This is a genomic window from Mesorhizobium sp. M0292, assembly GCF_040321695.1.
GTDB lineage: Bacteria > Pseudomonadota > Alphaproteobacteria > Rhizobiales > Rhizobiaceae > Mesorhizobium.
Window position 1 is genome coordinate 337,330 of the sequence record NZ_JAMYSB010000003.1, and the last position, 91,796, is coordinate 429,125.

The following is a 91,796-nucleotide window of genomic DNA, read 5'->3' on the forward strand; positions in this document are numbered from 1 at the left end:
TCGCGCTCGAGCGCGACGATGACCATTTCGTGGACCTTCTGGTCGTCGAGCATGACTTCCAGCGTCATCTTGTACTGCGCATGCACGTAGCGGCGCAGCCGCTCCTCGGCGCTGATCGGCAACCGGGAAATCTCGTAGGCCATGTTGTAGCTGGCGAGGAGCATGCGGCCGCAGACGGCCTGGTGGATTTCGACCTTGGAGGCGAAGAAACGGTAGATATTGGCCGGCGACATGCCGAGTTCGCGGGCGATGTCGGCGACATTGGTCTTGCCGTAACCATAGTGCCGGAACAGGCGTTCGGCACAGTCGAGAATGCGGGTGACATTCTCCTGGCGGGTGGAGTCGGCCATTATGCTGGCGGCTTCGGACATGGCTCTCTGTCGATTTATGAGTGACGAATTTCAACTTTCGTCAGTCGTAAATCGAAAAGAGGGAAGTGTCAATGCGAATTCGACGTACGCGTATAATTTGGTGACAGAGGGTGTGCGCGAACTCGACCTTGCGCGTGCCGTTGCGCTCTGGAACTAAGATCCCTTCGCCATTTCCCGCAGCTGAAACTTCTGGATCTTCCCCGTCGATGTCTTCGGGATCTCGGCAAAAATCACCGCCTTCGGCACCTTGAAGCGGGCGAGCAGCGCGCGGCAGTGTTCGATGATCTCGGTCTCGCTTGCCGCCTTGCCGGGCTTCAACTCGACATAGGCGACCGGCACCTCGCCCCATTTGTCGTCTGCCTTGGCGACGACGCCGCAGGACGCCACGGACGGGTGTTTGTAGAGGGCCTCCTCGACCTCGATCGATGAAATATTCTCGCCGCCGGAGATGATGATGTCCTTGGAGCGGTCCTTGAGCTGGATGTAGCCGTCGGGATGCATGACGCCGAGGTCGCCGGAGTGGAACCAGCCGCCGGCAAAGGCCTCTTCGGTCGCCTTCCTGTTCTTCAGATAGCCCTTCATGACGATGTTGCCGCGAAACATGACCTCACCGATCGTCTCGCCGTCGGCCGGCGTCTTCTGCATCGTCCCCGGGTCCATCACGGTCAGGCCTTCCAGCGCCGCATAGCGCACACCCTGCCTGGCCTTTTTGGCGCTGCGTTCGCCCTTGTCGAGACCGTCCCAGGCGCCGTGCCATTCGTTGACGACCGCCGGGCCATAGGTCTCGGTCAGCCCGTAGAGATGGGTGACGGCAAAGCCGGCATCGGCCATGCCCGACAGCACCGCTTCCGGCGGAGGTGCTGCCGCCGTATTGAAGGTCACCGTCTGGGGGAACGTCCGCTTGTCCTCGTCCCTGGCGTTGATCAGCACCGACATGACGACCGGCGCACCGCACAGATGCGTCACGCCGTGGTCGGCGATGGCATCGTAGATCGGCTTCGGCCGCACCCAGCGCAGGCAGACATGGGTGCCGGCCTGGACCGCCATCGTCCACGGAAAGCACCAGCCATTGCAGTGGAACATTGGCAGTGTCCAGAGATAGACGGCGTGCTTGGCCATGCCGGCATGGATGGTGTTGGTGTAAGCCATCAGGGCAGCGCCGCGATGGTGGTAGACGACGCCCTTCGGGTTGCCTGTCGTGCCTGAGGTGTAGTTGAGTGAGATGGCGTCCCATTCGTCGTCGGGCATCGACCAGGCGTAGCCCTCGTCACCGCCGGCGACGAACCCCTCATAGTCGATCGCGCCGATGCGCTCGCCCTTGGGATAGGGTGCATCGCTGGCATAGTCGGGATCGTCATAGTCGATGACCAGCGGCTTCACCTTGGCCAGTGCCAGTGCCTGTTTGACGACAGCGGAAAATTCGCGGTCGACGACGAGCACCTTGGTCTCGGCATGGTCGAACTGGAACGCAATGACGGCGGCATCGAGCCTTGTGTTGAGCGAATGCAGCACCGCTTTGGTCATCGGCACGCCGAAATGCGCCTCCAGCATCGGCGGCGTGTTCGACAGCATCACCGTGACGGTATCGCCCTTGCCGATGCCGCGCTTCGACAGCGCCGAGGCGAGCTTCAGCGAGCGCTGCCAGAAGGTGCGATAGGTGATGCGCTGGCTGCCATGGATGATGGCGACATGATCGGGATAGGTGCTTGCCGCCCGCTCCAGATAGGTGAGCGGCGTCAGCGGCTGATGGTTGGCGGCGTTCTTGCCGAGATCCTGCTCGTAGTGACTGCCCATCCCGTGCTCCCCGAATTTTCATTGTTGAGAACTTCTAACCACAGGTTCCCGCCACGTCACCATCGGCGATTCCCGACCGGGCACATTTGGCGCAATGATCGTCCAGATTCGATGGGCAAAGAGGTATCGTGTACCCACGCCAGTTTGACTTTTGTCGAGAGGCGTGAATAATGTCAGCCGAGGAGACGGCATGGCGATCCGACCGGCAGAACAGCTTATCCACAAGGCCGCATGGCTCTATTATGCCCATGGCCTGCGCCAGGACCAGGTCGCCAGCCAGCTTAACATCTCCCGCGCCTCGGTCGCCATGTATCTGCGCAAGGCGCGCGAGACCGGCATCGTCAACATCTCGACCTCGACGCAGCTGTTCACCGACGACGTGCTTGCGCGCCAGCTCGAGGACGCGCTCAAGCTTGATGCGGTGTGGATCGCGCCGGAGAATGCCTATGTCGTCGACCCTTCGACGGACGTTGCGGTGCTGGCGGCGGGCGTCTTTCTCGAACTGGTCAAGAAGGGCGACCGGATCGGCGTCGCCTGGGGCCGCACCGTCTACACCATCGCCGACGTCATGTCCTATGCCGACCTGCAGGACGTCACCGTTGTGCAGCTCTGCGGCAATCTCGGCGCGCCCTACTCCTACCGTCCCGACCAGTGCACGATGGAGATCGCCCGGCGGCTCAACGCCAAGGGCCTCAATTTCTACGCGCCGCTGGTGCTGACGACGGAATTGCTGGCGCATGGGCTGCGCGCCGAACCGGTGATCCGCGAACAACTGGCCGATATTGCCAACTGCGATCTGGCGCTCTATTCGGTCGGCACCGTCGATGGCGACAGCCATGTCGTCAAATGCGGCGCGCTCAGCCCCGGCGAGATGGGGCTGTTGCGCGAAGCGGGCGCCGCCGGCGTCGTTGCCGGCCAGATCATCGATGCCGCCGGCAAGGCGCTCGACTGCAGCTACAACCGCCGCGTCATCTCGGCTTCGCTGTCGTCACTGCGCCAGATCGAAAAGCGGCTGATGGTGGTGCAGGAAGACAGCAAGTTCGAACCGCTGCTCGCAGCACTCGCCGGCGGACTCTGCACGCATCTGGTCGTCGGCGCCGGCATGGCGCGGCGGCTGCTCGACCATGCCGGAGCCAGCGCGGGGGCAAAAAAGGCTTCCTGACAAACGAAATCCTTGCAGCGGCGCATTGTCATCAAGGCGTCGCGGCACTCCTGTTCACAGCAACATCAAGACAGCAAAGCGGACATAGCGACATGAAGAACCTTTGGAATGACGACGACGCGGAAAGACTTGTTGCCGACTATGCGAAAAAGGGCGTTGCCCGCGACCTCGCGCTGCGCGTCTACACGACCCGGCTGCTCGGCGGCGAGCCGCGGCTGGTGCTGCATGGCGGCGGCAACACCTCCTGCAAGACCAAGGCCACCGATCTCGTCGGCGACGAATGGGATGTGCTGTGCGTCAAGGGCAGCGGCTGGGACATGGGTGTGATCGAGCCGCAAGGCCTGCCGGCGGTCAAGCTCGGCGCGCTGCTGAAGGCGCGTGCGCTGGCCAGCCTCGCCGACGAGGACATGGTGGCGCTGCAGCGGGCGAACCTCATCGACCCCGCCTCCCCCAATCCATCGGTCGAGACGCTGCTGCACGCCTTCCTGCCGCATAAATTCGTCGACCACACGCATTCGACCGCGATCCTCGCCATCGTCGACCAGGCGGACAGCAAGCCGCTGATCAAGACCGTGTTCGGCGACAAGATGGGATACGTGCCCTATATCAAGCCCGGCTTCGACCTCGCCAAGGTGGCCGCCGATGTCTACGACGCCGACCCCAGCGTCGAAGGCCTGATCCTCGACAAGCATGGCATCTTCACCTTCGGCGACGATGCCAGGCAGGCTTACGACCGGATGATCCACTATGTGAACGTGGCCGAGGACTATGTCGCCAAGCACGGCAAGCCGCAGCCGGCCAAGGTCACGCTGCCGGCAAAGCTGGCGACGCCCGCGGCAATCGCGCCCATGCTGCGCGGCGCGGTGGCGGTATCGCGTGGCGAAGGCCGCTTCGATCGCATGATCAGCGACTTCCGCACCTCGGATGCCATTGTCGATTTCATCAATTCGGCCGGCATCGCCGACTATGCCGCACGCGGTGTGTCGACGCCGGACCTGTCGATCCGCATCAAGACCGGGCCGATGGCAGTTCCGGCGCCAGACGCCGACAAGGCCGGCGACTACAAGGCCGTCATCAAGAGCCATGTCGAGGCCTTCGCCAGCGACTATCGCGCGTATTTCGAAACCAACGACGCGCTGGACGACGTCGAGCGCACCATGCTCGACCCGATGCCGCGGCTGACGCTGGTGCCGGGCCTCGGCATGTTCGGCCATGGCCGCACGCTGAAGGATGCGAAGATCGCATCTGATGTCGGCGAGATGTGGATCGAGGCGGTGCGCGGCGCCGAGGCCGTCGGCAGCTTCCATCCTCTATCGAAGGCCGACCTCTTCCCGCTGGAGTACTGGTCGCTTGAGCAGGCCAAGCTCGCCTCCAACAAGCCGAAGCCGCTGACCGGCCAGGTGGTGCTGATCACTGGCGGCGCCGGCTCGATCGGTGCTGCGACGGCAAAACTGTTCGCCGCCAATGGCGCGCATGCCGTCGTCGTCGATCTCGATGCGGCCAGGGCGGCCGAGGCGGCAAAGGCAGCCGGCAACAATTCGATCGGCGTCGGCGCCGACATCACCAACCCGGCCGAGCTGCGCGCCGCCTTCGACAAAGCTGTCGCTGTCTATGGCGGCGTCGACATTCTGGTCTCCAACGCCGGTGCCGCCTGGGAAGGCCGCATCGGCGAGCTCGACGATGCCCTGCTGCGCAAGAGTTTCGAGCTCAACTTCTTCGCCCACCAGTCGGCGGCGCAGAACGCGGTGCGCATCATGCTGGAACAGGGCACCGGCGGTGTGTTGTTGTTCAACACCTCCAAGCAGGCGGTCAACCCGGGTCCGAAATTCGGCGCCTATGGTGTGCCGAAGGCGGCGACGCTATTCCTGTCCCGGCAATATGCGCTCGACTACGGCGCGCACGGCATCCGCTCCAATGCGGTCAACGCCGACCGCATCCGCTCCGGCCTGTTGACCGACGCCATGATCGCCAGCCGTTCCGGCGCGCGCGGCGTGTCGGAGAAGGAATACATGTCGGGCAATCTGCTCGGACAGGAGGTGACGGCAGAAGACGTGGCGCAGGCCTTCCTGCACCAAGCGTTGGCCGAACGCACCACCGCCGATGTGACGACGGTCGACGGTGGCAACATCGCCGCAGCGCTGCGCTAGACATAGACCTGGAGCGGTTCATCGTTCACCAAAACGACGAACCGCTCTCCCACCTGAAGGACTCCAGGCGGAGAACTGCTTTTGCAGGTCGTGCTGAAAAACTGCTCGAACTGGTCAAAATCCACTCCAATCCTTGGCCTATTGCTCGACCACTTTAGGGCGCGCCTTGTGTTTCGCATGCGAGCTCCGACCCTGATCCTTGGTGGAGTTGTCGATGGCTGCGAAGAGACTTCGTGTCGGCTTGCTGTTCGGCGGGCGCTCCGCCGAGCATGAGGTGTCGCTGCTTTCGGCAACCAATGTCATAGCCGCGCTGGACCCGGCGAAATACGACGCCGTTCCCATCTTCGTCACCCGCGAAGGCCAATGGCTGCTGAGCAATTTCAAGGACGGCGCGCTGGCGACACCGTCTGATGGGACGCAGCTTTGCCTGGCGCGGGGCGGGCATGGGCGGATGCTGGCGATCCCCGCCAAGGGTGCGCCGCACGACCTGCCTGCCATCGAATATGGTGTTCCGGTACTGCACGCCTCCATGGCGAGGACGGCGCGGTGGCTGGTGCGAGTCGGGCGGTCATGATGCAGGGGCTCGCCTGCAAAGCGCTATCGAAGGTGGCGGTTATGCTTCCAACAGCGAGATTGTCCGCGACGCCCTGCGCTTATGGGAGCAGCGCGAGGAATTGCGCACGCTCGAACTCCAGCACTTGAAGCGGGCCTATGCCGACGGGATGGGCAGCGGCAAGCCAGTGGCTGTCGACCCCACCGAGTTCATCGGCAGCCTGAAGGCAGAACGCCGCGCCCGTGGCTAGCTATAGGCTCACACCGCGCGCTTCGCAGGATTTGCGAGACATCTGGCACACCATCGCCGCCGACAATGAAAAGGCAGCAGACAGACTGTTGATGCGCATTTTCGAAAGACTGGAGCTGGCGGCGCAGCACCCCAAGATGGGCAGCGCACGGCCCGAGTTAAGCGCAACGGCCCGCGTGCTCGTCGAAGGCCGCTATATCATCATCTACGAGCCGCAGCCGATGGTGTTATCGCTGTGGCGATTGTCCACGGGATGCGCGATCCAGACCATTGGTTGTAGGCCGGCAGGCTTACGATCAATATGAAAAGAGCGGCCCATGCCGCCCTTCGCATCTATCAGATGTCCGATCCTACTTCGCGTTCGGGTTCGGCATCCAGGCCGGCATGGCGACATCGGCATGGGCGAATTGCGGCAGCTTGGCCGACAGGTCCTCCATGTTCTTGATGTCCTTGTCGATCAGGTCCTTCTGGGTGATCAGCGTCGGCGGCACGATGACGTTGTGGCCGGGATCTTCACCGGCGAGCAGCTGCGCCAGCGCGCGCACCGAGACCTGGCCGACGACGGCAGGGTTGGTGGCGGCGGTGGCGGCCCAGGCGCTGTCGGTCTCGCGCATGGCCGCGATGTCCGAGGTAGAGATGTCGGCGGAGTAGATCTTGATCTTCTTGTTCAGCCCCGCCTCGTCGACGGCGATCTTCACACCCTTGGCGAACTCGTCATAGGGCGCGAACATCACATTGATGTCGGGATGCGCCTGCAGCACCGAGCGCGCCTGGTTGGCGACCGAGTTGGCGATCGGGTTGTCGAGCGTGCCGAACATCGCGACTTCCTTGATGCCGGCATGTTTCTTCTTCACGTCGACCCAGGTCTCGTTGCGGCGGTCGAGCGGCGCGATGCCAGCGACATAGACATAGCCGGCGTTCCAGCTCTCGCCATTGTCTTTGACCGCCTGCTCGAGCGCCAGGCGCGCAAGGTCCTTGTCGGACTGTTCGATCTGCGGGATCTTGGGGTTTTCGACATTGACGTCGAAGGCGACGACCTTGATGCCGGCATCGACCGCGCGCTGGGCGGCGTCCTTCATCGATTCCGTCAGGCCGTGCTGGATGATGATGCCCTGCACGCCGAGTGCGATGGCCTGGTCGACCATGTCGGATTGAAGGGCGGCGTCCTGGCGGCTGTCGAGCACGCGCAGATCGATGCCGAGCGCCTTGGACTGGGACTCGACGCCCGAGAGATAGGCCTGGAAGAAATCGCCGGTCGAGAGATAGCGCACCAGCGCGATCTTGACGCCGGGCTTGTCGAACGGCGCCGGCTTGTCGGCGGCAAAGGCCGGGACCTGCATCAGCATTGTTGCGCCGGCCAATCCGAGCGCGACCTTCCCCAAAAGTCGTCTTGTGATGTTCACGTTCTTTCCTCCGTTTGTTGAACCCAAAACTGTCCCGGCAGCCATTCTATCTCCTGCCCCGGCCGGAAAGGGCGAAGGTAAAGACAAGGGCGACGACGAGAACCACGCCCTTGACGAAATCCTGCGTGTAGTAAGGCGCGTTCATCATCGTCAGGCCTTGCAGCAGGATGCCGACGAACAGCGCGCCGATGGCGGTGCCGAAGGCGTTCGGCTTGGCGGCGCCGAGCACCGCGTAGCCGATCAGCGCCGCGGCAACCGCATCGAGCAGCAGATTATTACCCGACGCGATGTCACCGCGTCCAAGCCGTGCGGCCAGCAAAATCCCGCCGATCGAGGCAAAAACTCCTGAAATGACGTAGGCCCAGATTTTGTATGCCTTGACAGGCGCGCCGGCGAGTTCGGCGGCCCGTTCATTGCTGCCCACGGCATACATCATGCGGCCGAAGCGTGTGTATTCGAGGAAGAACCAGATCAGCACGGCGAGCACGATCAGCACGACCACCGAGACCGGAATGAGGTTCGGGATGAAGAAGTCGAAGCGGTGGCGGCCGAGCGCCAGGAAGGCGTCGGAGAATTTGCCGTTGGCGACCGAGCCGTCCGGCATTGTCATACCGGTGGCGATGGAGCGTCCTTCAGTCGGGATGCGCTGCAGGCCGACGAGCAGGAACATCATGCCGAGCGTCGCCAGCAGATCGGGCACGCGCATATAGACGATCAGCCAGCCATTGATGAGGCCGACAAGGGCGCCGATGAGCAGGCAGATGAGGACAGCGACGACAACGTTCTGCTCCAGCACCACCATGACATAGGCAGCCGCCATCATGGCCGATGTGGCAACCGAGCCGATCGAGAGATCGAAGCCGCCGACAACCAGTGTGGCGGTGACGCCCAGCGCCAGCACGCCGGTGATGGCGACCGACTGGAAAATGAAGACGGCACTTTGCGGCGAGACGAACCCGTCGGCGGCGATGGCGAAATACGCGATCAGCCCGAACAGAAGCACGATGAACCCGTAGCGGATAGCGTAATCGCGCAGCATCATTCAGCGCCCGCCGTCAATACCCAACTCAAACCCGTGCACTCCATTCCAACCCTCAGTTCTTCAATCATCGTGGCTCAGGCCGCACTGTGCAACGGCCCGCCCGCGACTTCGGCCAGCAGACGGTCGAGATCGACATCGGCGTTGCGGTGTTCGCCGACGATGGTCTGCTCGGACATCACCAATATGCGATCGGCCGTCTCCAGTGCCTCGTCGAGTTCGGTGACGAACAGCAGCGTGGCGCGGCCATTGGCGCTGGCCCTCAGCTTGGCGGCGATGTCGCGCCTGGCGGAGATATCGACGCCCTGGAACGGTTCGTCGAGAATGAACAATCGGGCGTCCTGCGCCATCCAGCGGGCCACCATCACCTTCTGCTGGTTGCCGCCCGACAGAGTGGTCATGTCGTCCTTCTCCGAGCGGCAGACGATGCCGAGATCCTCGATCTGCCGGCGGGCAATAGTGCGTTCAAGGCCGCGTTTGAGAACTGAAAAGCGCGACATGCGCTTGTGGAAGGGCAGGCTGATGTTTTCCTGGATGTTGAAGCCGCCGACGATGCCGTTTTCGCCACGGTCCTTGGCGACCAGAAACACGCCGGCGGCGATGGCTTCGCCGGTCGACGCGGGCGCATAGGGCTCGCCACATAAAGTCATCGTACCGGACAGCGGCTTGCGCAAGCCGAACAGCGTCTCGGCGAGCGCGGTCTTGCCGACGCCAACGAGGCCGGTGATGGCAACGACCTCGCCGTCGCCGAGCGTCAGCGAGAATGGCCGGGCACCAGGGGCGATGCGCAAGGCATCGACGGTCAGGATCGGCTTGGCAGAACTCCTGGCTTCGATGCGGTCAAGATGGATCTTGCGGCCGAGCATGGCGTTAACGGCGCCCTCATAGTCGAGAGGCTCGCTGTCGAAGACGCCTGAGATGACGCCATCGCGCATCGAGACGATGCGGTCGGCAAGCCGCCTGATATCCGACATGCGGTGCGAGATGTAGAGGATGGCGACGCCTTGCTCGCGCAGCCGGTCGAGCAGGGCGAACAGCCGGTCCGCCTCGGCGCTGGACAGTGAGGAGGTCGGCTCGTCGAGGATCAGCACTTTCGGCTGGTGCGCCATGGCGCGCGCGATGGCCACCATCTGGCGATCGGCCAGCGACAGATCGCTGATGCGGGCCTTGAGGTCGATGGCGAGCCCCATGCGGTCGGCCACCGCTTTGGCTTCGCGGCGCACCCGGCCGGGGTTGAACAGCAGCGGCGCGCCCTTGCCGCTCAACCTATCCAGCGTCAGATTGGTGGCGACATCGAGATCGGCGACGACGCCGTCATTGATGTTTTGATGCACGGTGACGACGCCTGCGCGGATCGCCTCGGCCGGCGTGTTCGGCGCGAAATCATGACCGGCCAGGTGCATGGTGCCGCCGGCATGGTCGTAGACGCCGCTGATAATTTTCACGAGGGTGGACTTACCGGCGCCATTGGCGCCCATCAGCACGGTGATCTCACCGGCATGCAGTTCGAGCGAGACGCCGCCAAGCACCTCGATATGGCCGAAGGACTTCCTCAGCCCGTCCACGCGGAACACGGCATCATTGCCCATTCGTTTCCTCCCTGACCATGACGCTATGGGCTACGTCATCAATTGTCAACTCGATTGACAATTGCCAGTCAGCTTCCTAGCTTGGCCTCACCGCCATCGCTCCACTATGATTGAGCGAGCAAGCGGGAGGGTGAGGAATGACTGCGAAATTGCCGTTCGAAGCACTGTCGGTGGAGACGCTTGCAACGCGCCTCGGCACGAACGAAGCGCTGTGCGCAAAAATCGGCCCCGATACCGGTGCCTGGAAGGTGCGCGAGGTCGGCGACGGCAATCTCAACCTCGTCTTCATCGTCGAGGGCGTGTCGGGTGCGGCCGTGGTCAAGCAGGCCCTGCCCTATGTTCGCCTCGTCGGCGACAGCTGGCCGTTGCCGCTCAAACGCTCCTTCTTCGAGTATCACGCGCTGACGCGGCAAGAGGCGCGCGCGCCGGGTTCGGTGCCGGCGATCCTCCATTTCGACGAAGCCCAGGCGCTGATCATCATGGAATATCTGGCGCCGCCGCACATCATCCTGCGCCGTGCCCTGATCGGCGGCCGCGAGTTGCCAAATATCGCCCGCGACATCGGCCTGTTCATGGCCCGCACTTTGTTCCGCGGCTCCGATCTCTCCATGCCGACCAAGGACCGCAAGGCCGACCTGGCGCTGTTCGCCGACAATGTCGAGCTCTGCGGCATCACGGAAGACCTGGTGTTTTCCGATCCCTATTTCGACGCCAAGCTGAACCGGCACACCTCGCCGCAGCTCGACGGCCTGGTTGCCGAACTGCGCGCCGACCGCGACCTCAAGGTCGAAGCGCAGCGGCTGAAGCATATCTTCGCCGCCAACGCCGAGACGCTGCTGCATGGCGACCTGCATTCGGGCTCGATCATGGTCACCGACACCGAGACGCGGATGATCGATCCGGAGTTCGCCTTCTACGGTCCGATGGCCTTCGATGTAGGCATGCTGCTCGCCAATTTCTGGATGTCCTACTTCTCGCAGCGCGGCCATGAACAGAAGGGCAAGCGTGACGCCATGCGTGCCTATCTGCTCGGGGTGACCAACGACACCTGGACGGTGTTCCGCGCCGAGTTCTCGCATCTATGGCGCACCGAGCGCACCGGCATGCTTTACCAGAAGAGCCTGTTCGAGGATCAGGGCGACATTCTCGCCTCGGAGCAGGCGCTCGACCATGTGCTGCACCAGATCTGGACCGACCTCTTGGGCTTTGCCGGCATCGAGGTGCACCGGCGCATCCTCGGCCTCGCCCACAATGCCGATTTCGAGACCATCGAGGACGAGGATCTGCGAGCCTCCTGCGAGGCCAAGGCGCTGAAATTCGGCCGTCACATCGCCGTCAACCGGCGCCAGATTCACGGCATGGACGAGGTCAATAATCTGGCCGCTTTGATCGAACGGGAGAGCAGGATTTGAACGTCGGCGAGCGCCACTACCGCACCATCTGGCTGAGCGACGACCAGCGTTCGGTCGAGATCATCGACCAGCGCTGGCTGCCGCACGAGTTCCGGGTCGAGACGATCGGGAGCGTTGCCGGCATCGCCACCGCGATCCGTGACATGTGGGTTCGTGGCGCGCCGCTGATTGGCGTCACCGCGGCCTACGGCGTCGCCATCCAGATGGCGGACGATCCGTCTGACGAAGCGCTCGACGCGGTCTGGGAGACGCTGCACAAGACGCGGCCGACTGCGATCAATCTACGCTGGGCGCTGGACGAGATGCGGCGGTTCCTCAGGCCGATCGTATTGGGACAGCGCGCGGAGGCGGCCTATAAGCGCGCTGCCGAAATCGCCGACGAGGATGTCGATCTCAATCGCGCCATCGGCGAGAACGGGCTTGCCATCATCAAGGAGATCGCGGCACGCAAGAAGCCGGGCGAGCCGGTCAACATCCTCACCCACTGCAACGCCGGTTGGCTGGCGACGGTCGATTACGGCACCGCCACGTCGCCGATCTATCTCGCCGTCGAGGCCGGCATTCCGGTCCATGTCTATGTCGACGAGACGCGCCCGCGCAACCAGGGCGCCCAGCTGACCGCCTGGGAGATGGCCGGCCACGGCGTGCCGCACACGCTGATCGTCGACAATGCCGGCGGCCATCTGATGCAGCGTGGCGCGGTCGACATGGTGATCGTGGGCACCGACCGCACCACGGCCAATGGCGACGTCTGCAACAAGATCGGCACCTATCTCAAGGCGCTCGCCGCCTCCGATAATGAGGTGCCCTTCTACGTCGCTCTGCCCTCGCCGACCATCGACTGGACGGTGGGTGATGGCCTGACCGAAATCCCGATCGAGGAACGCTCCGGTGACGAGGTGTCGCTGGTCTGGGGCAAGACGGCGGACGGCAAGATTGCGCAGGTGCGGGTTTCGCCCGAAGCGACGCCGGCGGCCAATCCGGCGTTCGATGTGACGCCGGCACGGCTCGTGACGGGGCTGATCACCGAGCGCGGTGTGGCCAAGGCTTCGCGCGAAGGGTTGAAGGCGATGTTCCCCGAACGCGGATAATCTCCCCCCTTGAAGGGGAGATGTCGCCAAAGGCGACAGAGGGGGTCGGTGCGTCCTGAAGCGTTGACTTTCATCTGCCGCAAGGAGGTCGCACCCAGTCGAACCGACCCCCTCTGGCCTGCCGGCCATCTCCCCTCATGGGGGGAGATTAGCGCCTCACCGGCTGGCTACCGAATTTCGGCCATGCAACAAGAATTGCGGCCTCGATGGCCGCTGACGGTTGCGGTTCTGGCGAAATCCGGCCAGAAGCATCTAGGCCGGCAACCGGCCGGCCCGCGACGTTGCGCTTGAAACCAGATACGGGAGACTATTGGGTGGCTCGCATAACACTGAGACAATTGCTCGACCACGCCGCCGAATACGGCTACGGCGTACCCGCCTTCAACATGAACAATATGGAACAGGGCCTCGCCATCATGGAGGCGGCCGAGGAGACCAAGTCGCCGGTCATCCTGCAGGCCAGCCGCGGCGCCCGCGCCTACGCCAATGACGTGGTGCTGGCCAAGCTGATCGACGCGCTGGTCGAAATCCACCCCGACATCCCGGTCTGCATGCATCTCGACCATGGCAACAACGAAGCCACCTGCGTCACCGCCATCCAGTACGGCTTCACCTCGGTGATGATGGACGGCTCGCTGAAAGAGGACGGCAAGACGCCGGCCGACTATGCCTACAATTCCGGCATCACCCGGCGCGTCGTCGACATGGCGCATTGGGGCGGCGTGTCGGTGGAAGGCGAGATCGGTGTGCTCGGTTCGCTTGAGAGCGGCGGCGGCGAGCAGGAAGACGGCCACGGCGTCGAAGGCGCCATCAGCCACGACCAGCTCTTGACCGATCCGGAACAGGCGGTCGAGTTCGTCAAGGACACCCATGTCGATGCGCTGGCTGTCGCCATGGGCACCAGCCACGGCGCCTACAAATTCTCACGCAAGCCGGACGGCGCGGTGCTGGCGATGAACGTCATCGAGGAAATCCACCGCCGCCTGCCCAACATGCATCTGGTCATGCACGGCTCGTCCTCGGTGCCCGAGGACCTGCAGGAAATCATCAATAGATATGGCGGCCAGATGAAGCCGACCTGGGGCGTGCCGGTGGAAGAGATCCAGCGCGGCATCAAGCACGGCGTGCGCAAGATCAACATCGACACCGACAACCGCATGGCGCTGACCGGCGCCATCCGCAAGGTGCTGACCGAAAACCCGAGCGAGTTCGATCCGCGCAAATACCTGACGCCGGCCATGGCCGCGATGCGCAAACTGTGCAAGGAGCGCTTCGAGCAGTTCGGCACCGCCGGCAATGCCCAGAAGATCAAGCCGCTGCCGGTAGCTGAGATGGCCAAGCGCTACAAGTCGGGCAGCCTTGATCCGAAGTTTGGGTGAAGTCCCCTGGCGCCTCTTCCTTCTCCCCTTGTGGGGAAGAAAGAAGAGCTATTGACATAAAAAAGGCCGGGCGCGAAAGCAGCCCGGCCAAAAGAAGGTCAAGAACCTTCAGAGGGGAACACCGTTCGGTGGAATGGGAGGAAACCGCCGAACGATAATTCCTATATGCGCGCATTCGCTGCGGTTGGCGACGAACGGCTTTCTAAAACAATGCGGGATGCGGAAATTTCGTTCTTGTCTTCCAAGATTTCAGCCGGCTGAGCGCCGGTTTCCAGGAGATCGGCGTAGTGCCGGCGCGCCACGTCGGGATGCGAGCGCAGGCGGCTCTTCAGCACATTGGTACCGACATTGCGAAACAGCGGATTGTCGGGATCGCTGGCCGGACCCCGCGCCTCGGCCGCCAGTTCCTCGGGCAGGTTGAGCAGCGGGATCGTGGCGTCGAGCCGGGCGCTGAAGAAGAAGGGCACCGAAATCCGCTCGACACCGGCCGGTGGCGTTACCACGCGGTGGACCGTTGCTCTCAGATACCCGTTGGAGGCCAGCTCGAGCAGTTCGCCGATGTTGATCACCAGCGTGTCGGGCAGCGGATCGACGTCGACCCAGGCACCGTCATATTCGACCTGCAGCCCCTTGCTCTCGTCCTGCAACAGAAGCGTCAGGAAACCGCCATCCTTGTGCGCGCCGACGCCTTGGTTGTCGCCGGTGGCGTCGCGGCCGGGGTAGCGCACGATCTTCATGCGATGGTTGGGCTCGGCCCGGTAGACGGGATCGAAGGCGTCCTCGGCCTGATCGAGCGACAAAGCGAAGGCCCGGAGCAGCCGGATCGCCACCGCCGTCGCCTTGGCCTGCCATGCGAGTAGCGCCGGCTTCAGCTCGGGCAGCGTGGCCGGCCACTGGTTGGGCCCTTGCAGCCGCGTCCAGGCGGGCACGCCGGGGCCTTGTTCGATGGCCGGGCGTTCGACGCCGATGTCGAGCTGTTCGCGCCAGTCGGCCTTGCCTTTGGTCAGCTCGCCGCCGGCGCGCGTATAGCCGCGGAACTGCGAGGACTTCACCATTTCGATCGCCAGTTTGTCGGCTTCCGGCAAGGCAAAGAACCGGCGCGAGGCGTCGAGCACTTCTGCGGTATCCGCAGCCGATATGCCGTGGCCGGTCAAATAGAAGAAGCCGACATCGCGCGCGGCCGTGCGCAGGTCGAAGAGAAACGTTCGCCGCTCGGAAGCGCCCTGTTCGAGACGGCCGAGATCAAGCACGGGTACGATCCTGGGCATGGTCAAGCTCCTTGTTCCGCTGTCACGGTGGCACGCAGGCCGGTCCGATCAAAGCAACGCGCAATCCAATCTCGGCGCCGATAGAGAAAGCCGGCGCTGCGTTTGGCAGCCTGCCGGCAAATAACGTTCGTGGCGCTCATCCGCGCCGGTCCAGCCTGGCGACCAGCCGGTCACCGACCCACTGGATGCCGCAAACGAGGATGATCAGCACAATGACCACGGCGACCATGACGCTGGTCTCAAAACGCTGGTAGCCGTAGCGGATGGCGAGGTCGCCAAGCCCGCCGGCACCGATGGCGCCGGCCATGGCCGAGGCGCCGATCAGGGTCACCAGCGTCACCGTGAAACCAGCAACGATGCCGGGCAAAGCTTCGGGCACCAGCACCTCACGGATGATCGTCCAGCGGTTGCCGCCCATGGCGCGCGCCGCCTCGATCAGGCCGCGATCGACCTCGCGCAGCGACACTTCGGCGATGCGGGCATAGTAGGGCGTCGCCGCAATCGACAACGGCACGATCGCCGCCCAGGTGCCGATCGAGGTGCCGACGATCAGCCGCGTCACCGGGATCAGCGCCACCAGAAGGATGATGAAAGGCACCGAGCGGAAGCCGTTGATGACGGCGCCGAGCGCGCGGTTCACCCACAGGCTTTCGGCAATGCCGCCGCGCTCGGTGGCAATCAATGCCAGGCCGAGCGGCAGCCCGAAGACGAGCGAGATGAGGCCCGATGCCGCCGTCATCAGGACCGTCTCCCAGATCGAGCGCAGCAGAAGTTCAAACAGAACCGGCGACATGGCCAAGCACCTCCACCCGTGCGTCGCGGGCCTTCAGGAATGCGATTACTTTGGACAGATGTTTCGGATCGTTGCCCGCGACCGCAAGGAACAGCGTGCCGACCGGCTGCTGCTGGACATGGTCGATGCCACCATGGACGAGGCGGAACCGTCCCGGCACGGCCACCGCAAGATCGGACAGCAGCGGACCGCGCGCGGCCTCACCTGCGACGTCGACCCTGAGGATGAGCTCGGCGCCGCCTCCGGGAGCAAGCCGGCCGGCAATCTCGGCCGGCAGTTGCGGGCGGATGCCGCCGAGCAGGCTCCTGGTGATTTCGGAACGCGGCTCGGCAAAGACCGACCACACCGGGCCTTGTTCGACGATGCGCCCGGCATCGATCACCGCGACGCGGTCGGCGATCGAGCGGATCACCTCCATCTCGTGGGTGATGAGCAGGATGGTGAGGCCGAGCTGCCGGTTGATGTCTTTCAGCAAGGCCAGGATGGAGCGCGTCGTCTCCGGATCGAGCGCTGAGGTCGCCTCGTCGGACAGCAGCAGCGCCGGCCGCGCGGCCAGCGCCCTGGCGATGCCGACGCGCTGCTTCTGGCCGCCCGACAGCGAGGACGGATAGGCCTTCGCCTTCTCCGACAGGCCGACGAGGTCGAGCAATTCGGCGGCGCGCGCCAGCCGTTCGGCCTTTGGGCGGCCCTCGATCTTCAGCGGCAGCGCGACATTGTCCTCCACGGTCTTGGCCGACAGCAGATTGAAGTGCTGGAAGATCATGCCGATGCGACGCCGCAGCGGCTGCAATTCACGCTCGCCGAGCCGGCCGATCTCGCGGCCCTCGATGAAGACGTCGCCGGAGTCCGGCCGCTCCAGCCCGTTGAGGCAGCGGATCAGCGTCGACTTGCCGGCGCCGCTGCGGCCGATGATGCCGAGGATCTCGCCCTTGCGCACCGTCAGCGAGACGCCGTCGAGCGCAGGCGTCGCGCCAAAGCGGCGCTTGAGGTCGACCAGGCGTACGACATCTTCTTGCCCGGCCGATATATTGACCGGACCGGATGCCTCGGCCGTGACGTGCTGGTTCATCTCACTGTCCGTTTCAACGCTCGACAAAATGCGACAGCGGCCCGCTCAACAGCGGGCCGCCTGCTCCTGACAACCAGGCGCCAATCAATAGGCGCTGATCCCGGTGCCCTTGTAGACCTTGTCGAACTCGGCCTTGACCGCCTCGTTCTGGTAGGACGCGACCAGCGTCTTCACCCACGCCTCGTTCTCGTTGCCGGATTTCACGGCGATGAAGTTGCGGTAGGGGTTGTCGGCCACTGGCTCCTGGGCGATGCGGTTGTCCGGGCCGAGACCGCTCTTCAGCGCCCAGTCGGTGTTGACGACAGCCGCGTCGAGATCCTCGACCGAGCGCCCGACAATGCCGGCATCCAGTTCCTTGATGACGACCTTCTTCGGGTTCTCGGCAATGTCGGCGGTGGTCGCCAGGATGCCGGTGCCGTCCTTCAGCTTGATCACGCCTTCGTTCTGCAGAACGCGCAACGCGCGGCCCTCATTCGAGGGGTCGTTGGGCAAGCCGATGACGGCGCCTTCGGGCAGGTCGGCAACCTTGGTGTATTTCTTGGAGTAGAGGCCGATCGGCCAGACGCCGGTGTAGCCGACGCGCACGATGTGGTACCCTTGGGTCTTGATCTGGTTGTCGAGATAGGGCTGGTGCTGGAAGGCGTTGGCGTCGATCTCGCCGCGCTCGAGCGCCTCGTTGGGCTGGGTGTAGTCGTTGAACACCACGGTCTCGACGGTCAGGCCTTTTTCGGCGGCCTGGGCGACGACGACGCGCCAGACATCCTCATCCTCGCCGCTGATGATGCCGACCTTGATAGACTTCTTGTCCTCGGCGAAGGACGGCGTCGGCTGAGCCAGACCGGCAAGCGTGACGGCCGAGGCAAAAAGTGCCGCAAGGGCAGCTCGCCGGCTGATGGCTGAAAAAAGAAGAGAGCTGGAAGCGTTTCCGCGTTCGGACATTGTCGATCCCTCGTAATCCTGAAGTCATTGCGGCGAGGTGGAATACCAAGCCTTGACGACATCATCGGCAATGCTGCTTGCCGGATCAAAGAACCGCATTTCTTCTCAAACACGAAGCCGGGAATATTCTCTCAAAGATTTCGCAATTGCGAGAACGGTCACGCCGGACCGGTCAGAATGTCTCGACAAAGGGCCGCAGCTCGACCTCGAAGCTCCAGGCGCTGCGATGCTGGCGATGGGTCGCGAGATAGGTCTGCGCGATCGCATCGGGCGACAGCTGGCTGTCCGGTCGCTCGGGCTTCGTCCCGACCGGCTCGATCTGGCCGTCGATAATGAAATGGGCGACATGGATGTTCTTCGGGAAGAGTTCGCGCGCCATCGACTGAGCCAGACCGCGCAGGCCGAATTTCGGCATGGCAAAGCCGGCGGAGTTGGGAAAGCCCTTGATGCTGGCGGAGGCGCCGGTGAAAAGAATCGAACCGGAGCCGCGCGCAAGCAGCCGCCGCGCCGCTTGCTGGCCGACCAGGAAGCCGCCATAGGCGCCGACAAGCAAGGCTTGTTTGACCGCATCGGGATCGACCTCGGCGATCGGGCCGCGCGTGCGGCCGCTGGCATTGAAGACGGCAAGGGCCAGCGGGCCTTGCTTGTCGGCGGCGTCAAACAGGCCGGCGACGGAGGCCGGATCGGCGACGTCGGTTTCGACGGCCAGCGCGCCGGTTTCCCCGACCAGCGCCGCGAGTTTGGCCGTGTTGCGGGCGGCCAGCACCACACGATAGCCTTCCGTGGTGAGAAGGCGTGCCAAAGAGGCGCTCAGGCCCGCACCCGCGCCGGCGATCACTGCGACTTCGGATGCCATGTCGTTTCTCCTTGGCGATGACGTGTTCGTCTCATAGCTGGCGTCTTGAGCGGCGAGACGCAAGAACGACGTTGCTCGATTTTCGCTGTTCGGTGAAAAACCCTGCCGGCAGGTTCGGAGCAATCGACCGCGGCCAGGGTCTTGCCTGGCGAGACAATCCGTCCGACAGGTGATTGCGTTGGAATCGCAAACGGTGTCGCAAGGGAGTCGACCGTGGAACCAATCTGGGCCGTCGGCCTGATGACCGGCACCGTGCTTGACGGCAATATCGACGTGGCGCTGATCAAGACCGATGGCGAGCGGATCGCCGATTTCGGCACCTATACGCTGGCCCCCTACCCCGCAGCGATCCGTGCCTTGCTGGAGGAGACGCTGCGTCAGGCCCGGGTGTGGAATTTCGACGGGCCGGAGCCGGCGATCTTTGCCGAAGCCGAGGAGGCGCTGACGCGGGCGCAGTCGGCGGCGGTGAAGGACCTTGTCGAAAGCTACGGCCTGACCATGGGCGATATCGGCGTGGTCGGTTTTCACGGCCAAACCGTGCTGCATCGTGCCCCGCAACCCGGGCGGCGCGGCGATACGCGCCAGTTGGGCGATGGCGCGCTGATGCATTCCATTTTGGGCGCCAAGGTCGCCTATGATTTCCGCTCGGACGATGTGCGCGCTGGCGGCCAGGGCGCACCACTGGCGGCTGCCTACCACGCGGCGCTTTTGAGGGAAGCCGACGCCAGCGGGGACACCGCTGTGCTCAATCTCGGCGGTGTCGGCAACGTCACTTGGTGGGACGGCAAGGACAACATCGTCGCCTTCGACACTGGCCCGGCCAACGCGCCGCTCAACGATTTCATCAAGGCAAACGGCCTCGGCGAGATGGACCGCGACGGCGCACTGGGCGCGGCCGGCACCGTCGATGAAGTGCGGCTGGCCAAATTGCTCCAGCATCCGTATCTGACCAAGCCCTATCCGAAATCGCTCGACCGTTTCGACTTCGGCGCCGCCATGGCCGACGGCCTCGGCGCAGAGGATGGGGCGGCGACGCTGACGGCCTTCACCGTCTCGGCCGTCGGCAAGGCGCTCGATTTGTTGCCGCGCCGGCCGAAGCGGCTGGCGGTCAGTGGCGGCGGCCGCCGCAACCCGACGATGATGGCGATGCTGGCGAGGCGCGCCAACGTCGAGGTTGTGCAGGCCGAGACACTGGGCTGGAAAGGCGATGCGGTGGAGGCCGAATGCTTTGCCTTCCTTGCCGTGCGCGTGCTGCGCGGCCTGCCGATCAGCTTTCCCAGCACCACCGGCGTGCCGCGGCCGATGCAAGGCGGGCGGCTGGCAGGTTAGAGCTTCTTCTGCAGGAAGATGCGGCTGCGGCCGACGGGAAAGTCAGGCAGTTCGCCGAAGCGCCGGTAGCCTTGCCGCTCATAGACTTTGGCCGCTGTCGGATTGAACGTATCAATCCAGGCGTTTTGGCAGCCGCGCTTGACCGCTTCCTCCTCGGCAGCGCCCAGCATGTCGCCGGCCATATGCCGGCCGCGCAGGCGTTCGTCGACCCACAGCCACTGCACATAGAGCCAGCCCCAGGCGGTGTATCCCGAAATGCCGGCGACGACAGCGCCGTGCTCATCACGAACGAAGACGGCGATCGGCTTGCGGCCGGAGGGGCCGACATCGCCGTCATTGAACGCCGTCAGCCGCTCGGCCAGGAAGGCGAGGTCGTCTGACGAGGGGTCGGCAGTGGTTTCAAGCGTCGTCTTCATCCGGGCGGGGCTCGCATGGCAAGCCAAGCTCTAGCGAAGGACGGGATGAGAACGCAAGCTTTACGGCTTGATGGGCAGCGGCGATCGCCATGACCCCGCTGCTGCCGCAACCAGCATCAGCACGGCGGCGACGATGGCGCAGATGGCAAAGCCGAACGATGAATAAAGCGGCCCGAAGCTGGTGGTGCCGATGAAGACGGCGAGGTAGGTGACCGAGCTGTTCAGGCCCATGATGGTGCCACGGCGCGACGGATCGAGCGCGGTAAGGCGCATCACCAGCACGTTCAGGCCGAAATGATTGGCAAGGCCCCAGATGGCGATCATAGCCAGGATCAGCACGAAATTGCTGCTTGCGAGCGCGATCGCGACATAGACGACGGCGACCAGCAGATAGGCGAAAGGCATGACGCGCCGTGCGCCGATGCGGTCGATGACGCCGTCGAGGAAGGCCGCGGCGCCGAAGCCGGCGCCGTAGGCGAGTGCGGCCAGCGCATTGGCGCTGACGGGCTCGCCCAGATCCTGGTGCAGATGATCGCCGAGATAGCCGTAGACGCCGTAAAAAGCGGTCATGAAGGCGGTGCAGGCGATGAGCAGCGGCACGATGCCCGGAATGGCCAGCGCAACGAACGGCGACGGCGCCGGGCCGCTCTTCCTGACGTCGCTGAGCGAGGTCATCGACAAGGCAGCAAGCGCAATGGCGGAAAGCACCGCGACGGCGGCGAAGACGGCGCGCCAGTGCACGAGATCGGCAAGCACGGCCGACAGCGACACGCCGGCCACCATGGAGACCGTCCAGCCGGTCAGCACGACGCCGATCGTGCCGCTTTCGCGGCCGGGCGGCGCAATTGCCGCTGCACTGGCATAGATGGCCGGCATGGCGACGCCGGCGGCGATGCCGGCGACGGCCTGGGCCGCGACCAGCATGATCACCGTCGGCGCCAGCGCGCTGGCGAGAAGCCCGACGGCCAGAAGAAGCAGCGCGCCCTGCAGCATGCGGCGGGCGCCGACGCCGTCGATATAGCGGGCGAGGAACAACGCGCTGGCCGAAGTGCCGAGGCCGAAGGCGGCCGACGCGGCAATCACCGCCGGCACGCTGGTGCCGAAGGATGCGGCGACTGCCGGAGCAATTGGACCCAGGACCAGCGAGTTCGAGCCGATGACGGCGATGCAGCCGGTCAGGAGATAGGCCAGCGCCGGGATCGGCTGATGGAGCGTTGCAGCTTGATGCGCGTTCGTCATCGGGTCATAATGGCCGAACTGAATTCCGCGACAACAAGGAATTTCGATATGGATGAAGAAACAGATGGGGTTCTGCAGAACAAGGTAGCTCCCCGAGAGCTCGACGCAATCGACCGAAAAATATTAGGCGTGCTGGTCGAGGATGCGACGATCAGCTACGCCGAACTTGGCGAACGCGTCTGCCTGTCGCCGCCGGCGGCGCATGAGCGGGTCAAGCGCCTGCGGCGCAGCGGCGCCATCCGCGGCACGGCTGTGATCATCGACCCGAAGGCGGTGAAAAAGCCGCTGCTCACCTTCGTGCATATCGATACCAAGGGCTGGGGCAAGACACCGGAGCTGATGGCCGTCTCCCAATATCCTGAGGTCGAGGAAATCCATTCGGTGGCCGGCGACACCTGCATGCTTCTCAAGGTCCGCACCGAGGACACCAGGGCGCTCGAAGGCCTGCTGGCGCGTCTCTACGAAACGCCCGGCGTCACCTCGACGCGAAGCTATGTCGTGCTGTCGACTTATCTCGAGCGCCCGGTGCAGCCCGAGATCACGGCGCAATGGCCGACGCCCCGGCATATGGCCACGCCGTTGTACTGATCTGCGCGATATTCAGGTCAGGCCTGACTATTCGAACGAATAGGCAAACCCGTCGGCTGACGCGCTGACGGTCACTTTCGTCATCTTCTCGCCGTCGAGCGACCGGTTCAGCACGCCGCGGCTGAGTTCCGGCAACAGCGTGTTGGTGAGGATGGCGTCGATCATGCGGCCACCGGATTCGATTTCGGTGCAGCGCGCCTTGACCAGCGCCATGACGCCGTCGCCGATCACCAGTTCGGCGTCGTGGCTGGCGCGCAGCCGCCGCGCGATCTTGCCGAACTGATGGCGGGTGATGGCCTCGATCATCGAATCCGAGAGCGGATAGTAAGGGATGGTCACGACGCGGCCGAGGAACGCTGCCGGAAAGACTTTCAGCAGTGGAGCGCGCAAGGCTGCATCGAGGCCGTCGAGCCCTGCCCTCACCGTGCCGTTTTGCGTCCGCTCCATGATGACTTCGGAGCCGACATTGGACGTCAGCAGGATCAGCGTGTTCTTGAAGTCGATGCGCCTTCCCTCGCTGTCATCCATCATGCCCTTGTCGAAGACCTGGAAAAAGATCTCGTGGACGTCGGGATGGGCCTTCTCGACCTCGTCGAGCAGGATCACCGAATAGGGTTTTCGGCGCACGGCCTCGGTGAGAATGCCACCCTTGCCGTAGCCGACATAGCCGGGCGGTGCGCCCTTGAGCGTCGAGACGGTGTGCGCCTCCTGGAATTCGGACATGTTGATCGAGATCAGGTTCTGCTCGCCGCCATAGAGCGTCTCGGCCAGCGCCAGGGCCGTCTCGGTCTTGCCGACTCCCGAGGGGCCGCAGAGCAGGAACACGCCGACCGGCTTTTCCGGCGCTCCGAGCCCGGCGCGGCTGGTCTGCACGCGCTTGGCAATCATCTCCATGGCGTGATCCTGGCCGACGACACGTTCGGACAGCGTGGTGGCCAGCTTGAGCGCCTTTTCGGTCTGGCTGGACAGCATCCTGCCCGTCGGGATGCCGGTCCAGTCCTGAACCACGGCAGCTACCGCATTGCGGTCGACCGACGGCAGGATCAGCGGCGTCTCGCCTTGCGCGGTGGCAAGCTCGGCCATGAGTTCACGCAGCCGCGCCAGATCGGCGACAGCATCTGACGGCGCAGCTTCGGCAGCCGGCGCTTCGGTCTCGGACGCTTTGGCCTTCGGCTTTTGAGGCTTGAACGTTCCGACCTTGGGCGTCTCGGCCTTGGGCGTCTCGGCCTTCGGTACCTTTATCTTTTCTTCGTCCGGCGCTGCCGGTTGGGCATCGGTCTCGGCTGTCGCCACCGCATCGAGCGGCACGCCGTCGCCGCGCAGCCGCGCGCGCAGTTCGAGGATCTCGGCAACCAGCGCCTTTTCGCGCTCCCAGCGCTCCTCGGCGGCGGCGAGCATGGTCCCCGTCTCAGTGAGCCCGGCCTCGACCCGCGCCTGCCGGTCAGTTACTTCGATGCCGATCGCGGCCTCGCGGCCGATGATGCCGCTTTCGACCTCGAGCGCCTGGCGGCGCCGCAAAATGTCCTCGACCTCGGCCGGCGTCGCATGCTGCGAGATCGCCACCCTGGCGCAAGCGGTGTCGAGCAGGCTGACCGCCTTGTCGGGCAATTGCCGCGCCGGGATGTAGCGATGCGACAGGCCGACCGCCGCCTCGATCGCCTCGTCCAGGATCTGCACTTCGTGATGCTGTTCGAGCACGCCGGCAACACCGCGCAGCATGAGCACGGCGACCGCTTCCGACGGCTCGTCGATCTTGACCACCTGGAAACGGCGGGTCAGCGCCGGGTCCTTTTCGATGTGCTGCTTGTATTCGGCCCAGGTGGTTGCGGCGATGGTGCGCAGTTCGCCGCGCGCCAGCGCCGGCTTCAAGAGATTGGCGGCGTCGCCGGTTCCGGCGGCACCACCGGCGCCGATCAGCGTGTGCGCCTCGTCGATGAACAGGATGACCGGCGTCTCGGAGGATTGGACCTCGTCGATGACCGCCTTCAGGCGCTTCTCGAACTCGCCCTTGACGCTGGCCCCGGCCTGCATCAGGCCGACGTCGAGCATGCGCACGCTGATGCCTTGCAGCGGCGGCGGCACGTCGCCCTGGGCGATGCGCAGGGCAAAGCCCTCGACCACCGCGGTCTTGCCGACACCGGCCTCGCCGGTCAGGATCGGGTTGTTCTGCCGGCGGCGCATCAGGATATCGATGATCTGCCGGATCTCCGGGTCGCGGCCGACGACAGGGTCGATCTTGCCGTCATGGGCGCGCTGGGTGAGGTCGGTGGCGTATTTGGCCAGCGCCGAATCCCCGCCCGGAGCGCGCCGCGGCGCCTCCGCGGTGGGAGCCACTGCTGCCATGGCGCCGGCTTCGAGCGAGCCCTCCACCACCTCGGCAAAGCGGGCGATGACCCCGTCGGCGTCGATCTTGTCGAATTCGCCGCTGATCTTCGCCACCAGGCCTTCCAGCACCGGCGTCTTCAGGCAGGCGAGCACGATATGGGCGCTGCGGACCTCCTCCATGCCAAATTCCAGCGTCGCCAGGTTCCAGGCCTCCTGGATGGCGTGGAAAATGTGGTCGGAAAATTCCTCGATCGAGGTGGCGCCGTAGGGCAGCTTGTCGACGGCGCGGGTCATGTCGCTGGTAAGCCGGCTGGCATCGACGCCGGCATCGGCAATGATCATCTGCACATCCGAACGCTCGGACAGCACCAGTTGTTCTATGAAATGGACGAGTTCGACGTAAGGATTGCCGCGCAGCTTGGCGCTGTCGGCGGCGGCCTTGAAGGCGCGCAGGCAGACCGGATTGAGCTTGCCAACCAGTTCCTTGCGTTTGAACCCCTGCGACGACCGGCGCTGTTCCATCGAACGTGCTCCTGCAATCTGCCCGTCGACAGCCTGCCACATAAGCAGCCGCTTGACAAAGCGCTTGATGCAGCCGGCCTTTTCCCTTTGTGGAGAGTCCCGCGCCGCCAAATGCAGACAACCACGATTTTTTCTAATCCTATGCGATGCGCTTCACATACGAGGTTGGCCAAGCACGCCATGAATTGCGCCATCCGAGACGCAGTTGCACCGACATTCATTAGCGCTCGTTAACTTTTGAGCGGATGGCGAATTGTGGGAATATGCAACCGTGTGCTAACGTTGGGTCACGTACGGTTTTAGAGCCGGTCGCCGGGGGTATCTGTGATCGATCTCGCACTCTGGCTTGCTCCGCTGGACGGTGAAAATCCGTCAGGCGAAGACTTGCGCAACGATCCGGCTTTTCATGAGCTGGAGCGGCTCACGGAGCCGCAGGTCAAGGTCGTCCATGACGGGCGCAACAAGCCAGCCGCGCAATCGACCATTCCGGTCGACTGGCCTGCCGTGCTCGGCAAGGCCGAGGAGTTGCGTTCGCATGGCCGCGACCTGCGCCTGCTTGTCATTGTCGCCCGGGCGCTGGCCAATGAAGAGAGATTGGCCGGACTGGCACAGGGCCTGACCCTGATTGCAAGGACCTTCGAGACGCATTGGGAGACGATGCACCCGGCGCTGCGGGCCAGCCCCCAACCACGCGAGGCCGCCTTGCGCCGCCTCAACGCGCTCGCCGACCTGCAGAACGGCCAGGAAGGCCTGCTGGCGAACCTCAGGCAAATGGTCTTCTTCGCGCCGCGTCCCATCGGGCCGATCAGCGGACGCGATCTCGAACAGGGTGCGCTCGACGATCGCGTCATGCTTCAGGAAGCGGCGTCGGGATTGAATGCCACGGAGAAGGCAGCGCTGGTCAGCGCGCACGGACAGCTCCTGAACCGGGTGGGCAGCGGTTGTGCCGCCCATCAGGACCAGGCCGGTGAACAGATGACAGCGCTCATCGCCGGGGCGCACGCAGCGATCGAGGCGCTCGACGCGGTCGATACGGCCCTGAATGCCCGTCTTGACGGCAACGGGGCTGCCGTCCCGGACCTGAAACGATTTTTGCAGCGCGTGCTGACGACGCTGGAACGCAACACGGCGGTCGAGACCACGGAAGAGGCAGCGACGAAGGGGGCTGCCAGCCCGGCTGCTCCCCCGGCAAGCCCGGCCGCGCCGGTCAGAAACGGTCATGGAGCCGAGACGATGGCAAGCTACGCGGAGACCGGTGCGGGGCTCCCGGACAGGATTTCCTCGCGCGACGATGTGGTGAAGTGCCTCGACCTTGTGGTCGCGTTCTACGACCGCACCGAGCCCTCGAGTCCGATCCCGCATCTCGCCCGCCGGGTGCGCAGGATGGTGCACATGGATTTCGTTGAACTGATGGAAGACCTCGCCCCGTCGGGGCTCAAGGAATTCCGGCTGCTCGCCGGCGTTCCCGACGCCAAGAAGACTGCCCAGAAGGATGAAAGGTAGCAACACATGCCAGCCGAAAGCAAAGCGAAGGTCATCGAGCGAAATCGCGCCCCGCGCGTGCAGATCGCCTACGATGTCGAAACCTACGGCAGCCCGACGACGATCGAACTGCCGTTCGTCATGGGCGTGATGGCCGACCTGTCGGGCGCATCGCAGACCAGGGAAGCGTCCAAGACGGTGCTCGACCGTTCCTTTGTCGAGACCGATGCCAACCGCTTCCCCAAATTCATGGAAGCGCTGGGACCCAGGGTCAAGGCGCGGGTGAAGAACACGCTGCCGCAGGCCGAGGGACAGGAGCGCGACGAAGAACTGGCGCTCGACCTGACCTTCACCAAGATGGGCGATTTCGCCCCCGACAAGATCGCCGAACAGGTCCCGCAACTGGCCGAAATCCTCAAGATGCGGCGCCAGCTCGAGGAGCTGCTCGGCTTCATGGACGGCCGCGTCGATGCCGAAAAGCGCATAGCCCAATTGCTGAACAACCAGCCGTTGCTTGGCCAGATCGCCGCCCAGGCGCTGTCCGACGACAAGGGTGAGGAATAGATCATGGCCGAACAGCAAAAGACCGCAGCATCCGTCGCCGAGGCCGAGGCCGTCGATCTCGGTGAATTCAGCCAGCTGCTGGAGAAGGACTTCAAGGTCAAGAAGGACGACAGCGAGAAGCTGCAGCAGCTGGTGCGCAACTTGGCCCTGGCGGCGCAGTCGCGCTCCGAAACGACGACGATCTCGTCCAACTCGATCAAGTCGATCAAGTCGTTGATCGCCGGCATCGACAAGATGCTGACGACCCAGGTCAACGAAATCCTGCACGCGCCGGAAGTGCGGCAGATGGAAGGCACCTGGCGCGGCCTCTGGTACCTCATCAACAACACCGAGACGGATCAGAAGCTGAAGATCCGGGTGATGAACATTTCCAAGGAGCAGCTGGCCGATACGCTCGAAGACTATGAAGGCCAGATGTGGGACCAGAGCCCGATCTTCAAGAAAGTCTACACCGACGAGTATTCGATGCTCGGCGGCGAACCGATCGGCTGCGTCATCGGCGCCTACGAGTTCTCCAACCACCCGCGCGACGTCGGCCTGTTGCGCAACATCTCCGGCATCTGCGCCTCGGCGCACACGCCGTTCATCGCCGCCGCCTCGCCACGGCTGTTCCGCATGGACAGCTGGCAGGAACTGCCCAACCCGCAGGACCTGCAGCAGATCGTCTCCAACCCGGCCTACGCCTCGTGGCAATCGCTGCGCGAGAGCGAGGATGCGCGCTATATCGGGCTGACCATGCCGCGCGTGCTGGCGCGGCTGCCCTACGGCTCGGAGACCGTGCCGGTCAAGGGCTTCTCCTTCGAGGAGGAAGTGCAGGGCGATCACAACAAATATGTCTGGATGAACGCCGCCTTCCCGATGGGCGTCAACATCAACCGCAGCCACAAGCTCTATGGCTGGGGCACGCAGATCCGCGGCGTCGAGAATGGCGGCACGGTGCTCAACCTGCCGGTGCACTCATTCCCGACCGATGACGGCTCGATTGCGATGAAGTGCCCGACGGAAGTCGCCATCGACGACCGGCGCGAAGCGGAACTGGCCAAGCTCGGGCTGATGCCGATCCTGCACCGCAAGAACACCGATCTCGCGGCCTTTATCGGCGCCCATTCGCTGCAGGACGATGAGACGCGGGCGGGCCGCCTGGTCGACCCCGACGCCCAGTCCAACGAGCGGCTCTCCGCCAACCTGCCCTATCTGTTCCCGGTCTCGCGCTTTGCGCACTACCTCAAGGCGATTGCGCGCGACAAGGTCGGATCGTTCAAGGAACGCACCGACATGCAGATCTGGTTGACCGAATGGATCAACCGGTACGTGCTGGCCAACCCGGCCTTCGCCGACGACAAGGCGCGCGCCAAGCGTCCGCTTGCCGCCGCCGAGGTGCAGGTCGACAGCGTGGAGGGCCGGCCGGGCTACTACAACGCCCGCTTCTATCTGCGCCCGCACTACCAGCTGGAGGGCATCAATGCCTCGCTCAGGCTGGTGTCGGAATTGCCGTCCGTGAAGACCTGATTGCAGCAACCAAACCTTTGTTTGAAAGCGGTGGAGAACGAAAATGCCCACAATGAAGATCGACGGTTTTCTGAAAGTTCCGGATATCAAGGGGCCCAGCACGCGCGACGGCCATGACGACGAGATCGAAATCCATGGCGTCGATTACAAGATGGTCGCGCCCTACGACCCCAATTCCCTCTCGCGCCGAGGCCGCGTGTCGATGGGCATGATCAAGTTCACCAAGCACTACGACAAGGCCTCACCCTATCTGGCCAAGGCCCTGTTCGAAAACAAGGCGCTGGACGAGGTCAAATTCTCCGCTCGGCGGACCATCGACGGCGAGAGCAAGGACTATCTGGTCGTTACCCTGACCGACGCCTCGATCATGGAATACGACATGTCGCAGGCCGATGATGAAGCCGACCTGATCCAGGAGGAAGTCTCCTTCGCCTACAAGAAGATCAAGTTCGTCTATGACGACAATGACGAAGCCGAAATGGATGTCTATGTCGGCAAGTGAGGGGCGAGCAAAGCGCCCTGCCGCCGACAAGGTACAGGCGGGCGGTTCACGGGCCAAGCGCGAGGCGGTACAGCCTTCGCTGTGGGACCGCCTCGTCAACGACCTGCCGGGCCTGAGCTCGGAGATAGACGGGCTCAGGCAGGCTCTGCAGGAGGAGCTTGGCGCAGAGCGCCTGGACGAGCTGCTGGCAGACGGACCGAGGCGCATCGACGCCGATGACGCATTGAACCCCGATCAGAAGCGCCGGCTGCACCGGCTGGCGTTTCAGAACCGGCACCGTGGCGAGCTTGAAAGCCGAGGCATCGTGGTGTCGCCCGATGTGCTGCGCGAGGCCGTGCGGCGCGACATCGAGGCGCTGTTCAACACCGAGCGTTTCGAATCCGCGCCGCTGCTATCCGATCTCGAGGCCGAGCAGATGACCGACCGTCCGACATCGCTGGCCGACTTTCCGGAGGTGCGCCGCAGCGTTGTCAATTATGGCGTGCCGTCCTTCTCCGGCCGGTCGTCGCGCGACTTCGATCGCGATGTTCTGGCACGCGAGATCCGCGCCGTGCTCGCCGCATTCGAGCCGCGGCTGAAGGAGAGCGCGACGAAAGTCACGGTCAACCTCGGCGACAAGACCGGTCTGAAGATCGAGATCGACGCCGTGCTGATCATGACGCCGACGCCCGAGCGCATGCGCCTGCGCACGACGATCAATCTCGACAACGGACTGGCGCGCACCGAGTTCAGGGAAGCCTGAGAGATGGACCGGGTCTTCGTAGAATATTACGAGGAGGAACTGTCCCACATACGCGGGCTGGCGGCGGAGTTCGCCGACATGCATCCGGCGGTTGCCCGCAATTTGTCGCTGGATACGGTGCCGTGTCCCGACCCCTATGTCGAGCGGCTGCTCGACGGTGTCGCCTTCCTCGCCGCGCGCACGCGCCTGAAGGTGGATGCCGAGCGCTCGCGGTTTTCGCGCAGCATCCTCGACGTGCTCTATCCCGATCTCGTCACGCCGGCGCCGGCAACCGCCATGGTGGTGCTGAAGCCCGGCCAGCAGGTGCAGACGATGCTTGCCGGCCATGTCGTCAAGCGCGGCACGCGGCTGGTCTCCAGCTTGCAAGCCGGCCTGTCGACGCGCTGCACCTTCACCACCGCGCAGGACATGACGCTGTTTCCGATCGCGATCAGTTCGGTCGGCTATTTCCAGGACCGCAGCGCGCTTGCCGCCGCCGGCATCGGCCCGATCGCCGGGAAGGCCGGCGAAGCGGCACTTCGCATCACGCTGGCGCGGACCGGCAAAGGCAAGCTCGACGAACTGGCGCTCGACCGGCTCGACTTCTATTTCGCCAACCGCACCAAGGCGCCGCTGATCTTCGACGCCATCTTCGGAGTCTGCTCTGGTGTCGGCGCTCGACCGGAAGGCAAGACCAATCCATTGTCGCCGCTACCGCCGCCGGAGATGGTCGGCATTGCCGATGCCGAGGCGCTGATGCCGCGCACGCGGCCGACCTTCGAAGGCTACCGCCTGCTGCGCGAATATTTCATGATGCCCGAGCGCTTCCATTATGCGCGCGTCACCGGCTTGCTGCCGGTCCTGCGTAAATGCCAGGCCGGGCTCGAAATCGTCTTTTTGTTCAGGCGTCCCGTGCCCGAGCTCGCCGACCTGACGCCGGCGGATTTCGATCTCTTCGCCACCCCGATCATCAATCTCTTCGAGCGCGAGTGCAACATCGTCGAGCTCGACCAGCGCAAGACGCGCCAGGTGCTGCATGCCGACCGCACGCGGGCGCGCGACTTTGAAATCTACCGCGTCATCCGCGTCGAAGACGCCGATGCCGAGGGACCCGACGCGGAGATACCGGAACTCTTCAGCCTTGGGCAAAATCGCGGCAGCGGCTGGGTCTATTCGACGGAGCGGCGGCCGCGCCGGCCGACCGAGGACGAGCGGCGCCAGGGCGTGACGCGGACCTCCTATGCCGGCGACGACGTCTTCCTGGCGATCTCGCGCCCGGTCCACAGCCAGGCCAACAGGCCGCTCAAGCGCGTCGATATCATGGCGCTTTGCACCAATCGCGACCTGGCCATCCTCGACGACACGCCGACCCTGACGCTGGAAGCCGGCGACCCTGTGGAGACGGTCCGGCTGCTCGGCGCATTGCGTTCGCCGCAGCCGGCGATCCCGGCAGCGCTGCCGACCGGCGCCGACGGCGAGTCGCGCGCCGACGACCTGGCCTGGCGACTGGTGTCACAGCTGGCGCTCAACTTCCTCAGCCTGGCCAAGGAAGGCCGCGGCGTCGATCCGCTGCACGCGCTGCTCGATCTCTATGCCGAGCGCGGCGACCCCGGGCTCGCCCGCAATGTGCGCTCGATCGTGCGCATCGACTCGCGCGCGGTGATCGAAAGGCTGGCGATCGAAGGGCCGATGTGCTTCGGCCGCGGCACGGAAGTGACGCTGCATGTCGACCAGTCGGTGCTGGCGGGACAGAGCACTCTGCTGCTGTCGGGCCTGCTGTCGCGGCTGTTTGCCCGCCATGCCGGCATTAACGGGTTCGTGCGCACGCGCACGCGGTTGCTCCAGAAACAGGAGGATGTGCCATGGCCGATGATGCCCGGCAATCGCTACCTGATCTAGAGCGAGCCGCAACCCTGTCCGAGAGTTTCGACTTTTTCGAACTGCTGCGCCGGCTCGAACGGCAAGGCGGCCTGTTCGGCCATTCCGGCCGGCCGTACCGCGAGCCGGCAAGGCTCGGCCAGAATGTGCGGCTGTCCTTCGCAGTGCAGGACGTGGTGGATTTCCGCGAGCCGACGGACAAGTCGCCGGCACGCGTCACGGTCAACAATCTCGGCCTGCTCGGACCCGAAGGGCCGATGCCACTGCATCTGACGCGCTGGGTGCTCGATCGCCTGTCGCAACGCTGGTATGCCGGCGCCGAGGCGCGGCAGACGAGCGACACGACCTTCGTCGATTTTGTCAATATCCTGCAGCACAGGATGATCGCGCTCTACTATCGGGCCTGGGCGGATGCGCATCCGGCTGTGCAGGTCGAACGCGGTGTCGGCGGCCGCGTCCGTTCCATGCTGGAAGCGATGGCCGGCATCGGGCTGCCGGGCACGCAGGATGCCGAACTCGATATAGTAAAACTTCGCCAGGCCGCCTCGCTCGCTGCCCAAGTCGACGGCCCCGAGCGACTGACGCTGTTCCTGGCCGAAGCCTTCAAAGTGCCGGTGGTGCTGAAGGAGTTCGTCGTGGCCTGGATGACCATCCCCAAGGCGCTGCAGACGCGGCTTGCCGGCAGCTATGCCACGCTCGGCCGCAGCGCCACCATCGGCCCGCGCAGCTTCAGCCGGCAGAGCCGCATCGAGCTGCGCATCGGCGCGCTCAGCTATATCGATTACAAGGCCTTCCTGCCGGGCGGTGAGCGGCTGAAGCTGTTGAAGCAGGCGGTGCGCGACCTGATCGGCGAGACCATCGATGTCGATCTCAGGATCGTGCTTGCGGCAAAGGCAGTGCCGCCGGCGAAGCTCGGCACCGTCCAGCTTGCCCGCACCACCTGGCTGGCGCGACCGGTCGAAAAGGGGGACGCCGACGACATGCGGTTGCGGACCATCGTCGGCTGGCGGGAAGAGGTGGCGGCATGAGCCTGCTTCTGACTCTCGAACAGGGACCACGCGCGCAAGTCACGCGGCAGGCGCGGCTGGACGAGGGCGAGCTGGTAATCGGCCGCAGCGCCGACGCCGACTGGCAGATCAACGATCCCGACATGTTCGTCTCGCGCGCCCACTGCAAGATCACCAGCAAGCAGGGCGGCTATTTCGTCACCGATACCTCCAGCAGTGGGTTGTTCATCGACGATGCCGCCAGCCCGCTCGGCGCGGGAAATACCGCGCGCCTGCAAAGCGGCATGCGACTGCGACTGGGCGACTATGTGGTGTGGGTCGATTTGCAGACGGCGAAGACCGAGGCGCCGGCCTCCAGGCCTTCAGCGCCTGCCAGTAAGCCGGCGGCGTCGCGGGCGCCGGTCAGCCTCGGCGGCGACGATTTCTTTTCGTCCACCACGGAAGAAGAGCCGGGACGGCCACGCCCTGCCAACCTGCCCGATCCATTCGAAAAGCCGGTGCCCGGCGCATTCGCGCGTGCGCGGTCCGATGAACGCAGCTCGCAGGCGTTCGACGATCCGTTCAGCCTCGACCCTGTGGCAACGCCGGTGGCCGAGACCGCCCCCGACAAGGGTGTTGGCAAGCCGCTGTTCGACGATCCCTTCGGCCTCGATTCCGCACCGATGTCGAGAGAGCCGAGCAGATCCAGTTCCAAGCAGCCGCCGGCCTACGATGACGGGTTTGGTTTCGGCCCTGCCGGGTCCACCAGCCTCGACGCCGGCGCGACGGATGGCGGTGCAACCGATGCGCCCTCGCCTGCCCTCTCTGCAGCGCCCTGGGATCTGCCAGTCCGCGCGGTCGAGCCATCGCCACCGCAGCCACCGCCTCCCCCGTCTCCACCGCCACCACGCGCTCCTGTCCGCCAATCCGCGGCGCGGCCGTCAGCCGGACCGTCGGACGCGGAATTGCGCGCCGCTTTCCTGCGCGGCATGGGCATGGACGAGGCCGATTTTCCCGGCGGCGATCCGGTGGCCGACATGGAAAAATTCGGCCGCGAGTACCGGCTGATGATGGATGGGCTGATGCAGCTTTTGCGCAAGCGCGCCGAAGAGAAGGGCAACGCTCGCGTCGCGCAGACCGTGGTTGGCGCGTCCGAGGTCAACCCGCTCAAATTCCTGCCCTCGGTCGACGATGCGCTGGTAACCATTCTGGCCGAGCGCAGCCCCGGTTTCCTCGGCGCCGAAGCGGCGATCCAAGACGCGGTGCGCGATCTGGCGCAGCATCACGTTCGCGCCTGGCGCGGCGTGCAGGGCGCGCTCAAGCGCATGATCGACCGCTTCGATCCGGCGGCGATCGAGCAGGAACTGAAGTCGAGTTCGGCGATCGGCAATCTGCTGACCGGCGGGCGCGGCGCAAAACTCTGGGAACTGTACCAGAAACGCCACCGTGAAATCGCTCACAGCGCCGAGACGCGCTTTCTGGGCGAAATCGGCGCTGATTTTAGGGACGCATATGAGGAGGACTGAGACATGATCGACAGACGCGAATTCATTCTGGCCATCGGGGCTACGGGACTGCTGACGGCTTGCCAGAGCGGTCCGCCTAAACCGTCCGTCATAACGGTCAATTTGGCCGGTGGGGCCGGCATGAACCCGGGACCGGGCGGCGGCGACAGGCCGGTAACGGTAATGGTCTTACGGCTGAAGAGCACCGGCGCCTTCAATTCGGCCGATTATTTTGCCCTGCAGGGCGGTGCCGGCGCGGCACTTGGCGGCGATCTCATCGGCTCCGACACGATTTCCGTCGGACCCGGCAAGACCGCATCGAAGACCATCACGGTCGAACCGGAAGTGGCCGCACTCGGCTTCGTCGCGCTGATCAGGGAACCCACCGGACGCAACTGGCGCACGACCAAGTCGGTGTCGCCGGGATCGAAGTTCACCGTCAATGTGAAGCTCGGCAGCGGCGGCATTTCCGCCTAGCGGCGGCGGGTCCGCAAAGCCGCGCCAAGGTGATGAGCAGGAAGCAGAGAGTGCCGGCATGAGCGATGCAAACAGGGTGCTGTGGTCGGAGGGGCTTTTCCTTCGCACCCAGCATTTCCAGCAACAGGACCGCTTCTTCGAAGCGACGGTGCGCGGCGCCTTGCAGGCCGGGCATCTGCATACGTTCGGCTTTCGAACGTTGACGCTCGATCAGGCACAGCTCGATGCCGGCCAGATCTCGGTGCTTTCGGCGCGCGGCATCTTTCCCGACGGGACGCCGTTTGCGATCCCTGAGACGATGGATGCGCCTCGGCCGCTGGCGGTAACACCGGAAATGGGCGCGGGACCGGTGCTGATCGCGCTGCCGCTCGAACCGCCCGGCGGCGTCGGTTTCGATCCTGCCCATGCCGAGCCCTCCGGCGCTCGCTATCGCGGGCGGATCGTCTCGGTGCGCGACGCCGTGCATGGCGGGTCCGACCCCGAGGAAATCGAGATCGCGCGGCCGCAGGCACTGTTGCTGGCGCCGGGCACGGCCGTCGGCGGTTACACAGCGCTGCCGGTGGCCGAACTCAAGGGCGTGCGCGCCGATGGCGGCGTGGCCCTGGACGACACCTTCCTGCCGCCGACCTTGGTCATCGGCGCGGCGTCCTGGTACAGCCGGCTGCTGCAGGAAGTGGTCACCGGCCTCGACCAGATCGCCGAGGCGCATGGCAAGATGGTGCTGGGCGGCCCCGGGCGCAGCGTCGAGGATCTTCTGATCCTCAATTTGGTCAACGCCGCGCGGCCGCGGCTGGCGCACATGCTGGTGCAGGATGTCTTCCATCCAGCCGAGGTCTATATGGAGCTGGCTGGCTTAGCCGGCTCGATGGCGACCTATGGCTCGAGCGCAAGGCGGCTCGGCGAACTGCCTGTCTACGACCACATGGCGCCCGGACCCGCCTATTCGGCGCTGGCCGATGCGCTGCGTTCGCTGATCCTCAGCCTGCGCTACATCGAGCCGAAATCGCGCGCCCTGCCGGTCATGCGCCATGCCACCAATGTGTGGAAGATCCGCATCGACAACCCGAAACTTCTGGTGGCGAGCCGCATCGTGGTGCGGATCGGCTCCGAACTGTCGGAGGATGCCTTGCGCAAGATTTTCGTCAACCAGGCGACCGTCGGCTCGGCCAGCGAATTCGAAGGGCTGTGGAAATCACGCCTGCCCGGCATTCCGCTGAAGCCCCTGCATTCGCAACCGCGCGAAATTCCCTATGACGGCGACCGGCTGTGCCTCGAACTCGACCAGAAAAGCGAGCACTGGGCCTCGCTGCTCGAAGCGCCCGGTTTCGTGATCGGCGTTTCGGGCGTGCTGCCCAGCGAACCGCAGGTCGACTGCTACTCGGTCAACAGGTGAGATGATGAGCAGGGACGATCCGTTCGGACTGTCCGAGGATCGGGAGCGGACGCGCATTCGGCTGAGCGGAGCGCCGACGCCGCGCGCCATGCCGCTGCCGGCGTCAGGGGTGACCGCGAAACGCACCGCGCGCGCGCATCCGAACGTGCTCGTCAACGCGTTCTCGCCGCTGCTGGAATTTGCACCCGAACTCGAAAACGCGCAGCCGCCGGAGAACCCGGAAGCCCTGCGCACCAGGCTGCTCGACGAACTTGTGCGCTGCCGCGACACCACCATGGCGCAGGGCTCCTCGCTCGAGCGCGCCGACCAGGCCGCGTGGCTGGTGGCTGCGTTGCTCGATGATCTGGCGCTGAATACGCCGTGGGGCGGAGCCAGCGCGTGGCCACGCCAGCCGCTGGTGGTGATGCTGCGCGGCGACGTCGATGCCGGCGCGCAGTTCTTCGCCCGGCTCGAAGAGCTTGAACGCCATCCCAATCGCGACCGCGAAATGCTGGAGTTGCAGTATCATTGCATGGCGCTCGGCTTCCGCGGCAAATATCGAGTGCCGGGCCGCTCCGGCGACCGTTCGCTCAATGCGGTGCGGGTGGCTGCAGCGCGTTTCCTGCGCGACAGCGACGGCGAAGGCGCACCGCTGTCGCCCAACTGGAAGGGCGTGATCGCCTCCGACGAACCGCAGCGCTTCATCGTGCCGATCTGGGTGATGGTTGCGGCGGCGGCGGTGATCGCCACCGCCATCCATATCGGCCTGTCGATGAGCCTGAGCAGCCAGGCGGTCGAGCTTTCGGCGCTGGTTCGCGCCTTGCCGCCGCCGACGCGTACGGATGTAACCCGCGCTTCGCCGAAGGTCGACGCGCCGCCGCCGGTGGCGGTGGATTTCGCGCTGCTGCCGGAATTCCAGGCGGCGGCGCCGGACGAGCTCAAGAGAGCGCTGAGCGGCACGGAGAGCGTGTCGCTGGCGCGGCTGGTCATCCAGGCCTCCAATCCCGAACTCTTCCAGTCGTCGCGAGCACAGCTGACAGACGGCTTCGATCCGCTCATCGCCTCGGTCGCCAAGGTGATCCTCGAGAACCAGGAGTTGATCGGCGATATCACCGTGGTCGGCCACACCGACGGCGTTCCCTTGCAAAAGACCAACCCACTGTCCACCAACCAGCGGCTGTCTGAAGCCCGCGCCGCGGAAATTGCCGATATCCTGGTTCAGAACGGCGTGCCTAAGGAGCGCGTGCGCTCCGAAGGCCGGGCCGCCACCGATCCGGTGGCCGACGACGGCACACGCGAAGGGCGGGCCTTGAACCGCCGCGTCGAAGTGCTGGTCGAAAAGAGGCTGTGACATGTTCATCCTGCGCTTCCTCTGGGCGGTCCTGACTTCGCGTTTCCTGTGGACGCTGATCGGCCTGGCGCTGCTGTCGCTGATCATCTGGGTATTCGGCCCGATCGTACGGGTCGGCGACTATGTGCCGATGGCGTCGGAGACGGTGCGCATCGTCATCATCGCTCTTCTGGTGATCTTCTGGCTGATCTGGCTGATCGTCGCGCAGCGCCGCGCGATCCGCGCCAACCGCATGTTCGTCGCCGAGATTTCCGCCCCGGTCGAGGAAAAGCGGCTCAGCCCGGGCGAGGAAAACGTCGCCGCGGTCGGCGCCAAGTTCCAGGACGTCATGGTCGAGTTGAAGCGCCGCAAGCTCGGCGGCCGCAAGTTCCTGCGCGAGATGCCGTGGTATGTGATCGTCGGCCCCCCGGCGACCGGCAAGACGACGGCCTTGCGCCAATCCGGCCTCAACTTTCCGATCGACCTGACCGACGATCTGCAAGGCATCGGCGGTACCCGTAACTGCGACTGGTTCTTCTCCGAAAACGCAGTGATGATCGACACCGCTGGCCGCTATGTCCAGCAGGAAAGCCAGCCCGATGTCGACGCCGTGGAATGGCTGGGCTTCCTCGATCTGTTGAAGAAGCATCGTGGCCGTCGTGCGCTCAACGGCGTCATCGTTGCGCTTGGGATCGACGCGCTGTCCGAGGGCGACGAAGCCGTCAAGGCGCATGGCCGCAAGATCCGCAGGCGCCTGGCCGAGCTCGAAGAGCGGCTGGAAATCCGCTTGCCGGTCTATCTCATGCTGACCAAGGCCGATCTGATCAGAGGCTTCGAGGCCTTCTTCGGCGGCCTGTCGACGGCGGCGCGCGAACAGGTATGGGGGACGACCTTCCCGCTCGACGCGCGCGTCGATGCCAAGGCGATCGCGAGTGAAATCACGACGCTGTCGAGGGAGCTGGAAAAGCGGCTGGTGCCACGGCTGGAGGATGAGGACAAGCTGGCCGAACGGGCCGAGATCTTCCGCTTTCCCGCACAGCTGCAAAGCCTGTCCGAGCCGATCCAGGTGCTGGTCGAGGCGATGTTCGGCGAGAGCCGCTACGAGGAGGCAGCCTGGCTGCGCGGCCTCTATCTGACCTCGGCCACCCAGGAAGGCGCGCCGATCGACCGGCTGACCGCGGCGCTCGCCTCCTCCTTCGGGCTGCCGGCACGACGCACGATGCCGGCGCAGCGCTTCGAGAAGCGCAGCTTCTTCCTCAAAAACCTTTTGACCGAGGTGATCTTCAAGGAGGCCGGGCTCGGCACCTTCGATCCGCTGGCGCAGCGCCGCCGCAGCTGGATCTGGCGCGGTGCCGCCGCTGCCTGCGCGGCTGCGGCCATACTCGCCGGCGGCCTGTTCACCTGGTCCTACTACGACAACCGCAACGCCATCGCCGCGCAAGCCGGCCAGTTCGAAGCACTGCAGGCGCCGCTGACGTCGACCGCCGCGACGCCCGCCTCGGTGCTGCAGCCGGCTATGGACGTTGCCCTGACCGCCATGGACGAAGTCGCCAATGCCAGGACTGCGCCTCCGAACAAGGCACAGGACCTGCTCGGACCATCGGCTTCGGCCGAGATGATGCGGGCGCAGACCGACACCTATGACCACGCTCTGCGCAACGTGCTGGAGCCGCGGATGGTGGCGCTGCTCGAAGCGACCATGTGGCGGCAGATCCGCGATCCGGACTTCATGCTGGGCGCACTCAAGACCTACCGCATGATGACCGGCCTGTCTCAGATGGACTCCGACTTCGTCGAGAATTGGTGGGTGAACGACCTGCCCGAATTCGCGCCGGCCGCGCCCTTCCCGACCGCCGATGCCGAAGAACACCAGTTGGCCGCGATCCGGCGCATGGCGGTCGATGATAGCTACATCACACCCGACCAGGCGCTCGTCGCCGAAGCGCTGAAAACGGTCTGCACGATCTCGCTGCCGGCGCGGGCCTACAAGCAATTGCTGGCCGATCCGGCGGTGGCCGGATTGAAGGAATGGATCCCCGCCAATTTCGCCGGGCCGAACGGCGCCAAGGTGTTTTCGCGACGCTCCGACAAGACGCTGCGCGTCGGCATATCAGGCGCCTTCACCTATGACGGCTTCCACGATGCGATCCTCGACCGGGTCGAGGATGTCGCCGCCCAGGCGGCACTCGACCGCGCCGTGTTTGCCGGCGGCTGCTCGGAAAATTCCGAGACGTCGGTGTCGGCGCTGTCGGAAGATATCCTGAAGCTCTACTATGACGACTATATCGCGCAGTGGGACAGTTTTTTGCGCGACATGCGGCTGGCGCCGCTCAGCGACCTCAACATTGCCAGCGAGAATCTGAAAGACCTTTCCAGTGCCGATTCCGCGTTGAAGCGGCTGTTGACGGCGGTGGTCGAGGAGGTCGACCTCACCCGCTCGGACGACGCGCCGGCCGGTGACGACAAGGCGGCGGCGAAGGGCGGCTCGAAACTGCTGGGCAAGCTCGGCAAACTGGGCAAGATCGTCAAGACCGGCGCCAAGCTGTTGCCGCGCGCAGGATCGGCCAGCGAAGTCGACCTGACCGGCACGTTGGTGGCCGAACACTTCAAGCCGCTCAAGAGCACGATTGCCGAGGTCGACGGCCAGCCGCCGGCGCTCGATGCCGCGGTCGTCGCGCTGACGGCGCTGTCCAACGTGCTGCAGACGGTGACCGCCAATCCCGACCCGCAGGACGCGATCAAGAAACAGGGCGGGCTTGCCGAACTGACCGGCGCCGTCGCCCGCCAGGCGCAAATCCTGCCCGACCCGGTCAACACCTGGCTGAGCGGCATTGCCGGCGACACCAGCGGGTTGACGCAGAAGGCCGTGGCCTCCGAGCTCAACGCCATCTGGCGCGCCGACATCCTGCCCTTCTGCCAGGCCGCGCTCAACGACCGCTATCCGTTCAGCCCCGACAGTGCCGTCGACGTCAACGTGCGCGACTTCGCCCGCCTGTTCGGACCGGCAGGGATGATCGACGGCTTCATCAACGACCATCTCATCGGCTATGTCGACACCTCGGCGCAGCCTTGGAAATGGCGTGCCGATTTCGGCCTCGACCCATCGGCGCTCGCCGCCTTCGAGCAGGCGCGGCGCATCCGCGACGATCTCTTTCCCGGCGGCCAGGGCCCGGTGATGGCCTTCACGCTCGAGCCGACCGACCTGTCGCCCAACGTGACCCGCGTCACGCTCAACCTCGATGGCCAGAACCTGGTCTATTTCAACAATGCGACGCGACCGCAACCGATGACCTGGCCCGGCAAGGACGGCACCGGCGTCATCTCGCTCGCCTTCCAGCCGATCGACGGCTCGCCCGAAATCATGCTCAACGAGACGGGAAGCTGGGCGTGGCTGAGGATGCTGCGCGGCGGCCGCTTCACCGGCACGTCGCTGTCCGACGTCTACAGCCTGCGGCTGGGCACGAAAGGCATGTACGCCGATTTCAAGCTCAAGGCGGCGAGCGTCGAAAATCCCTACAACCTCCAGATGTTCAAGAAATTCTCATGTCCGCCGCAGATCTGATCCTGCCTGGCTTCTACGGCAAAATGCCCGCCACCGGCGACTTCGTCAGCCGGCGGCTGACGGGCGAGTTCGTGCGCCTGTGGGACCGCTGGCTGGCGCAGCACCTGGTGCCATTGTTTGGCCAGCACATCTGGCCCCCCGCCACCGCGCTGCGCTTTCTGGCCGGCGCGAATTCCTTCGGCGCGTCGGCGGGCATCATCCTGCAGAGCGCCGACAAGGTTGGCCGGAAATTCCCCTTGAGCATTGTCGCCGTGCTAACCGAAACGCCTGTCTCGCTGACGCATGCCGAGGCATGGTTTGCCGGAATCGAGGAGGCCGCCAGCGCCGCCCAGCAGGGCGAGTTGACGCCCGACGAACTGGACGCAGCTTTGGCGGCACTGCCTTTGCCGCCGGCTGAGCCGGGCGAGGAACTGATCGCCGACATGGTGATGTGGACGGCGCACTCCGACATTTTCGACATCGACCCGCACTCGCCGCAAGCGACGCTGGAGACAATCCTCGCCGGCAGTTGGGAGACGAGTTGATGCAGATCTGGAACCAGATGGGGTATCCGCATCAATTCACCGTGGGCACGGACAAGGCCGCCCATGAGTGGATTGTCGTGGTGGTGAAAGGCACGTTCGACTTTCCCGCAACGCCAGGCGGACCGGTGCAGAAATCGGCGGAGCAGGTACCGCTGGTCATGGCCGACACGCAGACCGGTGAACCCGGCTATTCCGCAACATTATGGGAAACCGATTTCGCTTTCCGCAAGCCACGCTGCGACATCATCGCCAATGGCTGTGCTTACGCCCCAAACGGGAGACCAGCCGAGCGCGTGCCGGTCGGCATCAAAGTTGGAAATTGGTCGAAACTCTTCGAGGTGGTGGGCACGCGTGAGTGGCGTGCCATCGGGCCAATGTTTGCCGCTACAGCGCCGCAGCCGTTCCTACGCCTGCCGATTTCCTACGACGTTGCGTGGGGCGGAACTGACCGGCTCGACCCCGAGGACAAGGCGCCGGCAAGTTACAGATACAACCCTGTCGGAACCGGCTGGTCGCGTGCCAGGAACCAGCGGCTGATCCCGGGCCTGCGCCTTCCCAACACCCAAGCCGTCGGCGAGGACATCCGCTCGCCGTTCAGCGACTACAGGCCCATGAGTTTTGGTCCAATGGGCCGTGGCTGGCCTGGCCGGATCGAGTATGGCGGCACCTATGACGACAACTGGGTAGCCAACATCTTTCCATTCCTGCCTCCGGATTTCGATGAGCGCTATTTCCAGATGGCGCCGTCCGACCAGCAGATCGACCAGCCGAAAGGTGGCGAAGAAGTACATCTGGTCAACCTGACCCCTGAGGGCCGGGTAAGCTTTCGCCTGCCACAGACGGCATTGCCGATGACGCTGTTCAGAGAGCGAGAACTCTCATTTCAAGGAGAAATCCTTCCCGACACCATTTTGTTTGATCCCGAGAACCGCTGCTTCTCGCTGGTCTGGCGCGTGTCTCAGCGCATTCATCGCACGATCCTGGACTTCACCGAATGCTGGATCGGCCCGCCGACGGAGTCGATGTTGCGAGCGCGAGCCACTGGCCGGGACTATATACGCGCCGTTGGGGCCGCGCCCGAGGATGAAGCCGCATGAGCGCAGCGATTAATGTCGTTTCGATCGGCATGGTGACCGCCGTCGGCCTCGACGCGCCCTCGTCATGCGCAGCAATGCGAGCCGGGGTAGACGGATTTCAGGAGACAGGTTTCCTCGCCGCGGGCGGAGAGCGCCTTATAGGCGCGCCCGTTCCCTTGCCCGGTGACTGGGTCGGCGAGAAGCGTATGGCCTACCTTGCCGCGATGGCGATCACCGAAGCTTTTGCCGGCGCGCCGGAGGCGCGAGGTGACGCCGCCCTCATTCTATGCCTTGCCGAAAACGACCGCCCCGGGCGGCCGGCCTCGGACGGACAGCGCATGCTCGCGCGCATAGCCGCGATCACCAAGCTGACCAGTCCCAACAAGGCACGGATCGTGGCGCAGGGTCGGCCCTCCGGGCTGGTCGCATTGGAACAGGCCCGCAGAATCTTCTCGGCCGGCGAAGCCCCTTTCGTGATGATCGTCGGCGTCGACAGCTACCTGACGGCGGGCACCGTCACGCACTACTTTACCGAAAACCGGCTGCTGGTTCCAGACAACCCGGACGGATTCATCCCCGGCGAGGCGGCCGCCGCGATCCTTTGCTCCCCCCGGGCGACCGCCGGCAGCCTTCACCTGCATGGCCTCGGCTTCAGCCGAGAGCCCGCCTTCATCTACAATCCGGATGATCTGGCGTCGCGCGGTGACGGCATGACCGCCGCCTACCGGACCGCACTTGAGGAGACCGGTATCGCCATGCATCGTGTCGGCTATCGCATCTCCGACCTGATCGGCGAAAAATACTGGTTCAGGCAGAGCGCTCTGGCCACCCTGCGGCTCACCCGTGGCCGCCGCGAGTTCATGGATATCTGGTCGCCCGGTGAAACCCTAGGTAATGTCGGGGCCGCCGTGGTCCCACTCATGCTGGGTTGGGCATTCACCGCTGCCGTCAAGGGCTACGCCATGGGTGAATCCGTGCTCGTTGAAGCCTCCAACGACGCTGGCGCCTGCGGGGCCGCCGTCTTTGCAGGACGGGCCGTCTGATGGGAAACGTCTTCGCCAACGGGCTGGAAATTTCCGGCCAAGGGAGCGACGGTAAGACAATTGCGGCGTTTCCGGACGTCTGCTTCACCCCTCCGGAAAATCCCGCGACTCCTCCCGGCGTACCTATCCCGTACCCCCTGTTCGGGGTGTCCAGCGATACCGAGCAGGGTACTGGAACGGTCAAGATCTCCGGCAAGACCGTCAACATCAAGAACAAGTCCAATCTTTCAAAGACCTCTGGCGACGAGGCCGGGTGTGCGGCCAAGAAGGGCATCATCACCTCGACCAATACCGGCAAGGAATACTTCAATTCCTGGTCCAACGACGTGAAATTCGACGGAGAGCCGGTGATCCGGTTCACCGATCTGTCGACCAACAACCACGCCTCTACAGCCGCAACCGCAGCCGTTCCTTGGGCCCATATCCTGACAGTCAATATGGGCAATGTGACTTGCGGAACCCTTCTGCAAAAGCACAACATGAGACTTCACGCTCACGAGGATAAGAAATGTCCAGCCGGATATGAATCCGAGCACTTTGTTAGCAACGAATACTTTCAAGGCGACCGCGAGCACAATATCTCATATCCAAAATGGAGAAACTATGATCAAAATACTGCCCCTTGCGTCTGTATTCGATCGTACAAACACAAAAAGGGCGGAGGATATCAGTCAGGAAAGGGGAGCAAGAAGGGATCCCCACACAATCTAAAGACCAACATGATGAGCGACTACAACACTAGGCGGCTCAATCAGGGGCAGCCGCCGAGGTTGAGAGGTGGTGTCGACAAGGCTGTCGAATCCGTTACGGTCAACCACAAAGAGTCTAAGAACGCCAGCCCAAAGACTAGAGAAAACATCCAGAAATGCCTCAAGATGATCTTTATGGCTTATATCCAGAGTGTTGTCGTTCCCGCAAAAACACAAGAAGAACTTGGTAAAATGTACACGATGCGCTAGGAGCGCTTTTTGCAATGGCCTTGAAAACTCCCCTCGCCAATCTCGAACCAGATCAGATCGACGTAGAGGTAATGAGCGCGTTTCATCTTGAGGGGAGATATTTCAGTGTATCGGTTCAGCTAAGTGATGAAAACGACGAAATCGGGCATTCATACCTGCTGAAAGTTCTGTTCGACGGAAAGACACTTCGCTACGAGACACTGCTTGAAGTTCCAAACCTTATCCTCGCGCATGTCAGCCCTACTCCAATCGACCATGTAGCATTGGAAATCGGCGGCACGACCCATTTCCTCCACGGCACTGCGCATGCGACCAGTGGGACCCCCGACCAGTTCTTCAACAAGCTCTACCATCAGGAGGGCGGCGCAGTTTATTTGTATGGCGAACATGGAACCGTGTGCGTGGCCGAAGGCCATGCGTGGCGAACAATCAAGCCGATCGCCAAATCGTTCCTGCGGGCCATGCATGGCCCGCGAAACGGTCCGGTTCATGTGGCGGGAGACGACGGCACATTGCTTCGCCTTGCCGGCAATGGTTGGAAGAGAATTCCTCTGAATTTCAACCGCTCTATTAATGCGCTTCAAGTCGCCGAGGATGGGGTTGTAAACATAGGTTGCGAGGACGGTTATTGTTTCCAGTACTTCGAAGACGACCTCGCGGCCATCGAAGCGCCTGAACGGGACTTCTTCTCGATTTGCGAGTTCAAGGGCAAGCGCTACTGGGGCGACGATGAGTACGGCCTCTATGTCCAGAAGCGGTTGAAGCTCGCTCCGCTCAAAGAGTTGGGCTACGGCTATGCGATGCAGGCATCAAGCGAATTCCTGGTTGTGGTTGGTTGGAAGGAAGTCTTCTTGTTCGACGGGTCGACGTGGGTCGGGTTCGAGTTCGGATACAACAAGGGCCTTCATGCCGGAATAATCGATATGTCTCGCAGGTTTTTGTGAAACCTGCCGGGAGAGAAAAGCCTCAAAGGCCTGCAACTACCGCCGTCCAGCCGCCAAGTAGCCGCGCACCTTTTCAAGGTCGAGTGCTGCAATCCGCGGCGGATCGGGAACAGAGAGCATACGCAGGACAAAGAGTTCGCCAGCTTCCGGAAAGGCCTCGTAAGCTTTTGTGGCGATCGCCAGCCCCTCGGGCCCGGCCACCCTCAAGCCGTCCAAATGTGCCTCGATCCTTGCAACGAGGCGCGCGAGACGCACCTCGTCCATGTCAGGGTTCTCATCTGGATGAAGCAGGTGATAGTCATACACCGTCCACAGGAATGCCGCCATCTCGGCGTGCTGACGGACGATTTCCGGGAGGACAGGCACCGGCATCAATTGAGATTCACGGATCCGCCGCGGATACGGTTTACGGCGCTGGCATGACTGGTCAGATAGGTGCCACGTATCGTGATATGGCCGTCCTTTTCCATGATGATCGTCGCCTTGCCACAGCGCAGTTCAATCCGCTCGTCGCCGACGATTTTCACACTCTCGCCATCGCGAATGACCTGTGCCGGCGCAACCTTGCGCGCTGGCTCGACGATCCGGCCGACGATAAGCGGCCGTCCCGGATCGCCCTCCTGAAACAGCAATGCCACCTCAACTCCGATCATCGATGAGTTGAGTTCCGTCAAACTACGGGCCGGAATCGCAGTTTGCTTCGGGTTGCCGGGGAAAACCACCAACGGTGCTTCCTCGCCGAAGCCCAGGAAAACACCGATCACCACCCCTTCGATCTTCTCAATGGTTTTGGTCTTCCCAATGGTCCTAGTCATAGCGAGCGAGTCCTAGTTCTGGTTGATCTTGCTGCCCTTCATGGTGATGTCTTTCGAAGCTTTGACGCCAATCTCACCCGAAGCTACGACGGTTATGTCTTTTCCTTCGATCGTGATCGTCCCGTCCTTCTTCAAAGCAATTCCCGCGGAACCGCACTTGATCATTATGGAGTCGCCCGCCTCGATCAGCAGGCTCTTGCCGATCTTCATTGCGCCGTCTTCACCGATTTCGACAGCGCTGCCCTTAGCGATCTTGAGAGCCCGGTCGCCGCCGACTTCGGTGGAATCGCCTTCAGCAATCTTGGTGCTGCGGTCCTTGCCTACGTCCGTAGCCTGTGCACCGCCGATCTTGAAACTCTGATCGGCACCGATCTGGACGCTCTGGCCGGCCGAAACCTGCCAACTGTCGTCCGCACCGATGGTGTGGCTCTGAGCCGCGCCCACAGTGACCGACCGCGTCGCACCGATCGTGTTCGCCTGCGGACCGCCCACGGTTCGGGTCTCGGAGGCCCCAACGGTATCGACCCGCGCCGCGCCGACCGTGATCGTCTGGACGATCGCGACGGTCTGGGTGTGGTTGGCGCCGATCGTCTCGGTCGAGTTCGAGCCGATGTTGATCGTCTCATCGACCCCCACCGTCAGTGAGCGGTTCTTGCCCACCGTCTCGGTGTCGTTCGACCCGATATTGGTGGTCTGGTCGACACCGACCTTGACCGTCTTGTTGTTGCCGACGTCCTCGTCGAGGTTGTGGCCGACGGAGTGCTTGGCGTCGTGGTCGATGCGGTCGGACTGGTCGTGCTGCACCGTCTTGTTGCGGTCGTGCTTGATCAGAAGGTGGTGGTCCTTCTGCGCCTGGAAGTTGACCAGTTCGGAGCCGGCCTTGTCCTCGAACATCAGCTCGTTGTAGCCGCCACCGCCCTTCGACGAGTTGGACTTCCAGCCCGATTGCGTGGCGTTGCCCGGCAGCCCGTAGGGCGGCATCTGCGAGGCGTTGTAGACCCTGCCGGTGATGATCGGCAGGTCGGGATTGCCTTCGATGAAATCGACGATGACTTCCTGCCCGATGCGCGGGATCTGGATGAAGCCCCAGCCGCTGCCTGCCCAGGTCTGCGACACCCGCACGAAGCAGGAGCTCTTCTGGTCCTTCTTGCCGAGGCGGTCCCAGTGGAACTGCACCTTCACCCTGGCATATTTGTCGGTGAAGATCTCCTCGCCGGACGGACCGACCACGGTCGCCGTCTGCGGGCCGCGCATGATCGGCCTTGGCGTGATGCGCGGCGGCCGATAAGCAACTGAGGTCGGCGCCACACCGAGCACCACCTTGAAATTCTCGCCATCGGTGTCGACGCCGGCGCGATAGCCCGGATCGAACAGCCGGTACTCGGCGCTGATCACCAGATACTCCTTGTTCTGGTCGTCGCGCGAAAAGCCGTCGAGCTTGAAGGTGCAGCCGGAAAACAGGCCGCGCACCGTGCCGACGGCGGCAATGCGCAGGTGTGGCGCCTGGATTTCTTCGCGCCTGATCGCCGCCAGGCTGTCGCCGCGCCCGACTTCCAGATGCGCGCCGGGGTGGCGATAGTTCTCGCCCGCGGCCTGCTTGTGGCCGAAGGGCTGCGCCGACTTCGCCATCAAATCGGCGGCGGGTTTTTCGAAGTCATAGTCGGTGTGGGCATAGGCGCCGGGGCGCACCGCGCTGCCTGGAATCCAGTCGGTGATGTACTCGACGTCGCGGCGCGAGCCCTGCCCTTCGAACTGATAGAGCACCGTCTCATAGCCCGGCGCTGGCTTCAGCTTGCTCATGGCGTCGGCCAGGATCAGTGTGTGCTCACCCTCGGCATGCTCGAAGAAGTACATTATGCCTTCATGCTCGAGCAGCCGCTGCACGAAATCGAGGTCGCTCTCGTCGTACTGCACGCAATATTCGCGCGGCGGATAGGAGCCCTGCAAGCGCTTCTCGAACTTGGCGATGCCGCCATATTTGGAGAAAATCTCCTCCACGATCTCGACGGCAGTCTTGTCCTGGAAGATGCGGCAGTCGGTGGTATTGCCGAGGAACCACAGCCACGGCCTGACGACCGCCTCATAGTGAGCCAGCCGATCTTCGATGCGGGTAAGGCGAAACTCGGCGATGAGGCCGCTGAACCAGCGCTTGGGGTCGGCCTCCCCTTCGATCGAAACGGTGCCGCCCAGCATCTTCAGCGGGTCGACATCGGCATTGGTCGAGACAAATCCAACGGTGTAGGCAAGGCAGCGGCTGATCTCGTCGCGGCCGACGAGATGCGTAAAGGTCAACAGCTCGGCGCCGACCGGCGTCTGCACAAGCGCGGCGCGTTGTTCACTCGGCATGGGTCGTGCCCCTCCTGAGCGCTAGTGTGGCAGGTTCGAAGCCCTTCTTGTGTTAACGACCTCACGTTCAGGGATATTTCGCAACTTGCCACCCAAGCCATGTTGAGCCTACCACATGTTCTATGGCAGACCAAAGAGGACAAGCGGCAGGCCGTTGCTGTTTGCGCCGCTTTCGCCAGTGTGAAACGCCGCTCTCCCGCTGTGCCCGCAAGCTGCTAGACTGTGGCACATCGGATCAATGGAAACGGCAGCGGTCGACGGTCCATAGCGCATGTTCATCAGTCTGCAGATCAGCAATGTCGATGTCCTGCCTGCCGGGCTGCCGCCCGGATACGCATCGCGCGACCGCGGCTTCGAGATTGGGCGGGAGAACTGTGCCTGGACCTTGCCCGATCCGGACAAGTTCATCTCCGGCCGGCATTGCGAAATCCGCTACGAAGGCGGCGCTTTTTTTCTCCACGACGTCTCGCGCAACGGCACATTCGTCAACGGGTCGAGCCAGCGCCTGACCGACCCGCACCGGTTGGCGCAAGGTGACCGGCTCCGGATCGGCCGCTATATCGTCTCGGTATCGATCGATGACGGGAACCCAGCCTTCGGTGGCCATGGTTCGACGCAACGGCAGATGCCCGTTGGATCCTTTCCAGACCATGCCGCATCGCCACGGTCACCGACCGCGCCGCCCGCTTCGCTCTCCAGCCGGCCGCAGCAAGCCGACGAGATCCTGCGCGCGATTGCCGCCGGCGCCGGCATTCCGCCAGAGGTGCTTTTGCTGCGCCAGCCGCAGGAGGTGGCCGGCGAGATCGGCGCGGTGCTGCGCATCGTCGTCGACGAACTGGTGCTGCTGTTGAAGGCGCGCGCCGCCGCGAAAGTCCTGGCCAAGACCAGCGACCGCACCATGATCAATTCCGCCGACAACAATCCGCTGAAGTTCGTGCCCGGGACAGACGAAATCCTCGACATCATGTTCGCGCGGCGCAGGGCCGGCTATCTCGATGCCCGGCATAGCATCGAAGACGCTTTCCACGACCTCAAAACGCATGAATTCGCCACCTTCGCCGCCATGCAGGCAGCGCTGTCGCGGTTGCTTGACGATCTGTCGCCCGAGGCGATTGCGAAAAAACTGCCGCCATCCTCCTTTGCCTCGAAGAAGACGCGCGCCTGGGACGCACTGGTCGCGACCTGGCGGGCCAAGGAGGAAGCGCACGAGAACGGCATGCTGGACATATTCCTCACCTATTTCAGCGAAGCCTATGCCAAGGCCGCCAAGCAGAAGACTGGCAAGGGCTAAGCCCGCGCACCGCTGAAGACACCGTGAAGGCGACCCGAGCACGGGCCGGCCACCAAAATTGCGCCGGGTTTCCATCGCAACCTTCTGAGACTACGATCACATACGACGATTGAGCACGCGGGTACGGTTGGTCGACCTCGGGGGTCTGCGGCACATGTCATGTCACGGCGAGATAGCGTCCTGCGGTCCGCGTTCGCGCGGACATGGCGCTGTGCGTCGCGGCGCGCGGGCGTAGAGGCAGGGATCGGCGATGAGCTCGAAGGATGATCCTTTCGATCCGACCGGCAAAACCGTCATCCGCCCCAGCCGCCCCAATCCCGGCCGCAAGCAAAAGACGGTTCTCGCCCGCGATGCGCCGGCCCCCGGCAGTACGGTGATCGCCCCTGCCAGCGTCCCGGAACCCACGGTTTTCGACCCCAACGCCGGCCGCCAGCCGCCACCCGACGTCACGGGGACGGTGATCTATCAGGGAACGCCCTTCGCCAACGCGCCGGCCGATCCGCCCGTTCACGGCTCAGCCGGGACGGCGGGGAAAACGCCATGGGATGCGCTGCTCGGCGCCAGCGATGCCGTCGATTATGGCGCGGCCAACCCGATCGTCGCTGCCGCGGCGCCCTTGCTGATACTGCTTGGGCATCTGCGGCTGATGGCTGTCGAAAGACCGGCCGAGCCGCTGGCGCAGCATGTCGCCGGCCTGATCGAGGATTTCGACCGCAAGATCGCCAGGACCGATACCTCGGAAGAGGATGCGCGCATCGCCAGCTATGTGCTTTGCGAAACCGCCGACGATATCGTCGCCAATCTGCCCGGTTCCAGCCGGGATGCGTGGGCGCAGCACGCCATGCTGCAGCGCTTCTTCCAGGTCAAACCCACCGGCGCCGGTTTTTTCCAGGCGCTGAACACGGTGCTGGCGACGCCGGAACCTCATCGCAATCTCATCGAGCTGATGCATGTCTGCCTGTCGCTTGGCTTCGAAGGCCAGTATCGCGGCCAGCCGCGCGAGAGCCTCGAACGGGTCCGCCGCGACGTCTACGAGACATCAGCCTATTTCCGCGTCCTCGGTGACGACGACATCTCGCCGCGCTGGCAAGGCTTGTCGGTCACATCGGCGCAAGGCTCCAGGCGGGTTCCGCTCTGGGCCATAGCCGCTGCAACCGCGGCAGTTTTGACCGCAGCCTTTTTCACGCTGCGCGTGCTCATCACCCATGATGGCGAGGCTGTTGCCGGCGAGTTGCTGGCGCTCAATCCGGCGACGCCGGTCACCATCGAGCGCACCGGTTTCGTGCCGCTGACCGAGGAGGTGAAAGTCGTCGCAGCGCCAACGACGATTGCGCAGGTCGATCGCATCCGCACTGCCTTGGCCAAGGAGATCGAAGGCGGCGGCGTCAGCGTCGGCACTAAGGGTGATTTCATCATCGTGGAAATCAGCAACGCCCTGCTGTTCCAGTCGGGACGAGCCGAGGTCAAGCCGGAGTTCGAGCCGGTGGCCGCCAGCATCGCGGCGGCTCTCGACGCGGAGCGCGGGCCGATCCGGATCGTCGGCCACACCGACAACGTCAAACCGAAGAAGACCAGCGCCTTCAAATCGAATTTCGACCTCTCCGTCGCACGTGCCCAGTCGGTGGAAAAGATGATCGCAGCGCATTTCAGCGATCCGTCGCGGACAAAGGTCGAGGGCAAGGGCGAGGACGAGCCCATCGCCGACAATGCAACGCCGGAGGGCCGCGCCAAAAACCGCCGTGTCGATGTAATGATCCCGCGGGAGGAGATGCTGTGACCGGCTGGCTGCTGCGCATCTTCAGCGCGCTCGCGCTCGCCGGCTTTGCCGCCGCGGTCTGGTACGCCGGCCCGTTAATCCGCTTTGCCGGCGCCCGGCCGTTGGATCCCATCTGGCTGCGGGCAGCGATCATCGGCATCGTCGTCGGAACGGTGGCGATCATCTATGCAATCCGGTTCTGGCGCAGGCGCAAGGCGCAGAAGGCGCTGGAGGCTGCCATGGCCAGCGCCGAGGATGACGGCAGCGATGCAAAGGTGCTGGAAGCTCGCATGAATGAAGCGGTCGCGACGCTCAGGCAATCGAGCGGCAAGCGCAACTTCCTCTACGACGTGCCCTGGTACATCGTCATCGGCCCGCCGGGCGCCGGCAAGACCACCGCGCTGGTCAATTCCGGCCTGAACTTTCCGCTTGCCGGGTCGGGCCAGGCGCAGCCGGTGGCGGGTGTTGGCGGTACGCGCAATTGCGACTGGTGGTTCACCGACGAGGCGGTGCTGATCGACACGGCCGGGCGCTACACGACGCAGGATTCCCATGCACGGACCGACAGCAAAAGCTGGCTGGCGTTCCTGTCGCTGCTCAAGCGGCACCGGACGCGTCAGCCGATCAATGGCGTCATCCTGGCGATCAGCCTTGCCGATCTGATGGCGGACGGCGAGCAGGCGGCCCGTGTCGCCGAGATCCGCAGCCGCCTGCAGGAAATCCACGAGGTCCTGAAGGTCCGCTTTCCCGTCTATGTGCTGTTCACCAAGGCCGACCTGGTCTCCGGATTCATGGAATATTTCGGCGGTTTCGACGAAGCACGCCGGCGCAAGGTGTGGGGCGCGACCTTCCAGACCGCCGAGCGCGGCCTGAACATGGTCGCGGAAGCGCCAGCCGAATTCGACGCGCTGGTGAAGCGCCTGACCGAAGAGATGAGCGAGCGGCTGCAGGCGGAGACCGATCCGGTCGCGCGCATCGCCATTTTCGGCTTCGCCGCGCAGCTCGGCGCGCTGAAAGGCCGGATCGTGCATTTCCTCGAGGGCGTTTTCGAGCCGACGCGCAAGCAGCTGAACGCCCCCCTGCGCGGCCTGTATTTTTCTTCCGGCACGCAGGAAGGCACGCCGATCGACCAGTTGCTGGGCAGCATAGGCCGCAGTTTCGGCAGGAGTGCCCAGGCGCATCTTTCCGGCACCGGCAAAAGCTTCTTCCTGCACGATCTGTTGAGCCGCGTCATTTTCGCCGAGTCCGGCTGGGTGTCCTATGACAGGGCGGCCGACAGGCGCGTTGCGATCGCCCGCTACGCCGGCCTGACAGCGATCGCGGCCATAGCGATCGCCGCGCTTGGCGTTCTCGGCCTGAGCTTTACGACCAACAAATCGCTGGTCGCCGCGACCGGCCAGGCGGCAGGCCAATACCGCGCGACAGCCGCGCCGCTGCTGGCCAGCACGACGGTGTCGGATGCCGACCTCGAAACCGTCATCGGCGCGCTCGATGCGCTGCGCGGCCTGCCGGCCGGCTACGATACGAGAGACCAGCCCACCCCGGCCACGGCGACGTTCGGCCTCAGCCAGCGTGAGCGTATCCTTTCGGCCTCCGAGACCGCCTACCGGCAGGGGCTGGAGCGGATGTTCCGCTCGCGCCTGCTGTTCCAGCTCGAACGCACGATCGAGGCCAGGATGGCCGATCCGATGGCGCTGTACGAGCCGCTGAAGATTTACCTGATGCTGGGCGGCAAGGCGCCGAAAGTGGATGACGAGCTGGTCGTCACCTGGCTGAAACGGGACTGGGAACAGAACCGCTATCCCGGCGCCCACAATCGCGACGGCCGGGCGCAATTGGAGAAGCATTTGCGCGCCATGCTGGCGCTCGACAACGACCAGGATCCCTCGTTCGAACTCAACCGCACGCTGGTCGAATCCGCCCAGCGCTCGCTCGGCCGCATGAGCCTTGCCGATCGCGCCACCGCTCTCATCCAGTCGGCCACCTATGCGGCGGCGCTGGACGATTTTTCGGTGGCCTCGCAAGCCGGCCCGGAAGCGCCGATGCTGTTCGAGCGCAATGACGGAAACGATCTCGCCGGCCTTCGCGTCCCCGGTCTCTACACCCATGCCGGCTTCGACTTCTATCTGGCGCAACTTGCCAGGAGCGCGCAGGCGCTGGTCGACGATCAATGGGTGATCGGCTCGAGCGGCGAGCAAGGCGGTTTCGACCAGGAATTGCTCAAGCTCGGCCCGGAGCTGCTCGATCGCTATGGCAAGGGCTTTGCGGCGGCGTGGAACGAGGTGCTCGACAGGTTGAAGTTCAAGGCAATGGCCGCCGACAAACCGCAATATCTGGCGCTGTCCGCAGCGGGATCACCGAGTTCGCCGCTGATGCAGCTGTTCGAGGCGATCGCGCGCGAAACAGCTTTGACGCAAGAGCGCAATCCGGCTGCGCCGTCTCAAGACAGCGACCAGGAAACCGCCGCGCGCGCCAAGGGCCTCGCCCGCATCGGCATCGAGATTGCGGCGCGCAAATCGCAGAGCAGGGCCGGGACCGCCTTTGTCAGCACCCAGAACAAGGATCCCGGCGCCAACATCGAAGCCCAGTTCCGGTCTTTCCAGGCTTTGGTGGCCGGGGCGCCGGGGCAGCGGCCGCTCGACGCCCTGACCCAGAATTTCCGCGAAATCTATCAGAGCGTGCGGCTGGCCGCCGATGTCCCCGCCCAGACGGACCAGGCCAACGCCAATCTGCAGCTGCAGATATCGACTCTACGCGCCAACGCCTCGCGGCTGCCGAAGGCGCTGGCCAGGATGGTGAGCGCGGCGGCGGACGATTTCGAGGGCACCGTCGCCGAAACATCGACCACGCGTCTCAACGAGATGCTGGAGGAGACCGTCGGCCGTCCGTGCGAAGAGATGATTGCCGGGCGCTTTCCATTCGCCCCCGCCGGTACCGACGATGTCGCCATGGCGGATTTTGCCAGATTGTTTTCTCCAGGCGGGGTTCTCGACCGGTTCTTCGCGCAGAACCTGGCGTCGCTGGTCGACATGAGCGGCCAGGACTGGGACTGGAAGCAGGACACCAGGTTCGGCCGCAATCTGGCGAAATCGACGCTGAAGAACTTTCAGCTCGCGGCACAAATCCGCGCGGCTTTCTTTCCGCTCGGCGGGCCGGTGCCGTCGATCAACATCACCTTCACGCCGCTGTCGCTGCATGGCGATGCCGACATGGCGCTGCTCAATATCGACGGCCAGGTGCTGCAGGCCACCCAGGCCGGCAACACGCCGGGCCTGATTCCGTGGCCGGGCAAGACCGGTTCGGCCAGTCTCAGCCTGACGCCGGAGCTGCCCGGCCGCGAGTCCGCAATCAAGTTCGACGGTCCCTGGGCGTTGAAACGATTGCTGGACAAGGGGCAGGTCACCGCCAATGGCGACAGTCTCGAAGCGCATTTCCTCATCGGCGGGCGCGATGTCGCCTACACGATCAAGACCGGGGAGGACGGTAATCCGTTCACGCTGCCGGCGCTCTCCGCGTTCAGCTGTCCGAAGGCTTTCTGATGGGGAATTGCATGGCAGGACCAGCGATTGCAGGACGCAGAGACAGCGGCGGCACCACACGGTCCGTCATCAGCGGCTTAGATTTCGATACTCTAATGAATGGGGCTGTGGCAGACTGGCCAGGCACGTCAGCCAAGGCGTTGCGGAGCGTAGGCAAGTGAACGATGCCGCCTTTGAGAGCTACGGCGTGAGCCACAAGGGCTGCGTGCGCGACCACAATGAGGACAGCTTTCTGGTCGAGCCGCAGATCGGCCTCTGGGTGGTGGCCGACGGCATGGGCGGGCACGAGGCCGGAGAAGTCGCTTCGGCAAGCATTGTCGAGCATCTGGCGACGATCGGCATCGCCAGTTCGGCGCCGGATCTGCGCGCCCGCTTTGAGGATCGGCTGAACCGGGCGCATGCCGAGATCCGCCGGATTTCGCGCTCACGCGGCGTGACCATCGGCTCCACCGTTGCCGCACTGCTGGCCATGGACGGCAGGTTCGCCTGCCTGTGGTCGGGCGACAGCCGCGTCTATCTCGTGCGCAACGCCGCGATCTCGCAGATTTCGCGCGACCACACCGAGGTCCAGGAACTGCTCGACAGCGGCGCGATCAGCGCGGCCGAAGCGGAGAACTGGCCGCGCCGCAACGTCATCACCCGCGCCATCGGCGTCAACGACGAAATCGCCATCGACTTCCAGCAGGGAGAGACCCTTGCCGGCGACATTTTCATCCTCAGCACGGACGGCCTGACGGCGCATGTCAGTGACGCGGAGATTGCGGCTGCAGTGCTCTCGGCAGCGCCGCAGGCTGCCTGCGAAAAGCTGCTTTCCATGGTGCTTGAGCGCGGCGGCACGGACAACGTCACCATCGTTCTGGTCAAGATCAGAGACAAAGGCAATGGCCTGTCCCGAGCAGAAGGCCGCGACCGATGAGCTCCGACGACAAGACCCGGCTATTGCCCAACATGGCGGATACCAGCGTCGGCACGCAGCTCAGCGGCATCTACGAGCTCGACGAACGCATCGCGTCGGGCGGCATGGGCGAAGTCTATCGCGGCCACAACATCCAGACCGGCGATCATGTCGCGATCAAGATCGTGCTGCCGGAATTCGCCCGCGATCAGACGATCCTGTCGCTGTTTCGCAAGGAAGCCTCGATCCTCAACCATCTGTCGCATGACGCGGTCGTGCGCTACCACGTCTTCACCATAGATCCCGGCATCGGGCGGCCCTATCTGGCGATGGAATTCGTCGACGGCCAGTCGCTGTACGACGTCATGCGCGGCGGGGCGATGGCGACTCCGGATGTGCGCAAACTGTGCCACCGGCTAGCCTCGGGCCTGAGCGCCGTGCACCAGGCCGGCGCCATCCACCGCGATCTGTCGCCCGACAACATCATCCTGCCGGGCGGCCGGGTCGAGCGGGCAAAGATCATCGATTTCGGCATTGCGCGATCGGCCGCGGTCGGTGGCGAGACGCTGATCGGCGGCAAGTTTGCCGGAAAATACAATTACGTCTCCCCCGAGCAACTCGGGCTCTATGGCGGCGAGGTCAGCGAACAGTCCGACATCTACAGCCTGGGGCTGGTGCTGGCGGCGGCGCTGCGCGGCAAGCCGATCGATATGGGCGGCTCGCAATACGAGATCGTCGAAAAACGGCGGACCGTCCCTGATCTCTCCGGCATCGATGCCGATTTCAGGGACATTGTCGAAGCGATGCTGCAGCCTGACCCGGATGATCGACCGGCCAGCATGGCCGAAATCGCCCGGTTGACGCGCGACGACAGCGACGCGACCTTGCCGCCGGCATCGCTCGCGCCCCGGCCCGGTCTGCCGCGAACCGGGCAGACCGCAGGGCCTGTCTCGAAGGTCGGGGACTCGCCGGCCCAAGGCTTCGGTTCGGCCCCGCCAAGCGGCACGGCGGAGCCGTCTTTCGTGCCGCACGTGCGCCCGGCGCACCTGTCGCACCCGAAACCGGCTGCTGAAACTCCCAAGCGAGCAAGCACACCACCGAAGCGTGCTACTACAGGCAGAAATCTGACGATCGCGGTGCTGTCGGCGGTGGCCGTGGTATCGCTTGGAGGGCTCTATGCATCGGGTATCGTGGGATTCGGAGACCGGCCTCGCGTCACCGACACCGGCAAGCCGCTCCAACCCGAACTGACAAAGCCGATCGTCGCTGACAAGCCCGTTTCGGACACTGCGCCGGTCGAGAAGACGGTGCCAAAGCCGCAACCAGCGGAGACTCCGGCTGAAGATCAGGCCAAAGCGCCGGTCGAGCCGCAGCCGACGCCGCCAGTCGCGTCGAGCGCCACGGCCCCGCTGCCGGCCGCACCAACCGACAAGACCGTCGCGCTGCAACCGCCATCCGGCCCGTCACAGTCCGATGCCGCGAAGAACCCCGAGCCTGTCAGTCCGCCGGTAGAGCCCAAGGCGACAGCGCCAGCCACGCAAACACCTGAACCGACGGCCGAGGCCCCCAAACCCACAGCACCGACGCCGGAACCCACCGCTCAAGCGCCCGAGCCCAAGGCGCAGGCGCCTGAACCGACCGCGCAGGCGCCCAAGCCGGACACGCAGGCGCCTGAACCGACCGCGGAGCCTAAGCCGAGCCAGCCCGATATCGCCAGCGGTGAGCAGGCCGACAAGCCGGCAGAGCCCGACATTGCCATGAACGTGCCCAAGCCGGAGGTGCCGCCACCGGCCGATGCGGCCGCGGAGCGGGTCACCTGGGTACGCGCCTTCAATGGTGGTGATTGTTTTTTTGCGACGGTGACGTCGGTCGCCGACAAGGGTGTCGCGATCGAGGGCTTCGGCACGTCGGTGCCACCCTTCGAACAGTTGCTTGGGGAATTCCAGGCGAAGTTCCATGTCGAGCCGGATATCAGCGTCCGCCTTATCCAGCCCCCGCAATGCGGGATCACCGGCTTCCTGCGTTTCATGGGCGCGAGCACGGCCGACAGGCCGCAGCTTGTCCTCGACCAGACATCGGTGCCGGACGGCTCGCCGATCGACGGCACGCTGATGACGCATGGCGGGCTGGTGTCGAGCGTGTTCCTGATCGACCACAGGGGCATCGCGTTCAACCTCGACGATCATGTTGTCGTACAAGCCGACAAGGCGACCTTCTCGATCCCGATCGGGCTCGGCGCCGCCGACAAGGCGGCAGGCAAGGCGTTGCCGCAGATCATCATGGTGATCACCGGGCCGCAGGACATAAAGGCGGCGGACTTCACAACGCCGACGCCGGCCTCGGTGCTGTTGCCCAGGATCCTCGACGAGATCGGCGCCAGGAGTTCGGCATTTTCGGCGACCGCCAAATACTTCCGCCTCGGCGGCTAGCACCGACGCCGATGCAACGCCGTCGCCGAGATCCCGTCCTGCTTGCCCGGAACGTGCGCGTGAAGCTCGCCGCGAGCGCGGTCGCGACGCTGTTGCTGGCGCTTCTTTCCACCGGGCATGCGCGCGCCGAATTCACCGTCTGCAACCAGACGCTCGACGTCGTCAATCTTGCCGTCGGTCAGAAGGTCGACGATGCCGACAAGACCGATGGCTGGTGGACCATCGGCGCCAATCAATGCGTCAACGTCATTCGCGAGGAGCTGACCAACCGCTACATCTACATCTACGCGACGGATGTCTTCGGCCACGCCATTCTGGCAGGCTCCACCGACATGTGCATCGAGCGGCGGCGGTTCTCGATCCGCGGCATCGATGAATGCTGGCAGCGCGGCCATATCGCGGCGAAGTTTCTCGAAGTCGACACGCAGGAACAGGTGCGCTGGACCTTCTTCCTGACCGGAAGCGCACCGTGACGCACAGCATCGACACCAGCTTCAAGGCAAAGAAGCAGGCGCGCGCCGCGCTGCGCAGGCGCAGGATCTGGATCGGGCTGGCGGCTGGCCTGGCGACAATCGTCCTCGCCGCGATTGCCACCGGCTTTTATCTTACCGCCGACTACTGGTCGTTCGGCGACGAAGACGAGGAACTGCAAGCCGTCGAAGGCTCGGACGACGTGCCGGCCGACGCATCGGTCTACGTGCCGGCCATCATCGACCTTGCCGGCGACCCGATGTGGATCACACTGGCGCCGGAGGCGGGCGCCGCCAAGAGCCGCGGGATGCCGCGCCCGACGGAGCTCGACCAGGCCGGCATCTCCCCTCAGATCATGGTTCTCTCCGACGTGATGCTGAGCGCCAGCGAAAAATTCATGACGACGATCCCCTCGACGCAGGAGGATTTCGCCTTCTTCCAGGCGCAGCGGAAGACCGCGGTCGCGCCACCGGCCGAAACCGGCGATCCGCAGAATGACCTGCAGAACGATCTGAAGCCATCGCCCGGCGCGGACGGGGCTCCGGCGGCCTCCGGCCCAGCTCCTGACCCGCAGGTCGCTCCGGGTGCATCGACGGCGGCCGATGACCCCGAGGCCGGCTGGGGCGAGACCATCGATGAGGGCGAAGCAGCACTCCCCGCCTTTCAGAAGACAGCGGTCGAAAACAACACCAGCGTTGCCAACGTCAGCTCGGAATACCAGCGCTTCGAGGCGACCCAGGACATTTTCGTGAAAATCCTCAACGACCGCAGCCTGGACAGCGTGGCGCTCGATGCGCATTTTTCCGCCGACGACGCAAAGCTTGCCGGCGAGGCGCTGAAGGCGCTGTTCGACAAGGACGGCCTGCAGCCTGGTTATGTCGTGGCGATGCGCGGCTTTAGGCCGACGCGCGAGACCACGACGATGTCGCTGATGCAGGTCTCGATCTACGCCAGGAACGTCTTTGTCGGCACGCTGACACGCAACGCGGCCGGTGCCTTCGTGTCGGGCGTCGACCCGTGGGTGCGCGAGGACCTGTTCAATTATTCGGGCGCCGAGACCGAAGGCACGCAGAAACGGCAATACCGCCTGCTCGACGCGATCTATTCGACGGCGGCCCGCAACAATGTGCCGAGCGGCATCATTGGCGAAGCCATCATGTATCTGTCGCGGGGACAGGATCTGGATGCTTTCGCCAGCGAGGACCAGCGTCTTGTGCTGATCTATTCGCAGACGCCGCGCGGCAAGAACGAGACCGACGGACGGGTGCTCTATGTCGGTATCCAAGGCACGCAAAAGAGCTTGGATTGTTTCGTTTTCCAGCAGAGCGACGGCCAGTTTTCCTGCGTCTCGGGCGATGACCAGGTGCGCTCGCTGACGGTGGCCAACGGCATGGTGACGCCGGTCAACGGTGTCATGACGTCGACCTTCGGGCCGCGCAAGCATCCGATCCTGGGCGTTGTTCGCATCCACAAGGGCGTCGACTGGGCAGCACCCGTGGGGACCCCGATCGCAGCAGCCTTCGACGGCGAGATCATCTTCCAGGGCGACGGCGGCGGCTACGGCAATGTGGTCAAGATCGCCCATGGCGGCGGCCGCGAGACGCGCTACGCGCATATGTCGAAATTCGCCATCGCCAGCGGTGTCGGCACCAAGGTGAAGGCCGGCGACATTATCGGCTATATCGGCACCACCGGCCTGTCGACCGGGCCACATTTGCATTTCGAACTCTATCAGAGCGGTCAGGCGATCGATCCGCTCGGAACAGTGACCGCTGCAATCGCCGTCACTTCCAGCGATCCCGCCGTCGAAACGCTGACCGACCGTATCGTCCACGTCGAATCGGGCGGTAGCGCGCGGGCCAAGAACCCGCTGTCTTCGGCGACAGGCGCCGGCCAGTTCATATCCAAGACCTGGATCCGGATGATGAACACCTATCGTCCCGAACTGGCGCGCTCGCTGTCGACCGCAGACCTGCTCGCTTTGCGCTACGACGCCACCATCTCGCGTGAGATGGTGCGCAATCTGGCGCGCGAGGGCGAAGCCTATCTCAAGGCGCGTGGCCACCAGATCACCGCCGGCCGGCTCTATCTCTGCCATTTCCTCGGTATGGAAGGCGCCCATCAGGTGCTGGCGTCGCCGGGATCGGCGCAGTTGAGCGCCGTGCTCGGCTCGTCCGTTATCCAGGCCAACCCGTTTCTTGCCGGCAAGACCGCCAGCTACGTCGTCGACTGGGCGGAACGGAAGATGGGCCGCAAATTGCCGACGCCCGCCACCACCGATGCGGGCCAGCAGACGACGACGGAAGTCCGCCAGACATCGCCGGAGTTCGAAAAATACAAGCAGGCGATAACGGCACTGGTCGGCTCGATCCAAAATACTCTTGAGCCGGGCTAGAGCTGGCAGTTCGCCCCGGCTTTCGCCAAGCCGATTGGTTCTGAGGCCGGCGAATGGTATGTTTGCGGATATTTGGGAAGGTTTTTGGGTCCTTGTGAACCAAAACTGTGGCTGGGATCACATACGCCCAACAACCATTTTGGCAGAAGCGATACAGTCGCTGGTGAAATTTAGCATGCGCAGCCATCAATAACGCGCCCCATTGGGGCGGAGGGCCGATCCCATGAAAGCGTTTGCCGTCCTTTTGAGCGGAATTTTTCTGTTGATGTTGACCGCGCTTGGCACCGTCCAGGCGGCGGCGCCGGATGCCGGTGGCGTCAAACGCGTCGCGCTGGTCATCGGCAACAGCAAATACGTCCATGCCGTCGAATTGCCCAATCCGGCCAATGACGCACGCCTGATCGCATCGACGCTGCGCAATGCCGGCTTCGAGGTGATCGAGGGTGTCGACCAGGACAATGCCGGCATGCACAGCCTGATCAGCAAATTCACCGAGCAGTCCTACGATGCCGACCTCGCCGTCATCTTCTATGCCGGCCACGGCATGCAGGTCGACGGCAAGAACTTTTTGATCCCGGTCGACGCCGAACTGACGTCACCTGCCTATCTCAAGACCCGCACCGTCCAGATCGACGACTTCATGGCCGCACTGCCGCCCGACCCGGCGGTCGGCGTCATCATCCTCGATGCCTGCCGCGACAATCCGCTGGCACGGACGCTGGCGGTCGCGATGCCGAAGACCCGCTCCACCGCGCTGGGCACCGGCCTGGCGCCGATCGACCCTAAATCAGAGGGCGTCGGCACCGGCGGCATCCTGATTGCCTATGCCACCGACCCGGGCGCCATCGCCTTTGACGGCAACGGCGTCGACAGCCCCTACTCGACCGCGCTCGCCAGGCACCTGACCGAACCCGGCGTCGAGATCCAGAGCGCGCTGACGCGGGTGCGCGGCGAAGTGGCCGAGACCACGCAAGGCCGCCAGCGGCCATGGCACAACGCATCGCTGGGCCGCGAGGTCTTCCTTGGCAAACCGGCCGCCGAAGCCGCACCGATGGTAAAACCGGCCGCCGATGACGCGAACGCCGCGGCAGCGCCCGCTCCTGCTCTCGGCACCAGCGAACCGCCTTCGTGGGAAGTCGAGCAGCGGCTTTGGGACGAGGCCTCGAAGCGCAACACCGCGCCATTCTACGAAGCCTATCTCGAGCAGTTTCCGAACGGCCGCTTCGCCACGGTGGCGCGGCTCAACATCGATGCGCTGAACGATCCGAAAGCCCAGGAACGGGAAGTCGCCGCGCTTGCCGCGGACGAAGCGAACTCGGGTTCTGCCGTGCGCACCTCGGTCGGCATTTCGGACGACATGAAGAAGGTGCTGGGCACCGAGGAGACGGAGAACGCGATCGGTCTCGATCGCCAGGGCCGCATCGACCTGCAATTGCGCGTCGAGGCGCTGGGCAACGAACTTGGCCGCGTCGACGGCAATATCGGCGCCAAGACCCGGCAAGCGATCGGCGACTGGCAAGAGGGGAACGGGCTGCCTCCGACCACCTTCCTGACGCGCGAGCAACTGGCGTTCCTGGTTATCCAGACGGATCCGATGATGGAGGCCGTGCGTGCCAAGCATGAGGCCGACCAGGCCGGCGTGGACAAGCCGAGAAAACAGGTGGTGCAGAAGGCCCGCACGCTGAAGCCGGTGGCGGAAAAGCCACGCAAGAAGCAGTACGCCCAGAAGCCGCGCCGACAACAGCAGTTCGTGCAGAAAAGGCGCAACCGCGAGGTCGTGCGCGAGGACGAACCGCCACCGCGGGACAACAATGATTTCCTGACCAAGGCGCTGATCTTCGGCACCGGCGTAGCGGTCGGCGGCGTGCTCAAGAACTGACCGATCACATCGAACGGCAACAACGCCGCGTGTCCGTTGGACGCGCGGCGTTTTCTGTTAAATTTCAACATCCAGTCGAGATCGCGCCTAGTCATCCTCGTATGCGCTGAAATAGTTCCGGAACTTTCACGCGCGATCAAGTGCTAGTGCAGAGCATTCGGCCGAAGGAGAGTAAAAACCTTGTGGCGGCAGATGGATGGTGGTTTGGTCTTTCCTAGTGAGAGAGGAATCGGATGTCCAGACTTTGGCTAACTTACGCTTGGGTAGACAACCAGAACGCGGACGTGGATTTTGTCATTCAGTCCCTGAAAGACCTTGGCCTGGATGTGAGATACGATCGAGCTGAACTGCTCACTGGAAGACGTTTGTGGGATCAGATCGACAGAGGCATCTCCGACCCGGCCAGAACTGACGCGTGGGCTATTTTTGCGACCAAGCAGAGCCTAGAAAGCGAGCCTTGCCAAGAAGAGATTGCATATGCCTTAGATCGCGCGCTCCGAACGCGCGGCGGTGATTTTCCCTTGATTGGGATATTCCCGCAACCGATTGAACGCGGTTTGATCCCTTCAGCAATAGCGACGCGACTATGGGTGAGTCTTCAGGACCCTAACTGGGCTAAGCAAATTGCTGCCGACCTGTCGAAAACGCCGAAAAAGGCAGAGGGCGACAGAGTTGAGAATTTTGTCGTCGGATACCACACGCAAGGTGAGGAAAAAATCGTAGAATTGAGACCTCGAGCGGGTCAATGGTACCCAGCCATATTCGCAGTGCCCACCGCCGAATACTCCAAAGTCAGACTGATTGCGGTTGGTCCAGCCGGCCGACCCCCAATGACCTCCATGGTGTCTGAGAGCGATGTCGCGTTTCCGGGCTACAAGGGAATTCGACTTGGCAACGCAATCAACAACCTGACCAGCATCTATGTTTATCTCCAGGGACAGCCCTCAGAGATTGTGTTCGGCGCCGAGGGAGAACTCTATCGTTTGTTTTCTAAAGGCGAATAGGAATGCGCAAGGCGCATCCGATGCTGGTAGCGGGAACTTTCCGAATTCGGAAGGCCACAAGAACCTGCGCCGGAGACTGACGCGATTTTCGCTAGATGATGCGGCACGAACAGCCTAGTCAAAAGCCGATGGAGCTCGGCCGATAGGACGAAAAGCATGCTGTCAAAAGACGCAGCCAGCGACACTATTGCGCTTTCACCCGCATCTCGACCCGGCGATTGGTGGGATCGTAGGGGTCGGGGTTGCGTGGATTGGCCTCGCCGAGACCGACCGCCTTGATGCGGTTGGCTTCGATGCCGTTGGATTCGAGGAAGGCCGTCACCGACTGCGCCCTGCGCTGCGACAGGCCTTCATTGTAGGTCGCCGAGCCGGATGCGTCGGTATAGCCTTCGACGACGAAGGACAGCTTGCTCAGCCGATCGTCCTTCAGCGCCTTGGCGAACTCGTCGAGTTCGCTGCGCGCCTTGGCGTCGAGCTCGGACGAATCCAGGCTGAAATTGATCAGCATATCGAGGCGGGTCTTCTCCGGAGGCTTTTCTTTCTGGCTGGTCTTGCTCTTGCACTCGTCCTCGGTGCCGACACAAATCCCGCGTGCCGCGCCGTGATCGATAGCGCCGGCAAAGAACTTCACAATGTCTTCCGATTTCTGAAGTGGGTCGGCATAGACGTGCGTCGAGAAAAGCACGGTCGCCAATGCCAAGACTGAAATGTGCCGCTGCATAACGGTTACTCCCGTTTCGAGCATCCGATTTTCACTCAGGCCCGATCCATGGATCCGGGCCAACTCTTCCTGTTCGACAATGATCTGTCGAGATCACGGTCGGCTGTGGAATATACCAAACCGTGAGGCGTTTGTCTGTGAACAACGTCATGGACATGTGGTGGTCGACAGACTTGACCCGCGCCTCGCAGGCGGGTTGAGTGAGGGCTGGGGGAGGATAACAGCAGCGATGGTCAACGGGCTTCGATTCCAGACCGCACGCGATCTCTTCGCCGCGAACACGGCTGTCGCCCGGGACATGACGGCCGTTCCGACCGACCAACCCTCGCTCGAGTTCTGCCGCCGGCTGATGGCCGGGCGCATCCCCGAGGAAGCGATTACCTTTTGCGCCTATCTCCTGCCTGACCGGGCCGCAATCTGGTGGGGCCATGAGTGCCTTGGGCATCTGACCGAGCTGCTCGAAGAGCAGGATCTCGCAACGCTGGCCCTGATCCAGGACTGGGTCGGCGACCCCAACAATGCGAGCCGCCGGGAGGCTGTCGCCGGGGCGGCGATGACGCAGCAGCACACGCCTGCCGGCTGGATCGCGCTAGCGGCGCAACGGCACATCAATGGCCTGACGCCGCAGACCAACGGGTCGAGGCTGCGGCCGCTGCCGGCTGCGCATGCCGTCAATGCCGGCATACTGGCCGGACTGGCGCGGGTTGCGGTGGCGGACCGTTTCTCCGTGCTCACCGCCTTTGTCGAGATGGGCATCCATCTGGCCGAAACCGAGGCGCTGCGCCGAGCCTGATTGCTCTGGATCGTGATGAGATTTCATTGAAATCTGATCCAACCCATTGTTGGCGGTCTCATTTGCAGCCGTTTTGCGCCCATTTGCCGAGTGCCACCTTGAAGCGCGTGCCCAGCGGGTGTTGCAGGCGCAACACCGAGACATCATTGGTGACGTAGGTCTTGGCCTGGTCGCACAGCCGCTCCTCGGTCCATTGATGACAGTTGCTGCACTGGTTGTCCCAGACGGACTTTTCCAGGCCCTCGACCGGACTGAAGTGCGGCTTGCCCTGGATGAGTTGGGCGATGCTCTTGCCGTCGATCGCCGGGTCGCCGAAATTGACCGGAACGTCGAAAAGGACTGGCGCGTCCGAGCCCAGCTTCGGAATTTCCTCACGCAGCTGTTCCAGCGCCTGCTCGCCGGCGTCCGCACCCGGCGGATTGGCGGCCGCGCCGGTGCGCGCCTGCGTATCGCCTTCGGGCGCAGCCGCGCCGGAATCGCCGACGATCAGCGGCGCCTTGAGATCGACCTTGTGAAGCACGACATCGGTGGTCAGCGAAACGTTGATCCAGGGCCGCTGGCGTCCGGCTGTGGCCTTGAACACATCCGACGTAACCCGGTTCATCGCTTCGGTGATCGAGACGTTGACCTCGCCGATATGGGCAAGCAGCGCCGCCGAAAATGGCGAGTGCTCGCCCGGTCCGTCATAGGCGAGCTGGTTGGGACTGGCAGCGAAGGCGACCAGCGTGCCGGCGCCGCCATTCTCGATCGGTATTTCGGCAAGGCCGCTGCTTGCCGTGCTGTCGCCGCCAGTCTCCTTGGCAAGCACATCGGCGAGCGGGTTGTCGCGGCAGGCGTCGAGGAACACCAGCCTGATGCTGGTCTCGCGCGACATCTGCCGCAGGATGAAGTCCACCTGCACGGCTTCGAAGTCGAGCGAGGTCTCGTCCTCCAGCGCCGCATCGACAGGCAGCAGGTAATTCCTGCCCGAGACCTGCAGGCCATGACCGGCATAGAAGAACAGCGCGATATCGGCGCCACGCACCTGCCGCGCGAATTGCGCGATCTTTTCCTGCGTCTGCGCCTTGGTGAGATCGAGGCCGGAGACGATTTCGAAGCCCAGCCCCTTCAGGCGATCGGACATTGCCTGCGCATCGTTCACCGGATTGGGCAGCACCGGCGCGTTCCGGTAATGGGAATTGCCGAGCACCAGGGCGATGCGGCGTTCGGCACTGGCCGCGGTCATGGTAATGGTCATGGTCAACGCAAGCGCCAGCACCGCGAGGCCGATGCCGCGCATGAAGTTGCCGCAACTTGCAATCATGTCCAAACGCACCGGATTCCTTTTCGGTTGACGGGCCTTCTCAGTTAAGGACCGGCTCAGTTGGCGAGCGGCGTGGCGGAGAACTCGATCCGCCGGTTCAGCGCCTTGTTCTTCGGCGTATCGTTCGGCGCCACCGGCTTTTCCTCGCCATAGCCGGAAGCCGTGATCTGCGCCGATGGAATGCCCGCAGCGATGATCGCGTCGGCGACCGCCTTGGCGCGCCGTTCCGACAGGTTCTTGTTGGCCGTCGGCGACCCGTCGGAATCGGTATGGCCCGAAACCTCGACCTTCAGTTTCGGACATTTGCCGACGACGCCGACCACCTCGGCCAGCAGTGGGCGGCTCTTTTCATCGAGCCGAGCGCTGGCTGGGCGAAAATAGACGGCGCCGGTGCGCGACAGCACCTCGAACCTGTTCAGGCATTCATCGTCGCTGAAGGACGTCTTGCCTGCATCTGTGGCGACCGGCCCGGCATCGGCTGGGGCTGCGACGGCAGGCGCCGCCGCCGGCTTGGCCCCATCAGCGGTGAAGACGAAGTCGAACGACACCGAAGCCGTCGGGACGATGCTGCTGACATTGGCCGCCTGCTGGAGTTTTTCGATGTTGGGCAACAGGCCGAAATCCTCGACATGCACGGCGACCGGCGCCTCCGAGGCGATCGACACCATGCTGTCGGTGATCATGGTGACCACGACATTGGCCTCAAGGTCCTTGTCGACGCCGTGCAGGCTCAGGCGAAACGGGATATGCGCGCTCATGCGCCGTTTGGTGGCGAGATCGGCAAAAGCGGCGGGATCGACTTTCGCCGTCACTTCCGCCGTCGGGAATTTAAAGGTTTCGAAGAACAGGAAGCGCATGCGGACATTGCGAAGGTCGATGCCGGTGTCGACCGAGTTGAGGTCGAACGTGACCTTGGCGGCGCCATCCGATGTCAGCGTGCCCGAGAGGTTCCTGATCTTGTTGGTTTCGACAATGGTGTTCTTCTTCACCGATTGATAGGTGAGCGTCGAATTCGCCGGATCGAGCGTCCAGTTCGGCTGCGCGTTGGCCGCCTGCGGCGCAAGCAGCAACAGACCGAACACCACGACCACCAGAGCGGGCCGACGCCAGCGCTGCGACGACTTTCCATGCCTTACTAATCCGACGACCCCGAACATGCATGTCCCCCGTGACAACACATTTCAGTTGCGATGACGGCGGTCGAACGCCGTGACCTCAGCCAGCATAGAGCGTTAGCCGCGGCTTAGCGAGTAGCGGAGGCGTGATATCGCCGTTGCTTGCTCGGACAGGCCCCGGTTATCGGCTGGCCCACAGCACCCCACGCTCGAAGATGGTGCGCATTTGCGGGACGGAAAACTCATCCGCGGTGTGGCCGAGCGCGCTGAAGAAGACGCGGCCCTTGCCGTAGCGGCGCTTCCAGACCACGGGCATGACGACGCCGTCGATGAAGTCGAGATGCTCACCGCTGAACGTCGTCGTCGCCAGCACCTCGTTGCTCGGGTCGACATGCATGTAATACTGCTCGGAATGGTAGGCGAAACCCTCGATACCCCTGACGATCGGATCGTCGCTGATGATGTCGACACGGTAGTGGATGATGTCGCCGGGGTGCGCGACCCATTGGCCGCCGGTCATGAACTGATAGGCCGGCTCGTTGCGAAAACTGTCGCCCATGGTGCCGTGGAACCCGGCAAGGCCGGTTCCGCCGCTGACGGCGGCGGTGAGGTTTTGCAGCTCCGGTTTCTCGATCGTCGACATGGTGATCACCGGCACGATCAGATCGATGGCCGGGAGCTGCGGATCGGCGAGCGCCGATGTGCCCTCTTCTATCCGCACTTCGAAGCCATGCCCCGTCAATATCTCGCTGACGACAGCGGAGCTGCGGGCCGGCGTGTGACCCTCCCATCCGCCCCAGAAAATCAGTGCCGTCTTGCTCATGCTCGTCTCTCCTTTGGTCGGCAATATTGATAGGCAAGCGGAACGCTTTTGTCTTCCCTTCCATGATGGGCATTCTGGGACGGGCATTTCTGGTCGGAAATCACGACCCGGCGATGAATTCCGTGGATGAGGACCGATTGGCCGCGCTGGCGTCTTGTTTCAATGCCGGGCTGCACTCAAATCAGCTGTCTTCGCGTTTGCGCAGACATCGGTCCGATCCGCCGCAACCAGCCGGAGCCTTCCGGGGAGACCGCTCTATGAGTTTCGACCAGACGACTGTCGCCGCTTATCTGGAAGTCATCACCATCAACCTTGTGCTGTCTGGCGACAATGTCGTGGTGATCGGCATGGCGGCCGCAGGCCTCGCCAAGGCGTTGCGGCAGAAGGCGATCATCGCCGGCATTGCCGCGGCGGCGGTGATCCGCGTCGTCTTTGCGGTGATCGCGGTGCAACTGCTGGAAATTCCGGGGATCATGCTGGTCGGCGGCATGCTTTTGTTCTGGGTGTGCTGGAACATGTTCCAGGAGTTGCGCTCGGCCGGCGACGGCGAGGACGTCGACACTGAAGCCGCAGCACTTGCGACGGCGCGGCCGGCCAAGGCGCTGCGCACCGCGATCCTGCAGATCGTCGTCGCCGATGTCTCGATGTCGCTGGACAATGTGCTGGCCGTGGCGGGCGCCGCCGCCCACGACATGAATGCGCTGGTGTTCGGTCTCATCCTGTCGGTGGTTCTGATGGCGGTCGCCTCGACGCTGGTGGCGGCGCTGCTTGCCAGGTATCGCTGGATCGGCTGGCTCGGTCTGGCAATCATCGTCTATGTCGCGGGAAATATGACTCTGGACGGCGTCGAGCAGATGAGAACGGTCGACTTCCACGCGCTGCTCTCGCCAGTTGCAAGCTAGATCCTCCTGGCGATCAAATGATATCGAAAATCCGCCCTGGGTTGAGAATGTTGTGCGGATCGAACGCCACCTTCAGCCGGCGCATGGCTGATAGTTCGGCGTCGCTGCGCACGAGGTTCAGCCATTTCTTCTTGTCGAGGCCGATGCCGTGCTCGGCCGAGACGGCGCCACCGCATGCCGCCACGCCGCGATAGATGATCTCATAGGCGGCCGCCGGTTCCGTGGTGTCGACCTGATAGTGCAGATTGCCGTCGCCGAGATGGCCGAAGACGTAGATCTCGGCGCGGCTGTCGACGGCGTGGATCGCGGCTTCGGCGTTGCGCAGGAAACCCGCCATGGTCGCCAACGGGATGCTGATGTCGACGCCGATCATGCCCTCGATCGCAAACAGGAAGCGGTTGGCCTCTTCGCGCACATCCCATAGCGCACGGAATTCGCGCGGCGACTGCGAGACGACCACGTCGGCGACGATGCCGTCTTCGACCGCCTGCATCAGCACCGAAGCGAAACGCTCGCCGTCCAGCTCGGCCTGATTGCCCTGGATCTCGGCCAGCACGTAAACCGGCGCGCCGGCCGGCAGCGGCGCCGGCGCCGCCATGCCGGCAATCATGGAGCCGTAGAGCGGCGAGAAATTCACCTCATAGGCTGACAGCAAGGGACCGAGCCGCTGCTTGAGCAGGTCGAGCAGCGCAATGGCCGCCCCCAGCGAGCCAAGGGCGCAAAAGGCGGCAACCTCGGTGGCGGGCTTGGGATGCAGCCGCAGGCAGGCGCGAGTAACCACGCCCAGCGTGCCTTCGCTGCCAATGAAAAGCTGGTTGAGATCGTATCCCGAATTGTCCTTGGCCAGGCCACGCAACGAAGTCAGGATCGAGCCGTCGGCAAGCACGGCCTCCAGCCCCAGCACCTGGGCGCGGTACATGCCGTAGCGCAGCACGCGAATGCCGCCAGCATTGGTGGCGATGTTGCCGCCGACCGTCGCCGTGCCGCGCGCGCCGATATCGACGCCGAACATCAGGCCGGACGCATCGGCCGCTTCCTGCACCATTTGCAGCGGCGCGCCGGCTTCCGCGATGATGGTTGCCGCGGCGCGGTCGGGCGCTTCGACCGCGGTCATGCGCTCCAGCGACAGCACCGCTTCGCCCGGCTGCACGCGCGCGCCGCCGGCCAGCCCGGTGCGGCCGCCATGGACGACCAGCTTCTGGCCGATACCACTGCATAGGCGCAGGATTTCGGCGACGTCGGCGGCGTTGCGCGGACGCAAGACCAGTTCGGGCTGGCCGCCGCCCTTGCCGGAGAGGTCGTCGCCATAGCGCGGATCGATAGCATCGCCGATCACAATCGCGGCGGCATCGAGCCGACGATATAGCTGGGAAAGAAGCCGATCGATCTGTTGTGTCATGGTGCCTGGACTTTTCAGCGCTCTTTGTGACCGAGACTTTGATGCGCGACAATTTTCGCGTCAATTGAACAAATTTACGCACGGTATAATCTGTCATTGCGCGTTGAACCCACTGACGTTTCCTGTAAATTTCGTCTGCCGTTGCGTGGCGGACGCGCCGGCTGCAGGACCGTGGGCAGCGTCAAGGGATGACCGAGGTTCTGGCGCGTGCCAGACGAGGATTGAATGCCAATGACGCACAAGACGATGGAGGATTTCGCCCGCTCCTGCGGCGTCTCCAGGCCGACGCTGTCGAAATATTTCGACGATCCGACCAGCGTCAAGCCGGCAACGCGCAAGCGCATCGAAGAGGCGTTGCGGTCGTCCGACTACCAGCCCAATCTGTTTGCCCGCAACCTCAACCGCAAGCGCACCCGCGCCATCGGCATTGTCGTACCGACGGTCACCGATCCCTTCTATTCCGAAATGGTCAGCCGCATCGAGCTCAGGCTGCGCGACGAGGGCTACTGGCCGATCGTCATCTCCTCGCATGGCTCAACCGAGCTCGAAATGGAGGCGACACGTACCATCCTGTCGCTGAAAGTTTCGGGCGCGCTGATCGCGCCGCTCGGCTTGCGCTCGGACCGGCGCGCGCTGGAGAAGCTGACCCAGACAATGCCGGTCGTCTATTTCGATACCTATCTCGAAGGCGGCACGCCCTTTGTCGGCAACAACAATGCCCAGAGCGTCTCGACCATCGTCGACTATCTCTGCCGCTCCGGCGACGCCCCGGTCTATTTCGATATCCCGCATGTCAATCACAATTCGCCGGAGCGCCTGAACAGTTACATCGCCGCGATGCATCAGCTTGGCCAGGACCCGGTGGTTATCGGCAACACCCGAGACTACACATGGGATTTCGAGCGCATCGGCTACGAGCAGATGGAACAGATGCTCGGGGCCAGCGGCCTGCCGGGCAAGACCAGAGGTCTGTCCGGCAAGACCGGAGGTCTGCCCGGCAAGACCATACTGTGTGCGAATGACCGCCTGGCTTTCGGCGTGATGGCGGCAGCCTTCGCGAAAGGGCTGAAGATCGGCCGCAAGGCCGATTGCGACCTGCGTATCGCCGCCCATGACGACCATCCGCTGAGCCGCTACACCTGCCCCGCACTGACCACCATCGCGCAGGATTTTGCCGCCATGGCGGGGCGCAGCGTCGAGACATTGCTCGCTTTGCTCAACGAGGATAGGGCGAACGTCGCGCCGAAGGTCAGCCTTGACGCCGCCCTGGTCATGCGTCAGTCCGCTTGAAATTTCCAAAGGCGGGATCGAAGCTGAGCCACGCGGCAATGGCGGCGGCAACCGCCTGTCTCGCTGCCGGGCCGTGACGGCCCATAGAGACGAAGCCGTGGATCTGACCGGGCCAGTGTTCCAGCACGACCGGCACGCCGGCCTCGTGCAGACGCCTGGCATAGGCCTCGCCCTCGTCGGCGAGGATGTCGTGACCGGCGATGGCGATGAAGGCGGGCGGCGCGCCGGCGAGGCTATCCGCCTTCAGCGGTGAGATGCGCCAGTCGACGATGTCGGCGGCGTCGCGGATGTAGTGATCTCGGAACCAGGCCATGGTCGAGGCGGTCAGGCCAAAGCCTGCGGCGAAGCGGCGATAGCTGTCGGACGTCTGCCCGGCATCGGTGTTGGGATAAAACAGAAGCTGCGCTGCCGGCGGATTTTTGTCCCCTCGCGTGAGCAGGCCGAGCACCGTGGCGAGATTGCCGCCGGCGCTGTCGCCGGCAACCGCGATGCGGGCAGCGTCGATGCCGAGTTCGTCCGCGGCGCTTTGCATGAAGGCAAGTGCCGCTCGGCAATCCTCTATTGCCGCCGGGAATTTGTGTTCCGGCGCCAGCCGGTAGTCGACGGAAACGACGACAGCGCCCGCCTCGTTGGCGAACCAGCGGCAGATCTCGTCATGCGAGTCGAGATTGCCGATCACCCAGCCGCCGCCATGGAGATAAAGCAGCGCCGGAGCGCCTGCCGAAGGCGCGCCCTGCCCGCGATAGATCCTGAGCCTCAGCGGACCGCTGGGTCCTGCAATGATGCGCTCGCTGATCGACGCGACCAGCTCGCGCTCGCCTTGCAGGGTCGGGAAGCCTTCATTGTAGGCACGGCGCGCCTGCTCAGGCGTTCCCGTTTCGAACGGCGGCGCGCCGGCCTGGCTGCCGAGCTCGAGCAAATGCCGGGCCTCCGAATCGAGTGTCGACAGGGACGGTGGCGATGTCACGGACGAATCTCCCGTCAGGCAAGCAGGCTTGCCGCTTCGTCTTCGCCAAGCAGCGGCGGCTGGTCGACCGTGCCGTTGACCGCGACGGAGCCGCGGCTTTCGCCCGAGGCCAGGATCGCCTCCATGATCTCAAGCACATGCAGCGCCAGCTCGCCCGAGGCGCGCGGTTTTCTGCCCGCGTCCAGCGCGCGCGCCAGATCGGCGACGCCGAGCATGCGGTAATTGGCACGGTCGGGCGCGGCATAGGGCCAGTTGCGGGCGCCGTAGAGTTCGTTCTTGCTGGCGAAATCGGCCCAATCGGCGCCACGTTCCGACAGCGAGACCGTGCCGCCGAACGTGTCGGGATCGGGTAGCCTGAGCGAGCCTTCGGTGCCGTGCAGTTCGATCGGATGGTTGGAGTGTTTGAACACGTCCCAGGAGGCGCCGAAGGTGACGGTGGCGCCGGAACGGAATTCGAGCAGCGACATTATGTTGGTCGGCGTGCCGACCTTGAATGTCGTGTTCTTGAACGGCCCGTCGGCCGTGATCAGCCTCTCCTCCTGGCCGCGCGTCGCCATCGCCATGACGCGCTCGACCGGCCCGAGCAGATTGACCAGCACGGTCAGGTAATAGGGACCCATGTCGAACACCGGACCGCCGCCGGGTTGATAATAGAATTGCGGATTGGGATGCCAATGCTCCATGCCGCGCCCCATCATGAAAGCGGTGCCGGTCACCGGCTTGCCGATGGCGCCGTCATCCATCAGCCGGCGCGCGCGGCGGCCGGCTGCACCCAGGAATGTGTCCGGCGCCGAGCCGATCAGCAGGCCGCGCTTCGCGGCCTCGGCGACAAGGCGGCGGCCGTCGGCGGCGGAGGTTGCCAGCGGCTTTTCGGTGAAGACATGCTTGCCCGCCGAGAGCGCTGACAACGAAATGTCGAAATGCGCCGCGGGGATTGTCAGGTTCAGCACGAGGTCGATATCGGGGTCGGCCAGCAGCGCGTCAACGCCCAGGGCGCGGATGCCGTATCCCCTGGCGCGCAGCTCAGCCATGTCAGCGGAAATGTCGGCGCAGGCGCGTAGCTCGACACCACCGAAGAGCGCTGCATTGCGCAGATAGGTCATCGAGATGTTGCCGCAGCCGATGACACCGATGCCGAGCTTTGTCTCTGATCCGTGCATTTCCAGCTTTCCTCTCAAGCCAAGGGCATGCTGCGCAACCGTTGCAGTTCCCACGACCCCCCGCAATCCGCTATACAGGACTTTAAATGTTGACGCGCGTAAAATTTTTATAGAGCATGTGAGAGTTCTGGCGCAGGATGGGAGGCCGCCAGCGTGAGGAGGAGAACATGACCGGCATGAAAAACGGCCGACGGCCGCTGCGAAGCCCGTGGGTCATGCGCGCTTTCCGTCGCGCATCAGAGACCGGGATGGGTTCAGGCATAGATCACCTTGGCCCCGATCCTATCAAGCTCGCTGCGTATTGGACCGGGCAGGCCATCGTCGGTGATCACCACATCGACGGCCGACAGCGAAAATGCCTTGGACGTCCCGCTGACGCCCCATTTGCTCGAATCGGCGAGCAGGACAACGCGCCGGGCCATGCGAACGAGGTTTCGCTTCGTTCGCGCCATGTCTTCGTTCACGTCGACCACATCCAGTGACGAGTCTATCGCATGCGCTCCAACAAAGACCTGATGCGCTACCAGGCCGCCGAGAGCCGTATCGGCATCGGTGATCAGCGTGCTCACCGTGTCGGGATAGACCCGGCCGCCGATCATATGAACGTCGAGCCCGGGACGATGCATAAGATGCTGCACGATATTCATGGCCGTGGCCGCGACCACGACATTGCTGAGCGGCGGTAACTGCATGGCAAGCTGCATCAAGGTCGAGCCACCGTCGAAGATGACTGACTGGTTGTGCTCGAAAAGGTCGAGCGCCGCCCGGGCGATGCGCTTCTTTGCGTCGAGGTTCGTTTGCATCCGCCGCGCGAACGCGGCCGTCGTCGAATCGGTGGTCCGGGTCACCGCCCCTCCACGGGTCTTGGTCAGCAGTCCCTTGCGGTCCAGTATTTCGAGGTCGGAGCGCACCGTGACCTCCGAGACGCCAAACCCGTCCGACAGGTCCTTGATGCGAACCTGTCCGCTGCGTTGCACCTCGCCCAGGATCGATTGGCGTCTCTGCTCCGACAACATTGCCCTGCCTTGCCTTCCCGGGCCAGGCAATCGCCCTGGCCTCGGCTCACCTTACCGGAAATATGCAGATTCGAAAGCTTTCGAAAGATTGTTTTTCTTTTTTCTTTCGGAAACACTGGATTTGGCATTTTTAAATCAACCGATCAGGGAATTTTGGACTCATGAGCCTAGGAACCAGGGTGCGCCTCGCGCGCCTCTTCTCGCATCCATCGGGGAACCTTTTTGGCGGCGCGGTCGACCACTTCGTCGGCTATGGCGACGTGCGCAAAGGCGGCCTTGCCGACCTGCCGGGTGCGCTCGCACGCGTCATGGCGGGCAAACCCGACTACGTCAGCATCCAGCCTGGCACCGCGCGCCATCTGTGGCCGCAATATGCGGGCAAAGCTTCCCTGGTGATTCAGGCGGGCTGCTTCACTGCGGACGATCGCATCAGCGAGTTGATCGCAACGCCCGAGGACGCGGTGCGCGCGGGGGCCGATGCGTTGGCCGTGGCCATTCCGGTGCGCGGCGCGACGGAGGGCAAATACATACGCTGGCTGACCGATTCGGTGAATGCGGCGGCCCGCTACGGCATGCCTGTGGTGGCGCATATCTACCCTCGCGATTTCACCGACGGAGCAAAGATCGTCTTCACCCCCGACGAGATCGCCTATGCGGCGCGCATCGGTTACGAGTCCGGCGTCGACGTGATCAAAATCGGCTACACCGGCGATTTCGAGTCGTTCCGGGAGACCGTCCGGACCTGCCCGGTGCCGGTTGTCATCGCGGGCGGTCCAAAGACCGATACGCTGCTCGGCGCGCTTCAGCAGACGGCGGATGCCATCCGTGCCGGCGCGCGCGGCGCCGTGGTCGGCCGCAATCTCTGGGGGCACGGCGATCCGGAGAAGGCAGCGCTTGCCTTTCGCGGCGTCATCCATGACGGCCTTTCGGCGCAAGACGCCCTGGCGAAGGCGGGTGCCTGAACGATGCCCACCATCCCCTCGATCCTCGGCTTCGGCGCTATTGCGATCGACGACATCGTCTACGTCGATCAGCCATTGTCGGCGGGCAAGGGTAAGGTTCTGCAAAGTACCCGCGCCTTCGGGGGAAATGTCGCGACGGCGCTGGCCGCCGTCGCGCGGCTCGGCGGAACCGCCGGGTTCGTCGGATGGCTGGCCAGTGCCGCGGACGACGCGGTGCAGTTCGATCTCGTGGCGAGCGGTATCGAAACCGCATTCGCGCCGCGCCATCCCGACGCGCGCCCGGTGCACTCGCGGATCACCGTCGGCTCGGACGGGGAAAGGTTCATCGCGTATGACGACGATGCGATGCTGGGCACCGCTCCGGACTTTCCGGACGATATCCTCAGCCGCGCAACCGTCCTGATCGTAGATAGCTATGCGACCGGGTCGCTGGATGTCGTGGCTCGGGCTCGCGATCTCGGCCTTGCGATCCTCGGCGATATCGAATGGAGCAGCGGCCCCGCCACGGAGCGGCTGATCGCGCTCTGCGACCATCTCATTCTTCCACTTAGCTTTGCACGGACTGCCACGGGGCGCCGATCGCCTGCCGAGATGCTCGATGCCTTGTGGTTGCCATCCCGATCCGCCGTGGTTCTGACCGATGGAGGCAGGGGTGTGTACTATCGCGGCCGTGAAGAGACAGGTCTCTGGCACCTGCCCCCGCACCGGGTTGCGGTCGTCGACTCCACAGGCGCGGGTGACTGCTTTCATGGCGCCTATGCCCATGCGTTGACGCGCGGAGCCGACACTGCGGGCCGGGTGGCATTCGCGGCCGCGGCGGCGGCCGTTTCGATAACGGGGCGTGGCGGGCGCGAGGCGCTTCCGACCGAGGACCAGGTCACGCAACTCCTGGCATCGGCGAACGCGCCGTCAGTAGTCCAACTGAAAAATGCGCATGTCGATGCTGGAGCATGAACTGAAACGATCCGAGGAAACATTTCGCAGGCGAACACAAGCCCAGGAGAATCATAAAAATCGGGGCTTATACTTGTGGAGGGAGGAATATGGCAGAAGTCATTCTTGAGAATATCTGCAAAACTTACGGGAACAGTTTTCGCGCAATCGATCAGTTGAACCTATCGGTCAAGGACGGCGAGTTCTTGATTCTCGTCGGGCCGTCGGGCTGCGGCAAATCCACGGCGTTGCGAATGATCGCGGGGTTGGAAGACATCACCAGCGGCAGCCTTCGGATCGGCGGCATCGACGTCGTCGACATGCCGCCCAAGGACCGCGACATCGCGATGGTCTTCCAGAGCTACGCGCTCTACCCGCATATGACGGTATCCGAAAACATCGCCTTTTCGATGCGGCTGGCAGGCAAGCCGAAGGCCGAGCGCAAGAAGCGCGTGGACGAGATCGCCAAAACTCTTCAGCTGACGTCTTTGCTGGACAGCAAACCCGCGAACCTGTCAGGCGGGCAGCGTCAACGGGTTGCCATGGGCCGCGCCATGGTGCGCGAGCCGGCCGCCTTTCTCATGGACGAGCCGCTTTCCAATCTGGATGCGAAACTGCGTGTGCAAATGCGCGCCGAAATCACCAGCCTGCAAAAGCAGCTCGGCGTCACGACCATTTACGTGACCCACGATCAGATCGAAGCGATGACGATGGGCGACAGAGTCGCGGTGTTGAAAGGCGGTGTGCTGCAGCAGGTCGACACACCCAAGAGGCTCTATGAATCGCCGGTTAACGCCTTCGTTGCCGGCTTCATCGGCTCTCCTTCGATGAACCTTTTCGAGGCGACCCTGAAGGGCGGCGAGCTCGCTTTTCGCGACTTCGCCGTCCGGCTGCAGGATGCAGCCTTCGTGCGCAGGCCGGCCTTGAGGTCGTATGCGGGGCGCAAGGTCGTGTTCGGGATCAGACCGGAGGATCTTTATGACAGCAGCCTTGAATCCGGTCGCAAGTATCAGACGATACCGGCCAGGGTGACCTCGATCGAGGAACTCGGCTCCGAACAGATCGTCCACATGAACATCGACGCGGTCCGGGTGGACTCCGGCGATCCGGATGCGGTGGACGATTTCGGCCTGGCGTCGAACGCGGTGGCGAGGTTCGAGCCGATCAGCGCCGTCCGCTCCGGCTCGGAAATCCGGTTGGCCGTGGATGATGCCAAGTTCCATTTCTTCGATCCCGAAACGCATCTGGCGATCTGAAGATCTGCGGAAGACCGCGGGCGGGAGCGAGGTGCCTGCGGAAGATACAAGAAGGCTTCTGAATGAACAGACGATCGTCCGCATTGTGCGGCCGACCTTGAAGAAGGAGGAGAAAATGATGTTTCGGATACGACCCGCGATGCTGAAAATAGCCGCGGCCGCATGGTTGCTTGGTGCAACCGGCGCCATGGCGGACACGACGCTGGAATTCACCCAATGGTGGGAGCCCGAATTGCCGGCGGGATCGCTCAGGGCAATCATGAACGACTTCGAGGCTGCAAACCCCGGCATCAAGGTGACGCTGGTCAGCGGTCCCTATGCGACTACGCGAGACCAGATCTCGGTCGGCGCCGCAACCGGAACGCTCAGCGACGTCGTCGGTCTCGACGGCGCCTGGGTGAACAATCTGAACGCGCAGGGTGCGCTGGCCGACATGAACCCGATGATGGATGCGAGCGGGTTTGACAAGACCCAGGTCGCGGATATCATCAAGGTGGACGGCAAGGCGGTGATGTTTCCCGTGGCTTCGTTCGTCTATCCGGTCTTCGTCAATCTGGACCTCGCCGCCCAGGCAGGCGTCACCAAGCTGCCGTCGACCCGCGCGGAGTTTCTCGAAGCCGCCAAGAAGATGACCCATGCCGACAAGAACCAGTATGGCTGGGTGCTGCCCCTGTCGCTGCAAACGCCGTCCGGTGTCCAGAACGACCTGATGTCGTGGGTCTGGGCCTCGGGTCAATCGATGATGGTTGAAGGCAAGCCGGCTCTCGAGGGCAAGCCGGTCGTCGATATGCTCACTTTCGTCAAATCGCTGAACGACGCCGGCGTCATCTCGCCCGGCATTGCCACCAAGACCGAGCAGGAAAAGGTCGAGGAATTCGTCAACGATCGGGTCGGAATGATGATCGACTCGCTCGCGCATGTGAATCTCATCCGCAAACGCAATCCCAAGCTGAACTTCGACCTCATCCCGGTCCCGGTCGTGGCGGACTACAACGGCAAGCGCGGCCTTCCCTATGCCTCCTGGGGCATCGGCATCTCCGCCGCCTCGAAACATCAGGATGAAGCCTGGAAGCTCGTCCAATATCTGATGAGTGAAAAGGTGAATGCCAAGCTCGTGTCGCTTGCAAACGCTTTCCCGGGCAACGTCAACGCCAAGCCCGATTTCGTGACCTCGGACAAGGCTTTCGCCAAGGCTTTCGAAATCTTCAAGACCGGCTATCTCGCCAACGAGTTCACGGGGCTGCCGGTGGCCGAAGACCTGATGACCAAGTTCGATGTGGAAGCCCAGAAGATGCTCGCCGGCGAGCAGTCTCCGGAACAAGCCGCAGCCAACGCTCAAAAGGGCTGGGTGGAGAAATTCTGAGCTGCCTGTTCCCGTTTGCTATCTTCCGCCGGGGGGCCCGGCCTCGGCCAGGCCACCCGTCAACAACGGATCGGCAATTTGAGATGGACCTGTTTGCGAAGCGCACCTTCCTCTTGAAGGCATACCCCAGGGGTGGCACATGACCGGGCAGAAGCGCTCCCACGATCGACTGAAACGAGCGGTCGCACCCTATCTCTATCTGTCACCCTCGCTCCTCATAATCGGCCTTCTGATGCTGCTGCCGATGGTGACGGTGATTGGCTATTCGTTCCAGAACAGCGCGGTGCTGCGTCGCGACCCGTCCTTTGCCGGATTGAAACACTACCAGGCGATCTTTGCCGATCCGGTGTTCTGGGCCTCGCTGTGGCACACGCTCTACTTCACCTGCATGAGTGTCGTCTTCCATATGACCATCGGCATGCTCTTCGCACTCATGCTGAACAGCGACCGCATCAATCCGACGCTGCGCAACATCCTGCGCGTGCTGTACATACTGCCCTGGCTGTTCACCGCGGTGATTATCGCGGTGATCTGGCGCCTTCTGCTTGAGCCGAATGGTGTCGTGAACAGTGTTCTCATGCAGATCGGCATCATCGGTTCCAAGGTCGAGTGGTTTTCCTCGCCCGCGACCGCGCTGCACGCCGTCACCTTCGCCAATATCTGGGCGGGCTACCCGCTTTTCATGGTCAGCCTGCTCGCAGGCTTGCAGGGCATTCCCAAGGATTTCTACGAGGCCGCCGATATCGACGGCGCGAAGGCCTACCAGAAGCTGATCTTCATCACCATTCCGCAGCTGATGCCGATCATCATCAGCATCTCGCTGCTCGACTTCATCTGGACCATGCAGGTCTTTCCATTGATCTGGATAACGACGGGTGGCGGTCCGATCTACTCGACCGAGGTCCTCAGCACCTACACGTACAAGCTGGCGTTTTCGAGCTACAACCTGTCGCAGGCCTCGGCGAGCGCCGTGGTCATCCTGCTGATCTCTCTCGGCCTGACGCTGTTCTACATCCGCTATCAAAAGGCTCGGTAGTCACATGAGGAAAAGACACACACCGAAAGACAGGCTGATCACCGCCGCGCTCCATGTCGCGCTTGCCGCAGGCCTCTTGTTCGCGGCCTTCCCGATCTACTGGATGCTGAGCAGCTCGTTCAAGTCGAATACCGAAATCTTCGCCCTGCCGCCAACCGTCCTGCCGAAGGCCTTCACGCTGGAAGCGTATGCGGCCATCCTTGGTGATCCGGTAAAGCTGCGCTTCTTCTTCAACAGCTACTTCGTCGCCGGAGCGGTGACCGTGCTGACGGTGCTGATCGCCTTGGTGGCGGCCTATGGGTTCAGCCGTTTCAATTTCCGCGGCAAGGGCAGCCTCAACACTCTCATCATCAGCACGCAGACGATCCCGCCGATCACGCTTTTGATCCCCTTTTTCGGGCTTGTCGTCTCGTATGGCATCTTCGACACCTATGTCGCGCTGATTCTGACCTATCTGGTGTTTACGCTGCCCTATGCGATCCTGCTGATGACGGGATATCTGAACACCTTGCCCCGCGACCTCGATGAAGCGGTGGCTGTCGACGGCGGCACCAGTTGGACCGCGCTGTGGCGGGTGATCGTGCCGATTTCACTGCCCGGTATCGTGGCGACGTCGGTCTACACCTTCCTGTTGTGCTGGAACGAATTTCTCTTTGCGCTGACGCTGACGAAGTCAACGTCCATGCGCACCGTCCCGATCGGCATCCAGCTGTTGATGGGACAACACGCCTTCGAATGGAACCAGATGATGGCGATGAGCGTGCTCGGCTCGCTGCCGCTCCTGGTCATCTACCTCGTTGCCCAGAGGTTCTTCCTCGCCGGCATGACCGCAGGGTCGGTCAAATAGGATGTTCCTCCAACGGAGAGTGGAATCAAGAAACGAAAGGATGACCGTGAAAGACCTGAAAGTCGGTTGCCAGACCTTTACCTGGGAAATGCTCGGCGACCGTTTTGCCGGCAGCCCGGACGATCTGCTCAAGGCGATCGCCGATGGCGGCTATGCCGGCATCGAGATCACCGACACGATGATCGGCCGCTATGCCGGCAAGCCAACGGAGTTCGCCGCCGCGCTGAAGTCATCCGGGCTGACGCTCGTCTCCTTCGCCTTCGGCTCCAAGAGCGGTTTCACGCTTAGGGATGAGATCGGCGCCGATCTGGAGACCGCCAAACGCTGGATCGACTTCGCCGCCGCCTTTCCCGGCGCGCTGGTGTCGATGGGCTCGGCCACGATCGTTTCCGACGGGCCGCGCGACGACAAGTTTGCCATCGCCGCCGAGGTCTACAACAAAGCCGGCGAGCTCGGGCGCGAGGCCGGCGTCCAGGTCGCGGTGCATCCAAGCTCGCATCACAACACGCTGCTGTTCGACCGCGCCGACTATGATCGCATCTTCGGGCTGGTCGACGCCTCGCTGGTCGGCTGGGTGCCGGACACCGGCCACATCTTGCGCGGCGGCCAGGACATGGCGGATACGCTCACCACTTATCGCGACCGCATCCGCTATGTGCATCTGAAGGATGTCGACGCGAATGGAACCTGGGCGATGCTCGGCAAGGGCGTCTGTGACACGGCGAAGGTGATCGAGATCGCTGGTGCTGCACCCAATTTCAACGGCTGGCTGGTGCTGGAGGAAGAGTCCGAAACGGCCGCCGCCGACCCTGCCGGCGCCGTCAAAACCAACCGCCAGACAATGCGCGGCTACGGAGCCTGAGACGATGACGACGAACAAGCCCCTGTCCGGCCCCGCCGCGATCGCTGCCCTGCCGCGCTACCGGCTGATCGGCGAGTTTTCGCTGTGGTCGGCCGACCTCGCCAATATGGAGCGCGATTTGAAGCGCATCGAGACCCATGTCGATGTTCATCATATCGACGTCGCCGACGCCCGCTTCACCCCTGGCTTCCTGTTCTTCCCGGACCTGGTGGCGCACATCGCCAAGCTCACCGCAAAGCCTATCCATGTCCATTTGATGGTCGAAGCCGAGATCGTCGAGGAACAGACGCGCCAGTTCATCGAGGCCGGCGCCGACCTGATCAGTGTGCACGCCGAAAACGGCGAGACCGGTCTGCGCGCCGTGAAACTGGCGCGTGAACTCGGGGCCGAGGCCGGCGTGGTGCTGCGGCTGGAAACACCGGTCGCGGCCGTCACGCCCTTCCTGCCGGAAGTGGCGTTCGTGACGCTGCTCGGCACTTCCATCGGCGTCAAGGGCCAAAGCCTGTCGGAGCAGGCGTGTCCGCGCCTGATCGAGGCGCGCGTGCTGATGCGCAAAGCCGGCCGCGAGGCCGACATCGTGCTCGCCGCCGATGGCGGCATCCGCCACGAGACCGTGCCCTTACTGCGCGCCGCAGGTGCGGAGACCGTGGTGCTGGGCTCGCTGGCCTTCGGCGATCCCGACCTTGCCCGGCGCATGGCCTGGCTGCACGGGCTGGAGGTCGCCGCCTGATGACCAAGCTTGCGCTGGCCTTCGATCTCGGCGGCACGGCGCTGCGCGGTGCGCTGGTCGAAAGCGATGGCCGCATCGTCGCTCATGCTTCAGCGCCGACGCTTGCCGGTGCGGGATCCGAGGCGGTGATCAGCCAGATCGTCGCTCTGGCAGGCACGCTCCTCAAGGAACACCCGCAGGCAAACGTCGCCGGCATCGGCGTCGGTGCGCCGGGACCGCTCGACCCCAAGGCGGGCATCGTGATCGCGCCGCCAACGCTGGCCGGCTGGCATGATGTGCCGCTGATCGACATTCTGGGGCGGCATTTCGGCCTGCCGGTGCGGCTGGAAAACGACGCCAATGCGGCGGCGCTCGGCGAATGGCGTTTTGGCGCCGGACGCGGCAGCGGATCGCTGGTGTTCGTGACCGTATCGACCGGCATTGGCGGCGGCGTCGTCGCCGATGGCCACATCTATCACGGCAGGCGCGGACTGGCGGCCGAGATCGGCCACATGACCATCACCGGTGAAGGCGACCGCTGCTTTTGCGGCGCCATCGGCTGCTTCGAGGCCGTTGCCTCCGGAACCGCGCTCGGCCGCCGCGCCACGCGACTGACCGCGCCGGGCGACGGCTCGCTCTTACGACGGCTGTCAAATGACGGCGAGGTCTCGGCCAGGCATGTCGTAGAGGCTGCCAAGGCCGGCGACGCCAACGCTCTCGACCTGATCGAGGCGGAAGCACAATGGCTGGGCATCGGCTTCACCAACCTGCTTCATCTCTATTCGCCCGATCTGATTGTCATGGGAGGCGGCCTTTCCAACGGGTTCGACCTTCTGGCACCGTCGATCAGAGCGGTCATCCAGCAGCGGGCGATGCCGGCCTATCGCGACGTGCCGATCGTGCAGGCTGAACTCGGCGACCGCGCCGGGCTGATCGGCGCCGCCAGCCTGATCCTGTGGGAAGGCGGTGCGCCGCTGGCGATGGCGCAGGACGACAAGGACAGAGGCGCGACCCCCGATGCCACGGAGGCACGCCATGGCTGAACTCGAGCTGCGCGGCGCGCGCGAAGATGGTGAATGGTCCAGTTTGAATGCAGCGCCAAGGTCCCCGAAGAGGACCCCTACCCTTCGCGATTCCACCTGGCGTATTTTCGGATCGTTTGCCGCTTGTCTTCCGACAAGCCAACAAGGAGATTCTCCTCGAGATAGCCTTGCCGGATGAGATTGGCGAAGACCTGTATTAGCTGTGAATAGCGATAGTCGAACATCTGGTCGATCTTCCGTCGCTGCTGCAGCAGAAGTCTTCGACATCCCACATTTCGTAAGGCGTTGCCGCAACGTGGGCCCTGCTCTTGAGTTCAGCCAGCGTCTTGTCGAGCGCCACCTTCAGCGCTGCGTCATAGGCAGTGCGGGCGACTTTCTTTTCGGACGGAGACCATTTCTCACCAGCGGTCATCGACTGTCTCTATCGTGTTCGCGGCGGCCGTCATCCGGTAACCCTGGGACGCAGGACCCCGCCTTTGGGACCAATCTACTTTCCGCAATGGTGATCGTTGACCTTGTTCAGCGCATTCGCGTCCGGCCCGACCCGGTCGTAAGAGCACGGGCCGGCCGCCGTGGTGATCAGCATTTTGTCATAGTAGCGCGGGCCGCCGAACAGGGCGTAGATGAGGTCGCGATGGGCGGGGACGTAGCGTTCGGGTTCTGGCTGACGATGGCGATGCTTGTCCTTGGCGACACCCGCTGTGGACAGGCTGCAGCCGACAGCGAGAGCGAGCATGCAGGTCGCAAAGATCTTGGTGGTCATCGGCAGTACCCCTTCTGACGGTTCGGAATCGCAGCATATCCAAAAGCGCCTGCCGAACAAAGGTTCCCTCGCCGGCATTGCCGGCCGGTGCCGAAATCAGCCCGCACTGCGCGCGCGCCGCCGTTCGGCTGCAACCAGGAGGTCGACGAAAGCGCGCACCTTGGCCGGCCTGAAGCGCGCCGGCGGGAAGACGGCATGGATGCCACCGGACGGCAAGGTCCAGTCCGCGAACACCCGAACCAGCCGGCCGCGCGCAATGTCGTCGGCGACACTGTAATCCGGAAAGATGCCGAGGCCGATGCCGGCCAGCACGCAGGACAGCACGCCTGGTGTCTTGTCGCAGCTGACGACGGGGTTGAGTTCGGCCAGCACCGTTTCCGTGCCCCTCGAGAACAGCCATTGGCCGACCCCGCGCAACTGGGCGTTGCCGACCCAGGGCAGCGACTTCGCCTGCCTGGGGCTGGCTTCCCCAGGCAGCCTGGCGGCCAGTTCCGGGCTGGCGACGACGAATTGCTGCAGGCTGCCCAGCCGCCGCGCCAGATTGCTGGAATCGGCAAGCCAGCCGACGCGGATGCCAAGATCGATCTGCTCGTCGACCAGGTTGCTGACCGCATCGTCGAAGATCGTCTCGACCCGCATTTTCGGGTATTTTCTGATGTAGGCGGCGATGGTCGGCGCCACGACCTTCTCGCCATAATCGAGCGGCGCCGTCAGCCGCAGCGTCCCCGTCGGCTGCGCCGCTCGCTGCGAAATGTCGCCATAGGCTGCCTCCGCCTCGCGCAGGATGATCGCGGTCCGGTCATAGAACAGACGACCCTCTTCGGTCGCCGTCACGCGCCGGGTCGTGCGCCGCAACAGCGTGGCGCCAAGCTCTTCTTCGAGCTTGCCGACCTGATGGCTGACCACAGCCTTGGCAACATCGAGACGGTCGGCAGCGGCCGTGAACGAGCCGGTCTCCACCACGGTGGCGAAGTAGACGAGCCGATTGAGATTGAGGAGTTCGGTCACAGGCCACTCATTGTCTGATTTTATCAGACAGTTTGTATGATTGATCGCTATTTTTCGCAAGCGGTCCAGCTGTCATCTATCGGGCAACAGAATGAGGCCGCCATGACCAATGCAACCCTAACCTATCTTTTCGACCCGCTCTGCGGTTGGTGCTATGGCGCCACGCCGATGCTTGATCGACTGGCCGCCGGCGGGACCGCGCTCCAACTGCTGCCGGTGGGGCTTTTCTCCGGTGCCGGCGCGCGGCCGCTGGATACAGGTTTTGCCGCCCACGCCTGGGACAATGACCAGCGCATCGCGCGGCTGAGCGGACAGCGCTTCAGCCAGGCCTATCTCGACAATGTGCTCAATGTCAGCGGCACCTTGCTCGATTCTTCCGCTGCCACCATGGGCATCAACGCCGCCGGGCTGGACGACTGGCGCCAGGAACTTGCGGCACTGAAGGCGATCCAGCATGCGCGCTATGTCGACGGCCGCGATATTGTGACGGTTGACGGCGTCGCCGCGGTACTGACCGACGCCGGCATGAGCGACGCGGCAAAGCTCTTGAAAGCGCCGACGCAGCCGTTTCTGGCGAAGCATCACGACCTGGTCAGCCGCGGGCGGATGTTGTTCCAACGGCTGCATGCCAATGGCGTTCCCGCGCTGGCGGTGATCGGCCAAACGGCGCCGCGCCTGATCGGCGCCAACGCGCTGTTCGGCAGCTACGACAATCTCGTCGCTCACATCGAGGCGGCGTAATCCCAGAAATTCTCCCCAGATGAAATTCTCCCCAGACGAAAGGAAAATCCCCATGAAAATCGCACTTATCGGCGCGTCCGGCCAGGTCGGCTCCCGCCTGCTTAAGGAACTCTCCGATCGCGGGCACAGCATCACCGCCATTGCCCGGCATCCAGACAAGATCGCGGCACTTCCGGGCGTGACTGCCAAGAAGGGCGACGTCTTCGACAAGGATGGCCTTGCCGCCCTGATCAAGGGTCATGACGCGGTGATCTCCTCGGTTCATTTCCTCGACAGCGATCCCGATACGCTTATCGCAGCCGTGCGTGCTTCCGGCGTCAAACGCTACCTCGTCGTCGGCGGCGCCGGCAGCCTTGAGGTTGCGCCCGGCAAGCGCCTGGTCGACACGCCGACCTTCCCTGATATCTACAAGGCCGAGGCACAGAAGGGCGCCGACTTCCTCGACACGCTGCGGACGGTCGACGATCTCGACTGGACCTTGCTGTCGCCTTCGGCGCTGTTCGTCGCCGGCGAGCGGACCGGCAAATACCGCATCGGCAAGGACACGCTGCTGACGTCCGACAAGGGCAGCAGCATTTCCTTCGAGGACTATGCCATCGTCATGGCCGACGAGATCGAAAAGCCGGCGCATATCAAGCAGCGCTTCACGGTCGGCTACTGAGCGCACTTCATTGACAGGCGGGCACTCGACGGAGCGGCCCGCGTCCGTTGCTATCGACGATAGTGCCATCGGAGCCTCCGATGGCACTATCGCTTTCTTCCGTTTCCACTCCTGCCGCCGGTCTGCGACTCTCGCCGGAGCGGTTCAGGACAGGAACGGAAACATGGCAGACATCGCAAAATCGAAAATCGCTATCATTGGCGGCAGCTCCGGAATGGGGCTGGCGTTGGCAAGGCGGTGCCTGGACTCAGACGCCGAAGTCATCATCGTCGGCCGCAGTGAAGCCAGGCTCAAGCGTGCCGGCGAGGCGCTGCAGAACCCTTCCGCTTTGAGCGCCGTCGCGGCCGATATCGCCAGGGAGGATCAGGTCGCTGACCTGTTCAAGCGAATTGGCCGGCTCGACCATATCGTCAGCACCGCCGCCGACATCGAAGGCGCCTATGAGCTATTGCCTTCAGTCGACCTGAAGGCGGCGCAGCGGGTCGTCGAAAGCAAATTTTACGGGCCGCTGCTGCTCGCCAAATATGGCGCGCCGCAGCTTTCGGCTAACGGTTCCATCACCTTCACCTCAGGCATCGCCGCCTATCGACCTGCCGCGCGCGGCTCCGTCGTCGCTGCCGTCAACGCTGCGCTGGAAGGGTTGGTGCGGGCGCTGGCGGTCGAACTGGCGCCGATCCGCGTCAACGCCGTCTCGCCGGGCTGGGTCGACACGCCGATCTGGAGTTTTGTGGCCGGCGACAAGAAGCACGAGACGCTCGATGCAATGGCCAGGCGCCTGCCGGTCGGCCGCGTCGGGCAACCGGACGACATTGCCGATGCCATCGCCTTCCTGATGAGCAACGGTTTTACGACAGGGACGGTTCTGCATGTCGAGGGCGGTCACCGGCTGATCTGAGCGCAGCGAAATTCCTGGCCGCGGCAGCCAGCAGCAGTTTCAGCGCCGGCGGTTGCACCCGCCGGCGGCGCCAGATCATGACCAGCGACGCCGTGCGGGCCGAACCCGGCCATGGCAATTCGACGATCTCGCCGCGATCGAGCGCGTCGGCAACGGCCAGCCGCGGCACCAGGCCCATGCCGACACCAGTCGCCACCAGGCCCGCAATGGCGCCGATGCTGCCGACTTCGGCGGCAAGTTCTGGCGCTGCAATCTCGGCAAAGGCAGTGTCGAACAGATGCCGGTAGACGCATCCGGTTTCCGTCACCACGAAACGCATCGCGGCGAGCGTGGCCAGGTCGCTCTGCCCCGATGCGGGCGCATGTTCGGGTGAGGCGACAAGGACCAGCGGCTCGGCCGATATCGTGCGCCGGGCCAGACGTTCGTCCAGACCGCCCTTGTCGAAACAGAAGGCGACGTCGATCTCGCTCTCTTCGAGCTGCCGCAGCAGGGCATCGCTGCCGGCGATTTTCAGCCGCAGACCGATCTCCGGGTGGTCGCCTCGAAAGGCCGCCAGCCATTGCGGAAGTCTGACCGTGGCAATCGTCTCCAGCGCGCCGACCGTAACCGTTCCGGCGGTCATTCCCGTCGTTGCCTCGACGGCAATACGCGCCTCCTCCGCCAGTTGCAGAATCTCTTCCGCATAGGGTTTCAGCGCGTCGCCGGCCGTCGTCAGGTCGAGGCCGTGGCGCGAGCGGATGAAGAGGACGACACCAAGTTCGCTTTCCAGCGACTGGATCTGGTCGCTGACGCTCGACTGCGCCAGATGAACCTCCCGCGCTGCGCGGGTGATGTTGCGGTGCCGCGCCACGGCGAGGAAGGTCTTGAGCAATCGTGGGTGCATGCCGTTTCCGGATCTGTCTCTGTTCGACATTTCGGGCTTGGCTGGTCCACTTGCAACCCTGGTCCATTTGCAACCCCGGTCCATTTGCAACCCATTGACGCCGGCGTCATCTGGTTGCGGCAGACCGAAGGGCCAGAATTTCGCGGCAATGACCCGCAAGTTTTCCCACGGCCGGCGCGGTGGCCCAAGAGATCGCCTCTGGCAGATCGCATCGCACGTATGCTCTATGCCAAGCTGATTTCCAGCACCGATGGAAGGACCGACATGCCCCGCCCGCAAGGAACCATCGCCCCGATCCTGACGCCGTTCGAGAACGATGGCCGCATTGCCCGTGACCTGTGGATCTCACATGCCAAATGGGTGCTGGGCCAGGGCGCCCATTTGCTGTCGCCGTTCGGCACCACGGGCGAGGCACTGTCGCTCTCGCTCGACGAGCGCATGCAGGCGCTGGAATGGCTGGTTGCATCAGGCATTTCGCCGGGGCGCATGATGCCCGGCACCGGCGTCACCGCACTGCCCGAAACCGTCGAACTGTCGAAGCACGCGGTCGGCCTCGGCTGCGCCGCCGTGATGGTGCTGCCATCGTTCTTCTACACGGCCGCCGGGGACGATGGCCAGGCGCGCTACTACAGCGAGCTGATCGAAAGGGTGGCCAACCCGGCGCTGAAGATGATCCTCTACCACATCCCGCAGAACTCCGGCGTGCCGGTAAGCCCTGCCCTGACCGCCCGGTTGAGCGCGGCGTTTCCAGAGACGGTCGTCGCCTACAAGGATAGCGCCGGCGACTGGAACAACACGGCGGCGGTGATTGCCGCCGCACCCGACGTCGCGGTGTTCCCCAGCTCGGAGGCGCAACTGACCAAGGGGCTCGCCAGTGGTGCTGCGGGCTGTATCTCCGCGACCGTCAATCTCAACGCTGCGGCCATCCGCGCGCTCTACGACGCGACGATCGCTGGCCAAGACGTCACGGAAGCGGACGCCGCGATCAGGGCGTTCCGCAAGGTGATCCAGGATGCAGGCCTGATCCCGGCGATGAAGGCCGTGCTGGCGGTGCGCTTCGGCGACAAACGCTGGCTCAACCTGCGCGCGCCGCATGAGAATGCGACGCTGGAAAGCGGCAAGGCGCTGCTCACTGCGCTCGGTCCCGCAGCCGATCACATTGGCCGAGGTCACGCATGATGGCGGTTGGCGCAACCCACATGCTCGCATCTTTTCAATCGGCCTAAAGTGACGAGCCTGCCGCCTCTAACGCCGACACGGGCTTAAGCGGTCGCGGACGATCAGCCCCTTTCAGGCACAGTGCAATACCGCCATTGGCCCTTGAACGGTCAAAATCGAGGCGTACCATCGCGGTATCTGAAACTGAGTCTGTTTTCATTCGTCTGGGCTAATGTCCGGATCGGATTGGGTATTTTCCTTGGCAATGGATGCAACCCGCGGCGCAGCGATGCGCGGCAAATCGTTTGCCCATGTGGGCCCGTTGCGTTATAGGCTTTGGGCGTGGAGAGAGACGGCAAGGGCAAATGCGAGGTGGTTTTCCGGCGCTGGTTTGTGGCCA

General features: G+C 63.8%; 80 protein-coding genes and 1 pseudogene (1 of these 81 running past the window's edge). 52 read left to right on the forward strand and 29 right to left on the reverse strand.

Going from position 1 to position 91,796, the window contains the following annotated elements; all coding sequences use genetic code 11:
- Both NKI96_RS06555 and NKI96_RS06560 read right to left on the reverse strand, forming a co-directional pair.
- Window positions 1-371 carry the 5' portion of a TetR/AcrR family transcriptional regulator gene (locus NKI96_RS06555; protein ID WP_023668564.1) on the reverse strand. It extends 235 nt beyond the left edge of the window, so 371 of the gene's 606 nt are visible here — the first part of the coding sequence; it begins with the start codon at window positions 369-371; its stop codon lies beyond the left edge, outside the window.
- 153 nt (window positions 372-524) lie between these two features.
- A complete protein-coding gene (locus tag NKI96_RS06560; RefSeq protein WP_023820978.1) occupies window positions 525-2,165 on the reverse strand; it encodes an acyl-CoA synthetase in 1,641 nt (546 codons plus the stop codon).
- Between the two features lie 190 nt (window positions 2,166-2,355).
- On the opposite strand from NKI96_RS06560, the gene NKI96_RS06565 reads away from it, so the two are divergent.
- The 5 genes and pseudogenes from NKI96_RS06565 to NKI96_RS06585 all read left to right on the forward strand — a co-directional run bounded on the left by NKI96_RS06565 (window position 2,356) and on the right by NKI96_RS06585 (window position 6,581).
- A complete protein-coding gene (locus NKI96_RS06565; RefSeq protein WP_023692168.1) occupies window positions 2,356-3,327 on the forward strand; it encodes a sugar-binding transcriptional regulator in 972 nt (323 codons plus the stop codon).
- Window positions 3,328-3,419: 92 nt separating this feature from the next.
- A complete protein-coding gene (locus NKI96_RS06570) occupies window positions 3,420-5,474 on the forward strand; it encodes a bifunctional aldolase/short-chain dehydrogenase (protein WP_352803391.1) in 2,055 nt (684 codons plus the stop codon).
- A gap of 214 nt (window positions 5,475-5,688) precedes the next feature.
- A pseudogene (locus tag NKI96_RS06575) lies at window positions 5,689-6,030 on the forward strand (D-alanine--D-alanine ligase A); the annotation flags it as partial.
- A gap of 76 nt (window positions 6,031-6,106) precedes the next feature.
- On the forward strand, window positions 6,107-6,277 hold the full coding sequence (locus NKI96_RS06580; RefSeq protein WP_502900252.1) for a hypothetical protein: 171 nt from the start codon (window positions 6,107-6,109) through the stop codon (window positions 6,275-6,277).
- The gene (locus NKI96_RS06585; protein WP_352803394.1) at window positions 6,270-6,581 is read left to right on the forward strand and encodes a type II toxin-antitoxin system RelE/ParE family toxin; all 312 of its coding nucleotides are present in this window, start codon (window positions 6,270-6,272) and stop codon (window positions 6,579-6,581) included. Before NKI96_RS06580 ends, NKI96_RS06585 begins: the two co-directional genes overlap by 8 nt.
- A gap of 45 nt (window positions 6,582-6,626) precedes the next feature.
- On the opposite strand, the gene NKI96_RS06590 is transcribed toward NKI96_RS06585, so the two are convergent.
- The 3 genes from NKI96_RS06590 to NKI96_RS06600 all read right to left on the reverse strand — a co-directional run bounded on the left by NKI96_RS06590 (window position 6,627) and on the right by NKI96_RS06600 (window position 10,307).
- Complete coding sequence (locus tag NKI96_RS06590) at window positions 6,627-7,679, reverse strand: substrate-binding domain-containing protein (RefSeq protein ID WP_023692173.1); 1,053 nt, start codon at window positions 7,677-7,679, stop codon at window positions 6,627-6,629.
- Window positions 7,680-7,725: 46 nt separating this feature from the next.
- Complete coding sequence (locus NKI96_RS06595) at window positions 7,726-8,721, reverse strand: ABC transporter permease (RefSeq protein ID WP_023687048.1); 996 nt, start codon at window positions 8,719-8,721, stop codon at window positions 7,726-7,728.
- 74 nt (window positions 8,722-8,795) lie between these two features.
- Window positions 8,796-10,307: a sugar ABC transporter ATP-binding protein gene (locus NKI96_RS06600; RefSeq protein WP_352803397.1), complete on the reverse strand. Its 1,512-nt coding sequence runs from the start codon at window positions 10,305-10,307 to the stop codon at window positions 8,796-8,798.
- 137 nt (window positions 10,308-10,444) lie between these two features.
- Here NKI96_RS06600 and mtnK point away from each other — a divergent pair, with 137 nt between their 5' ends.
- The 3 genes from mtnK to fba all read left to right on the forward strand — a co-directional run bounded on the left by mtnK (window position 10,445) and on the right by fba (window position 14,189).
- Window positions 10,445-11,719, forward strand: coding sequence for an S-methyl-5-thioribose kinase (gene mtnK / locus NKI96_RS06605; RefSeq protein WP_352747125.1), 1,275 nt, complete (start codon window positions 10,445-10,447; stop codon window positions 11,717-11,719).
- Window positions 11,716-12,810, forward strand: coding sequence for an S-methyl-5-thioribose-1-phosphate isomerase (mtnA, locus tag NKI96_RS06610; protein ID WP_023668575.1), 1,095 nt, complete (start codon window positions 11,716-11,718; stop codon window positions 12,808-12,810). The genes mtnK and mtnA overlap by 4 nt, the downstream gene beginning before the upstream one ends.
- Before the next feature lie 314 nt (window positions 12,811-13,124).
- A complete protein-coding gene (gene fba / locus NKI96_RS06615; RefSeq protein ID WP_023687044.1) occupies window positions 13,125-14,189 on the forward strand; it encodes a class II fructose-bisphosphate aldolase in 1,065 nt (354 codons plus the stop codon).
- Between the two features lie 161 nt (window positions 14,190-14,350).
- Here the strand turns inward: fba and NKI96_RS06620 are convergent, their stop codons facing one another.
- The 5 genes from NKI96_RS06620 to NKI96_RS06640 form a co-directional block, all read right to left on the reverse strand.
- Entirely contained in the window at window positions 14,351-15,457 is a 1,107-nt protein-coding gene (locus NKI96_RS06620; protein ID WP_023687043.1) for an isopenicillin N synthase family dioxygenase, read from the reverse strand.
- 136 nt (window positions 15,458-15,593) lie between these two features.
- Window positions 15,594-16,250, reverse strand: a complete 657-nt coding sequence (locus NKI96_RS06625) for a methionine ABC transporter permease (protein ID WP_023668578.1) — start codon at window positions 16,248-16,250, stop codon at window positions 15,594-15,596.
- Window positions 16,231-17,319, reverse strand: coding sequence for a methionine ABC transporter ATP-binding protein (locus NKI96_RS06630; protein WP_023687042.1), 1,089 nt, complete (start codon window positions 17,317-17,319; stop codon window positions 16,231-16,233). Before NKI96_RS06630 ends, NKI96_RS06625 begins: the two co-directional genes overlap by 20 nt.
- Before the next feature lie 84 nt (window positions 17,320-17,403).
- Window positions 17,404-18,258, reverse strand: coding sequence for a MetQ/NlpA family lipoprotein (locus tag NKI96_RS06635; protein ID WP_023668580.1), 855 nt, complete (start codon window positions 18,256-18,258; stop codon window positions 17,404-17,406).
- Between the two features lie 172 nt (window positions 18,259-18,430).
- On the reverse strand, window positions 18,431-19,114 hold the full coding sequence (locus tag NKI96_RS06640) for an SDR family NAD(P)-dependent oxidoreductase (RefSeq protein ID WP_023668581.1): 684 nt from the start codon (window positions 19,112-19,114) through the stop codon (window positions 18,431-18,433).
- Between the two features lie 213 nt (window positions 19,115-19,327).
- Here NKI96_RS06640 and NKI96_RS06645 point away from each other — a divergent pair, with 213 nt between their 5' ends.
- A complete protein-coding gene (locus NKI96_RS06645) occupies window positions 19,328-20,443 on the forward strand; it encodes an anhydro-N-acetylmuramic acid kinase (RefSeq protein WP_023709949.1) in 1,116 nt (371 codons plus the stop codon).
- Here NKI96_RS06645 and NKI96_RS06650 read toward each other — a convergent pair.
- Both NKI96_RS06650 and NKI96_RS06655 read right to left on the reverse strand, forming a co-directional pair.
- Window positions 20,440-20,859 carry a GNAT family N-acetyltransferase gene (locus NKI96_RS06650; RefSeq protein WP_023684459.1) on the reverse strand — a complete coding sequence of 140 codons (420 nt, stop codon included), beginning with the start codon at window positions 20,857-20,859 and terminating at the stop codon, window positions 20,440-20,442. The two genes, NKI96_RS06645 and NKI96_RS06650, sit on opposite strands and share 4 nt — an antisense overlap.
- Before the next feature lie 60 nt (window positions 20,860-20,919).
- A complete protein-coding gene (locus NKI96_RS06655; RefSeq protein WP_352803400.1) occupies window positions 20,920-22,098 on the reverse strand; it encodes an MFS transporter in 1,179 nt (392 codons plus the stop codon).
- Between the two features lie 48 nt (window positions 22,099-22,146).
- Between NKI96_RS06655 and NKI96_RS06660 the strand changes: the two genes are divergently transcribed.
- Complete coding sequence (locus NKI96_RS06660) at window positions 22,147-22,686, forward strand: Lrp/AsnC family transcriptional regulator (protein WP_023687041.1); 540 nt, start codon at window positions 22,147-22,149, stop codon at window positions 22,684-22,686.
- A 27-nt stretch (window positions 22,687-22,713) separates the two neighbouring features.
- Here the strand turns inward: NKI96_RS06660 and tssH are convergent, their stop codons facing one another.
- The gene (tssH, locus tag NKI96_RS06665) at window positions 22,714-25,533 is read right to left on the reverse strand and encodes a type VI secretion system ATPase TssH (RefSeq protein ID WP_023807530.1); all 2,820 of its coding nucleotides are present in this window, start codon (window positions 25,531-25,533) and stop codon (window positions 22,714-22,716) included.
- Window positions 25,534-25,857: 324 nt separating this feature from the next.
- Here tssH and tssA point away from each other — a divergent pair, with 324 nt between their 5' ends.
- Genes tssA through NKI96_RS06750 form a run of 17 tightly spaced genes read left to right on the forward strand, consistent with a single transcriptional unit; the run spans window position 25,858 to window position 45,967 of the window.
- Window positions 25,858-27,036, forward strand: coding sequence for a type VI secretion system protein TssA (tssA, locus tag NKI96_RS06670; RefSeq protein ID WP_023692178.1), 1,179 nt, complete (start codon window positions 25,858-25,860; stop codon window positions 27,034-27,036).
- Window positions 27,037-27,042: 6 nt separating this feature from the next.
- Complete coding sequence (tssB, locus tag NKI96_RS06675; protein ID WP_023673718.1) at window positions 27,043-27,579, forward strand: type VI secretion system contractile sheath small subunit; 537 nt, start codon at window positions 27,043-27,045, stop codon at window positions 27,577-27,579.
- Window positions 27,580-27,582: 3 nt separating this feature from the next.
- The gene (tssC, locus tag NKI96_RS06680; RefSeq protein ID WP_023682611.1) at window positions 27,583-29,088 is read left to right on the forward strand and encodes a type VI secretion system contractile sheath large subunit; all 1,506 of its coding nucleotides are present in this window, start codon (window positions 27,583-27,585) and stop codon (window positions 29,086-29,088) included.
- A gap of 52 nt (window positions 29,089-29,140) precedes the next feature.
- Window positions 29,141-29,590: an Hcp family type VI secretion system effector gene (locus NKI96_RS06685; protein WP_023673716.1), complete on the forward strand. Its 450-nt coding sequence runs from the start codon at window positions 29,141-29,143 to the stop codon at window positions 29,588-29,590.
- Window positions 29,577-30,332, forward strand: coding sequence for a type VI secretion system baseplate subunit TssE (gene tssE / locus NKI96_RS06690; protein WP_023714850.1), 756 nt, complete (start codon window positions 29,577-29,579; stop codon window positions 30,330-30,332). The genes NKI96_RS06685 and tssE overlap by 14 nt, the downstream gene beginning before the upstream one ends.
- Window positions 30,333-30,335: 3 nt before the next feature.
- Window positions 30,336-32,210, forward strand: a complete 1,875-nt coding sequence (tssF, locus tag NKI96_RS06695; protein ID WP_352803403.1) for a type VI secretion system baseplate subunit TssF — start codon at window positions 30,336-30,338, stop codon at window positions 32,208-32,210.
- On the forward strand, window positions 32,174-33,217 hold the full coding sequence (tssG, locus tag NKI96_RS06700) for a type VI secretion system baseplate subunit TssG (RefSeq protein ID WP_352803405.1): 1,044 nt from the start codon (window positions 32,174-32,176) through the stop codon (window positions 33,215-33,217). Before tssF ends, tssG begins: the two co-directional genes overlap by 37 nt.
- The gene (gene tagH / locus NKI96_RS06705; RefSeq protein ID WP_352803408.1) at window positions 33,214-34,701 is read left to right on the forward strand and encodes a type VI secretion system-associated FHA domain protein TagH; all 1,488 of its coding nucleotides are present in this window, start codon (window positions 33,214-33,216) and stop codon (window positions 34,699-34,701) included. The genes tssG and tagH (NKI96_RS06705) overlap by 4 nt, the downstream gene beginning before the upstream one ends.
- Window positions 34,702-34,704: 3 nt before the next feature.
- Window positions 34,705-35,157: a type VI secretion system lipoprotein TssJ gene (gene tssJ, locus NKI96_RS06710; RefSeq protein WP_352519182.1), complete on the forward strand. Its 453-nt coding sequence runs from the start codon at window positions 34,705-34,707 to the stop codon at window positions 35,155-35,157.
- 58 nt (window positions 35,158-35,215) lie between these two features.
- Window positions 35,216-36,550, forward strand: coding sequence for a type VI secretion system baseplate subunit TssK (tssK, locus tag NKI96_RS06715; RefSeq protein WP_352803414.1), 1,335 nt, complete (start codon window positions 35,216-35,218; stop codon window positions 36,548-36,550).
- 4 nt (window positions 36,551-36,554) lie between these two features.
- Complete coding sequence (gene icmH, locus NKI96_RS06720) at window positions 36,555-37,880, forward strand: type IVB secretion system protein IcmH/DotU (RefSeq protein ID WP_352787693.1); 1,326 nt, start codon at window positions 36,555-36,557, stop codon at window positions 37,878-37,880.
- 1 nt (window position 37,881) lies between these two features.
- Entirely contained in the window at window positions 37,882-41,421 is a 3,540-nt protein-coding gene (gene tssM / locus NKI96_RS06725; RefSeq protein ID WP_352803417.1) for a type VI secretion system membrane subunit TssM, read from the forward strand.
- A complete protein-coding gene (gene tagF, locus NKI96_RS06730; RefSeq protein ID WP_023820961.1) occupies window positions 41,403-41,945 on the forward strand; it encodes a type VI secretion system-associated protein TagF in 543 nt (180 codons plus the stop codon). Before tssM (NKI96_RS06725) ends, tagF begins: the two co-directional genes overlap by 19 nt.
- Entirely contained in the window at window positions 41,945-43,042 is a 1,098-nt protein-coding gene (locus NKI96_RS06735; RefSeq protein WP_023804380.1) for a DUF2169 family type VI secretion system accessory protein, read from the forward strand. Before tagF ends, NKI96_RS06735 begins: the two co-directional genes overlap by 1 nt.
- On the forward strand, window positions 43,039-44,064 hold the full coding sequence (locus tag NKI96_RS06740) for a 3-oxoacyl-ACP synthase (RefSeq protein ID WP_352803420.1): 1,026 nt from the start codon (window positions 43,039-43,041) through the stop codon (window positions 44,062-44,064). Before NKI96_RS06735 ends, NKI96_RS06740 begins: the two co-directional genes overlap by 4 nt.
- Entirely contained in the window at window positions 44,064-45,023 is a 960-nt protein-coding gene (locus tag NKI96_RS06745) for a DUF4150 domain-containing protein (protein WP_352803423.1), read from the forward strand. Before NKI96_RS06740 ends, NKI96_RS06745 begins: the two co-directional genes overlap by 1 nt.
- A 14-nt stretch (window positions 45,024-45,037) precedes the next feature.
- Window positions 45,038-45,967 carry a hypothetical protein gene (locus NKI96_RS06750; RefSeq protein WP_352803426.1) on the forward strand — a complete coding sequence of 310 codons (930 nt, stop codon included), beginning with the start codon at window positions 45,038-45,040 and terminating at the stop codon, window positions 45,965-45,967.
- Window positions 45,968-46,003: 36 nt separating this feature from the next.
- Here the strand turns inward: NKI96_RS06750 and NKI96_RS06755 are convergent, their stop codons facing one another.
- Genes NKI96_RS06755 through NKI96_RS06765 form a run of 3 tightly spaced genes read right to left on the reverse strand, consistent with a single transcriptional unit; the run spans window position 46,004 to window position 49,128 of the window.
- On the reverse strand, window positions 46,004-46,339 hold the full coding sequence (locus tag NKI96_RS06755; protein ID WP_023804384.1) for a hypothetical protein: 336 nt from the start codon (window positions 46,337-46,339) through the stop codon (window positions 46,004-46,006).
- Window positions 46,339-46,782: a DUF6484 domain-containing protein gene (locus NKI96_RS06760; RefSeq protein ID WP_023834867.1), complete on the reverse strand. Its 444-nt coding sequence runs from the start codon at window positions 46,780-46,782 to the stop codon at window positions 46,339-46,341. The genes NKI96_RS06755 and NKI96_RS06760 overlap by 1 nt, the downstream gene beginning before the upstream one ends.
- A gap of 12 nt (window positions 46,783-46,794) precedes the next feature.
- Window positions 46,795-49,128, reverse strand: coding sequence for a type VI secretion system Vgr family protein (locus NKI96_RS06765; RefSeq protein ID WP_352803430.1), 2,334 nt, complete (start codon window positions 49,126-49,128; stop codon window positions 46,795-46,797).
- 271 nt (window positions 49,129-49,399) lie between these two features.
- On the opposite strand from NKI96_RS06765, the gene tagH (NKI96_RS06770) reads away from it, so the two are divergent.
- The 9 genes from tagH (NKI96_RS06770) to NKI96_RS06810 all read left to right on the forward strand — a co-directional run bounded on the left by tagH (NKI96_RS06770) (window position 49,400) and on the right by NKI96_RS06810 (window position 64,787).
- Window positions 49,400-50,419, forward strand: coding sequence for a type VI secretion system-associated FHA domain protein TagH (gene tagH, locus NKI96_RS06770; protein WP_023687017.1), 1,020 nt, complete (start codon window positions 49,400-49,402; stop codon window positions 50,417-50,419).
- 250 nt (window positions 50,420-50,669) lie between these two features.
- Window positions 50,670-52,196 carry a type VI secretion system protein TssL, long form gene (tssL, locus tag NKI96_RS06775; RefSeq protein WP_352803433.1) on the forward strand — a complete coding sequence of 509 codons (1,527 nt, stop codon included), beginning with the start codon at window positions 50,670-50,672 and terminating at the stop codon, window positions 52,194-52,196.
- Complete coding sequence (gene tssM, locus NKI96_RS06780; protein WP_352803435.1) at window positions 52,193-55,714, forward strand: type VI secretion system membrane subunit TssM; 3,522 nt, start codon at window positions 52,193-52,195, stop codon at window positions 55,712-55,714. Before tssL ends, tssM (NKI96_RS06780) begins: the two co-directional genes overlap by 4 nt.
- Before the next feature lie 157 nt (window positions 55,715-55,871).
- On the forward strand, window positions 55,872-56,630 hold the full coding sequence (locus NKI96_RS06785) for a PP2C family protein-serine/threonine phosphatase (RefSeq protein ID WP_023714861.1): 759 nt from the start codon (window positions 55,872-55,874) through the stop codon (window positions 56,628-56,630).
- Window positions 56,627-59,038, forward strand: a complete 2,412-nt coding sequence (locus NKI96_RS06790) for a serine/threonine-protein kinase (protein ID WP_023714862.1) — start codon at window positions 56,627-56,629, stop codon at window positions 59,036-59,038. The genes NKI96_RS06785 and NKI96_RS06790 overlap by 4 nt, the downstream gene beginning before the upstream one ends.
- Window positions 59,039-59,049: 11 nt before the next feature.
- Complete coding sequence (locus NKI96_RS06795) at window positions 59,050-59,511, forward strand: DUF1036 domain-containing protein (protein ID WP_352803438.1); 462 nt, start codon at window positions 59,050-59,052, stop codon at window positions 59,509-59,511.
- Window positions 59,508-61,904, forward strand: a complete 2,397-nt coding sequence (locus tag NKI96_RS06800) for a M23 family metallopeptidase (RefSeq protein ID WP_352596877.1) — start codon at window positions 59,508-59,510, stop codon at window positions 61,902-61,904. Before NKI96_RS06795 ends, NKI96_RS06800 begins: the two co-directional genes overlap by 4 nt.
- 223 nt (window positions 61,905-62,127) lie before the next feature.
- Entirely contained in the window at window positions 62,128-63,783 is a 1,656-nt protein-coding gene (locus tag NKI96_RS06805) for a caspase family protein (protein WP_352596879.1), read from the forward strand.
- A gap of 233 nt (window positions 63,784-64,016) precedes the next feature.
- Window positions 64,017-64,787, forward strand: a complete 771-nt coding sequence (locus NKI96_RS06810; protein ID WP_352596881.1) for a toll/interleukin-1 receptor domain-containing protein — start codon at window positions 64,017-64,019, stop codon at window positions 64,785-64,787.
- A 184-nt stretch (window positions 64,788-64,971) separates the two neighbouring features.
- Here NKI96_RS06810 and NKI96_RS06815 read toward each other — a convergent pair whose 3' ends face one another.
- Window positions 64,972-65,508, reverse strand: a complete 537-nt coding sequence (locus tag NKI96_RS06815; protein ID WP_031214562.1) for an OmpA family protein — start codon at window positions 65,506-65,508, stop codon at window positions 64,972-64,974.
- Between the two features lie 160 nt (window positions 65,509-65,668).
- Between NKI96_RS06815 and NKI96_RS06820 the strand changes: the two genes are divergently transcribed.
- The gene (locus NKI96_RS06820) at window positions 65,669-66,301 is read left to right on the forward strand and encodes a DUF6931 family protein (RefSeq protein ID WP_352625537.1); all 633 of its coding nucleotides are present in this window, start codon (window positions 65,669-65,671) and stop codon (window positions 66,299-66,301) included.
- A 58-nt stretch (window positions 66,302-66,359) separates the two neighbouring features.
- On the opposite strand, the gene NKI96_RS06825 is transcribed toward NKI96_RS06820, so the two are convergent.
- From NKI96_RS06825 to NKI96_RS06835, 3 genes are all read right to left on the reverse strand, one after another.
- A complete protein-coding gene (locus NKI96_RS06825) occupies window positions 66,360-67,604 on the reverse strand; it encodes a caspase family protein (protein WP_023667915.1) in 1,245 nt (414 codons plus the stop codon).
- A gap of 56 nt (window positions 67,605-67,660) precedes the next feature.
- Window positions 67,661-68,761, reverse strand: a complete 1,101-nt coding sequence (locus NKI96_RS06830) for an OmpA family protein (RefSeq protein ID WP_023682638.1) — start codon at window positions 68,759-68,761, stop codon at window positions 67,661-67,663.
- Window positions 68,762-68,900: 139 nt separating this feature from the next.
- The gene (locus tag NKI96_RS06835; RefSeq protein ID WP_023667913.1) at window positions 68,901-69,542 is read right to left on the reverse strand and encodes a ThuA domain-containing protein; all 642 of its coding nucleotides are present in this window, start codon (window positions 69,540-69,542) and stop codon (window positions 68,901-68,903) included.
- A 257-nt stretch (window positions 69,543-69,799) separates the two neighbouring features.
- Between NKI96_RS06835 and NKI96_RS06840 the strand changes: the two genes are divergently transcribed.
- On the forward strand, window positions 69,800-70,444 hold the full coding sequence (locus tag NKI96_RS06840) for a YjbE family putative metal transport protein (protein ID WP_352758141.1): 645 nt from the start codon (window positions 69,800-69,802) through the stop codon (window positions 70,442-70,444).
- Window positions 70,445-70,457: 13 nt separating this feature from the next.
- On the opposite strand, the gene NKI96_RS06845 is transcribed toward NKI96_RS06840, so the two are convergent.
- A complete protein-coding gene (locus tag NKI96_RS06845) occupies window positions 70,458-71,843 on the reverse strand; it encodes an FAD-binding oxidoreductase (RefSeq protein WP_352803441.1) in 1,386 nt (461 codons plus the stop codon).
- A gap of 225 nt (window positions 71,844-72,068) precedes the next feature.
- Between NKI96_RS06845 and NKI96_RS06850 the strand changes: the two genes are divergently transcribed.
- Window positions 72,069-73,133, forward strand: a complete 1,065-nt coding sequence (locus NKI96_RS06850) for a LacI family DNA-binding transcriptional regulator (RefSeq protein ID WP_352787671.1) — start codon at window positions 72,069-72,071, stop codon at window positions 73,131-73,133.
- On the opposite strand, the gene NKI96_RS06855 is transcribed toward NKI96_RS06850, so the two are convergent.
- From NKI96_RS06855 to NKI96_RS06865, 3 genes are all read right to left on the reverse strand, one after another.
- Window positions 73,114-74,100, reverse strand: a complete 987-nt coding sequence (locus tag NKI96_RS06855) for an alpha/beta hydrolase (protein ID WP_352787668.1) — start codon at window positions 74,098-74,100, stop codon at window positions 73,114-73,116. The genes NKI96_RS06850 and NKI96_RS06855 overlap by 20 nt on opposite strands.
- A 14-nt stretch (window positions 74,101-74,114) precedes the next feature.
- A complete protein-coding gene (locus tag NKI96_RS06860) occupies window positions 74,115-75,260 on the reverse strand; it encodes a Gfo/Idh/MocA family protein (RefSeq protein WP_352803443.1) in 1,146 nt (381 codons plus the stop codon).
- Window positions 75,261-75,514: 254 nt separating this feature from the next.
- The gene (locus NKI96_RS06865) at window positions 75,515-76,276 is read right to left on the reverse strand and encodes a DeoR/GlpR family DNA-binding transcription regulator (protein ID WP_023724284.1); all 762 of its coding nucleotides are present in this window, start codon (window positions 76,274-76,276) and stop codon (window positions 75,515-75,517) included.
- 161 nt (window positions 76,277-76,437) lie between these two features.
- Between NKI96_RS06865 and NKI96_RS06870 the strand changes: the two genes are divergently transcribed.
- The 9 genes from NKI96_RS06870 (at window position 76,438) to NKI96_RS06910 (ending at window position 85,287) form a co-directional block, all read left to right on the forward strand.
- On the forward strand, window positions 76,438-77,238 hold the full coding sequence (locus tag NKI96_RS06870; RefSeq protein WP_352787662.1) for a beta/alpha barrel domain-containing protein: 801 nt from the start codon (window positions 76,438-76,440) through the stop codon (window positions 77,236-77,238).
- 3 nt (window positions 77,239-77,241) lie between these two features.
- The gene (locus tag NKI96_RS06875; RefSeq protein ID WP_352787659.1) at window positions 77,242-78,192 is read left to right on the forward strand and encodes a PfkB family carbohydrate kinase; all 951 of its coding nucleotides are present in this window, start codon (window positions 77,242-77,244) and stop codon (window positions 78,190-78,192) included.
- Between the two features lie 89 nt (window positions 78,193-78,281).
- Entirely contained in the window at window positions 78,282-79,427 is a 1,146-nt protein-coding gene (locus NKI96_RS06880; RefSeq protein WP_352803447.1) for an ABC transporter ATP-binding protein, read from the forward strand.
- Window positions 79,428-79,542: 115 nt separating this feature from the next.
- Window positions 79,543-80,790, forward strand: coding sequence for an ABC transporter substrate-binding protein (locus tag NKI96_RS06885; RefSeq protein ID WP_023820943.1), 1,248 nt, complete (start codon window positions 79,543-79,545; stop codon window positions 80,788-80,790).
- 139 nt (window positions 80,791-80,929) lie between these two features.
- The gene (locus tag NKI96_RS06890; protein ID WP_352803449.1) at window positions 80,930-81,826 is read left to right on the forward strand and encodes a carbohydrate ABC transporter permease; all 897 of its coding nucleotides are present in this window, start codon (window positions 80,930-80,932) and stop codon (window positions 81,824-81,826) included.
- Between the two features lie 4 nt (window positions 81,827-81,830).
- Entirely contained in the window at window positions 81,831-82,673 is an 843-nt protein-coding gene (locus NKI96_RS06895; RefSeq protein WP_352803452.1) for a carbohydrate ABC transporter permease, read from the forward strand.
- 40 nt (window positions 82,674-82,713) lie between these two features.
- Entirely contained in the window at window positions 82,714-83,535 is an 822-nt protein-coding gene (locus NKI96_RS06900) for a sugar phosphate isomerase/epimerase family protein (protein WP_027050140.1), read from the forward strand.
- A 4-nt stretch (window positions 83,536-83,539) separates the two neighbouring features.
- On the forward strand, window positions 83,540-84,265 hold the full coding sequence (locus NKI96_RS06905) for a ribulose-phosphate 3-epimerase (protein ID WP_352803455.1): 726 nt from the start codon (window positions 83,540-83,542) through the stop codon (window positions 84,263-84,265).
- The gene (locus tag NKI96_RS06910) at window positions 84,265-85,287 is read left to right on the forward strand and encodes an ROK family protein (RefSeq protein WP_352803457.1); all 1,023 of its coding nucleotides are present in this window, start codon (window positions 84,265-84,267) and stop codon (window positions 85,285-85,287) included. The genes NKI96_RS06905 and NKI96_RS06910 overlap by 1 nt, the downstream gene beginning before the upstream one ends.
- A 77-nt stretch (window positions 85,288-85,364) precedes the next feature.
- Here the strand turns inward: NKI96_RS06910 and NKI96_RS06915 are convergent, their stop codons facing one another.
- The 4 genes from NKI96_RS06915 to NKI96_RS06930 form a co-directional block, all read right to left on the reverse strand.
- Window positions 85,365-85,511, reverse strand: a complete 147-nt coding sequence (locus tag NKI96_RS06915) for a hypothetical protein (protein WP_352758134.1) — start codon at window positions 85,509-85,511, stop codon at window positions 85,365-85,367.
- Window positions 85,484-85,699 carry a hypothetical protein gene (locus tag NKI96_RS06920; RefSeq protein WP_352758133.1) on the reverse strand — a complete coding sequence of 72 codons (216 nt, stop codon included), beginning with the start codon at window positions 85,697-85,699 and terminating at the stop codon, window positions 85,484-85,486. Before NKI96_RS06920 ends, NKI96_RS06915 begins: the two co-directional genes overlap by 28 nt.
- A 75-nt stretch (window positions 85,700-85,774) precedes the next feature.
- Window positions 85,775-86,050, reverse strand: coding sequence for a hypothetical protein (locus NKI96_RS06925; protein WP_023732219.1), 276 nt, complete (start codon window positions 86,048-86,050; stop codon window positions 85,775-85,777).
- A 96-nt stretch (window positions 86,051-86,146) separates the two neighbouring features.
- Window positions 86,147-87,058 carry a LysR substrate-binding domain-containing protein gene (locus tag NKI96_RS06930; RefSeq protein ID WP_023699792.1) on the reverse strand — a complete coding sequence of 304 codons (912 nt, stop codon included), beginning with the start codon at window positions 87,056-87,058 and terminating at the stop codon, window positions 86,147-86,149.
- Between the two features lie 102 nt (window positions 87,059-87,160).
- Here NKI96_RS06930 and NKI96_RS06935 point away from each other — a divergent pair, with 102 nt between their 5' ends.
- The 3 genes from NKI96_RS06935 to NKI96_RS06945 all read left to right on the forward strand — a co-directional run bounded on the left by NKI96_RS06935 (window position 87,161) and on the right by NKI96_RS06945 (window position 89,355).
- On the forward strand, window positions 87,161-87,799 hold the full coding sequence (locus NKI96_RS06935; protein ID WP_023740596.1) for a DsbA family protein: 639 nt from the start codon (window positions 87,161-87,163) through the stop codon (window positions 87,797-87,799).
- Window positions 87,800-87,851: 52 nt separating this feature from the next.
- Entirely contained in the window at window positions 87,852-88,460 is a 609-nt protein-coding gene (locus NKI96_RS06940) for an NAD(P)-dependent oxidoreductase (protein ID WP_023667893.1), read from the forward strand.
- Between the two features lie 163 nt (window positions 88,461-88,623).
- Window positions 88,624-89,355 (forward strand): SDR family oxidoreductase, encoded by a 732-nt coding sequence (locus tag NKI96_RS06945; protein WP_023820937.1) that lies wholly within the window; start codon window positions 88,624-88,626, stop codon window positions 89,353-89,355.
- Here the strand turns inward: NKI96_RS06945 and NKI96_RS06950 are convergent.
- The gene (locus NKI96_RS06950) at window positions 89,306-90,238 is read right to left on the reverse strand and encodes a LysR family transcriptional regulator (protein WP_352535449.1); all 933 of its coding nucleotides are present in this window, start codon (window positions 90,236-90,238) and stop codon (window positions 89,306-89,308) included. The genes NKI96_RS06945 and NKI96_RS06950 overlap by 50 nt on opposite strands.
- Window positions 90,239-90,502: 264 nt before the next feature.
- On the opposite strand from NKI96_RS06950, the gene NKI96_RS06955 reads away from it, so the two are divergent.
- Window positions 90,503-91,417 (forward strand): dihydrodipicolinate synthase family protein, encoded by a 915-nt coding sequence (locus tag NKI96_RS06955; RefSeq protein WP_352803461.1) that lies wholly within the window; start codon window positions 90,503-90,505, stop codon window positions 91,415-91,417.
- The last annotated feature ends 379 nt before the right edge of the window (window positions 91,418-91,796 follow it).

Coding starts and splice junctions, on each gene's coding strand:
- NKI96_RS06745 (WP_352803423.1), top strand. CDS start 44,064: ATGGGAAACGTCTTCGCCAACGGGCTGGAAATTTCCGGCCAAGGGAGC.
- NKI96_RS06845 (WP_352803441.1), bottom strand. CDS start 71,843: ATGACACAACAGATCGATCGGCTTCTTTCCCAGCTATATCGTCGGCTC.
- NKI96_RS06905 (WP_352803455.1), top strand. CDS start 83,540: ATGACGACGAACAAGCCCCTGTCCGGCCCCGCCGCGATCGCTGCCCTG.
- NKI96_RS06935 (WP_023740596.1), top strand. CDS start 87,161: ATGACCAATGCAACCCTAACCTATCTTTTCGACCCGCTCTGCGGTTGG.
- NKI96_RS06640 (WP_023668581.1), bottom strand. CDS start 19,114: ATGGCATCCGAAGTCGCAGTGATCGCCGGCGCGGGTGCGGGCCTGAGC.
- tagF (WP_023820961.1), top strand. CDS start 41,403: ATGTCCGCCGCAGATCTGATCCTGCCTGGCTTCTACGGCAAAATGCCC.
- tssK (WP_352803414.1), top strand. CDS start 35,216: ATGAGCGATGCAAACAGGGTGCTGTGGTCGGAGGGGCTTTTCCTTCGC.
- NKI96_RS06655 (WP_352803400.1), bottom strand. CDS start 22,098: ATGACGAACGCGCATCAAGCTGCAACGCTCCATCAGCCGATCCCGGCG.
- NKI96_RS06750 (WP_352803426.1), top strand. CDS start 45,038: ATGGCCTTGAAAACTCCCCTCGCCAATCTCGAACCAGATCAGATCGAC.
- NKI96_RS06560 (WP_023820978.1), bottom strand. CDS start 2,165: ATGGGCAGTCACTACGAGCAGGATCTCGGCAAGAACGCCGCCAACCAT.
- NKI96_RS06945 (WP_023820937.1), top strand. CDS start 88,624: ATGGCAGACATCGCAAAATCGAAAATCGCTATCATTGGCGGCAGCTCC.
- NKI96_RS06595 (WP_023687048.1), bottom strand. CDS start 8,721: ATGATGCTGCGCGATTACGCTATCCGCTACGGGTTCATCGTGCTTCTG.
- NKI96_RS06635 (WP_023668580.1), bottom strand. CDS start 18,258: ATGTCCGAACGCGGAAACGCTTCCAGCTCTCTTCTTTTTTCAGCCATC.
- NKI96_RS06830 (WP_023682638.1), bottom strand. CDS start 68,761: ATGTTCGGGGTCGTCGGATTAGTAAGGCATGGAAAGTCGTCGCAGCGC.
- NKI96_RS06940 (WP_023667893.1), top strand. CDS start 87,852: ATGAAAATCGCACTTATCGGCGCGTCCGGCCAGGTCGGCTCCCGCCTG.
- tssH (WP_023807530.1), bottom strand. CDS start 25,533: ATGGAACAGCGCCGGTCGTCGCAGGGGTTCAAACGCAAGGAACTGGTT.
- NKI96_RS06955 (WP_352803461.1), top strand. CDS start 90,503: ATGCCCCGCCCGCAAGGAACCATCGCCCCGATCCTGACGCCGTTCGAG.
- NKI96_RS06625 (WP_023668578.1), bottom strand. CDS start 16,250: ATGTCGCCGGTTCTGTTTGAACTTCTGCTGCGCTCGATCTGGGAGACG.
- NKI96_RS06815 (WP_031214562.1), bottom strand. CDS start 65,508: ATGCAGCGGCACATTTCAGTCTTGGCATTGGCGACCGTGCTTTTCTCG.
- NKI96_RS06865 (WP_023724284.1), bottom strand. CDS start 76,276: ATGTTGTCGGAGCAGAGACGCCAATCGATCCTGGGCGAGGTGCAACGC.
- NKI96_RS06880 (WP_352803447.1), top strand. CDS start 78,282: ATGGCAGAAGTCATTCTTGAGAATATCTGCAAAACTTACGGGAACAGT.
- NKI96_RS06600 (WP_352803397.1), bottom strand. CDS start 10,307: ATGGGCAATGATGCCGTGTTCCGCGTGGACGGGCTGAGGAAGTCCTTC.
- NKI96_RS06565 (WP_023692168.1), top strand. CDS start 2,356: ATGGCGATCCGACCGGCAGAACAGCTTATCCACAAGGCCGCATGGCTC.
- NKI96_RS06685 (WP_023673716.1), top strand. CDS start 29,141: ATGAAGATCGACGGTTTTCTGAAAGTTCCGGATATCAAGGGGCCCAGC.
- NKI96_RS06630 (WP_023687042.1), bottom strand. CDS start 17,319: ATGAACCAGCACGTCACGGCCGAGGCATCCGGTCCGGTCAATATATCG.
- NKI96_RS06860 (WP_352803443.1), bottom strand. CDS start 75,260: ATGCACGGATCAGAGACAAAGCTCGGCATCGGTGTCATCGGCTGCGGC.
- NKI96_RS06925 (WP_023732219.1), bottom strand. CDS start 86,050: ATGACCACCAAGATCTTTGCGACCTGCATGCTCGCTCTCGCTGTCGGC.
- mtnK (WP_352747125.1), top strand. CDS start 10,445: ATGACTGCGAAATTGCCGTTCGAAGCACTGTCGGTGGAGACGCTTGCA.
- NKI96_RS06910 (WP_352803457.1), top strand. CDS start 84,265: ATGACCAAGCTTGCGCTGGCCTTCGATCTCGGCGGCACGGCGCTGCGC.
- NKI96_RS06850 (WP_352787671.1), top strand. CDS start 72,069: ATGCCAATGACGCACAAGACGATGGAGGATTTCGCCCGCTCCTGCGGC.
- NKI96_RS06825 (WP_023667915.1), bottom strand. CDS start 67,604: ATGATTGCAAGTTGCGGCAACTTCATGCGCGGCATCGGCCTCGCGGTG.
- tssJ (WP_352519182.1), top strand. CDS start 34,705: ATGATCGACAGACGCGAATTCATTCTGGCCATCGGGGCTACGGGACTG.
- NKI96_RS06620 (WP_023687043.1), bottom strand. CDS start 15,457: ATGCCCAGGATCGTACCCGTGCTTGATCTCGGCCGTCTCGAACAGGGC.
- NKI96_RS06835 (WP_023667913.1), bottom strand. CDS start 69,542: ATGAGCAAGACGGCACTGATTTTCTGGGGCGGATGGGAGGGTCACACG.
- NKI96_RS06735 (WP_023804380.1), top strand. CDS start 41,945: ATGCAGATCTGGAACCAGATGGGGTATCCGCATCAATTCACCGTGGGC.
- NKI96_RS06795 (WP_352803438.1), top strand. CDS start 59,050: ATGCAACGCCGTCGCCGAGATCCCGTCCTGCTTGCCCGGAACGTGCGC.
- tssM (WP_352803417.1), top strand. CDS start 37,882: ATGTTCATCCTGCGCTTCCTCTGGGCGGTCCTGACTTCGCGTTTCCTG.
- tagH (WP_352803408.1), top strand. CDS start 33,214: ATGAGCCTGCTTCTGACTCTCGAACAGGGACCACGCGCGCAAGTCACG.
- NKI96_RS06915 (WP_352758134.1), bottom strand. CDS start 85,511: ATGTTCGACTATCGCTATTCACAGCTAATACAGGTCTTCGCCAATCTC.
- tssF (WP_352803403.1), top strand. CDS start 30,336: ATGGACCGGGTCTTCGTAGAATATTACGAGGAGGAACTGTCCCACATA.
- NKI96_RS06660 (WP_023687041.1), top strand. CDS start 22,147: ATGGATGAAGAAACAGATGGGGTTCTGCAGAACAAGGTAGCTCCCCGA.
- NKI96_RS06765 (WP_352803430.1), bottom strand. CDS start 49,128: ATGCCGAGTGAACAACGCGCCGCGCTTGTGCAGACGCCGGTCGGCGCC.
- NKI96_RS06895 (WP_352803452.1), top strand. CDS start 81,831: ATGAGGAAAAGACACACACCGAAAGACAGGCTGATCACCGCCGCGCTC.
- NKI96_RS06810 (WP_352596881.1), top strand. CDS start 64,017: ATGTCCAGACTTTGGCTAACTTACGCTTGGGTAGACAACCAGAACGCG.
- tagH (WP_023687017.1), top strand. CDS start 49,400: ATGTTCATCAGTCTGCAGATCAGCAATGTCGATGTCCTGCCTGCCGGG.
- NKI96_RS06950 (WP_352535449.1), bottom strand. CDS start 90,238: ATGCACCCACGATTGCTCAAGACCTTCCTCGCCGTGGCGCGGCACCGC.
- NKI96_RS06570 (WP_352803391.1), top strand. CDS start 3,420: ATGAAGAACCTTTGGAATGACGACGACGCGGAAAGACTTGTTGCCGAC.
- NKI96_RS06875 (WP_352787659.1), top strand. CDS start 77,242: ATGCCCACCATCCCCTCGATCCTCGGCTTCGGCGCTATTGCGATCGAC.
- NKI96_RS06740 (WP_352803420.1), top strand. CDS start 43,039: ATGAGCGCAGCGATTAATGTCGTTTCGATCGGCATGGTGACCGCCGTC.
- icmH (WP_352787693.1), top strand. CDS start 36,555: ATGAGCAGGGACGATCCGTTCGGACTGTCCGAGGATCGGGAGCGGACG.
- NKI96_RS06840 (WP_352758141.1), top strand. CDS start 69,800: ATGAGTTTCGACCAGACGACTGTCGCCGCTTATCTGGAAGTCATCACC.
- NKI96_RS06755 (WP_023804384.1), bottom strand. CDS start 46,339: ATGCCGGTGCCTGTCCTCCCGGAAATCGTCCGTCAGCACGCCGAGATG.
- tssC (WP_023682611.1), top strand. CDS start 27,583: ATGGCCGAACAGCAAAAGACCGCAGCATCCGTCGCCGAGGCCGAGGCC.
- tssB (WP_023673718.1), top strand. CDS start 27,043: ATGCCAGCCGAAAGCAAAGCGAAGGTCATCGAGCGAAATCGCGCCCCG.
- tssE (WP_023714850.1), top strand. CDS start 29,577: ATGTCGGCAAGTGAGGGGCGAGCAAAGCGCCCTGCCGCCGACAAGGTA.
- NKI96_RS06900 (WP_027050140.1), top strand. CDS start 82,714: ATGACCGTGAAAGACCTGAAAGTCGGTTGCCAGACCTTTACCTGGGAA.
- tssL (WP_352803433.1), top strand. CDS start 50,670: ATGAGCTCGAAGGATGATCCTTTCGATCCGACCGGCAAAACCGTCATC.
- NKI96_RS06790 (WP_023714862.1), top strand. CDS start 56,627: ATGAGCTCCGACGACAAGACCCGGCTATTGCCCAACATGGCGGATACC.
- NKI96_RS06920 (WP_352758133.1), bottom strand. CDS start 85,699: ATGACCGCTGGTGAGAAATGGTCTCCGTCCGAAAAGAAAGTCGCCCGC.
- NKI96_RS06805 (WP_352596879.1), top strand. CDS start 62,128: ATGAAAGCGTTTGCCGTCCTTTTGAGCGGAATTTTTCTGTTGATGTTG.
- tssG (WP_352803405.1), top strand. CDS start 32,174: ATGGCCGATGATGCCCGGCAATCGCTACCTGATCTAGAGCGAGCCGCA.
- NKI96_RS06890 (WP_352803449.1), top strand. CDS start 80,930: ATGACCGGGCAGAAGCGCTCCCACGATCGACTGAAACGAGCGGTCGCA.
- NKI96_RS06885 (WP_023820943.1), top strand. CDS start 79,543: ATGATGTTTCGGATACGACCCGCGATGCTGAAAATAGCCGCGGCCGCA.
- NKI96_RS06870 (WP_352787662.1), top strand. CDS start 76,438: ATGAGCCTAGGAACCAGGGTGCGCCTCGCGCGCCTCTTCTCGCATCCA.
- NKI96_RS06760 (WP_023834867.1), bottom strand. CDS start 46,782: ATGACTAGGACCATTGGGAAGACCAAAACCATTGAGAAGATCGAAGGG.
- NKI96_RS06650 (WP_023684459.1), bottom strand. CDS start 20,859: ATGAAGACGACGCTTGAAACCACTGCCGACCCCTCGTCAGACGACCTC.